The organism is Olsenella profusa F0195, from assembly GCF_000468755.1.
Classification (GTDB): Bacteria; Actinomycetota; Coriobacteriia; order Coriobacteriales; family Atopobiaceae; genus Olsenella_F; species Olsenella_F profusa.
The window spans coordinates 57,672-171,330 of the sequence record NZ_AWEZ01000043.1; the positions used below are offsets into that span (position 1 = coordinate 57,672).

103 protein-coding genes, 3 tRNA genes, 1 other RNA gene and 2 pseudogenes (2 of these 109 only partly in view) are annotated in these 113,659 nt (G+C 64.3%); 31 read left to right on the top strand and 78 right to left on the bottom strand.

Features of this window, described 5'->3' with window-relative positions; genetic code table 11:
• The 5 genes from malQ to HMPREF1316_RS04835 form a co-directional block, all read right to left on the bottom strand.
• Positions 1–1,034 carry the 5' portion of a 4-alpha-glucanotransferase gene (gene malQ / locus HMPREF1316_RS04815; protein WP_021725789.1) on the bottom strand. Its footprint begins 469 nt before the window's first position, so the window shows 1,034 of its 1,503 coding nt (coding positions 1–1,034); it begins with the start codon at positions 1,032–1,034; the stop codon falls past the left edge of the window.
• Positions 1,035–1,037: 3 nt separating this feature from the next.
• On the bottom strand, positions 1,038–1,904 hold the full coding sequence (locus HMPREF1316_RS04820) for a carbohydrate ABC transporter permease (RefSeq protein WP_021725769.1): 867 nt from the start codon (positions 1,902–1,904) through the stop codon (positions 1,038–1,040).
• Complete coding sequence (locus HMPREF1316_RS04825) at positions 1,904–2,779, bottom strand: carbohydrate ABC transporter permease (protein ID WP_021725890.1); 876 nt, start codon at positions 2,777–2,779, stop codon at positions 1,904–1,906. The genes HMPREF1316_RS04820 and HMPREF1316_RS04825 overlap by 1 nt, the downstream gene beginning before the upstream one ends.
• 98 nt (positions 2,780–2,877) lie before the next feature.
• Entirely contained in the window at positions 2,878–4,206 is a 1,329-nt protein-coding gene (locus HMPREF1316_RS04830) for an ABC transporter substrate-binding protein (RefSeq protein WP_021725921.1), read from the bottom strand.
• Positions 4,207–4,258: 52 nt separating this feature from the next.
• Complete coding sequence (locus HMPREF1316_RS04835; protein ID WP_021725887.1) at positions 4,259–5,290, bottom strand: LacI family DNA-binding transcriptional regulator; 1,032 nt, start codon at positions 5,288–5,290, stop codon at positions 4,259–4,261.
• Between the two features lie 353 nt (positions 5,291–5,643).
• Here HMPREF1316_RS04835 and HMPREF1316_RS04840 point away from each other — a divergent pair, with 353 nt between their 5' ends.
• Positions 5,644–6,930, top strand: a complete 1,287-nt coding sequence (locus HMPREF1316_RS04840; RefSeq protein ID WP_021725841.1) for an alpha-amylase family glycosyl hydrolase — start codon at positions 5,644–5,646, stop codon at positions 6,928–6,930.
• Between the two features lie 101 nt (positions 6,931–7,031).
• On the opposite strand, the gene metK is transcribed toward HMPREF1316_RS04840, so the two are convergent.
• From metK to HMPREF1316_RS13165, 4 genes are all read right to left on the bottom strand, one after another.
• On the bottom strand, positions 7,032–8,282 hold the full coding sequence (gene metK / locus HMPREF1316_RS04845; RefSeq protein WP_021725927.1) for a methionine adenosyltransferase: 1,251 nt from the start codon (positions 8,280–8,282) through the stop codon (positions 7,032–7,034).
• Positions 8,283–8,601: 319 nt separating this feature from the next.
• Entirely contained in the window at positions 8,602–9,339 is a 738-nt protein-coding gene (locus HMPREF1316_RS04850) for a TetR/AcrR family transcriptional regulator (protein ID WP_021725936.1), read from the bottom strand.
• A gap of 30 nt (positions 9,340–9,369) precedes the next feature.
• On the bottom strand, positions 9,370–12,258 hold the full coding sequence (locus HMPREF1316_RS04855; RefSeq protein ID WP_021725877.1) for a YhgE/Pip domain-containing protein: 2,889 nt from the start codon (positions 12,256–12,258) through the stop codon (positions 9,370–9,372).
• A gap of 1 nt (position 12,259) precedes the next feature.
• The gene (locus tag HMPREF1316_RS13165; protein WP_021725770.1) at positions 12,260–13,003 is read right to left on the bottom strand and encodes a P-loop NTPase family protein; all 744 of its coding nucleotides are present in this window, start codon (positions 13,001–13,003) and stop codon (positions 12,260–12,262) included.
• 204 nt (positions 13,004–13,207) lie between these two features.
• Here HMPREF1316_RS13165 and gltX point away from each other — a divergent pair, with 204 nt between their 5' ends.
• Positions 13,208–14,698, top strand: coding sequence for a glutamate--tRNA ligase (gltX, locus tag HMPREF1316_RS04865; protein ID WP_021725900.1), 1,491 nt, complete (start codon positions 13,208–13,210; stop codon positions 14,696–14,698).
• A 256-nt stretch (positions 14,699–14,954) separates the two neighbouring features.
• Here gltX and HMPREF1316_RS04870 read toward each other — a convergent pair whose 3' ends face one another.
• Positions 14,955–16,277, bottom strand: a complete 1,323-nt coding sequence (locus HMPREF1316_RS04870; protein ID WP_021725796.1) for a lysylphosphatidylglycerol synthase transmembrane domain-containing protein — start codon at positions 16,275–16,277, stop codon at positions 14,955–14,957.
• Positions 16,278–16,486: 209 nt separating this feature from the next.
• On the opposite strand from HMPREF1316_RS04870, the gene HMPREF1316_RS04875 reads away from it, so the two are divergent.
• The 3 genes from HMPREF1316_RS04875 (at position 16,487) to HMPREF1316_RS04885 (ending at position 16,748) form a co-directional block, all read left to right on the top strand.
• A tRNA-Gln gene (locus tag HMPREF1316_RS04875) sits at positions 16,487–16,560 on the top strand.
• A 24-nt stretch (positions 16,561–16,584) separates the two neighbouring features.
• Positions 16,585–16,661: transfer RNA gene (locus tag HMPREF1316_RS04880), tRNA-Glu, on the top strand.
• Positions 16,662–16,671: 10 nt separating this feature from the next.
• A tRNA-Glu gene (locus HMPREF1316_RS04885) sits at positions 16,672–16,748 on the top strand.
• Positions 16,749–16,899: 151 nt separating this feature from the next.
• Here HMPREF1316_RS04885 and HMPREF1316_RS15025 read toward each other — a convergent pair.
• The 9 genes from HMPREF1316_RS15025 to HMPREF1316_RS04930 all read right to left on the bottom strand — a co-directional run bounded on the left by HMPREF1316_RS15025 (position 16,900) and on the right by HMPREF1316_RS04930 (position 26,266).
• The gene (locus HMPREF1316_RS15025) at positions 16,900–17,187 is read right to left on the bottom strand and encodes a winged helix-turn-helix domain-containing protein (protein ID WP_021725855.1); all 288 of its coding nucleotides are present in this window, start codon (positions 17,185–17,187) and stop codon (positions 16,900–16,902) included.
• Between the two features lie 485 nt (positions 17,188–17,672).
• Entirely contained in the window at positions 17,673–18,470 is a 798-nt protein-coding gene (trpA, locus tag HMPREF1316_RS04895) for a tryptophan synthase subunit alpha (protein WP_021725819.1), read from the bottom strand.
• Positions 18,463–19,662: a tryptophan synthase subunit beta gene (trpB, locus tag HMPREF1316_RS04900; protein ID WP_021725920.1), complete on the bottom strand. Its 1,200-nt coding sequence runs from the start codon at positions 19,660–19,662 to the stop codon at positions 18,463–18,465. The genes trpA and trpB overlap by 8 nt, the downstream gene beginning before the upstream one ends.
• Entirely contained in the window at positions 19,659–20,333 is a 675-nt protein-coding gene (locus HMPREF1316_RS04905; protein WP_021725812.1) for a phosphoribosylanthranilate isomerase, read from the bottom strand. The genes trpB and HMPREF1316_RS04905 overlap by 4 nt, the downstream gene beginning before the upstream one ends.
• Positions 20,330–21,136 (bottom strand): indole-3-glycerol phosphate synthase TrpC, encoded by an 807-nt coding sequence (trpC, locus tag HMPREF1316_RS04910; RefSeq protein ID WP_040651428.1) that lies wholly within the window; start codon positions 21,134–21,136, stop codon positions 20,330–20,332. Before trpC ends, HMPREF1316_RS04905 begins: the two co-directional genes overlap by 4 nt.
• Positions 21,136–22,158, bottom strand: coding sequence for an anthranilate phosphoribosyltransferase (gene trpD / locus HMPREF1316_RS04915; RefSeq protein WP_021725879.1), 1,023 nt, complete (start codon positions 22,156–22,158; stop codon positions 21,136–21,138). Before trpD ends, trpC begins: the two co-directional genes overlap by 1 nt.
• Before the next feature lie 33 nt (positions 22,159–22,191).
• Complete coding sequence (locus HMPREF1316_RS04920; protein ID WP_021725788.1) at positions 22,192–22,764, bottom strand: anthranilate synthase component II; 573 nt, start codon at positions 22,762–22,764, stop codon at positions 22,192–22,194.
• Entirely contained in the window at positions 22,761–24,263 is a 1,503-nt protein-coding gene (locus HMPREF1316_RS04925; protein ID WP_021725937.1) for an anthranilate synthase component I family protein, read from the bottom strand. The genes HMPREF1316_RS04920 and HMPREF1316_RS04925 overlap by 4 nt, the downstream gene beginning before the upstream one ends.
• Before the next feature lie 602 nt (positions 24,264–24,865).
• Positions 24,866–26,266, bottom strand: coding sequence for a CCA tRNA nucleotidyltransferase (locus HMPREF1316_RS04930; RefSeq protein WP_021725859.1), 1,401 nt, complete (start codon positions 26,264–26,266; stop codon positions 24,866–24,868).
• A gap of 160 nt (positions 26,267–26,426) precedes the next feature.
• On the opposite strand from HMPREF1316_RS04930, the gene HMPREF1316_RS04935 reads away from it, so the two are divergent.
• Complete coding sequence (locus HMPREF1316_RS04935) at positions 26,427–27,776, top strand: C1 family peptidase (protein ID WP_021725762.1); 1,350 nt, start codon at positions 26,427–26,429, stop codon at positions 27,774–27,776.
• A gap of 81 nt (positions 27,777–27,857) precedes the next feature.
• Here HMPREF1316_RS04935 and gtfA read toward each other — a convergent pair whose 3' ends face one another.
• The gene (gtfA, locus tag HMPREF1316_RS04940; RefSeq protein ID WP_021725934.1) at positions 27,858–29,288 is read right to left on the bottom strand and encodes a sucrose phosphorylase; all 1,431 of its coding nucleotides are present in this window, start codon (positions 29,286–29,288) and stop codon (positions 27,858–27,860) included.
• 134 nt (positions 29,289–29,422) lie between these two features.
• Here gtfA and HMPREF1316_RS04945 point away from each other — a divergent pair, with 134 nt between their 5' ends.
• The 3 genes from HMPREF1316_RS04945 to HMPREF1316_RS04955 are packed head-to-tail and all read left to right on the top strand — an operon-like array spanning position 29,423 to position 33,842.
• Positions 29,423–31,465 carry a BMP family ABC transporter substrate-binding protein gene (locus HMPREF1316_RS04945; protein WP_051332917.1) on the top strand — a complete coding sequence of 681 codons (2,043 nt, stop codon included), beginning with the start codon at positions 29,423–29,425 and terminating at the stop codon, positions 31,463–31,465.
• The gene (locus HMPREF1316_RS04950) at positions 31,462–32,076 is read left to right on the top strand and encodes a metallophosphoesterase family protein (RefSeq protein WP_021725874.1); all 615 of its coding nucleotides are present in this window, start codon (positions 31,462–31,464) and stop codon (positions 32,074–32,076) included. Before HMPREF1316_RS04945 ends, HMPREF1316_RS04950 begins: the two co-directional genes overlap by 4 nt.
• Positions 32,073–33,842 (top strand): glycoside hydrolase family 13 protein, encoded by a 1,770-nt coding sequence (locus HMPREF1316_RS04955; RefSeq protein WP_021725904.1) that lies wholly within the window; start codon positions 32,073–32,075, stop codon positions 33,840–33,842. Before HMPREF1316_RS04950 ends, HMPREF1316_RS04955 begins: the two co-directional genes overlap by 4 nt.
• On the opposite strand, the gene HMPREF1316_RS04960 is transcribed toward HMPREF1316_RS04955, so the two are convergent.
• From HMPREF1316_RS04960 to HMPREF1316_RS04990, 7 genes are all read right to left on the bottom strand, one after another.
• The gene (locus tag HMPREF1316_RS04960; protein ID WP_021725865.1) at positions 33,839–35,089 is read right to left on the bottom strand and encodes a galactokinase; all 1,251 of its coding nucleotides are present in this window, start codon (positions 35,087–35,089) and stop codon (positions 33,839–33,841) included. The genes HMPREF1316_RS04955 and HMPREF1316_RS04960 overlap by 4 nt on opposite strands.
• Entirely contained in the window at positions 35,086–36,663 is a 1,578-nt protein-coding gene (locus HMPREF1316_RS04965; RefSeq protein ID WP_021725860.1) for a UDP-glucose--hexose-1-phosphate uridylyltransferase, read from the bottom strand. The genes HMPREF1316_RS04960 and HMPREF1316_RS04965 overlap by 4 nt, the downstream gene beginning before the upstream one ends.
• 15 nt (positions 36,664–36,678) lie before the next feature.
• Positions 36,679–38,877, bottom strand: coding sequence for an alpha-galactosidase (locus HMPREF1316_RS04970; RefSeq protein WP_021725928.1), 2,199 nt, complete (start codon positions 38,875–38,877; stop codon positions 36,679–36,681).
• Positions 38,878–38,989: 112 nt separating this feature from the next.
• Positions 38,990–39,841, bottom strand: coding sequence for a carbohydrate ABC transporter permease (locus HMPREF1316_RS04975; RefSeq protein ID WP_021725856.1), 852 nt, complete (start codon positions 39,839–39,841; stop codon positions 38,990–38,992).
• Positions 39,841–40,713 carry a carbohydrate ABC transporter permease gene (locus tag HMPREF1316_RS04980; RefSeq protein WP_021725926.1) on the bottom strand — a complete coding sequence of 291 codons (873 nt, stop codon included), beginning with the start codon at positions 40,711–40,713 and terminating at the stop codon, positions 39,841–39,843. Before HMPREF1316_RS04980 ends, HMPREF1316_RS04975 begins: the two co-directional genes overlap by 1 nt.
• Positions 40,713–42,047, bottom strand: a complete 1,335-nt coding sequence (locus HMPREF1316_RS04985; RefSeq protein ID WP_084620858.1) for an ABC transporter substrate-binding protein — start codon at positions 42,045–42,047, stop codon at positions 40,713–40,715. Before HMPREF1316_RS04985 ends, HMPREF1316_RS04980 begins: the two co-directional genes overlap by 1 nt.
• 16 nt (positions 42,048–42,063) lie before the next feature.
• On the bottom strand, positions 42,064–43,170 hold the full coding sequence (locus tag HMPREF1316_RS04990; protein ID WP_021725782.1) for an ABC transporter ATP-binding protein: 1,107 nt from the start codon (positions 43,168–43,170) through the stop codon (positions 42,064–42,066).
• Between the two features lie 140 nt (positions 43,171–43,310).
• Between HMPREF1316_RS04990 and HMPREF1316_RS04995 the strand changes: the two genes are divergently transcribed.
• Positions 43,311–44,171: an AraC family transcriptional regulator gene (locus HMPREF1316_RS04995; RefSeq protein ID WP_021725871.1), complete on the top strand. Its 861-nt coding sequence runs from the start codon at positions 43,311–43,313 to the stop codon at positions 44,169–44,171.
• A gap of 118 nt (positions 44,172–44,289) precedes the next feature.
• Positions 44,290–45,771 carry a glycoside hydrolase family 32 protein gene (locus HMPREF1316_RS05000; RefSeq protein WP_021725792.1) on the top strand — a complete coding sequence of 494 codons (1,482 nt, stop codon included), beginning with the start codon at positions 44,290–44,292 and terminating at the stop codon, positions 45,769–45,771.
• A gap of 48 nt (positions 45,772–45,819) precedes the next feature.
• Here HMPREF1316_RS05000 and HMPREF1316_RS05005 read toward each other — a convergent pair whose 3' ends face one another.
• Positions 45,820–46,680, bottom strand: coding sequence for an HAD family hydrolase (locus HMPREF1316_RS05005; protein WP_021725911.1), 861 nt, complete (start codon positions 46,678–46,680; stop codon positions 45,820–45,822).
• Between the two features lie 200 nt (positions 46,681–46,880).
• Between HMPREF1316_RS05005 and HMPREF1316_RS05010 the strand changes: the two genes are divergently transcribed.
• Positions 46,881–48,356, top strand: coding sequence for a C1 family peptidase (locus HMPREF1316_RS05010; RefSeq protein ID WP_021725838.1), 1,476 nt, complete (start codon positions 46,881–46,883; stop codon positions 48,354–48,356).
• 79 nt (positions 48,357–48,435) lie between these two features.
• Here HMPREF1316_RS05010 and HMPREF1316_RS05015 read toward each other — a convergent pair whose 3' ends face one another.
• Positions 48,436–48,804, bottom strand: coding sequence for a VOC family protein (locus tag HMPREF1316_RS05015; protein WP_021725933.1), 369 nt, complete (start codon positions 48,802–48,804; stop codon positions 48,436–48,438).
• A gap of 71 nt (positions 48,805–48,875) precedes the next feature.
• Here HMPREF1316_RS05015 and HMPREF1316_RS05020 point away from each other — a divergent pair, with 71 nt between their 5' ends.
• Positions 48,876–49,526, top strand: coding sequence for an HAD family hydrolase (locus HMPREF1316_RS05020; protein WP_021725913.1), 651 nt, complete (start codon positions 48,876–48,878; stop codon positions 49,524–49,526).
• Here the strand turns inward: HMPREF1316_RS05020 and HMPREF1316_RS05025 are convergent.
• The 3 genes from HMPREF1316_RS05025 to HMPREF1316_RS05035 are packed head-to-tail and all read right to left on the bottom strand — an operon-like array spanning position 49,518 to position 52,292.
• Positions 49,518–50,750 (bottom strand): MFS transporter, encoded by a 1,233-nt coding sequence (locus HMPREF1316_RS05025; protein ID WP_021725873.1) that lies wholly within the window; start codon positions 50,748–50,750, stop codon positions 49,518–49,520. The genes HMPREF1316_RS05020 and HMPREF1316_RS05025 overlap by 9 nt on opposite strands.
• A gap of 52 nt (positions 50,751–50,802) precedes the next feature.
• The gene (locus HMPREF1316_RS05030) at positions 50,803–51,654 is read right to left on the bottom strand and encodes an HAD family hydrolase (protein WP_021725824.1); all 852 of its coding nucleotides are present in this window, start codon (positions 51,652–51,654) and stop codon (positions 50,803–50,805) included.
• Positions 51,654–52,292, bottom strand: a complete 639-nt coding sequence (locus HMPREF1316_RS05035; RefSeq protein ID WP_021725895.1) for an IMPACT family protein — start codon at positions 52,290–52,292, stop codon at positions 51,654–51,656. The genes HMPREF1316_RS05030 and HMPREF1316_RS05035 overlap by 1 nt, the downstream gene beginning before the upstream one ends.
• A gap of 160 nt (positions 52,293–52,452) precedes the next feature.
• Here HMPREF1316_RS05035 and rnpB point away from each other — a divergent pair.
• The 4 genes from rnpB (at position 52,453) to HMPREF1316_RS05050 (ending at position 56,103) form a co-directional block, all read left to right on the top strand.
• Positions 52,453–52,803: RNase P RNA component class A (gene rnpB / locus HMPREF1316_RS13180), an RNA gene on the top strand.
• 271 nt (positions 52,804–53,074) lie between these two features.
• A complete protein-coding gene (gene udk, locus HMPREF1316_RS05040; protein WP_021725846.1) occupies positions 53,075–53,716 on the top strand; it encodes a uridine kinase in 642 nt (213 codons plus the stop codon).
• Positions 53,717–53,828: 112 nt separating this feature from the next.
• Positions 53,829–55,211, top strand: a complete 1,383-nt coding sequence (locus HMPREF1316_RS05045) for a putative DNA modification/repair radical SAM protein (RefSeq protein WP_021725891.1) — start codon at positions 53,829–53,831, stop codon at positions 55,209–55,211.
• The gene (locus HMPREF1316_RS05050; RefSeq protein WP_051332919.1) at positions 55,180–56,103 is read left to right on the top strand and encodes a TIGR03915 family putative DNA repair protein; all 924 of its coding nucleotides are present in this window, start codon (positions 55,180–55,182) and stop codon (positions 56,101–56,103) included. Before HMPREF1316_RS05045 ends, HMPREF1316_RS05050 begins: the two co-directional genes overlap by 32 nt.
• 141 nt (positions 56,104–56,244) lie before the next feature.
• Here the strand turns inward: HMPREF1316_RS05050 and HMPREF1316_RS05055 are convergent, their stop codons facing one another.
• The 38 genes and pseudogenes from HMPREF1316_RS05055 to efp all read right to left on the bottom strand — a co-directional run bounded on the left by HMPREF1316_RS05055 (position 56,245) and on the right by efp (position 92,127).
• The gene (locus HMPREF1316_RS05055) at positions 56,245–56,943 is read right to left on the bottom strand and encodes a DivIVA domain-containing protein (protein WP_021725902.1); all 699 of its coding nucleotides are present in this window, start codon (positions 56,941–56,943) and stop codon (positions 56,245–56,247) included.
• 71 nt (positions 56,944–57,014) lie between these two features.
• Positions 57,015–57,254, bottom strand: a complete 240-nt coding sequence (locus tag HMPREF1316_RS05060) for a YggT family protein (protein ID WP_021725809.1) — start codon at positions 57,252–57,254, stop codon at positions 57,015–57,017.
• 3 nt (positions 57,255–57,257) lie between these two features.
• Complete coding sequence (gene proC / locus HMPREF1316_RS05065; protein WP_021725924.1) at positions 57,258–58,079, bottom strand: pyrroline-5-carboxylate reductase; 822 nt, start codon at positions 58,077–58,079, stop codon at positions 57,258–57,260.
• A gap of 3 nt (positions 58,080–58,082) precedes the next feature.
• Complete coding sequence (locus HMPREF1316_RS05070) at positions 58,083–58,853, bottom strand: cell division protein SepF (RefSeq protein ID WP_021725772.1); 771 nt, start codon at positions 58,851–58,853, stop codon at positions 58,083–58,085.
• A 48-nt stretch (positions 58,854–58,901) separates the two neighbouring features.
• Complete coding sequence (locus HMPREF1316_RS05075) at positions 58,902–59,630, bottom strand: YggS family pyridoxal phosphate-dependent enzyme (protein ID WP_084620859.1); 729 nt, start codon at positions 59,628–59,630, stop codon at positions 58,902–58,904.
• 10 nt (positions 59,631–59,640) lie between these two features.
• Positions 59,641–60,444 carry a purine nucleoside phosphorylase YfiH/LACC1 family protein gene (locus HMPREF1316_RS05080; RefSeq protein WP_021725938.1) on the bottom strand — a complete coding sequence of 268 codons (804 nt, stop codon included), beginning with the start codon at positions 60,442–60,444 and terminating at the stop codon, positions 59,641–59,643.
• A 1-nt stretch (position 60,445) separates the two neighbouring features.
• Positions 60,446–61,570 carry a cell division protein FtsZ gene (gene ftsZ / locus HMPREF1316_RS05085; RefSeq protein WP_040651437.1) on the bottom strand — a complete coding sequence of 375 codons (1,125 nt, stop codon included), beginning with the start codon at positions 61,568–61,570 and terminating at the stop codon, positions 60,446–60,448.
• Between the two features lie 550 nt (positions 61,571–62,120).
• Positions 62,121–63,023, bottom strand: coding sequence for a cell division protein FtsQ/DivIB (locus HMPREF1316_RS05090; protein ID WP_198009591.1), 903 nt, complete (start codon positions 63,021–63,023; stop codon positions 62,121–62,123).
• Positions 63,024–63,168: 145 nt separating this feature from the next.
• The gene (gene murB, locus HMPREF1316_RS05095; RefSeq protein WP_021725831.1) at positions 63,169–64,092 is read right to left on the bottom strand and encodes a UDP-N-acetylmuramate dehydrogenase; all 924 of its coding nucleotides are present in this window, start codon (positions 64,090–64,092) and stop codon (positions 63,169–63,171) included.
• Positions 64,093–64,100: 8 nt separating this feature from the next.
• Positions 64,101–65,525, bottom strand: coding sequence for a UDP-N-acetylmuramate--L-alanine ligase (murC, locus tag HMPREF1316_RS05100; protein ID WP_021725880.1), 1,425 nt, complete (start codon positions 65,523–65,525; stop codon positions 64,101–64,103).
• An 83-nt stretch (positions 65,526–65,608) separates the two neighbouring features.
• A complete protein-coding gene (gene murG / locus HMPREF1316_RS05105) occupies positions 65,609–66,739 on the bottom strand; it encodes an undecaprenyldiphospho-muramoylpentapeptide beta-N-acetylglucosaminyltransferase (RefSeq protein WP_021725839.1) in 1,131 nt (376 codons plus the stop codon).
• A gap of 4 nt (positions 66,740–66,743) precedes the next feature.
• Entirely contained in the window at positions 66,744–68,234 is a 1,491-nt protein-coding gene (locus HMPREF1316_RS05110; protein WP_040651507.1) for an FtsW/RodA/SpoVE family cell cycle protein, read from the bottom strand.
• Between the two features lie 33 nt (positions 68,235–68,267).
• Positions 68,268–69,692 carry a UDP-N-acetylmuramoyl-L-alanine--D-glutamate ligase gene (gene murD, locus HMPREF1316_RS05115; protein ID WP_021725775.1) on the bottom strand — a complete coding sequence of 475 codons (1,425 nt, stop codon included), beginning with the start codon at positions 69,690–69,692 and terminating at the stop codon, positions 68,268–68,270.
• Positions 69,693–69,701: 9 nt separating this feature from the next.
• Positions 69,702–70,733, bottom strand: coding sequence for a phospho-N-acetylmuramoyl-pentapeptide-transferase (gene mraY / locus HMPREF1316_RS05120; protein ID WP_021725935.1), 1,032 nt, complete (start codon positions 70,731–70,733; stop codon positions 69,702–69,704).
• Positions 70,733–72,181 (bottom strand): UDP-N-acetylmuramoyl-tripeptide--D-alanyl-D-alanine ligase, encoded by a 1,449-nt coding sequence (locus tag HMPREF1316_RS05125; protein ID WP_021725845.1) that lies wholly within the window; start codon positions 72,179–72,181, stop codon positions 70,733–70,735. Before HMPREF1316_RS05125 ends, mraY begins: the two co-directional genes overlap by 1 nt.
• A gap of 54 nt (positions 72,182–72,235) precedes the next feature.
• Positions 72,236–74,062, bottom strand: coding sequence for a peptidoglycan D,D-transpeptidase FtsI family protein (locus tag HMPREF1316_RS05130; RefSeq protein ID WP_232204443.1), 1,827 nt, complete (start codon positions 74,060–74,062; stop codon positions 72,236–72,238).
• Between the two features lie 36 nt (positions 74,063–74,098).
• Entirely contained in the window at positions 74,099–74,569 is a 471-nt protein-coding gene (locus HMPREF1316_RS05135; protein WP_021725842.1) for an FtsB/FtsL family cell division protein, read from the bottom strand.
• A 131-nt stretch (positions 74,570–74,700) separates the two neighbouring features.
• Positions 74,701–75,666 (bottom strand): 16S rRNA (cytosine(1402)-N(4))-methyltransferase RsmH, encoded by a 966-nt coding sequence (gene rsmH, locus HMPREF1316_RS05140; protein ID WP_021725944.1) that lies wholly within the window; start codon positions 75,664–75,666, stop codon positions 74,701–74,703.
• A 12-nt stretch (positions 75,667–75,678) separates the two neighbouring features.
• Positions 75,679–76,110 carry a division/cell wall cluster transcriptional repressor MraZ gene (locus HMPREF1316_RS05145; protein WP_021725848.1) on the bottom strand — a complete coding sequence of 144 codons (432 nt, stop codon included), beginning with the start codon at positions 76,108–76,110 and terminating at the stop codon, positions 75,679–75,681.
• 417 nt (positions 76,111–76,527) lie between these two features.
• Complete coding sequence (locus HMPREF1316_RS05150) at positions 76,528–77,484, bottom strand: site-specific tyrosine recombinase (protein ID WP_021725931.1); 957 nt, start codon at positions 77,482–77,484, stop codon at positions 76,528–76,530.
• 2 nt (positions 77,485–77,486) lie between these two features.
• Positions 77,487–79,145 carry a CTP synthase gene (locus HMPREF1316_RS05155; protein ID WP_021725918.1) on the bottom strand — a complete coding sequence of 553 codons (1,659 nt, stop codon included), beginning with the start codon at positions 79,143–79,145 and terminating at the stop codon, positions 77,487–77,489.
• 186 nt (positions 79,146–79,331) lie between these two features.
• Entirely contained in the window at positions 79,332–79,820 is a 489-nt protein-coding gene (locus tag HMPREF1316_RS05160; protein ID WP_021725830.1) for a DUF3284 domain-containing protein, read from the bottom strand.
• A 95-nt stretch (positions 79,821–79,915) separates the two neighbouring features.
• Positions 79,916–81,403: pseudogene (locus tag HMPREF1316_RS05165) on the bottom strand (family 1 glycosylhydrolase).
• Between the two features lie 111 nt (positions 81,404–81,514).
• Positions 81,515–82,825: a PTS sugar transporter subunit IIC gene (locus HMPREF1316_RS05170; RefSeq protein WP_021725828.1), complete on the bottom strand. Its 1,311-nt coding sequence runs from the start codon at positions 82,823–82,825 to the stop codon at positions 81,515–81,517.
• A gap of 36 nt (positions 82,826–82,861) precedes the next feature.
• The gene (locus tag HMPREF1316_RS05175) at positions 82,862–83,158 is read right to left on the bottom strand and encodes a PTS sugar transporter subunit IIB (RefSeq protein ID WP_021725779.1); all 297 of its coding nucleotides are present in this window, start codon (positions 83,156–83,158) and stop codon (positions 82,862–82,864) included.
• 27 nt (positions 83,159–83,185) lie between these two features.
• The gene (locus HMPREF1316_RS05180; RefSeq protein WP_021725821.1) at positions 83,186–83,575 is read right to left on the bottom strand and encodes a PTS lactose/cellobiose transporter subunit IIA; all 390 of its coding nucleotides are present in this window, start codon (positions 83,573–83,575) and stop codon (positions 83,186–83,188) included.
• A complete protein-coding gene (locus tag HMPREF1316_RS05185; RefSeq protein WP_021725790.1) occupies positions 83,541–85,013 on the bottom strand; it encodes a BglG family transcription antiterminator in 1,473 nt (490 codons plus the stop codon). Before HMPREF1316_RS05185 ends, HMPREF1316_RS05180 begins: the two co-directional genes overlap by 35 nt.
• 47 nt (positions 85,014–85,060) lie before the next feature.
• Positions 85,061–85,243: pseudogene (locus tag HMPREF1316_RS15030) on the bottom strand (helix-turn-helix domain-containing protein); the annotation flags it as partial.
• Between the two features lie 192 nt (positions 85,244–85,435).
• On the bottom strand, positions 85,436–87,061 hold the full coding sequence (gene recN / locus HMPREF1316_RS05190; protein ID WP_021725870.1) for a DNA repair protein RecN: 1,626 nt from the start codon (positions 87,059–87,061) through the stop codon (positions 85,436–85,438).
• Entirely contained in the window at positions 87,058–87,909 is an 852-nt protein-coding gene (locus tag HMPREF1316_RS05195) for an NAD(+)/NADH kinase (RefSeq protein WP_021725763.1), read from the bottom strand. The genes recN and HMPREF1316_RS05195 overlap by 4 nt, the downstream gene beginning before the upstream one ends.
• A gap of 73 nt (positions 87,910–87,982) precedes the next feature.
• Positions 87,983–88,393, bottom strand: a complete 411-nt coding sequence (locus HMPREF1316_RS05200; protein WP_198009592.1) for a hypothetical protein — start codon at positions 88,391–88,393, stop codon at positions 87,983–87,985.
• The gene (locus HMPREF1316_RS05205) at positions 88,390–89,097 is read right to left on the bottom strand and encodes a hypothetical protein (RefSeq protein ID WP_021725912.1); all 708 of its coding nucleotides are present in this window, start codon (positions 89,095–89,097) and stop codon (positions 88,390–88,392) included. The genes HMPREF1316_RS05200 and HMPREF1316_RS05205 overlap by 4 nt, the downstream gene beginning before the upstream one ends.
• Before the next feature lie 51 nt (positions 89,098–89,148).
• The gene (locus tag HMPREF1316_RS05210; protein ID WP_040651442.1) at positions 89,149–89,511 is read right to left on the bottom strand and encodes a hypothetical protein; all 363 of its coding nucleotides are present in this window, start codon (positions 89,509–89,511) and stop codon (positions 89,149–89,151) included.
• 18 nt (positions 89,512–89,529) lie between these two features.
• The gene (locus HMPREF1316_RS05215) at positions 89,530–90,345 is read right to left on the bottom strand and encodes a TlyA family RNA methyltransferase (protein ID WP_040651444.1); all 816 of its coding nucleotides are present in this window, start codon (positions 90,343–90,345) and stop codon (positions 89,530–89,532) included.
• Positions 90,332–90,622, bottom strand: coding sequence for an exodeoxyribonuclease VII small subunit (locus tag HMPREF1316_RS05220; protein ID WP_021725910.1), 291 nt, complete (start codon positions 90,620–90,622; stop codon positions 90,332–90,334). Before HMPREF1316_RS05220 ends, HMPREF1316_RS05215 begins: the two co-directional genes overlap by 14 nt.
• A gap of 3 nt (positions 90,623–90,625) precedes the next feature.
• Positions 90,626–91,063, bottom strand: a complete 438-nt coding sequence (gene nusB / locus HMPREF1316_RS05225; protein ID WP_021725866.1) for a transcription antitermination factor NusB — start codon at positions 91,061–91,063, stop codon at positions 90,626–90,628.
• Positions 91,064–91,065: 2 nt separating this feature from the next.
• Positions 91,066–91,428: an Asp23/Gls24 family envelope stress response protein gene (locus HMPREF1316_RS05230; protein ID WP_040651515.1), complete on the bottom strand. Its 363-nt coding sequence runs from the start codon at positions 91,426–91,428 to the stop codon at positions 91,066–91,068.
• A 135-nt stretch (positions 91,429–91,563) separates the two neighbouring features.
• Complete coding sequence (gene efp, locus HMPREF1316_RS05235; protein WP_021725885.1) at positions 91,564–92,127, bottom strand: elongation factor P; 564 nt, start codon at positions 92,125–92,127, stop codon at positions 91,564–91,566.
• A 253-nt stretch (positions 92,128–92,380) separates the two neighbouring features.
• Here efp and HMPREF1316_RS05240 point away from each other — a divergent pair, with 253 nt between their 5' ends.
• The 7 genes from HMPREF1316_RS05240 (at position 92,381) to HMPREF1316_RS05270 (ending at position 100,359) form a co-directional block, all read left to right on the top strand.
• Entirely contained in the window at positions 92,381–93,067 is a 687-nt protein-coding gene (locus HMPREF1316_RS05240; RefSeq protein WP_021725801.1) for a Crp/Fnr family transcriptional regulator, read from the top strand.
• 305 nt (positions 93,068–93,372) lie between these two features.
• Positions 93,373–94,119, top strand: a complete 747-nt coding sequence (gene pflA, locus HMPREF1316_RS05245) for a pyruvate formate-lyase-activating protein (protein ID WP_021725907.1) — start codon at positions 93,373–93,375, stop codon at positions 94,117–94,119.
• Positions 94,120–94,143: 24 nt separating this feature from the next.
• Entirely contained in the window at positions 94,144–96,408 is a 2,265-nt protein-coding gene (gene pflB / locus HMPREF1316_RS05250) for a formate C-acetyltransferase (RefSeq protein ID WP_021725783.1), read from the top strand.
• A 491-nt stretch (positions 96,409–96,899) separates the two neighbouring features.
• Positions 96,900–97,592 (top strand): TetR/AcrR family transcriptional regulator, encoded by a 693-nt coding sequence (locus tag HMPREF1316_RS05255; RefSeq protein WP_021725805.1) that lies wholly within the window; start codon positions 96,900–96,902, stop codon positions 97,590–97,592.
• Positions 97,589–98,515, top strand: a complete 927-nt coding sequence (locus tag HMPREF1316_RS05260) for an ABC transporter ATP-binding protein (protein ID WP_021725803.1) — start codon at positions 97,589–97,591, stop codon at positions 98,513–98,515. The genes HMPREF1316_RS05255 and HMPREF1316_RS05260 overlap by 4 nt, the downstream gene beginning before the upstream one ends.
• The gene (locus tag HMPREF1316_RS05265) at positions 98,512–99,309 is read left to right on the top strand and encodes an ABC-2 family transporter protein (RefSeq protein WP_021725940.1); all 798 of its coding nucleotides are present in this window, start codon (positions 98,512–98,514) and stop codon (positions 99,307–99,309) included. The genes HMPREF1316_RS05260 and HMPREF1316_RS05265 overlap by 4 nt, the downstream gene beginning before the upstream one ends.
• Before the next feature lie 270 nt (positions 99,310–99,579).
• The gene (locus HMPREF1316_RS05270) at positions 99,580–100,359 is read left to right on the top strand and encodes a MerR family transcriptional regulator (protein WP_021725851.1); all 780 of its coding nucleotides are present in this window, start codon (positions 99,580–99,582) and stop codon (positions 100,357–100,359) included.
• Positions 100,360–100,413: 54 nt separating this feature from the next.
• Here HMPREF1316_RS05270 and HMPREF1316_RS05275 read toward each other — a convergent pair whose 3' ends face one another.
• Positions 100,414–100,935, bottom strand: a complete 522-nt coding sequence (locus HMPREF1316_RS05275; protein WP_021725881.1) for a helix-turn-helix domain-containing protein — start codon at positions 100,933–100,935, stop codon at positions 100,414–100,416.
• 369 nt (positions 100,936–101,304) lie between these two features.
• Between HMPREF1316_RS05275 and HMPREF1316_RS05280 the strand changes: the two genes are divergently transcribed.
• The 3 genes from HMPREF1316_RS05280 to HMPREF1316_RS14700 all read left to right on the top strand — a co-directional run bounded on the left by HMPREF1316_RS05280 (position 101,305) and on the right by HMPREF1316_RS14700 (position 104,061).
• Complete coding sequence (locus tag HMPREF1316_RS05280) at positions 101,305–103,431, top strand: anaerobic carbon-monoxide dehydrogenase catalytic subunit (protein ID WP_021725847.1); 2,127 nt, start codon at positions 101,305–101,307, stop codon at positions 103,429–103,431.
• Between the two features lie 172 nt (positions 103,432–103,603).
• Positions 103,604–103,915, top strand: a complete 312-nt coding sequence (locus HMPREF1316_RS14695) for a hypothetical protein (protein ID WP_232204444.1) — start codon at positions 103,604–103,606, stop codon at positions 103,913–103,915.
• Positions 103,888–104,061 carry a cysteine hydrolase family protein gene (locus HMPREF1316_RS14700; protein ID WP_232204445.1) on the top strand — a complete coding sequence of 58 codons (174 nt, stop codon included), beginning with the start codon at positions 103,888–103,890 and terminating at the stop codon, positions 104,059–104,061. The genes HMPREF1316_RS14695 and HMPREF1316_RS14700 overlap by 28 nt, the downstream gene beginning before the upstream one ends.
• Positions 104,062–104,129: 68 nt before the next feature.
• Here HMPREF1316_RS14700 and HMPREF1316_RS05290 read toward each other — a convergent pair whose 3' ends face one another.
• From HMPREF1316_RS05290 to HMPREF1316_RS14035, 3 genes are all read right to left on the bottom strand, one after another.
• On the bottom strand, positions 104,130–104,981 hold the full coding sequence (locus HMPREF1316_RS05290; RefSeq protein ID WP_021725787.1) for an ATP-binding protein: 852 nt from the start codon (positions 104,979–104,981) through the stop codon (positions 104,130–104,132).
• 152 nt (positions 104,982–105,133) lie between these two features.
• Entirely contained in the window at positions 105,134–105,754 is a 621-nt protein-coding gene (locus HMPREF1316_RS05295; RefSeq protein ID WP_040651446.1) for a hypothetical protein, read from the bottom strand.
• A gap of 9 nt (positions 105,755–105,763) precedes the next feature.
• A complete protein-coding gene (locus HMPREF1316_RS14035) occupies positions 105,764–105,877 on the bottom strand; it encodes a helix-turn-helix domain-containing protein (protein WP_021725893.1) in 114 nt (37 codons plus the stop codon).
• 206 nt (positions 105,878–106,083) lie between these two features.
• Between HMPREF1316_RS14035 and HMPREF1316_RS05300 the strand changes: the two genes are divergently transcribed.
• The 3 genes from HMPREF1316_RS05300 (at position 106,084) to HMPREF1316_RS05310 (ending at position 110,286) form a co-directional block, all read left to right on the top strand.
• Entirely contained in the window at positions 106,084–106,743 is a 660-nt protein-coding gene (locus HMPREF1316_RS05300) for a class I SAM-dependent methyltransferase (RefSeq protein WP_021725813.1), read from the top strand.
• Between the two features lie 435 nt (positions 106,744–107,178).
• On the top strand, positions 107,179–108,360 hold the full coding sequence (locus HMPREF1316_RS05305) for a helix-turn-helix transcriptional regulator (RefSeq protein WP_269594303.1): 1,182 nt from the start codon (positions 107,179–107,181) through the stop codon (positions 108,358–108,360).
• 270 nt (positions 108,361–108,630) lie between these two features.
• Entirely contained in the window at positions 108,631–110,286 is a 1,656-nt protein-coding gene (locus tag HMPREF1316_RS05310; RefSeq protein ID WP_021725914.1) for an ABC transporter ATP-binding protein, read from the top strand.
• A 248-nt stretch (positions 110,287–110,534) separates the two neighbouring features.
• Here the strand turns inward: HMPREF1316_RS05310 and HMPREF1316_RS05315 are convergent, their stop codons facing one another.
• From HMPREF1316_RS05315 to HMPREF1316_RS05330, 4 genes are all read right to left on the bottom strand, one after another.
• Positions 110,535–110,738: a helix-turn-helix transcriptional regulator gene (locus tag HMPREF1316_RS05315; RefSeq protein WP_021725829.1), complete on the bottom strand. Its 204-nt coding sequence runs from the start codon at positions 110,736–110,738 to the stop codon at positions 110,535–110,537.
• Positions 110,735–111,064, bottom strand: coding sequence for a hypothetical protein (locus tag HMPREF1316_RS05320; RefSeq protein ID WP_021725899.1), 330 nt, complete (start codon positions 111,062–111,064; stop codon positions 110,735–110,737). Before HMPREF1316_RS05320 ends, HMPREF1316_RS05315 begins: the two co-directional genes overlap by 4 nt.
• A gap of 268 nt (positions 111,065–111,332) precedes the next feature.
• The gene (locus HMPREF1316_RS05325; protein WP_021725798.1) at positions 111,333–112,424 is read right to left on the bottom strand and encodes a KamA family radical SAM protein; all 1,092 of its coding nucleotides are present in this window, start codon (positions 112,422–112,424) and stop codon (positions 111,333–111,335) included.
• A gap of 82 nt (positions 112,425–112,506) precedes the next feature.
• Positions 112,507–113,295 (bottom strand): 2,3-bisphosphoglycerate-dependent phosphoglycerate mutase, encoded by a 789-nt coding sequence (locus HMPREF1316_RS05330; protein WP_040651530.1) that lies wholly within the window; start codon positions 113,293–113,295, stop codon positions 112,507–112,509.
• 262 nt (positions 113,296–113,557) lie between these two features.
• Between HMPREF1316_RS05330 and HMPREF1316_RS14860 the strand changes: the two genes are divergently transcribed.
• Positions 113,558–113,659: the 5' portion of a hypothetical protein gene (locus HMPREF1316_RS14860; protein ID WP_269594289.1), read on the top strand. It continues 30 nt past the right edge of the window; only the first 102 of its 132 coding nucleotides appear in the window; it begins with the start codon at positions 113,558–113,560; the stop codon falls past the right edge of the window.

Here is a 113,659-nt window from a genome sequence, read left to right on the forward strand (position 1 = left end):
ACATAGCCCAGGTCCTCGGCGATGAATGACAGCTGCGGGAAGCTGCCGAGCAGCGCCCCCACGAGCTCCATGCCGGGACCCTTGACCCATCTGCCATGCTTGGCCGTCCGCTCGCCGGCAGGGACAGACCAGTAGCTCTCGAATCCGCGGAAGTGGTCGAGGCGCACCATGTCATAGAGCGAGGCTATGCCACCCATCCTGCGCACCCACCAGCCGAAGCCATCGGAGCGCATGGCATCGTAGTCGTAGAGCGGGTTACCCCACAGCTGCCCATCCGCATTGAAGTAGTCGGGGGGCACTCCCGCCACCCGCGTCGGCAGGTTGTCCTCGTCCAGCTGAAACCACTGGGGGCCCGCCCAGGCGTCCGCCGAGTCGAGCGCCACATAGATGGGCATGTCACCGATGATGCGCACCCCCCGCCCATGGGCATGGGCACGCAGGGCGTCCCACTGTTTGAAGAACAGGTACTGCAGGTAGGTATGGCACCGTATGTCGTCCGCCAGCTCCACGCGATAGCGCGTGAGCGCCTCGGAGGTGCGCAGGCGCGCCCCCTCGTCGGGCCACTGCGTCCAGGCGGTCATGCCGAAGTGCTGCTTGAGTGCCATGAAGAGCGCGTAGTCATCAAGCCAGGAGGCGTGCTCCTGGGCAAAGGCGGCCACCTCGGTCTGGTCGCGCCTCCATCCGCGCCGATAGGCCCTGCGCAGAAGCGGGAGGCGCTCCCGAAAGAGCACGCCATAGTCCACGCGCTCGGGGTCGCTCCCCCACCCGATGGCCGTGACCTCCTCCTTATCGAGCAGGCCCTCCTCGATGAGCTGGTCAAGGTCGATGAGGTAGGGGTTGCCCGCAAAGCTGGAGGGGCTCTGGTAGGGCGAGTCGCCATAGCTGGTGGGGCCAACCGGCAGCACCTGCCACCACGACTGTCCCGCCTGCGCGAGAAAGTTCACGAACGAGCGGGCCGCCGCACCGATCGTGCCGATGCCGTACGGCGATGGCAGCGACGAGATGGCCGCAATGACACCACACGAGCGTCCCATGGCCTATCCCTTCACGGCGCCGGCCGCGACGCCCTTGATGATGTACTTCTGGGCACACAGGTAGAAGACGATGACCGGGACGATTGCCAGAAGGACGAGGGCCATCGTGGCGCCGAGGTCGACCGTGCCATAGCTGCCCTTGAGATACTGGATGTGGATGGGGATGGTCCGGTACGTATTGATGTCGAGCACCAGGTAGGGCAGGAGATAGTCGTTCCACACCCACATGATCTCCAGGATGCCCACGGAGATGAGCGTTGGCCTGAGTATGGGCAGCACCACGGAGAAGAACGTGCGCAGAGGCCCACACCCATCGATGGCGGCCGCCTCCTCGATCTCGATGGGGATGGTCTTCATGGCGCCGACGAACATGAAGATGGCCAGGCCCGCACCAAAGCCGAGGTAGACGATGGGAATGGTGTAGGGGGTGTTGAGCTTCAGGGTGTCCGCGGTCTTGGAGAGCGTGAACATGACCATCTGGAACGGCACGACCATCGAGAAGATGCACAGGTAGTAGATGACCTTGCAGAACTTGGAGTTGACGCGCGCGACGTACCAGGCGGCCATCGAGCAGAAGAGCAGGATGAGGAAGGTGGACACGATGGTGATGAGCGCGCTGTAGAAGATGCACATCAGGAAGGGATAGTTGCCAAAGGTCATGCCATTGACAAAGTTGGAGAGGCCCGCGAAGCTCTCCTCCGTGGGCAGTGCAAAGGTGTCGGTCTTGACGTAGGTGTTGAGCTTGAACGAGTTGATGATGACGGAGACGACGGGCAGCACCCAGATGACGCATACGACGGCAAGGATCACCGACAGGATGGTCTGCGTGCGCCGTTCGCCCCCCACGGCCGTCGAGGACGTGGTAGCCATTACTGCTGCACCTCCCTCTTGCGGGTGTAGGCGAGCTGCGCCAGGCCCATGGCAGCCACCAGGACGAAGAAGGCGACGGCCTTCGCCTGGGCCACGCCACGGGTCGTCGCGCCCGAGGTGTAGAACGTGTTGTAGATGTTGAGGGCCAGCATCTCGGTCGACCTGAAGGGCTGGCCACCCGTGAGCGCGAGGTTCTGGTCAAAGAGCTTGAAGCCGTTGGTGAGCGACAGGAAGGTGCAGATGGTGATCGAAGGCATCACGTTGGGAATGATGACCTTGAAGAGCGTCTGCATCTTGGTGGCGCCATCGATCTTGGCGGCCTCGATCATGTTCTCGGGCACCGCCTGGAGCCCGGCGATGTAGATGATCATCATGTAGCCGATCTGCTGCCAGCACATGAGGATGATGAGTCCCCAGAAGCCATAGGTCGTGTCCAGCAGGATCGACGTGCCATAGGCCTGCAGGATGCCATCGAAGATCATCGACCAGATGTAGCCCAGCACGATGCCACCGATGAGGTTGGGCATGAAGAAGACCGTGCGGAAAAGGTTGGACCCCTTGATGTTCTGGGTGAGGGTGTAGGCCACCGCGAAGGCGATCACGTTGATGACCACGAGGCTGATGATGGCCGTCGCGGCCGTGTACCAGAACGAGTACTGGAAGCTGGAGTCCGCAAAGGCCGCGACGTAGTTGGAGAGGCCCACGAACGTCGCATGGCTCGTGGTCTTGAAGTTGCAGAACGAGAGGTAGATTCCCTGGATGAAGGGCCAGACGAATCCGATGACGAAGGCGATGGTCACGGGCCCCATGAAGAGCCAGCTCCAGCGCTTGGTCGCACGCATCTGGGAAGTACCTCGCTGTGGTTTGATGTTCATGGCATCGCTTCCCCTTGAGAGAGGGAGGCTGGGATGCCGCCGGCACCCAACCTCCCATCGAATCGCTCACGACACAGGACGGTCACGGGAGCCGGGGGCTAGCCGTGGGCCTTCTTGTACTGCTCGGCCCAGCCATCGACGAACGCGGTCCTGACGCCCTCCCACGTGGAGTCGGAGGGGCTGTCGTTGTATGCGTTGAGGGCGGAGACCAGGTTCGAGCGGAACTCGTCCACATTGGGCGTGTAGCTGAAGTTCCAGGTCATGATGTAGTTGCCCCTGTCCTCGTACGTCTGCTCCTGGGCATAGAAGGGGTCGGCGGACTCGGGGGCGTCCTTGTAGGGCAGGACGCCAAGCTGATCGACCAGGGTCTGTGCGGCCTCGGAGTCGGAGACGAGCCAGCACATGAAGTCCATCGTAGCCTTCTTGTCCTCGTCGGACGCATTGTCACTGATGGCCCAGCAGTTCTCGGTGCCGCAGTTGAGCGCCGCCTTCTCCTCGCCTTCGACGCCACCGTAGTACGGGATGCAGACGGCGTTGGGGACCTTGTCCTTGATGTCGGCATAGCCGAAGGTTCCCGTGAAGAAGAACGCGGCCTTGCCGTCGGTGAACTGGGTCAGCGGGTCGTGGCCGCCCGTCGCGAGCGAGCTGGGCTCGACGGTGCTGTTGTTGATGGCAAGGTCGTAGAGGTTCTTGTAGTTGGGAAGATAGGTTCCCTTGATGGTGGACGGAGCCTCCTTCCAGCCACCGTCATCCCGCGCCTCGTAGAACAGGGCGAGGTTCGTGAGGTGGCCGGTGACGCGCCAGCTCGAGGAGGAGTCCATGTCGGTGGCGACGAAGGCGTCGAAGCCGTTGGCCGCGGCCTTCTTGTGCATGTCCTCGACGACCGCCTTCAGGGACGCGAAGTCCTTGATCTCGTCCACCGAGTGTCCGGCCTTCTTGACGAGGTCGGGATTGACGACGATGCCGAAGCACTCGTAGCAGTACGGGATGGAGACGAGCTTGCCGGAATCGTCGCTGAGGTTGTAGTCCTCGGTGGACAGCAGCTTGGCGATGTCGGTGTCCTTGAGGTCCATCGCGTAGTCGCCCCACTCCCTGACGCCGACGGTGTTGCCGATGACGAAGAGCGTCGGAGCGTCGGACTTGTCCATCTCGGAGGTGAGCGTCTGCTCGTAGGTGCCCGAGGCCGCCGTGGTGATCTTCACCTTGACGTTGGGGTACTTGTCCATGTACTTCTTCGCCAGGTCCTGGATTGCCCCGTCCATCTCGGGCTTGAAGTTGAGCCAGTACACGTTGCCCGAACGATTGGAGTCGTCAGAGGACGAGCCGCCACCGCCCCCATTGCCGCACGCCGCCAGGCCCGCCGCGGCCACCAAGCCGGCACCGCCCAGAAACGTCCTCCTCGTTACCCGCCCTGCGCTGATGTCCATGTCCTTCTCCTTCCACGGTTCCTTATGTCTTTCTGCTCGCATACACACGCCATCAGGGCGTGGATGTGCCAGGGGGGCGCACGAGGGTGCCCCCCGTGCGAAGGTCGGTGGGCAGGCGCACGTGCCGCGCCTGGCCACGTCCCTCGATCTGGTCGATGAGGATCTGTGCCGCGCGCTCGCCCATCGTCTGGGTGGGCTGCACGAGCGTGGTGAGCGTCGGGACGCTGTAGAGCGAGACCTCGAGGCCATCGATGGCCACGAGCGACACGTCTTCGGGAACGCGGCGCCCAGCCTCGGCCAGGGCCTTCATCGAGGCCAGGGCCATGGCGTCGGATATGGCAAAGATGGCCGTCACATCGCGGCGACGGCCCACAAGGCCGGCCGTCGCCTCGTAGGCGGAGGCCATGGAGAAGCTCCCCGTCTCGAGCACGAGTCCCTCGTCCAGTGGGACCTTGGCCTTCCCCAAGGCGCTCCTGAAGCCCTTGTAGCGCAGCTCGCTGATGGACTGGTCGTCCGTGGCCGGCGTCAGCAGGGCTATCGTACGATGACCCGTATCCAGCAGCAGCTGCGTGGCGCGCTCGGCCTCCGCCACGTCATCGATGGATACGGACGAGTAGGTGCCGCGGTCGAGGCTCCCGAAACAGTTGGTGAAGGTGCAGCAGGCAAAGGGCACGCCGATGACGGCCCCCGTCGACGCGTCGTAGTCGAAGTGGCCGCCCAGCAGGATGACGCCCTTGAGACGCTTTGACTTGACGAGCGCGGCTGCCTGCCCCACCTCGTCGGCGTCGTCGGACAGCTGGCACATGACCATGGTATAGCCGGCGAGCTCGCACACCTCCTCGATGGCACGAACGATAGGCACGTAGAAGGGGTTGTCGGCACCGCGGACGACGACGCCGATGGAATCCCCCTGAGGGTGCACGAGATCCTGGGCGGCCTTGTTGGGCACGTAGCTGAGTTCGTTGATGGCAACATGCACCCTCCTGCGCACCCGCTCGCTCACGTCGGGGTGATCGTTGATGACACGTGACACCGTGCTCACGGACACGCCGCACTGCTGCGCGACATCCCTGATGGTCACCATGCCTGTCACCCCTTTCGCCTCGACGCCATGCGTGGGGCCGTATGCGGACACGCACATAGGGCACATCCCTATCATAGGGCATGGAGCCGCATGGCGCGACGACGCGGCCAACACGGGCCATCCCCCAACGTCTCCTGGAAACGTTACTGGTAACGTTTCCAGTCCGTAGTTCGCATTTTACGGAGTTCACTTCGGTGTCACGCCAGGATGAGCGCTCGCTCCGTCGAGCGTCACGATTTCGCCGTCAGACGGTAGTGACGGGAGCGGATGACGCGCTCGTGAGGGCCATCTGGGGCAAGGCCGGAGTAAGCTTGTTGGCACCTACGTTCCTAACCCCCACGAAACGGACGCCCATGGCCTGTGACACCGACCCCATCCTCCAGAGGCAGGTCATCTATTCCCTCTTCGTGCGCAACCACACGACCGAGGGCACCTTTGCGGCCGTCATCGACGACCTTCCCCGCATCCGCGCGCTGGGGTGCGACTTCATCTGGCTGCTGCCCATCCATCCCATCGGCAGGCGGGCGCGCAAGGGCTCCCTCGGCAGTCCCTATGCCATCAGGGACTATCGCGCCATCAACCCGGAACATGGCACGCTTGGGGACTTCGAGGCGCTCGTGGGCGCCATCCATGCCCAGGGGATGAAGGTCATGATCGACGTGGTCTACAACCACACCTCGCCCGACTCCGTGCTCTTCGCCGCGCATCCGGAGTGGTTCTATCATCGTGCGAACGGCAGGCCGGCAAACCGCGTGGGGGACTGGTCGGACGTCATCGATCTCGACTATGCCCATGAGGATCTCTGGGACTACCAGATCGAGACCCTCTGCCAGTGGGCGCGGCTGGTGGATGGCTTCCGCTGCGACGTTGCCTCCTTCGTGCCCATGGCGTTCTGGGAGCGCGCCCGCAGGGCCGTGGAGCGCGTGCATCCGGGACTCGTGTGGCTGGCAGAGACGGTGCACCGCTCGTTTGGCTCGGCCTGTCGCAGGGCAGGCAGGTACTGCGCCACGGATGGCGAGGCCTTCGGGGCCTTCGACATGGAGTATGCCTATGACGTGCAGGAGGCCTTCGAGCGCCACCTTGCGGGGGCGATACCCCTGAGCTGCTACCTCGACCTGTTGGACTTCCAGGAGAACGCCTACCCACGTACCTATGACAAGCTGCGCTTCCTGGAGAACCATGATGTGGAGCGCATCGCGGCGCGGGTTCCTGACCCACGCGCGCTCCGCAACCTCACGACCCTGCTCTACCTGACCAAGGGAACGACCCTCGTCTATGCCGGACAGGAACGTGCCCTCTCGCATCTGCCCAGCCTCTTCGACCGAGACCCCGTGGACTGGACGGCTGGCAGCGATCTGTCAGGCCTCATGCGTGCCCTCGCGGACATCAAGCATGGATACCTGGGCGCACAGGACCAGGTGTGCTATCGCGCGGATGACGCGCATGACATGGCGATCGTGGATCATCGCAGCGAGGACGGGCGGCTCGTGGGCATCTGCTCGCTCAAGGGGGAGGCGGCCAAGGTCGAGGTGGACATGCCCGACGGACGCTACCGCAACCTCATCGACGGCGGCATCGTCACCGTTGCCGACGGCTCGCTCGCCTGCACGGGCGACCCCCTGGTTCTCCATGCACCCTGAGGAAGGCGCAACGACCCACGTCCCGTCCCACGGGATGCCGTTCATGCCGTGGGTGCATGGCGGAACCCGCGCGCCAAGCACCCCGCATGCCACGAGCCATGCTACGAGAGCGCGGCCACCGCAGCCTTGAGCTCGTCCGTTCGGTTGACGGCCTCCCAGGTGAAGTCGGGATCGGTGCGGCCGAAGTGGCCATAGGCAGCCGTCTTCCCATAGATGGGGCGGCACAGCCTGAGGTCGCGGATGATGGCGCCGGGACGCAGGTCGAAGACCTCGCTCACGGCTCTGTCGAGCACGGAGTCATCGACCGTCGCGGTGCCGAGGCTGTCCACCATGATGGAGAGCGGCTGGCTGATGCCGATGGCATAGGCGAGCTCCACCTCGCACTTGCGGGCAAGGCCTGCGGCGACGATGTTCTTGGCAACCCAACGGGCCGCATAGGCGGCGGAGCGGTCGACCTTGGTGGGATCCTTGCCCGAGAAGGCACCGCCGCCGTGACGGCCCATGCCACCGTAGGTGTCGACGACGATCTTGCGGCCGGTGAGACCGGTGTCACCCATGGGACCGCCGACGACGAAGCGCCCGGTGGGGTTCACGTAGATGGCGGCGTCCTCCCAGGCGATGCCGACCCCATCCAAGATGGGCCGGATGACATGCGCGATGATGTCCTCGCGGATCTGGCCCAGCTCCACATCGGCGGCATGCTGCGTGGAGACCACGATGGCCATGACCTCCTTGGGACGGTCGTGCTCGTAGCGCACCGTCACCTGGGTCTTGCCGTCGGGGCGCAGGTAGGAGAGCGAGCCGTTCTTGCGCACCTCGGCCAGGCGCTGGGCCAGGCGCTGCGCGAGGTAGATGGGCATGGGCATGAGCACGTCGGTCTCGTCGGTGGCATAGCCGAACATCATCCCCTGATCCCCGGCACCGATCCTGTCGATGGCGTCCTCGTCGTCCGCACGCGCGAACGTGCCATCCACGCCCTGCGCGATGTCGGGAGACTGCTCGTGGATCATGTTGATGACGCCGCAGGTGTCGCAGTCGAAGCCGTACTTGGCGCGGTCGTAGCCAATGCGGCGCAGCGTCTCGCGGACGACCTGCTGCACGTCCACGTAGGCCTGGGTACGCACCTCGCCCATCACGGCGATGGTGCCCGTGGTCGTGAAGGTCTCCACGGCGCAGCGCACGTCATCGAGGCGAGCGGGAATGCCCGTGGGGGAGACGTACCCCCTCTTCTCCAGCCGCGCCTCCTTCTCGAGGATGGCATCGAGCACGGCATCCGATATCTGGTCGCAGATCTTGTCGGGATGGCCCTCGGTAACGGATTCCGAGGTAAAGAGGTAGTTCTGGTGTGCCATGAACGTTCCCTTCCGGCGCGACGCGCCTCTTGGGGGCAGAGCCCCACCTATATGAGGGGATACCGTGTCACTGGCACCGCTCCCCCGTCTTCCAGCGCACGCCCGTGCGCTGCCGAGATGTGGCACCATGCGGATGCTGGTTGCCGGAGCGTCAACGGGCTCGGTCCCTCGGCTCTATGCGCTGCACCAGGGCATGCGCCTCTCGACGAGCAGGGCTAAGCCTACGGCAACCTGCCTGTCCTTGTAAATAGGCAGGAGCAAGAATTTCGAACCTTGGTCAAAGGCAGGAAGTCGCACGCGCCGCCCAGGACAGGGCTGCCTATCTGACGCCGATGCCTTCCATGAGCTGCCGAAAGAGCGTCGTTCCCAGGCTCTCGGAGCCCGCAGCACGGCCCTCCCGCAACGAGGCACTGATGGTCGCGAAGCTCATGCATCCGCAGAGCATGCTGGCAGCAAGCTCGCTGTCCACGCTCTCGCTGATGAGACCCTCGCGCTTGCCGCGCTCGACCTGGTCGCAGATGATGGACGTCAGGCCCCCGAAGCGCTCCTCGATCTGAGGCAGCATGTTGTCACGCGCCTGCAGCAGCTCGCGGATGACCGCGAGCACGAGCGTGCCCTCCCCGATGAGGGACTGCTCGAACGCATCGCACATGTCGCAGAGGGCATCGCACGCACTCTCTGCACCATCCCCCACCTCGCGCAGACGCTGCGAGAAGTCCTCGAGCGCCTGCGAGAACACGGCCTCCACGAGGTCATCCCTGTTGCGGAAGTAATAGTACAGGGCACCCTTGGACATGTGGCACATCTCGGAGATCTCGCTCATCTGGAAGTTGGTGCCCACCCGCCGCATGATCAGCTTCGAGGCGGCCTTGATGATGCGCTCGCGCGTGGCGGCGCTCTTCTTGGTCTTTGACGAAAAGCGCGGGCTATGGTGCTTGCCGATGCTCTCGATGTGCCTCTCGATTGCCTGGTGCGTGGCCTCTCGGACGTCGTGCACCCCATCGAGCAGGGTGCCACCGGTGGCGTCCAAGAGGAGGTTCTGTGACAGGGAACTCATACCGCAACCCCCTCGCGTAGCCTCGTCGTCCTACAGATCAACCAGCGGGTGCAGGTCGTTCATGGTCACGAGACGGCGACGGCGCGCCGCAAGGCAGGTGATGAGGAACGATATGCCACCAAACAGTAACAGGATAGCCACATCCCCCGTCACAAGGGAGAGGTCAATGCCGCGAGTAGCGATTCTGAGCGCGTGAACGACGTATGTCATGGGCATGTAGGGACTGATCGCCTGGAAGACGGAGGGCTCCGTCTGGATGGGGAACGTTCCTGCCGCGCTCGTAAGCTGCAGCATGAGCAGGATGACGGCGACGAACTTTCCGGGGAAGCCCAGAACGGCCGTGATCATCTGAATCATCGCGCAGAACACGGCGCTCGCAAGGATGATGAGCAGGTAGAAGGCGGCGACGTGGATGATGTCAAGCTGGAGCGGGAACTGAACGACGAGGCCGAGGATGATGGATTGGATGATGCCCACGATGAGCCAGGGCACGAGGCCCGAGAACGCGGCGACGACGGGGTTGGCGCCCGAGCAGATGAGCCTGCGATTGAGCGGCTTCAGGATGAACGTCATCACGAGGGCGCCGACCCAGAGCCCCAAGGCAATGAAGTAGGGGGCGAAGCCCGTGCCGTAGTTGGCGACCGTGGTGTAGTTGTCGGTGGCAAGGGCCACCGGCTGGCTCATCATGCTGGCCCGCTCGTCAGCGTGGGCCGTCTGGTCGGCCACCGTGGCCGCACCACTCTCCAGGCCGTCGGCAAGGGTCTTGGATCCGTCATATGCCGTGTCGGTCGCCCCTGCGAGCGTGGTTGCGCCATCGGAGAGTGCCGCGGCACCCTTCGCGAGAGAGGTAGCGCCATCCGCCGCCGTGCCCAGCCCACTCGTGAGCGTGGCGGAGCCCCGGGACAGCAGGCCAAGGCCGTCGGCGAGGGTGTGGGCGCCCGGGCGAGCGGAGCCCAGGCCCGCGGCGAGCGTGTTCGAGCCCCTGTTCAGCAGGCCCAATGCCTCGGCGAGGGTGGTCGCGCCCCCTTTCGCGGACTGCGCGCCATCGGAGAGCTGGCGCGCGCCCATCGAGAGCTCCTCCGCCCCACCCACGGCGGCCCTCATGTTGTTGTCCACCTGCGTGGCCCCCTGCGAGAGACGTACGATGCCACCGTAGATGGTGGGTGCGCCCGTGCCGTCGGTGGCCTGGGTAAGCTGCTGGGTCACCGTGGTGGCACCCTTGGCCACCTCCTGTGCGCCATCGGTCAGCTTCTTGAGGTCGTCCTTCTTGTCCGAAAGGCCACTGACGAGCTTCTGTGCACCGGAAATGGCCTGCTTCGAGCTTTTGAGCAGCTTGCTCGCACCGTCAACCAGCGACGTGGAGCTCTGCTGGATGCCTTCGAGGTCCTTCTTGAGGCTTTCGAGATCTTGGCTCAGGGAGGATGAGCTCAACGCCTTCATCTTGTCCCCCGCGGACCGCACGGACGCCGCGGACCTCTTTGCACTGTCCGACGCGCTGGCGGCACTCTTCTGGGCACTCTGGAGCGCCTGATACTCCGTGGCGGTGATGGTGTAGGTGTTCGTGCCGTCCTTGCTCTGCTGAGGTGAGATCTGCGACAGGGCCTGGGCGGCCGCGCCGGCGGACTTCGCGGCATCTCCGGCCTGCGTGCCCGCGCTGCTCAGGTCGCTCGAGGCACCAGCCATGCCCTTGGTGAGCGCGGCGGCATCGTCGTGGGCCGCCTGCGCATGGCTCTGGAGGGACTTCCCCGATTGCGTGAGGGACTTCCCCGGCCCCTCCTCGAGCTCCCCCATCTGATGCTGCAGGTCGGTGGTGGTACTGTCGAGGCTGCTGACCTGATCCTGGAGGCCACCGAGGGTGTCCGAGAGCTCGCTCACGCCATCAGACACCTGCTGGGCACCGGGCCCAAGCTTGGAGATGGTGTCGCGCTGGGCCATGAGCTGCGCCTGCAGCGCCTGGGCGCCCTGAGCCACCTGTCCGGTGCCCTGTCTCTGCAGCAGGCTCAGCTTGCTCGCAAGCTCCTTGGAGCCCTGAAATTCGCGACCCAGGCCGTCCATGAGCGTGGTCATGCCACCGGAGAGCTGGGTGGCGCCATTCGCTGCCGCTGCAGTGCCGCTGGCAAGCGTCTGCGCGCCGGCGGCCGCGGCATCCGTACCGTCCGCAAGGGCACGGGCGCCTTGGGCGGCGGTGTTCAAGTTGGTCGTTATCCTCTGGGAGCCGGCCTGGGCGGAGCCCACGCCGGCGGCAAGCGCACTCGCACCGTCCCGTGCCGTGCCCGCGCCCTGGGCGAGCGTGGCGGCACCATCAGAGATTTGGCCCAGCCCGTCCTCGAGGTCGAAGGCCCCATCCGCCGCACGACGGATATCGCGGCCCGACGCGTTGATCTTGTCGAATATCTGCACGTAGTAGTTGTCACCCACGGCATAGTTGGTCTGGGCCGTCACCTCGCGAAACACCGACTTGCCCAGGATGGACGAGAGGTAGTTGTTGGCTTCGTTCGCCACGAACACGAGCTTGGCCTGCGTGGGCTCGCTGCCGTCCGCCGAGGCGATGTTCTGCGAGAAGTCCTGGGGGATGACCACCTTGAGGTAGTAGGTGCCATCCTCGATGCCGCGCTGTGCCGTGCCGTCATCCACGAAGCTGTAGTCGAGCGACTTGCTGTCACGCAGGCGGGCCACCAGGTCCTCCCCTGCATGGATGGTGCTGCCATCCGAGAGCGTGGCGCCTTGGTCCTCGTTGACGACGGCCACGGGCAGCGTGTCGAGCTTGCCATAGGGATCGTAGAACGCCATGAGATAGAGCACGCCATAGACCAGCGGGATGATGGCGATGGCAGCCATGGCCAGCTTCATGCCAACGTTGGCGCGGGCGGAGTGGAAGTCGAGGAGGGAGAAGCGCAGTCCCCTGAATGGGTTTTCCATGTTAGGCAACCTCCTTGTCGTGCTTGCGCGCCCAGGCGGCCGCCTGGGCGCGGGCATCGTCGTTGATGCACGTCGCGCCGTCGAAGAGGACGGCGAGGTCGTAATCGGTCACACCGCAGCAGATGGTGGTACCCATCGTGTGGGCAATGCCGCGCAGCTCGCCGATGAGCTTGTGCGACTGGTGCTCCGTGAGCGAGGATTCGATGTCATCGACCACCAGGAGACGCGGGTCGTGGGCCATGCCCAGCGCGATGCCCAGCCGGTCGAAGGTGTAGCGATCGAGCTCCTCGATGCTGGTGTCGGCCACGTCGGCGAGGTCCCAGGCCTCCAGGAACGCCTGCGTCGCCGCGTGACCGGAGCGCTTGCCCGCAAGTCCCAGCTCCGCAGAGGCCACCACATGCACGCGCAGAACCATCTCCACGTCGTTGACGTTCTCGAAGAAGCCCAGGCTTGCAAAGGGTCGCACGTGCGACAGCCCGACGAGCGTGTCCGCCGTGACGCCACCCACCGTGAGCGTGCCACGAGTGGGTCGCATGCGCCCTGCGAGCGTGAGCAGAAGCTCGGTCTTGCCGCTGTTGTCGGCGGCGCACACGGCATGTGCCGTACCGGCGGCAACGTCGATGTCAACGTTCTCGTACGACTTCACGCGCGCACTCAGCTGCGACAGCCCCCGTGCCCGAATGAAGGGCCTTGCAGCCAAAGCCCCTTGTGGTCTTCTGGCTTCCACGTTCTCCTCCTCGTACATGCGAGCCCCTCCGCCTTCACAGGGGCTCCGCGACGGTATCGTGACGAATGCCCAAGAATTTTAAATCGAAGTCGAAAATTTTTCAACGTCGATTCAAAAAAAGACAGAGGGGAACACGCGACAATCCCCAACGCAGCTCGTGCCCTCTCGTCAAGGGAGCAAGCTATACTCAAGTGATTTGCAATCTCGGCGAGAGGCATTGTCTTGAGCGACCAGAACACTCCCGTGCGCGTGCGCTTCGCACCCTCCCCCACCGGCAAGCTGCACGTAGGCGGCGCACGGACGGCCATATACAACTGGGCCTTCGCCCGTGCCAACCACGGTACCTTCATCCTGCGTATCGACGATACCGACCCCACCCGCTCCACCGAGGAGAACACGCAGGTGATCCTGCGCGCCATGCGCTGGCTGGGGCTGGACTGGGACGAGGGGCCCGCGGTAGGAGGCGACTATGGCCCCTACTGGCAGACGCAGCGCCTCGCCCTCTATCACGAGGCAGCCGAGCGTCTGGTGGCAAAAGACAGGGCCTATTACTGCTTCTGCACGCCCGAGAGGCTCGCCGCGGACCGGAAGACGGCCGAGGAGCGCCATGATCCCTTCCAGGGGTACCAGCGCACCTGCCGCTCCATCGATCCCGTCGAGGCACGGCGTCGCGTGGATGCCGGTGAGCCGCACACCATCCGCATCAAGGTGCCCGAGGATCGTGGTGACGTGGCCATCCATGACGCCGTGCACGGCACCGTGACCTTCAATGCCCGTGAGCTGGACGACTTCATCATCGTGCGCACCGACGGCACGCCCACCTACAACTTCACGACCGTGGTCGATGACACCCTGATGAGGATCACCCACGTCATCCGCGGCGATGACCACCTCTCCAACACGCCGCGCCAGGTGATGGTCTATGAGGCGCTCGGAGCCCCCACGCCCGCGTTCGCACACATCTCCATGATCCTGGGGCCTGATGGCAAGAAGCTCTCCAAGCGCCATGGGGCCACCTCCGTGGAGGAGTACCGCGACCGCGGCTATGATGCCGACGCGCTGGTGAACTACCTGGCCCTTCTGGGATGGGCGCCCGACGGCGAGACCACCATCGTGCCGCGCGACATGCTCGCCCGCGAGTTCTCCCTGGAGCATGTGTCCAAGAACCCCGCCACCTTCGACTTCAAGAAGCTCGACTGGATCCAGCAGCAGTACGTGCAGGCCATGAGCGACGAGGAATTCGTGTTCCAGCTGCTCATGCCCGAGCTCGTGGGGGCCGGCCTGGAGCGCGAGGCGGATCCGGCGCATCCCAAGGCCTGGTACCTGCTGCTCGCCAGCATCCTCAAGCCCCGCACCACCCTCGCGCCCGACGTGGTGGAGAAGTCCCGCTTCCTCTACGAGGGCGAGGACGTGACGTTCGACGAGAAGTCCGTGAGCAGGAACCTCTCCAGGGACGGAGCGCACGCCGCCCTCGAGGCCGCGCGTGAGGCGCTCCTTGACGTTGCGGCGGACGGCTGGCACGCCGCCGCCATCGACGCCGCCCTGGAGCCGCTGCCCGAGCGCCTGGGCACCACCAAGCGTAAGTTCTACGGGGCCGTGCGCGTCGCCGTCTGCGGCAACCAGGTGTCGCCACCCCTTGGCGAGTCGCTGGAGCTTTTGGGCCGCGGCCTTGCGCTCGCGCGCCTGGAGAAGGCGCTGCCGCTCGCACGCTAGGGAACGGTGGACGCGGCGGACGGGCGCCGACTGGCGAGCGGCCTAGGCCCACTGTTCTCTCTGCACCAGGCGTGCCTGACGAGTCGTATGCAGTCTCTCGCCCCCATCGCCTGAGTCGTTCGCAATGCTGATGGCTCTCAGGATGTTAAAGGCCAGGTAGCCGTAGTGTGGTCACATCATTATCTGCAGATACCGAGTGATAGTCTGCGAACGACTCCCAAACGGGTGGGGTACTTTTGCGAACGACTCGATGAGGCTAGGGACGGTGTCGGGAGATGCGCTTGCGCACGGCGGCCCCGCTCAGTGTGACGCCTCCGGAGGCAGAGCCGCCCGAGGGCCTACCGGGCCTACCCCTGCCACGACGACGGGCGCGCAGACGCATGCGCAGCTTGCGCACGCGATGGTAGATACTCTCCCCCCCAGTGGAACGCAGGCCCAGGATGGGGGCGGCCAGAAGCGTGGGGCCGAAGAACGTGACGATGCGCCATACGAGGAAGCCCGCGGATGCCGCCTCCCCGAACAGGCCACCAAAGAACATGAGGAAGCCGCCCTCGGCACCACCCGTGCCACCGGGCAGCGGCACGGCGGACGCCACCATCTGCACCATGGAGCCTGCCGCCAGGCAGTCCAGGAAGTCCGCCTCAACGTCAAACGCACGCAGCACGAACCAGGGGATCATGTAGAGGCACGCCAGCTGCAGCATGGTCACCACAAGGGTCAGCCCCATGTTGGGAAGGTCGCGCGCGGCGTGGCGGAAGGTCTCGGAGAACTCCCGCACCTGCACGTTGACCATGTCATTCCAGTGCTCGGGGTCCTTGAGCCACCTATGACGGGTGGCGACGCGCAGCAGGGCGTTGCCCACGCGCATGACGAAGCGGGGACACAGGCATATCACGAAGAGGCCCGCCAGCTCGACAAAGTGCACGCCAAACACCACGAGGTTGAGGATGATGATGTCCCCGAACGTCTCGAAGAAGTACTCGAGCTTGGCGACGAGCATGATGGCGGCAAAGAGCACCACGCCAAACTGGAACATGATGAAGCGCGTGAATTCCGTGGCACCGGCCTCGCCCACATCGAGCCCCGTGCGCGTGAGGCGATAGATCTGTGACGGCACGGCGCCGGCCATCATGGGCGTCAGGTTGCCAAAGAACACGCCCGAGCTCTCGACGCTCATGAGGTCGCGCACGCCCACCGGCGAATCGTGGTCGAGGTAGACGGCGATCACATAGGCGAGCACGCCGAAGATGAAGTAGAGCAGGTAGCACCCGCATGCGGCGACGACCCACGGCAGGGCAACCGATGAGAGCGCGTCCAAGAAGGTGGCCATCTGGCCGGAGAAGATGAGGTAGACGATGTAGATGCCCACGACGACCGCGAGGAAGAGCGCCCCCTTGCGCGCCTTGGCGTCACGCTCGCGATCGTCAGAGACCCCCTCGGGAATGTTCTCGGGGGCGACATGCGGTGCCGCGACCTTGACGGCGACCTTGGGATGCGCCGCCTTCATCTGGGGCCTTGCCGTGGGGTTCTCTGAGACGGCAGCCTTGACGTCCTGTGCTTTGGGCGTTTCCGTGGACATGCGTCCCAGCGTCCCCAATCTGCCGGCAGAGCGGCGCAAGAGTTGCAATGAATTGACAGTAGAAGTGTACCCTCTCGCGGTGCCTGGGGCGACCGGGCGGCAAGAGTCACGCAGGAGTTATGGACAAAAGATATTCACCCACAACGCTTGCGTACAAGGCACGTTTCCCGTATAGTCCCATCTTGCGCTCACGCGCCTGGACACAGCATTGAGCCGTCGTCTAATGGTAGGACAGCGGATTCTGGTTCCGTCAGTGGGAGTTCGACTCTCTCCGGCTCAGCCATGTGTTCCTGTGACAGGCAGATATGGCCCGTTCGTCTAGCGGTTTAGGACGCCGCCCTCTCAAGGCGGAGATCACCAGTTCGAATCTGGTACGGGCTACCATCTGTTGCTCGGCCCGTTCGTCTAGCGGTTTAGGACGCCGCCCTCTCAAGGCGGAGATCACCAGTTCGAATCTGGTACGGGCTACCACAAGGTAGGCAGGCTATCGGCACAGCCCGATAGCCTGCCTTTTTGCGGTGGCCGTCATCCTCCGATCTCTGTCAGTTACGAACAAGGCAGCAATTCTGATATCTATAGCGTAACAGCCAAATTTAGCCATTCATTCTCAAAGTAGTCAATGTCAAGGCGCTTGACCTCGAAGGAAAACTCGGTCGAGACGCCCACATATGCGATAGACCCCGCGGGACACACGATCCAAAAGCTTCGCGCGGTTGAGATAGGAGATTGCCCAGCCCACGCGGCTTTCGTAGACAGGTACGCCGCTCGACGTGGCCTCCGCAAGCTCGCCTGAGGTGAGGCCTAACCTTTCCGCCGCTAGGTTCCTTACCTGCTTGCGACTGCGCTTCTCTCCGTCCCCCATATATTTGAGGACAATGCCGAACATGTCCGTCTGGGTTGGTAGCGCCATGACAACCGCTTCTTCCGCTCTCACCGCTGATGGGCGTGACGATTGTATGGCACCCCCTCCTTGAAGCGGAAACGCATATTCGCCGGAACGAATAATTTGCCTCGCACTGATCCTTGTGGCACCGGAAATCGCGCGGAGGTGCACGCTTAGGCCCCAAGTGCGCGATGCTCTGCACGGCGCCGTCCGGATGGGTGACTCTGGATCGCCTCGTATGGCACCATAGCGTGCCCGCGGAGGGGATAAGACGCCTCTTTTACGGGAGGAACACGGGTCGAAGGACGGGAGACCGTCCGACCCAGCACGCACTTGGGGCCTAAGCGTGCCATCGGATCGGAGAACGGGTTCCACAGGCGTATCCGATGGCAGCGGGGCGCTGGCGGAGGGACGGTTCCGGCAGGGTCCCCGCCCTGGCACGGGTGCCCGCCACAAGGCAGCCTGCGCCAGCGGGCACCACGGGCCGGCACACGGCACCGCAAGTGCCCCCGCTATGCCTGATGGGTGGCCTCGGCCATCCGTCGCACGTACTCCTCCACCACCGGCACGCTGCCCTTGCCGTGCTCGGCGACGAGCCGCACGATGGCGGAGCCCACGATGGCACCGTCCGACGATGCGGCCATCATGGCCGCCTGCTCGGGCGTCGAGATGCCAAAGCCCACGGCGCAGGGGACGCTCGGGTTTGCCTCGCGGATGAGGGCGACCATGGCATCGATGTCCGTGGTGATCCGGGAGCGCACACCCGTCACGCCCAGTGAGCTCACGATGTAGACGAAGCCCTGGGCATCAGCCGCGATCTCGCGGATGCGGTCGTGCGAGGTGGGCGCGATGAGCGAGACCAGCTCCAGGCCCGCAGCCGCTAGGGGCTCCGCGAACTCGGGCTTCTCCTCGTGGGGGACGTCGGGCAGGATGACGCCATCCACACCCGCCCCGGCCGCGCGGGCGGCAAAGCGCTCGAGCCCGTAGGAGAAGAGCACGTTGGCATAGGTCATGAACGCCAGGGGCACCCGCACGCCCCGCGCGCGCAGGCGCGCCACCAGCGCAAACACGTCATCGGTGGTCACGGCACCCCTGAGCGCACGGATGTTGGCCTCCTGGATGGTGGAGCCCTCCGCCGTGGGGTCGGAGAAGGGGATGCCCAGCTCGATGAGGTCGGCCCCGGCGCGCTCCAGGGCAACCACGAGCTCCTCGGTGATCCCGATGGTGGGGTCACCGCAGGTGATGAACGGTATGAAGGCCTTGGCGCGGCTGCCGTCGGCAGCGGTGAAGGCGGAGGCGATGCTAGTCATGAAGATCCTCTCCCCGATAGCGGGCGATGGCCGCGACGTCCTTGTCGCCACGGCCCGAGAGCGTGACGATGATGACCTGGTCCTTGTCCATGGTGGGCGCGATCTTGATGGCGTGGGCCACCGCATGGGCGCTCTCGATGGCGGGGATGACCCCCTCGGTGCGGCTCAGGTACTCGAAGGCGTCCACGGCCTCGTCATCGGTGACGGGCACGTACTCCGCGCGGCCGGAGTCGCGCAGCATAGCGTGCTCAGGCCCCACGCCCGGGTAGTCCAAGCCGGCACTGATGGAGTACACGGGCGCGATCTGCCCGTACTCGTCCTGGCAGAAGTAGCTCTTCATGCCATGGAAGATGCCGAGCGACCCCACGGACATGGTGGCTGCCGTCTCGGTGGTGTCCACGCCACGACCGGCCGCCTCGCAGCCGATGAGACGCACGCCCTCGTCATCGATGAAGTGGTAGAAGCTGCCGATGGCGTTGGAACCGCCGCCTACGCAGGCCAGCACCGCGTCGGGCAGCCTGCCCTCGGCCTCCAGGCACTGCTGGCGCGCCTCGCGCGAGATGACGGCCTGGAAGTCGCGCACCATCGTGGGAAACGGGTGTGGCCCCATGACAGATCCCAGGCAGTAGTGGGTATCGTCGATGCGGCTCGTCCACTCGCGGAAGGTCTCGGAGACGGCGTCCTTGAGGGTGCCGGTGCCCGACGAGACCCCGCGCACCTCCGCACCCAGAAGGCGCATGCGATACACGTTGAGGGCCTGGCGCTCCATGTCCTTCACGCCCATGTAGACCACGCACTCCATGCCGAAGAGGGCCGCGGCCGTGGCGGTTGCCACGCCATGCTGACCGGCACCCGTCTCGGCGATGAGGCGCGTCTTGCCCATGCGCTGGGCGAGCAGGGCCTGTCCCAGCACGTTGTTGATCTTGTGGGCACCGGTGTGGTTGAGGTCCTCACGCTTGAGGTAGACCTTGGCGCCCCCAAGGTCGCGCGTCATGTTCCGGGCACAGTACAGCAGGCTGGGACGACCCGCGTAGGTATTGAGCAGGTTCTCGAGCTCGGCCACGAAGGCGGGGTCGTCCCTGTACCGGTCGTAGGCCTCCTCCAGCTCCAGCACCGCGTTCATCAGGGTCTCGGGGATGTACTGGCCTCCGTGGATGCCAAAGCGCCCCCGCGAGTCGGGCGAGTTGCTCATCGTGCGCTCCTCACTGCGGCCACCGCCGCCTTGATCTTCTGTGGGTCCTTGTGTCGGTTCGTCTCGATGCCAGAGCTCATGTCCACGCCCCAGGGTGAGAAGGTGCGTACGGCCTCCCCCACGTTCTCGGGCGTGAGCCCGCCCGCGAGCATGAAGGGACGCCGGATGCCGCCAGCGAGCGCCCAGTCGAAGCGCTCCCCCGTGCCCCAGCCGTTGTCCAACAGCACGAGGTCGGCCCCGGAGGCGTTCGCCCGCTCCACATCCCTCTTCGTGCGCACGCGAAATGCCTGGATGATGGGGGCATCCGTGAGCGTGCGCAGGCGCGCGAGATAGCGCTCGTCCTCACCGCCGTGCAGCTGCACCACCTCGATGCCCCCCTGCGTGAGCGCCGCCACCCGCTCGGGCTCCTCGTCCACGAAGACCCCCACGGCACAGATGGCAGCTTCCAGGCCCGCCACCAGCTCCCGCAGGCGCTCCGGCGAGACGCTGCGATGCGAGCGCGGGAAGTCCACGACAAAGCCGCAGAGGTCGGGCGCGGCCTCGTTGACGGCGGTGATGTCCGCCTCGCGGGACATGCCGCAGAGCTTGACGTGCGTAGCCCCTGGCGTGCCATCCCGCACCGTGGCAAGGAGTTCGTGGGCGCGATCGCGCGCCGCGCTCACGTCCCTCATCGTGCCTCGCCTCCCGCCACGGTGCGCATCTGGGCGAGCAGGGATACCTTGTCCTCGGCACGCATGAGGAACTCCCCCACCAGCGCGGCGTCGGCGCCCATGCGGGCGATGGTCGCCACGTCATCCAAGCTCCCCACCCCGCTCTCGGCCACGTAGACGGCATCGGAGGGGATGAGCGCGCGCATGCGCCGTGCGTTCCCGAAGTCCACGGAGAAGTCGCGCAGGTCGCGGTTGTTGACGCCGATCACGCGGGCACCCACGCCCACGGCACGCCGGACCTCCTCGGCGCTGTAGACCTCCACGAGCGTGCCCAGGCCCAGCTCCTCGGCCAGCGCCATCAGCCGCGCCAGCTCCTCATCGTCCAGGATGGCGGTGAGCAGCAGCACCGCCTTGGCGCCGGCGAGCTTTGCCTCATAGAGCTGGTAGGCGTCCACGACGAAGTCCTTGCGCATGACGGGCACGGGCACCGTCGCGGCAATCTCCCGCAGGTGGTCGAGGGACCCCCGGAACCACCGGGGCTCCGTGAGGCAGCTGATGGCATCGGCACCGGCCTCCTCGTAGGTGCGGGCGATGTCCACTGGCGAGAAGTCCCGCGCAATGAGGCCCTTGGAGGGGGAGGCCCGCTTGACCTCGCAGATGAGGGAGAGACCCGGCCCGCACAGCGCACGCTCGAAGGCACGCGGATCTCCTGGGGACAGCGCTTGCGCCCGCTCGACCAGCTCGCCCTCACTCACGCGGAGCTTGGCCGCCGCCACGAGCCGGCGGCTGTGTGCGGCGATAGTCTGGAGGATGTTCTCTGCCATCACGCGTTGCTCTCCCTGACGAAGGCCCCAAGCGTCCTGGTGGCCTCACCGGAGTCGATCTGCGCCTGGGCCAGTGCGATGCCGTCGGCGATGGTGGAAGCCCGCTCGGCCAGATAGAGGGCCGCGCCGGCATTGAGCACGGCCACATCGCGCTTCGGCCCCGTCTCCTCGCCTGCAAGGATGTCGCGCGTGATCTGCGCGTTCTCGGCGGGCGTGCCACCCATCACAGCGGACTTCTGGGCACGCGTGAGGCCAAACTGCTCGGGCGTGATGGTGGTCGTACGGTAGTAGCCATCCCTGAGCTCGCAGACCTTGGTGGGCGCCGAGATGGAGATCTCGTCCATCCGGTCCTCGCCATAGACCACGAAGGCACGGCGCACGCCCAGGTCGGACAGGACGTTGGCCAAGGGCTCGCAGAGGTAGCCGTCGTAGACGCCCAAAAGGAAGAAGCGAGGCCTGGCGGGGTTGGTGAGCGGGCCCAGGATGTTGAAGACGGTGCGGAAGCCCAGCTCCCTGCGGATGGGGCCCACGTACCTCATGGCGGGGTGGTACTTCTGGGCGAAGAGGAAGCTCAGGCCGCAGCCGTCGAGCTCCGCACGCACCTTGCCCGGGTCCTGGTCCAGGTTGACACCCAGGGCCTCCAGGCAGTCGGCCGTGCCGCTCTGGGAGCTGGCCGCCCGGTTGCCGTGCTTGGTGACCTTGGCGCCCGCCGCGGCGCAGAGGAGGGCCGCCGTGGTGGAGATGTTGAAGGTGTTGGAGCGGTCACCGCCCGTGCCCACGATCTCGAGGGTCTCCACGCCCGGATGCTCGACGGGTGTGGCGATCTCGCGCATGGCGCAGGCACAGCCGCTGATCTCCTCGATGGTCTCGGCCCGGGTGTTCTTGGTGGAGAGCGCCGCGAGGAATGCCGCGTTCTGCGTGGGCGTGGTCTCGCCACGCATGATCTCGCCCATCGTCTGGTAGGCCTCGTCGTAGCTGAGGTCTCCGTGCTGGACGACCTTGTCGATGGCTTCCTTGATCATGGTCATGTCCCTTCTCGTCGTATGGCTCGATGGCTAGCGCACGAGCGCCAGGAAGTTCCTGGCCAACTGTGCGCCTGCGGGCGTGAGGATGGATTCCGGATGAAACTGCAGGCCAAACGTGGGGTGCTCCACGTGCTGCACGGCCATGACCGCGCCATCCTCGGTCTGTGCCGTCACCTTGAGGCACGGGGGCAGGCGCGTGGCGTCCGCCTCGAGCGAATGGTAGCGTCCCACCTGCATGGGCTGGGCGATGCCGTCGAAGAGCGGGCAGTCGTCGCGGGCGTGCGCAGGGGATGCCTTGCCGTGCATGATCTCCGCCGCATAGGTGACGACGCCGCCCAGCGCCTCGCAGACGGCCTGATGGCCCAGGCAGACCCCCAGGATGGGCACGCTCCCCGTCAGGCGACGCACCACGTCCTCGCAGATGCCCGCCGCAGCCGGTCGTCCCGGACCCGGCGAGAGCACGACGGCCGCGGGCGCGAGCGCGGCGAGCTCATCCACCGCCAGGGCATCGTTGCGCACGACCCTGATGTCCGGACGGACGGCACCCAGGAGCTGGTACAGGTTGAACGAGAAGCTGTCGTAGTTGTCGATGAGCACGATCATCGGTCGAGCCCTCCCTCCGCCTCGTGCAGCGCCTCCACCACGGCGCGCGCCTTGTTCACGCACTCGCGGTACTCGCGCTCGGGCACCGAGTCCATCACGATGCCCGCGCCGGACTGCACGCACACCTGGCCGTTCTTCTTGTAGGCCAGACGGATGCCGATGCACGTGTCCAGGTTGCCGGCAAAGTCCAGGTAGCCGATCGCCCCGCCGTAGATGCCGCGCTTGGCGCCCTCGAGGTCCTGGATGATCTGGCAGGCGCGCAGCTTGGGTGCCCCCGAGAGGGTGCCCGCCGGCAGGATGGAGTCCACGGCGTCCACGGCATCGGCCTGTGGATCGATCGTTGCGGACACCGTGGAGCCAAGGTGCATCACGTGCGAGAAGCGCAACACCTGGTGGTAGGCGTCCACGTGCACGGAGCCCAGCGCGGCGATGCGGCCAAGGTCGTTGCGCCCCAGGTCGACGAGCATGTTATGCTCGGCAAGCTCCTTCTCGTCGGCACGCAGGTCCTCCTCGAGCCGCGCGTCCTCCTCGGGCGTGGCGCCACGTGGCCGCGTGCCCGCCAGGGGATAGGTGAAGAGCCGCCCGTCGGTGAGGCGCGCGAGCGTCTCGGGCGAGGCGCCGGCGATCTCGATGTCATCGCTCGTGAAGTAGAACATGTACGGCGACGGGTTCATGCTGCGCAGCGCGCGATAGGTGTCGAGGAGGCTGCCCGTGGCGGGCGCGCGCAGGGGGTTCGAGAGCACCACCTGGAAGATGTCTCCCTCATGGATGTGGTGCTTGGCCGTGGCGACCATGTCCACATACTCCGCCTCGGAGAGCTCCGGCGTGAGGTCGCCCTCGAGGCGGAGCGGATCGAACTCCGCGCTCTCACCGTTCCTGATGAGGCTCTCCAGGGCGTCGAGCTGACGTGCGGCCGCCTGATAGGAGGTGGCGACCGCCACGTCGTCGCCCGTCACGTCCACGCTGGCGATGAGCACGACGCGCTGGCGGTAGGAGTCGAAGACCACGAGCCTGTCGAAGAGCATGAGGTCCATGTCGAGGAAGTCCTCGTGTGCGAGGTCCGGATGGCGCAGGGTGGGCTCGGCGTACTTGAGGTAGTCGTAGGCGAAGTAGCCCACGAGGCCACCGCAGAACGGTGGGAAGCCGGAAAGCTGCGGTGCCCGGTGCTCGGCGAGCACCTGGCGCAGGTAGGTGCCGGGGTGCTCCACCTGGCGCACCTCGAGGGTGGGCTCGCCGCCCTCCACGTTGGTGCGCACGCGCAGCTCGCCATCCAGGCAGGTGATCTCCCGGCTGGGATCGAAGCCGATGAAGGAGTAGCGGCCCAGGTGCTGGTCGGGCTCGGCGCTCTCGAGCAGGAACACGTGATGGCTTACCGCACGCAGGCGCCGACACACCTCGATGGTGGTGAAGGCATCGGCATAGAGCTCGCGTCGCACCGGCACCCGGCAGTAGGGGCCCGAAGCGGCAATCTCCTTGACCTCGGCAAGGGAGGGATGCATCGGTAGGCCTCCTTTCGGGGACGAAAAAAGTCCGTCCCCAACGAACTGCGCGTACAGAACGTCAAGGACGGGCTCTGAGGCTCGCGGTGCCACCTTGATTCACGGTTATCCGTGCACTTTGCGGGATGCCGACACATCCCTGGCAGCTCACGCGTGCCAGACGTCGCAGGCTACTGGGGCAAGGCCCGTTCGCTGCGCCCTCGGCGGCCCACTCGACGCCCCGCATCTCGGCCCGGATCTCAGCTGCCCGGACTCTCTGTACGCGCGTGCGACGTCTACCTTCCGCCTCACAGGTTTGGTGGAGCTATTCGATTGGCGAGCAGTGTACGGCACGGAGCCACGCCGCGCCACCCCCAGCGGCGCACACGTATCCAACGCGAAACAATTCCATAGGCGACGTCCGGCCACGCCCACGAGTCGTACGCATTCCTGGTGGGAGTCGTATGCAAAATATCACGGGCTTTCTCACCGAAAAGTGAGTATGCACCTCGATGAACTGCGCATTTGCAGATGCAGTTCTCAGAAAAATGCGTACGACTCAATCTAGCGTCGTCGGAAAGTGCGAACGACTCGGTCGGATGCCGCCGAGAAATGCGAACGACTCACCTGCGAAGCGTATGGGCATAGGCGAGAAGGGCACCTCGGTCGTTGGGAACCTCATCGCCTATGACGGCCTCGAGCAGGCCCGCCAGCACGTCGCCCACGGCGGGACCCGGCGCCAGGCCCAGCTCGCCTATGACGTCCGCACCGCCCACGGCCAGGTCGCGTACGCGATAGCAACCGCCCGACGCAAGCTCCCGACGCAGTGCCCTGGTGACGCGGTCAAGCTCCACGGCATAGCCGGCGGCAGCGGGGGCCTTGGACACGGCGTCCGCCCGCTTGAGGTCGATGACCTCGAAGGCCAGCTCCGCCGCACGACCGGGACAGGCACGGTCGAGCAGCATCAGGAGCCTCCTCAGCGAGGAGCGCCTTGCCGTCGTCACGTGGTCGTGGCGGCGGACGAGCGCCACCACGGGATCGACGACCTCGCTGGAGAGCGCCATCCGCCTGAGCACCCCACGCGCCACCTGGGCCCCGACCCTGGGATGCCCATAGAAGTGGCCTCTGCCCTTGGCATCCAGCGTGAACGTCTCGGGCTTGGCGATGTCATGCAGGAGCGCCGCCCACCTCAGCTCTCGTGACGCCAGCCCACAGGTGAACTCCTCCACCGCAGCACACACGTGGGCCGTATGGGTGAGCACGTCAAAGGCATGGTAGGGGCTGCGCTGGTCGAAGCCCACACAGGACTCCAGCTCCGGCAGCGCGGCCACGAGCACCGCCGTCTCATGCTCGAGCGCCCAGCCCGCCCGGCCCGAGCTCACGATGCCGTCCAGCTCCTGTCCGATGCGCTCCCGTGCCACATGGGCGAGCTCTGGCGCGGCCACCTCAAGCGCCCGTTGGGTGGCGGGCTCCACCACAAAGCCCAGGCGGCAGGCAAAGCGCACGGCACGCAGCACGCGCAGGGCGTCCTCGCCAAAGCGGAGCGCCGGCTCCCCCACCGCACGGATGACGCCACGGGCGAGGTCAGCCCTCCCACCAAAGGGGTCAAGCAGACCACGCTCGGGATGGAACGCCATCGCATTGATGGTAAAGTCGCGTCGCGCAAGGTCGAGCCGCACGTCGTCCACGAAGCTCACGCTGTCGGGATGGCGATGGTCGCTGTAGGCGCCCTCCTGGCGGAAGGTGGTCACCTCGATGGGCATGCCATCGGCCACCACGGTCACCGTGCCGTGGGCACAGCCCGTCTCGTGCACGACGAGGCCTGCCGATCGCGCCACGCGAGCCGTCTCCTGCCAGGGCGCGCTCGCCGTGACGTCCACATCGTGTGCGGTGTCGCCCCGCAGCGCGTCACGCACCCAACCGCCTACGACCCACGCCTCGAAGCCCGCCGCCTCAAGGACGCAGAGCACCCGGCGGGCGGCGGGCGGCAGACCGTGGGCGAGCTCGGCGGCGGACGGGGTCATGAGGCCTCTCCAAGACAGGTGGCACGCAGTGACGCCAAAGGGGTAGAAGGTGCCCTGAGTATAGCGCTCGGCGCGGCCAGCCGGCGGAGCCTGGTCACGGCGCGTGCGCTATCCTCGACATGTACGCCCGTCCGCCTTCCACCATCCGAAAGGAGTCCCTGTGGACACCATGAAGAGCATCACCCCCGACGACATCACGGCCTCGCGCGAGGCCTTCGACACCGACCGTACCAGCGTCGTCGCCAAGAATGCCGTAAGCTCCGCCGGCATCCGCACCGCCGCACGCGTGCCCGAGGCCATCGCCAACAACACGCTTCAGTTCGACATCGAGGTCACCCAGGGAGACCGCACCGACCAGGAACGTTCCGGCCGCTGCTGGATGTTCGCAAGCCTCAACACCATGCGCTACCGCACCATCAAGAGGTTCAACCTCAAGACCTTCGAGCTCTCGCAGGCCTACCCCCTCCTCTTCGACAAGCTCGAGAAGAGCAACTGGTTTCTCGAGAACATCCTGGACACGCTCGACGAGCCCCTTGGCGACCGCCTGATGGCCCACCTCCTGTCCGACCCCATCGGCGATGGCGGGCAGTGGGACATGTTCCGGAGCCTCGTGAGGAAGTACGGCGTGGTGCCCAAGGAGGCCATGCCCGAGACCGCCTGCTCGCGCAACACGCACGAGATGGACGCCTATCTCACGCGCTACCTGCGTGGCGCCACCAGGCGCCTGAGAGAGACGGCCGCCTCCGGCACCGGCGAGGATGACCTGCGCGCCATGAAGAAGGAGATGATGGACGAGGTCTATCACCTGCTCGTGACCTGCCTGGGCGAACCTCCCCTCCACTTTGACGTGCGCCTGCGCGACAAGGACGACAAGGTCGTGCTCTGTGGCACCTTCACGCCCCAGGAGTTCTTCGAGGCGGCCGTGGGCATGGAGCTCGACGACTACGTCTCGCTCATCAGCGCCCCCACCGCCGACAAGCCCTACCACAGGAGCTTCACCGTGAGCCGCCTGGGCAACGTGTGGGAGGATGGCACCGTGCGCCACCTCAACCTCCCCATCGACGAGCTCAAGCGCGTGGCCATCGCCCAGCTCAAGGACGGCCTGCCCGTGTGGTTTGGCTGTGACGTCGATCAGAGCTACCTGCGCGACGAGGGCATCATGGATCCGGCGGCCATCGACATCGACACGCTCATGGGCTTCCCCGTGGCCGGCGCACTCGACAGGGGCGAGCGCCTGGACTATGGCGAGAGCCTCATGACCCACGCCATGGTGCTCGAGGGCGTGCGCCTGGACGACGCCGGTACGCCCGTCATGTGGAAGGTGGAGAACAGCTGGGGCAAGGACCACGGCCGCGACGGCTTCGACACCCTCTCCGATGCGTGGTTCGACGAGTACGTCTACCAGGTGGTCGTGGACAGGAAATACCTCACCGACGAGGAGCGCGCCGCCTACGACGCGAAGCCCATCGAGCTTCTGCCCTGGGATCCCATGGGATCGCTCGCGCACTAGCACCATACGCCACGGCGCACGGCGGCGCCGCAGGGAACCCCTGCGGCGCCGTTCCGGTAGGCGGCCTCCTGCCACGGCTCCCTATGAGTGCGAGATCCCGAAGCAACGATGGGCCAGGTCGGCGTCGAGCTGGGCCCAGGCGCCGCCATCGGCAGAGGTGCGGTGGATGGAGAGCCTACCTTCCTCGGGAATCGTGGCCTCAAAGCCTCCGTCCACGTCGAAGGCGGGATGGCTGTTGCGCAGCTCCATGAGCCTGATGAGCTCGCGCACCACCGGACGCTCCACCTCGCGGTCGATCTCCTCGCGGCTGTAGTAGTGGCGGTTGATGTTGCGCCCCTCCTTGGTGGCCTCGAGCAGCTCGAGATCGTTTTTGCCCGCCAGCAGGCCCACGTAGTAGACCATGGGAACGCCCTTGGCAAAGAACTGGATGGCCCGGGCGAGCAGGTAGGCGTCATCGTCGTTGCCGAGCGCCGAGTAGTAGGTGGTGTTCACCTGGTAGACGTCCAGGTTGTGGTAGGCCTCGGTGTTGTAGACCTTCTTGACGTTGGCGCCCTCGGAGAACATCTTCTCCTTCGTGGCATCCACGACGTCGTCGGGCATGAGGTCCCTCACGTCCACGATCCCGATGCCATCGTGGGTGTCCAACGTGGTGAACTGATGTGCGGGGCTCATCTCGAGCCACCTCTGAAGGTAGGTGGCGTCCCCGTCGTAGAGGGCGTGCAGCGTGAGCACGGGCAGGGCGAAGTCGTAGACCCAGTAGCCCATCTTTGAGACCCTCATCTGCATCGTGTAGTGCTCGTGAATCTCGGGCAGCACCATGGTGCCATAGGGCTCGATGATGCGCTGCATGGCCTCGAGGAGCTCACCCGTCTCGGGCTGGACGAAGAAGCAGCTGGTGCCGGGCTTCTTGACCGCATAGGCGAAGGCGTCCAGGCGGATGATGCTGGCGTTGTTCTCGGCCATGGTGGTGAGCGTCTCGGCAAAGAAGCGCTGGGCGCGCTCGCTTCTCACGTTGATGTCGATCTGCTCCTCGCCGAAGGTGCACCAGAGCTTCTCGGTGGAGCCGTCGGCGAAGGTGGCGTCCACGTAGGGCGCGCGCGGCTTGCGCTTGTAGATGGCATCCACCTGCTCCTGCGTGGGAAAGCCGCCCTCCGCCGCCCAGAAGTCCTTGTAGCGTATGAAGAAGTCGGCAAACTCCGAGGCGTCCCTCTTGGCCATGAAGTCCTCGAAGTAGGGGCTGTGGCGCGAGATGTGGTTGATCATGAAGTCGAACATGAGGTAGCGCCGCTCGCCGATGCGCCTGATGTCGTCCCAGCTGCCAAAGGCCTCGTCCACCACGTCGTAGCGCAGGGGGGCGAAGCCGCGGTCTCCCGAGGAGGGGAAGAACGGCAGGATGTGCACCCCGCCCACGGCCGCATCGAAGTGGCTGTCGAGCACCTCGCGCAGGTCCGTGAGGTCCTTGCCGAGGCTGTCAGCATAGGTGATGAGCATGATCTTGTTGTTGAGCTTCATGGGGGTCCCTTCCAACCTGACACGTGGGTCACACATCGATGCTGCAGGGGCACGAGCGCCCTGCTTTGATTATGATGGAATCGATTCCAGATTGTCGTCTCAGGGGCGTGGGAGACTCATCCAAAGGGGCAGGCATGGCGGACTACTACCACAGGGCACACAGCAGGGGACGGCGAGAGGCGCGCTCCGACATCGCACGGGGGGCATACCCCTATCTGCCCGCGCTCGAGGGCATGGTGGACAGCGTCGCCACCATGCACGAGGTACCCCTGGGGACCATGGAGATCCCCCTCTACCTGGTCATTGGCACACGCACGCGCGGCAGGCAGAATGTCTTCTCCCGGAGCTTCATGCCACTGGCAGACGCGGGAAGCGAGTTCGCGGGAAAGTGGGAGGCCCTCTGCGAGTCCCAGGTCGCCGAGGGCATCCGCGAGCCCATCCGCGTCTATGAGTACCTCCAGCACTTCTATGTCCTGGAGGGCAACAAGCGTGTCTCCGTAGGCAAGTTTCTGGGGACGCCCACCGTGCACGCCGAGGTCACGCGTCTGCTGCCCCATCCCTCCCGTGACCCCTCCTACCGCCTGTACCGGGAGTTCCTTGACTTCTGGCAGGTCTGTCCCCTGTATGGGATCAATTTCACGCGCGAAGGCTCCTATGCGCTGCTCGCCCGCGAGCTGGGTCACACGCTCACGGAGCCGTGGCCCGAGGACGACGTCCGCGACCTCCACGCGTTTGCGGTGACCTTCAGGGAGCGCTTCTGGCATAGGGCGGGGCAGGCCGCTCCCGTGGACCTCACGGATGGGGACGCGCTGCTGATCTATCTCAAGGTCTTTGGCCCCGCCGCCCTGCACGAGTGCTCTCCCGCGCGCATCGACGAGCACCTTGGTGCCATCTGGGACGAGCTGGCCCTCGGCATGGGCGAGGAGGATGTGGACTTCGTGGACGTCCCAAAGACCGAGACGGGCGCCGTGTCCCGCATGGTGTCGAGCTTGGTGAGGGTCCATGAGGGGACCGAGCGCAGGCGTGCGCCCCTGCGCATCGCCTTCCTGTACGAGGGGGACCCTCTGGTCTCGGGCTGGACACTCGCGCATGACGATGGCCGCACATATCTCGAGAAGCAGCTGGGTGACCAGATCGAGACCGTGCCCTTCTACGACTGCGACCGTCCCGAGCGCTTCGCGGCGGCCATCGACGCTGCGGTTGCCGATGGTGATGACCTCATCGTCACCACGTCGCCCCGACAGATGGAGCTGACTCTCACGGCCGCCATCACGCACCCCGCCCTGGAGTTCCTCAACTGTTCCCTCAATCTGGCAAGCGCGCGCGTGCGCACGCTCTATGGCAGGATGTACGAGCCCAAGTTCATCCTAGGGGCACTGGCGGCCAGTGCCGCGGAGAACCATCAGATTGGCTACCTTGCCAGCTATCCCGTCTATGGCAGCGTGGCAGAGGTCAACGCGTTTGCCTTGGGCGCCCAGCTGATTGATCCCCAGGCACGCATACACCTGAGGTGGGCGTCCGTACGGGGCCGTGGCTTGGGCTGGCGTGAGGACATGCTCGCCGAGGGCGCCCGCGTCATCTCGGGCAGCGACTACTTTGACCCCACGTCGAGTCTGGCCTCGTTTGGCATCTGGCGCGAGACGGGCGATGGGCCCCATATGCTCGCCTACCCTCTCTGGGGATGGGGCCGCTGCTATGAGCTGGTCAGTCGCTACCTCATGGAGGACCTTTGGCAGCGGGGCGGCTCCGTGCGTCGTAGGCCGACAAACTACTGGTGGGGCATGGGCACGGGCGCCGTGGACATTCGCCTCATGGACGACCTGCCCCGCGGCTCGCACACACTTGCGACGCTGCTCAAGGAGGCCATCGTCAAGGGCATGCTCTCCCCCTTCGGGGGCGTGATCGACACGCGGCAGGGATCCCTCGGCCATGAGGGATCATCGCTCTCGGACGCACAGATCGCCAGTATGCGGTGGCTCGCCCAAAACGTGGAGGGGAGCCTCCCCTCCTACGATGAGCTCACCGACCAGGGAAAGGCGATGGTCCGCATCAGCGGCGTCATCGACATCCCACCCGACGAGGCGGTTCTGCGCACCTCGTTGGCGGGCGTACGGAACCATGACGACCCATGCGGCCCCCAGGACGACGGATACCGACAGGGCGGGGCGACCACATGAGGATACTTGCCCTATCGGACGTGGAGGAGCCCTGGCTGTACGAGTACCTCGATCGGGATCGCCTCGACGAGGCCGACCTCATCATCTCCTGTGGCGACCTCTCGGCGGACTATCTGGAGTTCATCGTGACCATGGCGCACGTCCCCCTGCTCTATGTGCCGGGCAACCATGACGAGGCGTACCTGACGCGCGCGCCCGGGGGATGCACGAGCATCGATGGCAGGCCCTGGGAGGACAGGGGGCTGCGCGTCTTTGGGATGGGCGGGGCGATGCGCTATCGCGTGGGCCCCTTCCTGTACTCCGAGGCGCAGATGCGCAGGCGCATGCGCAAGCTCAAGGTGAGGTCCGAGCTTGCCCAAGGTGTCGACATCCTGGTGACCCACGCACCACCCCGTGGCTATGGGGATCTCGATGACCTGGCACATCATGGCTTCGAGGCGTTCAACGAGACCCTGAACCGGTACAGGCCCACGCTCATGCTCCATGGGCACATCCACGTGCAGTACGGCCGCATCCAACGGGAGCTCATACACCCCAGCGGCACGAGGATCATCAACGTGTGCGGCTCCCAGCTCATCGAGTTCCCAAGGAGACAGGAGAGGCAGCCATGACAGTCGACACGGTCCCGCAATCCCTCACGACGGAGCGTTGGTGGCAACGCGCGGTCGTCTATCAGATCTGGCCTCGGAGCTTCCAGGACAGCGACGGCGATGGCGTGGGCGATCTGCGCGGCATCATCAGGCGCCTGCCCTATCTGGCGTGGCTGGGCGTTGACGTGCTTTGGCTCTCGCCCATCTACCGCTCGCCCATGGTGGACATGGGCTACGACATCAGTGACTATCAAGGCATCGCGCCGGAGTTTGGCACGATGGCGGACTTCGACGAGCTCCTGGCCCAGGCCCATGGGCTCGGGCTCCGTGTGGTCATGGACCTGGTGGTCAACCATACCTCAAGCGAGCACCCCTGGTTTGTGGCCGCACGATCGGGCCGGGACAACCCCCTGCACGACCACTACATCTGGCGCGCTGCCGTCGATGGGCACGAACCCAGCAACCTGGGTTCGTGCTTTGGCGGAAGCGCCTGGGAGTGGGACGAGACCTGCCAGCAGTACTACCTGCACCTCTTTGCCAAGGAGCAACCGGACCTCAACTGGGACAACCCCGCCGTGAGGGATGACGTGTATGCCATGATGCGCTGGTGGCTGGACAAGGGCGTGGATGGCTTCCGCATGGATGTCATCAGCCTCATCTCCAAGGGGCCGACGTTCGAGGACGGCACCCCCGGCCCCAGCGGCTACGCCATGGACACCATCCCGTCGAGTGGCCCGCACGAGCACGAGTACCTGCGTGAGATGCGTACGCGGGCACTGGCAGGGCATGACACCATGTGCGTCGGCGAGTGCCCTGGCGTGGGCATGGAGGAGGCCTGCCGCTATGCGAACCTCGACGGCAGCGAGCTGGACATGATCTTCCAGTTCGAGCACACGAGCCTGGGGGATGACGCCACGCATGGCAAGTGGACCTGCGCCCGCCCACGCCTGAGCGAGCTCAAGCAGACGGTGAGGCGCTGGCAGGAGGGCCTCGAGGGCAGGGCATGGAACAGCCTCTTCTGGGGCAATCACGACCAGCCCCGTGCCGTGTCACGCTGGGGTTTCGACAGCGATGAGTGGCGCGAGACGAGCGCCAAGATGCTTGCCTGCTGTCTCATGCTCATGAAGGGGACGCCCTACATCTTTCAGGGCGACGAGCTGGGCATGTGCAACTACCCCTTTGCGTGCATCGACGACTTCAGGGACCTGGAGTCAAAGGACGCCTGGCGCATGCTCAGGGAGGACTGCGGCGAGGGGGACGAGGAGGCACTGGCGGCGCTCAGGGCACGCAGCCGCGACAACGCCCGCACGCCCATGCAGTGGGACGCTGGGCACGAGGCGGGCTTCACCTGCGGGACGCCCTGGATGCCCGTCAACCCCAACTACCCGTCCGTCAACATGGAGGAGGAGCGCGGACGCACGGACTCCGTGCTCGCGTTCTATCGTATGCTCATCGCCCTGCGCCATGCGAGCGACCTCATCGTGCACGGGACGTTCCGCATGCTCGACCCCACGAACGAGGAGAGCCTCACGTACGAGCGCGTCCTCGACAAGCAGGGTCTGTTGGTTGCCTGCAACTTCTGCGCACACGGGACGACGGTGGGGCTGCCTGTCGCCTATCGCGACGATGGCGCGCTCCTCCTCTCCAACTACCCGGATGGGCCCACAGGGAAGTGCGCCGACGGACGTCTGGCGCTCAGGCCCTATGAGTCCATCGTCATCGCACATGCCATGACGTACGGGGAGCTCGAGGCCGTCTGCACGGCGGCTGGTGACCCCAAGGGCTAACAGATGCGTACCGCTCCCGCCTGGCGTATGCCCATGGGGTGCACGTTCTCGCGGCCGACGCATGAGGAGATGAAGTCCACGTAACCTGCCGTCTCCCTTTTGGGGAGCGCACACATGATGACGCCCGCAAAGCCCCCGCCGTGCACGCGGCACACGCCAGAGCCAATACGTCTCAGGTACAGCTCCGTGAGTGCAAGCACGAGCGGGATGGACTGGTCCTGGGCAGAGCCCGGGACCACCGTGTTCTGCAGCCACTTCCAGGAGGAGTTGCCAGATGCGCGCATGAGATCGAGTACGCGCCCCTCGTCTCCGGCACCAAGTGCGGCGGCAGCCTCGTCCACACGCCTGCACTCCTCGAAGAAGTGGAACGACCTCAGGATGGCGCGGTCACATCCCAGCTCCCTCCGCAGGTGCGGCAGGGCCTCAAGCAAGGCATCCTCACTGGTCTGGCAGAGCTGCTCAACGCCAAGGGCATGGGCGACGGCATGCATCTCATCGGGAATCGCAGAATACTCGGCGGAGAGATCCGCATGTCCCCTGCCCGTGTTCACGATCACGAGGTCGTAGCCCACGTCGTCAAGGCTGAACCTGACCTTCTGGTACCGGGCGCCGTCGCAGAAGTCAAGCAGAATCGTGCCCCCCACACCACAGGCCATCTGATCCATGAGGCCCGATGCCTTGAGCCAGAAATGATTCTCGGCAAACTGTCCGGCACGCGCGATGGTCGCGCAATCGATGCCTCCCCCGTTGAACAGATGGCTCACGACCGTGCCGACAAGCATCTCGAACGAGGCGGACGAGCTGACACCCGCCGAGGGAATGACCTCGGAGGAGACATGGGCATCGAGGCCACCCACCGTGAAGCCCGCCTGCCTGAGCGCCACCAGCATGCCCGCCACGAGCGTCATGGACCCAGGCCCTGGCTTGACCTCGTCCAGATGGTTCAGGGCGATGACGATGGGCTCGTCGTAGCCCTCGCTCACGATGCGCACCTGCGATCCTGTCGCGGGGACGGCTACGCAGATGCTGTCCATGGTGATGCTTGCCGCCAGAACCTTGCCCCCGTTGTGGTCGGTATGGTTGCCGATGATCTCCGTGCGACCCGGTGCGGAGAAGTACGAGACCGCATCCGTCGGCACGCCGAAGCGCTCCTCGAAGGCACCGGCCAGCGCCTCGAAGCGCGGCAGGGCACCCACCGCCCCATTGCCATAGACCCTGCCCAGCTCCTCAATGGTGGGAACCCTCATCGTTGCCCCTCTCCGTGCCAGCGGTTGACCGTATCGACAAAGGCATGGAAGGCTGTCCGACCAGCCTCGTCCGCCTTGAAGACGCCGCAGTTCTCGAGCACCAGCGCAAAGACGAGCCCTATCTCCTCCTTGAGGACCGCGCCCACCACTGCGGGATCTGCACCTTTGCCGATCTCGGGATGGCGCGTCAAGACCTCGCCTACCCATGGGGCATGGTCCGAGACCCCAGGAATCGACGAGACGTCCTCGCCCGCACAGATGGCCTCACGCACCCGCGCCATCTCCCCTTTGAGACGCGCAGGCAGCACCGCAAGACCCATGACCTCGATGAGGCCGATGTTCTCGCGCTTGATGTGATGGTATTTTGCGTGTGGGTGGAAGATTCCCAGGGGGTGCTCCTCGCTCGTGCGGTTGTTGCGCAACACGAGGTCGAGCTCATAGTCGTCCCCACGTCGGCGCGCGATGGGCGTGATGGTGTTATGGGGCCTGCCGTTCGTCTCGGCCAGGATGCCAGCCGACTCATCGCTATAGGCGCGCCAGGTCGTGAGGACACGATCCGCCAGCTCGACCAGCCGTGCCGGATTCGCACCATCGAGCCTGATCACCGAGAGCGGCCAGTCCACCACACAGGCATGCACGTCATCAAAGCCCACGAACGAGAGCCGCTCACGTGCCGCCGCGCGTGCCATGGCAAACTCATAGCGGCCACCTTGGAAGTGCTCGTGCGTGAGGATGGAACCGCCCACGATGGGCAGGTCGGCATTGGATCCCACCGTATAGTGGGGGAACATCCGCACAAAGTCGAGCAGGCGCACGAAGGCCTGTCGATCGATGAGCATGGGGGTGTGCTCGCGTGAGAGCACGATGCAGTGTTCGTTGTAGTAGACGTAGGGCGAGTACTGCAGGAACCACTGGCTTCCGCCCAACGTGAGCGGGATGAGCCTGATGGTCTGGCGCGCTGGGCGATCGAGCGCACCCGCATAGCCCACATTCTCGGGACAGAGCAGGCAGCGGGGGTAGCGCTCGCCGTCTGCCCCCGCCTTGAGGGCAGCCGCGATGGCGCGTGGATCCTTCTCGGGCTTCGAGAGGTTGATCGTGATGTCGAGGTTGCCATAGGCGGTCTTCGCCACCCAGGTGAGATCTCGTGCCACACGGTAGGTGCGAATGTAGTCGGAGTCCTGAGCCAACCGATAGAAGTAGTCGGTCGCGGCCTCGGGGGACCGTTCGTAGCGTTGCCAAAACGTACGGATGACCTCGCTCGGACGTGGCGTGAGGCAACCCATGAGACGCGTGTCGAACAGGTCGCGCCGTGTGATGCCGTCCTCGATGACCCCATGCGCAACGGCGTCGTCCAAGAGGTCCGCCAACATGTCCTCCAGCGGGCGGGCCGTGACCGTCGCCGTAGGGTCGAACGTCGCGGAGGGCCTCGCCTCAAGCACATCCAGCAGCTGGTTGGCAACAAGGGTGCGGTCGTCCTCCTTCATCAGCCCCCGTTCGACCCCATACGAGACGAGTTCGAGAACGGTACCCTCGACGTCCCTGGAAGCCCGTGCATCCCCATCGGTCACACTCACAGCGTTCCTCCTCCCTCAGCCGCCGCATGTGTCACAGCGCAGCAGGTGGTACCTGTGGCTCTGATACTCATGCAGGCCGGATGGGAGCGGCACCCCCATGCACATGAGGGCATCGGCCGGATAGATCCCGCCCGTCTCCTCGTCCCTGTAGAGCACGTCCGGCGTGAGCCCCCGTGGTACCACATAGAGCGACCCCCTGTTGACCTCCATCCTGTTCATGACCACGCTCACGAGCGCCTCCGAGCCATCAGGAGCCACAAACTCCCAGGCCGTCACGGCATCGCGCAGGGGGTCGGTGAGGCGGTAGTACCTCCCCCGCTGAACGAGGGAGGCATAGCGCCTGAAGTCCCCCACCTGTCCGCGTATGGAGTCATGCGCCTCCGCGGGCAGCTCGGCGAGGTCGAGCTCGAAGCCAAAGGTGCCGGCCATGGCCACGCAGGCGCGTGTGGAAAGCGGCACGCTGCGTCCGCTCATGTGGTTGGGACAGGCAGAGACGTGCGACCCCACCACAGAGCAGGGATAGCCGAACGAGGTGCCGTATTGGATCCTCAGCCGATCGATGGCATCGGTGTTGTCACTGCACCAGATCTGTGGCGTGTAGTAGAGCATGCCCGCGTCGAAGCGTCCGCCCCCACCGGCGCAGCCCTCTATGAGCAGCTTGGGATAGCGGGCGGTGATGCGCTCGAGCATGTCGTAGAGGCCCAGCATGTAGTCGTAGGTAACGCTACCCTGGTCCTTGGCGCACGGAGAGTACACGTCGATGATCGAACGGTTGTAGTCCCATTTGAGGTACTCGATGTTTCCCTGGTCAAGGAGCCTGCAGACCTGATCGAACAGGGCATCCACGACCTCGGGGCGCGAGAAGTCGAGCACGAGCTGGCTACGGCCCACCACGGGCTCCTTGCCGGGAATGGTGAGCGCCCAATCGGGGTGGGCGCGGAAGAGGTCGCTGTCCTGGCTCACCATCTCGGGTTCCATCCAGATGCCAAACCTGACCCCTAGGTCGTTCACGCGCCCGATGAGGTCCCTCAGCGTCCCGCCAAGCTTCTCCTCGTTGACCCACCAGTCGCCGAGCGCCCTGTCGTCCGTGCTCCTCCGCGAGAACCAGCCGTCATCCAGAACCAGCATGTCGATGCCAAGCTCGGCTGCCCGCCTGGCCAGCGAGACGATGTCATCCCCACTGAAGTCCATGTAGAAGGCCTCCCAGCTGTTCAGGAGGATGGGACGCACCCTGTCCCTCCACCAGCCCCGGCACACGCGCGTGCGGATGATGTCATGGAGGCTGTGTGAGAGCCGCTCGAAGCCCCGATCGGTGAAGCTCATGATGATCTCGGGACTGGTCACGCTCTGACCGGGGGCAAGCGGATAGGAGAACGTCTCCTCCGCCAGCCCCATCTGCAAGCGCGTCTGGTCGTACTGGTCACGCTCCGCCTCCGCACGGAAGGAGCCACTCCAGACGAACTGCATGGACCAGCAGCGTCCTGCCGTCTCGGATGTCGTATGGTCGGAGAGGATGAGCATGGGATTGTACTGGTGCGAGGAGGTGCCCCGCCTGCTGCCTATGACATGCAGGCCATGATCGAGATGCTCACGCAGAGGCTGACGCTCCATGGCATGGCGCCCATAGAAGCTCATGAGGTCAAAGTCACCATGCACGAAGTCCAGGCAGGCGCTGTGCAGCTTGTCAATCGTCACGCCCGCGCCGCCGGCATTCGTCACGCGTGTGGCACGGCAGATGACATCCTGGTGTGGCATCACGCCATAGAGCAGCTCCACCTCAAGGCCGAGGCGGACGTCGTGCAGCCTCACCCTGAGCGTCTGGGCACCGTCCCCTGGCTCGGCGTACACGGCGGGCATGCCCGGAAGGGCGTACTTGCCCTCCTCTATCTCGAACCCGGCAAAGCGCAGGTCGCACCCGAAGGCCCCCCGCGCGTCCCGCACGCGGAGCAGGGGGCTGCGACAATCGCCCCCACCCGCAAAGGGGAACTCCTGGGGCAGCGCATCCAGGGAGTAGCTGCGCCTGTCATGGGCCACCGCCGGATTGGCCGAGGTGCCTCGATCCGCATAGGTCAGCAGATAGTCCATGCAGCCTCTGCTTCTGGGACCCCAATAGAGATGCAGCAGATAGCCCATCATATCCACCTGCATCTGATAGCTCGTGTGGTCTGTGACGAGGGTCAGCGTGCTGCTCTGTTCGTCAACGACGATGGGCATCGTCCCTCCTCGGGGTTGGTCTTTGCGACAGGCGAACACGCTGCGAAAAGGTACGTACGGGGATAGACGCGCCTGCCGTCCGCGCGCGTCGTTGCACGCCCCTGGCTCGGCCCTACTTCACGGCGCCGTTCACGACGCCATTGATGATCTGCCTCTGGGCGAAGACGTAGAAGACCAGCATGGGCAGGAGCGCCAGCAGGTACGAGGCAAAGGCCAGGTTGTAGTTGGTGCCAAACTGCGTCTGGAACGTCAGCTGCGCGAGGGGCAGGGTGACGATGCCCGAACCGCTCATGATGACCAGCGGTGTCATGACGTCGTTCCATACGCTGAGGGCCGTGATGACGGCAACGGTCGCATGCATGGGCCTCATGAGGGGGAAGATGATCCTCCAGTACGTCGACCACGTGGAGGCGCCATCCACATGGGCGGCCTCCTCGAGGGCCAGGGGGATGTTCTTGAGGTAGCCGGTGTACAGAAGGACGTTCATGGGCATGTAGAACACCACGTAGAGAATGATGACACCCACGATGTTGTCGATGTGTAGGTATGCAGTCTGCTTGATGAGCGGCATCATGAGGATGGCAAAGGGCACGAACATGCCGCTCACGATGTAGTAGTACGACCACTTGAACCAGCGCTTCGCCTGCATGTTGCGCGCTATGGCATAGCCTGCCAGCGAGTGGATGACAATGGCGAGCCCAACGGTGACGCCCGTGATGACGAGACTCGCACCGAGGGCGCCCCAGAAGTCGGTGACCTCGATGGCCTGGGCGAAGTTGTCAAAGCTCCAGACCTTGGGCAGGGACAGGATGCCCCCTATGTCGTTCGTCATCTCGCTGGGCTGCTTGAAGGCGATGACGATGGTCATGTACAGCGGGAACAGGATGGTCACGAGCCCCAGGACGAGCAGGACGGTGACGGGCCAGTTGGTACGCTCTCGAGCGTCCTTGACGTGTGCAGACATTACAGCTGCTCCTCCCTGGTGCCCAGAACCCTCATCTGGAACACCGAGATGGCGACGATGACGATGAAGAACAGCACGGCGTTGGCACTCTGGAAGCCAAACTGCCCCCCGGACATGCCATTGTTGTAGATGAGGTACGAGATGGACTCCGTGGACTGGGCAGGCCCACCGGAGGTCAGGGAGAGGATCTGATCGAACACCATCAGGAAGTTCTTCATGCACAGGACCACGTTGATCGTGAAGAAGGGCATGATCAGCGGAAACGTGAGGTGGCGGAACCTGTTCCAGCCCGTCGCGCCATCAAGCGCGCCCGCCTCGTACACGTCTTCGGGCACCGTCTGCAGGCCCGCGATGTAGATGATCGTGTTCATGGCGATGGACTGCCAGGCGCACACGATCACGACGGCTATCCAGGCAGTGTTCCTGTCAGCGAGCATGCTGGTCGCCTTGGTGAGAAAGGGCACGATGTAGGTGAAGAAGTAGTTGAAGACATAGCCCACGACCAAAGATCCCAGGATGGCGGGCACAAAGTACAGCCCCCTGAGCGTGCTCTTGAGGCGAATCCTGCCGTTGAGGGCGAGCGCCAGGATGAGGCTCAGCACGTTCACGACGATGGTCGTGACGATGGCCAGCTTGAAGGTGAAGAGGTACGAGTTACCCACGCGACCGTCCGTGAAGAGGTCGGCGTAGTTCCTGAGGCCAACCCACTCGAAGCTGCCGTAGCCCTTGAAGTTGGTGAAGCTGTAGACGAACCCCTGGATGAGCGGCACCGTATTGAACACGAAGAACAGGATGAGGATGGGAACGAGCATCCACCGGAAGGTCCTGCTCCTGTCTGTCGAGCGCTCCTGCGCCCTCTCCTCTTTGCCCATCAGTTGCCTCCCTGGCCATGCGCTTGGCTGTACTCCTGGACCTTACGGATGACATCACGGTTGTAGCGTGTCCAATCGGCATCGAACTTTGCGAGGAACGCATCGACGTCACCGTCGATGACAAGCGTCTGCAGCATGGCCGGGACGGACATCTCGTCGGGATAGTGATGGTCCTGGTAGTCGGCGACCTTGGCATCATTGATGTAGTCCCTCATGCCGTCCAGCATGCCTGGCAGCCGGAAGTCGCCCGTGGAACAGGGCACGGCGTTCTGCTCGTCCACATATCCCTGCTGAGAGCCATGCTCCTGGAAGAAGTCGAGCACCTCATAGGCGGCCTCCTTGTCCCTGCAGGCAGCGCACACGCAGAACTGGAGGTCGACCCCCGAATTGAGCACGAGCTTGTCCGTGTCATCGGATCCCGGCATCACAAAGGAGTCGATGTCCATGTCAGGGTTGGCCGAGAGGATCTGAGGGACCGCATAGGAGCCGATGGGGTACATGGCCGCCTCGCCGTTCGCGAAGGCCGTGCATGCGGAGTTGTAGTCAAAGGCCACCGGACCGTCCTCGGCATAGGTACAGAGCTTGAGCAACTTCTCCGCAGGCTCACGGTAGTAGTCGGAGAACGTGGCCCTCCCCTCGTTGACCTGCTGGTAGAGATCGATCGGCGCCAGCTCGACGGCTAGCGCGTTCCACGGCGCCGCACAGGTCCAGGTATCCTTGAAGCCAAAGTAGATGGGGAGAACCCCCTCCCCCCGAATGCGTTCGCAGAGCTCGCAGAGCTCCGTCCAGGTTCCGGGTAGGGCCCAACCATGCTGCTCGAACATCTGGCGGTTGTAAAGGATGCCCGCGGCATTGGACATGTAGGGAACGCCAAAGCTTCCCTCCGTGGGCACATACTCCAGGCTCTCGAGGATGTCCCGATAGGACTGCTTTACGTTGTCAAGGCCCGCATAGTCCGACAGGTCCGCCAGGATGTTGGCATCGACGAAGTTGGAGTAGTTGATATCTCCACCGATGCCAATGATGTCCGGATAGTCCTCACGGATGAAGCGCGTCTTGATGACGGTCATGGCATCGTTGGGCGAGGTGATGGTGAGGTGGATGTCATCATGCGTGGCATTGAACTTTCCCTCAAGCTCCTCGAACACCTTGACTGCCTCGGGCTTGTACTGGATGACCTCGATCTCGGTCCTGCCGGAGGAGGGTCCGCACGCGGACAGCCCGACGCTTGCTCCCACGGCGGTCATGCTGGCGGTAAGCCTCATAAGGGAGCGCCTGGTGAGTGATGGCCCTCCCGAGGTGACGGGAACTGTCCTGTCATCGTGTCTCGTCATGTCACAGACCCCCAACCTAGTGCGCGATGGCGTACTCGCCAGCCTTGTCAAAGAGGCGGATCTTCTCGAGGTCGAGGCACAGGCCAACGGTCTGGCCGACGCCCGCCTTGGTCTCCGGACCCACTCGTGCGGAGAGCGAGAGGCCATCGGCGTCGCAGTAGAGCATCACCTCGGCACCCAGCAATTCGTACACGCTCACCTTTGCGGAAAACGGTTCGCTCAGACGCAGGCCCTCGGTCGTGCCGGCCTCGTGCACGTCCTCCGGACGCACGCCCATGACAACGACCTTCCCGTCGTAGGGAGCGAGTGCCCTTGCGCAATCGCCCTCCAAGGTGATGGCATGCGTGCCCACGGTAAGGATTGCCCTGTCGCCCACTAGGCTCACCTGGACATCCATGAAGTTCATCTGGGGCGACCCGATGAAGCCGGCGACAAAGAGGTTGCTGGGCCTGCCATAGAGGTTCTGCGGGGTATCGACCTGCTGCACGACACCGTCCTTCATGGCGACGATGCGCGTTCCCAAGGTCATGGCCTCGGTCTGGTCGTGCGTGACATAGATGATCGTTGCCCCAAGACGATCGTGCAGTCTCGAGATCTCGGTACGCATCTGGACGCGAAGCTTCGCGTCCAGGTTGGAGAGCGGCTCATCCATGAGGAACACCTTGGGATCGCGCACGATCGCACGACCCATGGCCACACGCTGCCGCTGACCACCCGAAAGGGCACTGGGTCTGCGCTTGAGCAGCGGCCCAAGGTCGAGGATGCGTGCCGCCTCGCGCACCTTGCGGTCGATCTCGTCCTTGGGAGTCTTGCGCATCTTGAGGGAGAACGCCATGTTGTCATAGACGTTCATGTGGGGGTAGAGGGCATAGTTCTGAAAGACCATCGCGATGTCGCGATCCTTGGGCTCCGTGCCGTTGACGACCCTGCCATCAATCTTGAGCGTTCCCGAGGTAATGCCCTCGAGTCCTGCGATCATGCGCAGCGTCGTCGACTTGCCACAGCCAGAGGGGCCCACGAGGATGATGAACTCCTTGTCGGCTACGTCAAGATTGAAGTCCTTGACCGCCTCAAACCCATTTGGGTACGTCTTGCAGACGTGCTCGAGCATAACCTCTGCCATAGTGCTCTCCCCTTACGTCTACGCCTCCCAAGCAATCGGACTGGCATAAATGTACAAACTATGAAGGGGATTCCATATAGAATTCTGCTATACATATATAGCCAGATGCTAGATTTTCCCGCATGTTCTACGGAGGGGCCATGCCCGACTTCGTGTACACCACCTTCATGGGTGGTCACTTCATAGACCTTGTCCCCTACGAATACGGTCATGAGAGCTGCTCCGCCAACCACTCCTTTGGTCCGGCACGGCGCAATCACTTCCTCTTTCACTACGTCATCAATGGGACGGGAAGGCTCGACTTCACACGGTCAGACGGTCAGGAGGGCAGCATGCCCATCCATGCGGGCCAGGGATTCATAATCTTTCCCCGCGTGGTGACCACCTACCAGGCGGATGGCGACAATCCCTGGCAGTACCTCTGGATCGAGTTCGATGGCCTGCGCATGGCCGAGAGGCTGTCGCAGGCGGGCTTCTCGCAGGACTACCCCCTCTACCAGCCCACATCCCAGTACGAGCGGGATATGATGATGCAGGAGATGCTCTACATCGTGGCACATGGGCGCGAAAGCACCCTAGGCGTGGTCGGCCACGCCTATCTGTTCCTGGATCATCTCATCAGGTCCTCCTTCAAGCCACGGGAGGACACGAACGGCGGCATGAGCGAGTTCTATGTGAGGGAGGCGCTGGAGTTCGTGGGGGCGCATTACCAAGAGGACATCACGGTCGAGGACATCGCCGCAAACTCCGGCCTTGACCGTAGCTACTTTGGCAGCCTCTTCAAGCGCTCCGTGGGAACGACCCCACAGCACTTCCTCATGGGATATCGTATGGATCGCGCTTGCGAACTGCTCGAATGCACGTCGCTCCCGATTGCGGCCATCGGTCGGGCGGTGGGCTACTCCAAGCAGCTGCACTTCTCGCGCGCCTTCAAGAACGCGCGAGGCGTCTCGCCCCGGCAGTGGAGGCGACAGACGGACACGACGGAAGGCACGGGGTAGGTTTCCCGGCATCCAACCGAGGCTCGTGGTTTGGCGCAACCGTGTAATCATTCTCGCCCCTCCTTCCCTGTGCTGGATACCGTATAGTTCTTGCGAGCTTTTCGACAGAAGGAGCACCATGCCCAACAGCACCTGGAACGTAGGGTTTCACCTTCGCTCTCCCCGCGCCTGGATGAACGACCCCAACGGCTGCTGCCAGTTCCGCGGCGTCTACCATTTCTTCTACCAGTACGATCACGGCTGGCCCGAGATCGACCAGAAGGCATGGGGCGAGTTCTCCAGCACCGACCTCATCCACTGGACGTATGACGGCATGCCCCTCGAACCCTCCTGCGAGGATGACAAGCATGGCGTCTTTACCGGAACGTCCTACGTGGAGAAGGGCACCGCGTCTGACGGTGGCGACAAGCTGCGCGTGTTCTATACCGGCAACGTGATCTGCCCCGCTCCCGACCACAACCACAAGGACTTCGACTTCGTCTATGCCGGCCGTCATGCCGATGTGCTGACCTGCGAGAGCGAGGATGGCACCACCTTCTCGGGCAAGCGTGTCGTCATCTCTGCCGAGAAGTATCCCGACATGTGCTCCATGCACGTGCGGGATCCCAAGGTCTGGAAGGAGGACGGCAGGCTCCATATGCTGCTGGGAGCCCGCCACATCGACAACCATGGCATGGTGCTCGTCTATGACTCCACCGATGGGTACACCTGGACGTTCTCGCACGCCATCAACCCCAGGTACTTCTTTGGCTATGTGTGGGAGTGCCCCAACATCGTGCACATAGAGGGCAACGAGTACCTCGCCGTGAACCCGCAGGGCCTGCCCAGCCTCTATGACCGCTGGCAGAACATGTGGCAGTCGGGCTACTTCCCGCTGCAGGGCCGTATCCTGGAGACACGCGAGGTGGACGAGCGCCAGTTCGTGGAGTGGGATCATGGCCATGACTTCTATGCGCCACAGACCTTCCTGGACGAGCAGGGCCGCTGGATCCTGGTGGGATGGCTGGGCACCTTCGATGGCAACTACTCCGCCACGCCTGACAACCTGGCATGGTGGCACTGCCTGACCGTCCCGCGCGAGGTCACCCGCGACGAGGAGACCGACCTGCTCAAACAGAACCCCGTCCCCGAACTCAGGCAGCTCAGGGGCACGCAGTGCGTGCTGAAGAGCCACGAACCGCTTGACATCGAGGGGCGTCTGGCCGACATCACACTCGAGCAGATCGCCTCCGCCGTGGGGACCCTCACGCTGGATGATTCGTTCCAGATCAGCTACGTGCAGGGCCGCCTGGCCATCAACTACCTGGAGGCTAGGCATGCGGCGGGGCGCACGGACCGCTTCATCCGCCTGCAGCGACTGACGAGCCTGCGCGTGCTGGTGGATGGCTCGGTCGTGGAGGTCTATGCCAATGGGGGCGAGGAGGTCTTCTCCTGTCGCTGGTTCCCCGACGAGAAGCCCGACCTCACCGTGGAGACCACGCTGCGCGCGGCACGCAGCTTTGCCTACCCCCTGCAGGACGCGATGGCCGAGATGTACGCGACCGCCAGGACGCCCGACATCAAGATGCCCGGCTGGAACGAGGAGATCCAGCTGGCCTAGGCCCACGACGCCCGCTCAGGCGGCAGGGCCCGTCCGCCCGGCCCTGCCTCACTCCCCCCGCCGGGACGCGGCGTAGGCCTCGTCCCACTTCTCGAAGGCGTCCTCTCCCAGATCGGCAAGATCCTCGAGCGCATGGCCCACGGCGTCCTCGTCGCAGGGGCCGATGTGATGGCGCGCGATGCCCCTCACCTTGTCGTTGGCGTTGGCGACGGCGACCGAATGGCCCGCGGCCCGCAGGATCTGCGCATCGTTGTCCGAGTCGCCAAAGCAGACGATCTCGTTGACATCGATGGCCAGCAGGATCTGCAGGACGCGCAGGCCGGACGCCTTCGACCAGCCCCTGGGCACGACATCGAACATGCGCGAGCCCGGCGAGATGAGGTCGAGCTTGGGGCACGCCTCGCGCACCCGCTGGCCCCAGGCGACGTTGTCGACGTCCTCGGAGCCCTCCTCGAAGTGCAGACCCGCCGTGATGATGGGGAATTCGGGGATGTCATCGGGTGCGCAGAGCTCGCTCGCGCGCTTGGAGCCCCAGAACGTGCCCATGAGGTTCTTGCGCGTGGTGCCCGAGATGAAGCCACCTGTGTCTCCCCTGCCGCTCACGTACACGCCGGGCAGGTCGTAGACCATATGGGCCATGGTCACCATGCTGTCGCGATCCACCGCCGTCTCGTTGATGAGGCACCCGTGGGCGTAGATCTTCTTACCGTTGGAGAGCAGGGCCGTCTGCATGCATCGGCTGTCGCCCCTGAAGGACTCCAGGACGGAGTCCCAGTCGCGGCCCGAAGCGGGACCGAAGAACACGCCCTGCTCGGTGAGCTGGTGTATGGCGTCGATTGCCCGCTCGCTCGCCGGCTGCTGAAAGGGCAGCAGCGTGTTGTCCATGTCGGTCAGGATGAGCTTGATCATGGTACCTGGCTCCCATCGTCGCGTTGCGGATGGGCTCATCGTAGCAAGGTGGAGGCCGATGGGACGTCGCAAACACCCAACGATCCCAAACCACAGGTACGCGGCGGGGCGGCGGCATCCCCCACACGTCCGACCCACGGGCAATGCCGTATGATGGCGTGGCTACAGAGAGACCGCGCCGCACATCGAAGGGACCAGGCATGACCACCGAACTCGACACCAGCTGGGCAACCGAGCGTAACGACTCCTTCTCACGGGAGCGCGCCAACCGTGTGGCCCGCAACTCCGTGACCTCCATGGACGTGATGGCCGCCGCCCGCGACATCTCCCAGATGCGCACCTACCATGACACCTATGGCATCTCCATCCCCAAGACGGGCGAGGTCACCAACCAGCGCCAGAGTGGCCGCTGCTGGATGTTCTCCGCCTTCAACGTGGCGCGCCAGGCGACCATGCGCTTCCTGGACGTCGACAGCTTCGAGTTCAGCCAGGCATACGGCATGTTCTATGACAAGCTCGAGAAGGCCAACGCCCTGTTCGAGCATGTCATCGAGACCGCGGACAAGCCCACCGACTCGCGTGAGGTACAGGAGATCCTCCAGGAGGGCATGGGTGACGGCGGCTGGTACCCGTTTGCCATGAACATCATCAGGAAGTGGGGCCTGGTTCCCAAGGACGCCATGCCCGAGACCGCCTGCTCCAAGAGCTCCACCCAGATGGATGACCAGCTCGACCGCGTGACGCACAAGGGCGCCTTCGAGCTGCGCGCGCTGGCCGCCGGCGGCGCGGCTGCAGACGAGCTTGCGGCCAGGAAGCAGGAGCTGCTGGCTGGCGTGCACCAGATCCTCTGCGTGTGCCTGGGCGAGCCACCGACGACCTTTGACCTGGAGCTCAAGGTGGGCAAGGACTGCAAGGCGGACGCCAGCCGGCTCTCCCCCATCGTGCCTGACCCCAAGCCCAGGACGTCCGACACGGGTGACAAGGACGATAGGGATGACGAGAAACCCCAGCAGATCCTGCGCGACGCCCACCTGACGCCGCGCGAGTTCGTGAGGCGCTACGTGCCGTTCGACCCCGATGCCTACGTGGCGCTCGTCTCCATCCCCTCAAGGCGCTTCCCCTATGGCAGGGTCTACCGCGTGCTGCGCAGCGACTCCGTCCTCGGTGGCCTCAAGACCCGCTGCCTCAACGTGGCGCCCGAGGTGCTCGAGCGGGCGGCGATCGCCAGCCTGAAGGACGGCAGGCCCGTGGCGATGGCCTGCGACGTCATGCAGCAGTTCCCTCGCCACATCGAGGACTTCAAGCACGTCCTCTCCACGGACGCCGTGGACGTGAGCGGCCTGTTTGGCGTCGACCTCGACATGGATCGTGCGGGCATGATCGACGTCTGCGAGACCGAGCTGACCCACGCCATGACCTTCCAGGGCGTCGAGCTGGACGCAAAGGGCACGCCCAAGGCCTGGCGCGTGGAGAACAGCTGGGGCAAGGACGCCGGCAAGGACGGCTACCTCATCATGAGCGCCGACTGGTTCCGCCTCTACGGCGGCGAGGTGGACGCCCATCGCAGCTACGTGAGCGACGAGCTGCTCGAGCTGTGGGATGACGAGAGCAGGGACATCGAGGTCGAGCCCTGGAGTGGCATGGGCCGCGCCCTGGGCATCAGGCGTCGCATCTAGGCCCGTCCCAGCATTCGCGTGCGGGCAGACCGCCCGGAGCCACGGGGATCCGAGCAGCCTGTGCATGCCCTGCGATCGCCTACCGCTCCGGCAGGATCTCGATGTACTGGCCGTCGGGGTCACAGATGAAGTACAGCCCCATGGCGGGGTTCTCCCTCTGGATGCAGCCCATCTCCTCGTGCAGCCTGTGGGCCGCCTCGAAGTCGTCCACCACGAAGGCGATGTGCGTGTCCATGCCACCGTTGTCATAGGGCTCGGTGCGCCCCCGGTTCCAGGTGAGCTCCAGTTGGAAGCCACTGTGCGGGTCGGTCATGAAGGTGTTGGACCACGAGCCGTCCGCAGGGCCACTCACGTGGTCGACCACCAGGCCGAGCGCCCGCTCGTAGAAGGTGCGGGTGGCCTCGAGGTCGATGACGTGGGTGCAGCGATGCACGAAGCGAAAGTTCATGGCGTCCTCCCAAACCTAGGCAACGGATATCATGGAGCCAACTGACAGCAGTGTATACCAGGGAGGCTGGCATGGCCGTACGCAACGTGGTGCTCGACATGGGGCAGGTGCTCCTGCGCTTCGACGGGATGCTCTTCGCGCGCATCTTCACCGAGGGCGAAGAGGACGCCGTACGCCTGGACCAGGCCCTGTTCTCCAGCCCCACCTGGGCGCTGTTGGATGCGGGCGTGGTGGACGAGGCCACCATGGAGCGCGTGGCGCGGGCGAGCCTACCAAAGCGCCTGTGGGGCAACCTGCATGATGCCCTCAGTGACTGGGACCTCCACCAGCCAGCCATTCCCGAGACCAACGCCCTGGTCGAGCGCATCCATGGGGCTGGCCTGGGCCTCTACCTGCTCTCGAACGCCGGCCTGCGCTTCGAGCGCGCCCACCGGCGCATCCCCACATGGGACCTCTTCGACGGCTGGGTGGTCTCGGCCTTCGAGCGGCTCATGAAGCCCGATGTACGCATCTACGCCCTCCTCTGCGACCGCTACGAGCTCGATCCCGCCACCTGCCTCTTCGTGGATGACAATCCCAACAACGTGCGGGGTGCCGAGGCCGCCGGCATGCAGGGACACCTGTTCGAGGGCGCCGATGGGCTCGAGCGGGACCTGCGCGAACGTGACGCCTGGCCCGAGGGGGCAGGGGTCCCGCCCCGTTCGCGCCGAGGGCTATCGTGACGGCTCGCCGCGCCTCAGGCGCGCAAACGAGGGCAGCGAGGCGACGAGGGCGACGGCATAGGCGACCAGGACGAGCCCCGGCACGCCCAGCACGCTGACGCATGCGCCCACATACACCGTCGAGACGGTGACCGCGACGGAGCCGAGGGACTCACGCAGGGCGATGAGGGAGGCGCCCCTGCCAGTGGCGGCGCGCCTCTGCAGCGCGGTCATGAGGCAGACGTCCTGCATGGAGTTGCCCAGACCGGTCGCGAACAGCAGCGCACAGCGCAGCAGGGGCCCCACAAGCACGCCAAACAGCAGGTAGGTGGTGAGCGCCCCCACGGTGAGCGCCCGATAGAGCCTGCCCGTCTCGAACCGATAGCCCACAAGCTCAAAGAGCACGTTCCCCATGAGCATGCCCGCCATGAGCGCGCCGAGAAACCATCCGTAGAGCACGGTGGGGTCGAGCGCCTGGACCTGCGACGCGATGGGCATGAGCGCATTGAGCGAGCCAAAGGCGAATCCCGAGGTCGCGTCGATGGTAAGGAGCGCGGCCGTGGATGCTCCGAGCGAGCGGAGGAGGGCCCACGCATGCGGCCGGTGGGCCGTGTCCTCGGGCCGCGCCTCGCCCCGCCCTCCGAGGCCGTCCCCCTCGGCGGACATCCCATCACCCGCGCTGGATCCCTCTCCCTGAGGCTCCTGTGCCTGCGGCATGAGGTGGCCAGCGGCAACCGAGGAGACGACCATGAGCGCGAGCGCGCATGCGATCGTGGGCCTCAGACCCCAGGCCGAGAAGAGCGCGGAGCTTACGAGCGGGCCGCACACCAAGGCCGCGTTCACGATGGTGAGCAGACGATTGGTTGCCCTCGACACCTGTTCCGGCCTGCACAGGCTCGGCACGAGGGAGAAGTAGCAGGGGGTCACCAGCGCCTCGACGAGCGCCCATGAGGCGGAGAGCACGTACAGCCACGCCTGTCCCGTCACGAACAGCAGCGGCACATACAGCAGGAGCCGCATCACCTCACTCACCTGCAGTATGCGCAGGGGCCTGATGCCACGTCGCTTGAGCACAACGAGCACCGCGTTGGCGGGTAGCGCCGGCAGGGAACGGCACAGGATGAGGAAGGCCATCGCGACCATGCTCCCGCCAATGGAATAGACCATGTTCGGCGTGAGCGTCGACACCATCCAGCTCGCGAGCAGCGAGGCGCCTCTGGCCAAGAGCAGCACGGCGAGACTCATGGGATACCCCCTGATCGATCTGAATCGAATCGAGCGCAGCTCCTCCGGAAGCTTACGGGACCTGAAAGGGCCCCTCGTGGCGTACGGTCGCCTTCACGTGGCGCGGGACGGCATAGAGCACGTTGGAGCCAATGACGACGTTCGCGCTCCTCTTGGCCTCCTCGAGGGCGCCGCGAGGCGCATAGGAGTGCTCGAAGCGCCGCAGCATGGAGAGGTCGTTGCCGCCGTCACCATAGACCGCCACCTCGTCATTGGCAAGGCCCAGCTGCCGCGCAAGCCAGGCGACGCCCTCCGCCTTGGTGGCCGTAGGATCGGTTATCTCGAACATGCGCCTGCTGAAGGGGGCATTCACGGCCTGGTCCGCATGGGCCGCGACGAAGGACGCCAGGCGCTCGCGCACCTCGTCATCGCCCGGCTCGGTGCGATAGTTGACCTTCACCACCACCTGCGAGCAGATATCGTCCGGCGTCTGGCCATAGAGGCGCTCGCCCCTGTCGCGTGTCATGCCGCGCAGGACGATGCGCCGCACGAGGGACATGCGGAGGCGGGCGGCCTCGGACTCCTTTCGCGAGCGGCGCTCCAGCGTGTGGTCGAGCGTGACAAACTCGAGGGGGAGCTCGGGGAATGCGACGAGCAGCTCCTCGATGAAGGCGGGATCCATGGGCACGTGGTGGACGATCGAGCCGTCGCGCCCCAGTATGATGGCACCGTTCGCGCAGACGACCTCCACGGGGATGTCCCCAAAGCCCACGGCCGCGCTCGAACGCACTGTGCGCCCGGTGGCAAGGGCAAAGTGGCGCCCGGAGTCGCAGGCCATGCGCACGGACGAGAGCACCTCCCTGCCCGCCTGGTGCGTGAGGCCAAAGAGCGTGCCGTCGAGATCGCTGGCGAAGAGGCCGACCATCAGAACTCCCCAAACGCGGGCTCACCCACCAGGCAGAGGTCGCGTCCCGCCGACAGCTCGGCGAGCGCAGACACGAACGCCTCCTCGGTACCGCTCAGAAACACGCAGTTCATCTGCACGTCCTCGGCGAAGATGGTGTCGCGCACCCTGCCGCCGCACGTGGCCACCAGACGCTCCACCCTGCCATAGGCGCCGTAGGGTACGGTGGCCGTCACGCGCGTCACGAGCGCCATGCGCACGATGGAGCCTTCCGTGCGCGCCTGTTCGAGCGCTCTCTGGACAGCGGCCGCGTAGGCCCTCGCAAGGCCCCCTGACCCCAGGAGCGTGCCGCCAAAGTAGCGCGTGACCACGCAGCACACGTCGGCCAGGTCCGCACCGTGCAGCACGTCGAGGATGGGCTGGCCGGCCGTGCCCTGTGGCTCCCCATCGTCCGAACGCCGCTCGCGACCATCCGAGAGCGCCCAGGCGGGCACGTTGTGACGGGCGTCGCGATGGGAGCTGCGCACGGAATCCACGAAGGCGCGGGCCTCGCGCTCGCCCTCCACATGGGTGATGTGCGCGATGAAGCGGCTCCTGCGCTCCTCCACCTCGCCCCGTGCGACGACGCCTACCGCAATCGTGTCGAACGACCTTCGCATGTCCACCTCCCCCGCTGCCTACGCTAGCAGAACCGAACGACAGAAGTGTACGTTGGATGGCATCCGAGAAATCGCACCTGGGCAGACGTGAGGCTCCCAATCCAACGCGCACGTCCCACCTCCCAGGGCCGTACGAACCGTATGGTACAATGCACGCTGCGAGGTGGGCCAGACGACCGCGGGACGTGTGCGTCACGAGGAAAGTCCGGGCTCCTGAGGGCAGGAAGCTGGCTAACGGCCAGGCGGGGTGACCCGACGGAAAGCGCCGCAGAAAAGAAGACTCCCGCTGTCCCCTTGGGGATGAGAGAAAAGCTGAAACGGTGGTGCAAGAGACCACCAGCGCCTGGGCGACCAGGCGGCTTGGCAAGCCCCTTCCGGAGCAAGCGCAAATAGGAGCGCCATGGTGTGGCCCGCACCGCGCTCGGGTTGCGCGCTCGAGGCCTGCGGCAACGCAAGGCCCTAGATAGATGGTCGTCCACGACAGAACCCGGCTTACCGGCCCGCCTCGCAGCTGCCATCCACACAAGATTGCATGGGCTGCCGTGCACCGTCGGATTTCCCTGGCCCGGACGAGTCGTTCGCAAACATAGGCGTAGAGGCTTGGACACGGCCGTGAAAACCGTCTCGTTCATGCAGGTACAAGGGTTGTTGCCCACACGACAATGGAAACTATGCCCTCAAATATTGCATACGACTCATACGGGAGCAGAGGCCGCACGCGTGGGTCATGCGGACGCCGGCCAATCTGGCCTATACTGGTTGGTCGAAGGGCGGGTCAGAGCATGCAGGCAAACGACACCATCGTCATAGGCATCGCCGGGGGCACCGGCTCGGGCAAGACCACCATCACCCGCAGGATCCAGGAGCGCTTCGGCTCCGACGTGGTGGTCATCTACCACGACAACTACTACAAGGCGCATCACAACCTCTCGTTCGAGGAGCGCACCCGCCTCAACTACGACCATCCCGACGCCTTCGACACCGACCTCCTGGTACGCGACCTTGCGGCGCTGCGCCAGGTGCGGACGGTACGGTGCCCCGTGTACGACTACACCATCCACGACCGCTCGCAGGAGACCCTCACCATCCATCCCGCCAGGGTCATCGTGGTGGAGGGCATCCTCATCTTCCACGCGCCCGAGCTGCGCGACCAGATGGACATCAAGATCTACGTGGACGCCGATGCCGACGTGCGCATCCTGCGCCGCATCCAGCGCGACGTGCGCGAGCGCGGCCGCTCGCTCGAGAGCGTCATCTCCCAGTACCTCACCACGGTCAAGCCCATGCACGAGGCCTTCGTCGAGCCCTCCAAGCGCTATGCGGACGTCATCATCCCCGAGGGCGGCCAGAACGAGGTGGCCATCGACATGCTGATCAACCGCATCGCGGCACACACGGGTGGTGGCGTCTCCCACTCGGCATAGTGGCCCCGGACGCCTGTGTCAGCCTTCTCACTATTCATAGAACATGTGTACGTCCTCAGGGCCATCGCCTATACTAAGAAGGCGAACGAGTGTTCCGCATTGGGGAGGGCGCATGGATGTCATGGACAAGCTCACGATACTGGCGGAGGCGGCCCGCTTCGATGCCGCCTGCACCTCTTCTGGCGCACGTCGCGGGCCCAAGGCGGGGAGGCTCGGCTGCACCTCCCCTGCGGGCTGCTGTCATAGCTTCACAGCAGACGGCCGCTGCATCACGTTGCTCAAGGTGCTCATGTCAAATGCCTGCAGCTACGACTGCGCCTACTGCGTCAACCGATCGGGTGCCCGCTGCCAAAGGGCCACGTTTGCCCCACACGAGCTCGCACAGCTCACGGTTGACTTCTACAGGCGCAACTACATCGAGGGTCTCTTCCTCTCCTCCGGCGTCCTGGGCACGCCGGACGCCACCTCGGAGCGCATGATCGCGTGCCTGCGCATCCTCAGGGACGAGCTGCGCTTCAACGGCTACGTGCACGCCAAGGTCATACCGGGCACGTCGCCCAAGCTCGTGGAGGCCCTGGGCCGCCTGGCGGACAGGCTCAGCGTCAACCTGGAACTGCCCAGTGCCGCCTCGCTCACAACCCTCTGCCCCCAGAAGGGCCAGCGAGCCGTGCTTGCCCCCATGCGGCAGATCGCCGAGGGACATGCCCAAGAGGGGCAGCGCCTCCTTGCGTCCGGGGCCGCCCGCGGGACGGGGATCCCGTCCCATCGCCCGCAGGGGCGTCAGCGCGATGGGCGCTCGCTGCTCGTCAACGCGAACGCGCTCACCCTGGGCAGGTCCCCCAGCCCCGTGCCCACGGCACGTCGGCGCTTTGCCCCAGCGGGGCAGTCAACCCAGCTCATCATAGGCGCCACGCCCGAGAGCGACCATCACGTCCTGCGGCTCTCGCAAGCGCTCTACCAGCACTTCGACCTCAAGCGCATCTTCTTCTCCGCCTATATGCCCATGATCGAGGATGCCCGGCTGCCCGAGAGGGACACGCCCGTGCCCCTCAGGCGCGAGCACAGGCTCTACCAAGCCGATTGGCTCATGCGCTACTACGGCTTCTCGCCCGACGAGCTGGCCACCCCCACCGAGCCTTGGCTCGATCTGGACCTCGATCCCAAGCTCGCCTGGGCGCTCAGGAACATCGCCCGCTTTCCCGTGGAGGTCATGGATGCCCCACTCCCCATGCTCCTGCGCGTGCCGGGCGTGGGGCCCGTCGGTGCCCGGCGCATCATGAGCGCCCGTCGCGCCCAGCGCCTGGACTTCGGCGACCTCAGAAGGCTGGGGGTCACCCTCAAGCGGGCCCGTCACTTCCTCACCTGCTCGGGAGTCCGCGACCGCGAAAGCCCGCTCGACGCCGAGCTCATCCGACAGAGGGTGGTGAGCGATGCCACGTCCTCCCGCTACAACCGCGCACGTCGTGCGGCAGAAGGCCAGCTCTCCCTCTTCTGAGGCAGCCGTCCCGCGCAGGAGGGATCCCCTCTCCCCCATCCTCGAGGACACGGTCCGTGAGCTGGCGGGGCTCCTCGGGCGCGGGTCCCCGGTCGCCGTAGCGGTGGATCCCTCGCTCGAGGGCATCCTTGCCGCCACGGGCCTGGGGTACCTGGCCCATGCCGACGCTCGCCGCCTGCGCCTGGTCGCACGCGGCGCCGCCCAGCCGCGCATCGGGGAAGCCTACCTCGAGGCGCCCTCCCCCAGCGAGGAGGGCATGGTGGAGCTGGCCACCCGCGTCCTTGGAGGCTTCCGGCAGCGCTGCGGGGCCACCTGCGCCCGACGGCTGGTCCTGGCTGCCGCCACGGACGATGCAGGGGCGGCCGAGGCGATCCACCGCTATGTGCGCCTGGGCTTCTCCCGCGGCACGGCCCTCCTCGACCTCGTGGCGGACGGGCGCTGTCTCGAGCTCAATCGCCTGGCCCGCTCCACCCTCTCCGAGTGCGAGCACACGCGTCAGTTCGTTCGCTTCTCCCACCTGTCGGATGGCAGCTGGATGGCGCGCTTCGAGCCCACGGCCAACACCATCCCCCTCACCGCACAGCACTTCGTCAGGCGCATGCCAACGGAACGGTTCTTCATCGTGGATCCCGTGCACCATGTTGCCGCCTTCCACCAGTGGGGTGCCAAGCGGGCGGATCTGCTCACCGTCAGGGGCGCCCTCCTGGATGGCCTCTTGGATCGTGGACGCCAGGTTGCGGGGGACGAGGAGCTTGCCCGCATGCTCTGGCGCAACTTCTACGGCGCCGTGGCCCTTCCGGGGCGGGACGCCTCGCAGCGCGGATATGACCTCCGCGTGGGCCTCATGCCCAAGCGCCTCTGGAAGAACCTCACGGAGCTCGCGGACGCCTAGCCGCCCCGCCGCGGGGCGGGAGGTACCACATGCCTACAACAGGCTGCAACAAGGGAGGGACAACGCACCGCGCCGTCCCTCCCCAGGAATCCCATCGGGAGGATGTCTGGCTTGGCTGAGACCAGGCTCGGTGCCCGCCCGCTAGTCGAGATCGCTGAAGTTGGTGTCGCTCGCCGCAGGCTGATACGAGGGAACGGTGCCGCCTGCAGTGGGGGCCGCAGCCTGGGGTTCGGGAATGCTGACGCTGGCGGCAGCGGAGCCGTTGGGAGTCACCAGGCTGCGCTGGGGGAAGACGGAGTCGGCGTCATCGATGAAGTGCTGCAGGAGCTTCTTGTACTCGTTGCGAAACTCCTCACGCGACTGCTTGAGACGATCGATCTCATCCAGCTCGCTCTGCTTCTCGGCGAGGGCCTGGCGAATGACCTCACGCGCCTTCTGGTCGGCCTCGGAGCGTATGGTCTCCGCATTGGCGCGGGCGTCGGAGACGATCTTGTCCGCGCTCTGTTGGGCGACGATGAGCACCTGGGAAATCTGGCGCTCCGTGGCAGAGAGGCTGCTCTCGCCGGAGGCGGCGGGGGCGGGGGCGGGCACATACTCGACAGCCGGGGCGGCCATGGTCTCGCTCTGCTGCTCCTGGAGCTGTGCGACCTGAGCTTGGGCAGCGGCAAGCTGCTGCTCGCTGTTGTTCAGACGGCCCTTGAGATCCGCGATCTTCTTGAGCATGGCATCGACTTCGGTGGAAACCTGATCGAGGAAGGCATCGACCTCCTCGGTGCTGTAACCGTGCTTCTTGGCCTCAGAGAACGTCATCGACTCGATGTCTGCGGGAGTGATAGCCATCTTTGCCCCTTTCGAATTGCGATGGTGCAGCATTCATGCATTACTGACGTCCGACAGTCTATCGCATTTGCCTACAGCAAAAGACGCTGAACGAGCTGCAGCACGATGATAGCAACAAATGGAGAGAAGTCCACAACACCCGCCATGGGGATGAAGCGCCGGAATATGCCCACAAAGGGCTCGACGACCTTGCCCAACGTGGCACGGAGCTCCACGAGCGCCCCGCTCGGGGAGGGGATCCACGAGAGCAGCGCCCATACGAAGATGAGGAGCTGATAGGCAGTGAGCAGACGGCTCAGGAGGACGGGCATGGGCTATGCCCTCCCCTTGTCGGCCAGCTGGCCCGTGCGCTCGAGCGCTGCGTCCACGCCCCGTTCGATGGCATCGAACAGGATGGGCTCCATGGCGCGCAGGCCAGCGGCGGTCGTACCGCCGGGCGAGGTCACACGCTCCATATAGGCGCGCGGATGATCGCCCGACCCCAGCAGCTGCCGTGAGACGCCACAGATGGTGGAAAGCACCATCTCGCGGGCGGCAGGGGCCGTCATGCCGTGCTCGACGGCGGCGCGCACCATGAGGTCGGCAAAGAGCGCCACGTAGGCGGGACCACAGCTCACGACGGCGCCCTCGGCGTCCAGCTGGTCCTCGCGCATCACATGGGCAGAGCCCAGGCACGAGAACAGCGCAACGGCGAGCTCCCCGTCCTGTGGGGTGGCCGTGTCGCCCAGGCAGAGGGCCGTGGCGCCCGAGAGCACCTGCACCGGCAGGTTGGGCAGGGCGCGCACGAGGCGGGCGCTGGGCACGAGCTCCGTGAGCGTCTCGAGCGAGACGCCAGCGGCTATGGAGATCACGAGCCTGTCCTCCAGCTTGTCCGCGACGTCCTCGAGCACGGCAGGAAGCACCTGGGGCTTCACGGCCACGACGAGCACGTCGAGGCTACCCGCGAGCATGTCCTGGGCACTTGCGAAGGTCTGGATGCCCAGGAGCGCCAGGCTGTCCAGCCTGTCCTGGCTGGGGTCGCACGCAAGCACGTGCGCGGCATCAACGGTGTGGGACGCCACCAGGCCCCGGGCGATGGAGCCGCCCATCGCACCGGCACCCAGAACGGCAATGGTCTTCTCTGTGGAAGGGGGCATGTCCTACCTCTCGATGGTTCCGTCCTGCACGAGCTTGTCGACCTCGGTCTGCGAGAGCTCGATGCCCTGGGGGATGACGGCGAACACGCGGTCGCCCAGCTCCTCCACGGAGCCAGAGATGCCGCAGGACAGCCCGAAGCAGAAGTCGAGGATGCGCTTGGCAGTGTCGATGTTGGTGTTCTTGAAGGCAAGCACGACGGGCTGGCCGGTGCGCACGCGGCGCACCACCATCTGGACATCATCGTACGATGCGGGCTTGAGCACATAGGGCGGGAGCTTGCCCGAGGTGCTCTGGCGCGGGATGGGCTTGAGGCCGATGTCGGCGGGGGTACTGCCATCGGTGGTGTTACCCAGCACGGATGCGCCGTGGGAGGCGACGGGTGCGGTCTCCTCCTGGGTGTAGCCACCCGCGCCATAGGCGTTGTTGTAGTCATTGCGGCGGCTGTATTCGCGCTCGCGCGGAGCATACTCGCGCTCGGGGGCGCGGCGGGCTGGTGCGGCGGGGCGATAGCCCTCCGCCTGCTGGGCATACGAGCCGCCGCCACGGTTGTTGTCCACAGGCCTGCCGGAGCGCGTGTAGACGGAGACGCTCTCGGCCTCGGGGCGACGGGTGTTGCCCAAGACACCGGACGTGCCAGGGTCCGGCGACGCGACACCCCGCCTCGCGGGGCGCGCATCGGATCCCTCGTCGTAGTACTCGTCGTACTCGTCGTCATCATAGTAGCCGTCATCCTGCGGATGGAGCCTGTCCCTGAGGTTGTCGAAGAATCCCATGGTTCCCACCTTCCTTGCCGCGGTGCGGCACCCTCCTCGTGACTAATTCTATCCCAGCCGGTATCCATCGCTGAACACGACCCTGCCAAGCCGCACCAGCGTCGACCCCTCCTCGATGGCGATGGGGAAGTCGTCGCTCATCCCACACGAGAGCACATCGAGCGCGAGGCCCGTCTCACCCCGCAGCCGTTCCGCCAGCTCGCGCAGGCCCGAGAAGGTCCTGCGTGCCCGGTCCGGCTGGTGAGCCGGTGCCATCGTCATGAGGCCACAGATCGCGATGCCCTCAAGCGACATGAGCGCGTCCATGGCCGCCGTGACCTCATCGGGAGAGAACCCGCCCTTGGACTGCTCCCCACTCACGTTGACCTCCAGCAGCACGTCGCACGTGAGCCCACGCGCCCGGGCACGCTTGGAGATGGACGAGGCAAGATGCTCCGAGGAGACTGAATGGATGAGCGCGACGTTACCGATGACCTGGTTGATCTTGTTGGTCTGCAGGTTGCCGATCATGTCGAAGCGAACGGAGGCCATCTCGGGATGTGCCGCCACGCCGGCCAGCTTGCGCTTGAGTTCCTGCGGGCGGTTCTCCCCAAAGGCGCGCCATCCCGCCTGCCAGGCCCGAAAGACCTCGTCCGGACCGACCGTCTTCGAGACGGCGAGGGTCGCGACGTCCCCCGCGCTCCGACCCGAGCGCCGGGCGGCATCGGCGATGCGGCCCATGATCTGGGCCCGTCGCTCACGTAGGAAGGCATCATAGCCCTCCGGACTGTCTGCCATGTTCATCACCCTACCCTTCCCTGAAGGCAACGGCCGCATGCCTGCCACAGGCACCCCGCTCCGCTCGGTACGAATAGAAGCGGTCGGTAGCCCGGGGCGTGGAGATGCCCGTGCCCTCGATGGCCGACTGCGGGAGCCCCGCGTCCACGAGGGCCGTGCGGACGCAGGCCCCCAGATCGAGATGGCGCTCGCTGGCGCGGGCCCGCGGGCCGAACTTTCCCACGAACCGATCGAGCAGCTCCGCGGACACCTCGTAGTCCTCTCCCATGATGTGGGGTCCGATGTAGGCGCGCGCGTCCTGGGGTGCGGCGCCCGACCGCTCGCACAGCCTGGCAAGCGCGGTCGCGGCGATGCGCCTGAGCGTTCCCCTCCAACCCGAATGCACGACGGCGTAGCCATCAGGAGCGGTCAGCACCACGGGGACGCAGTCCGCAAAGCACAGCATCACGGCGACGTCGGACACGGTGCAGACGATGGCATCGGCACCAGCCGCGGCCTCCTCGCGTGCCCGCGCGACAGACGCGTCGTCATTCGCGGTGACGCACACCACATGGTCACCGTGCACCTGGCGCGGAACAACCAGCCGCCCGAGGCCACCGGCAAACCCCATGGCCTCGAGCGCGCGACGACGGTTCTCGGCCACATGCGCCGAATCGTCGCCGCAGGCCGAGCCCAGGTTGAGCGAGGACCACGCCCCTGTCGAGACCCCTCCCGCACGCTCGGTGAATGCAAGCGTGACCCCACTTGGGCGGTCGGTCCCGCCAAGTAGGGTCACACCATGCCCGCCGTGTCGCTCACGCAGCATGGAGCACATGCTAGATGCGGCTCCGCTTGAGGAACTCGGGAATATCGAACTCCTTGTTCTCGCCATTCTGATTGGAGGACGAGGGGCTGGACGTACGGGCCTTGGAGGCGGGCGCAGCGGGACGGCTGGCGCTACGGGAGCGATCCGCGGAGAGCGTGGGCAGTGGCTGCTGGATGTTGGCATCCTTGAAGCCCGTGGCTATGACGGTGACGCGCACCTGGTCGCCCAGGCTCTCATCGACGACCGTGCCGAAGATGATGTTGGCCTCGGGGTCGACGTTCTTGGCAACGACGTCGGCGGCGTCATTGATCTCCTGGATGCCCAGGTCCTTGTTGCCGGCGATGGAGAGCAGCACGCGTGTGGCCCCATCGATGGAGTTCTCCAGCAGGCGGCTGGCGATGGCCTCCTCGGCGGCATCGGTGGCGCGGTTGTCGCCAGAGGCGGTACCCACGCCCATCATGGCGGTGCCGGCACCGCGCATGATGGTGCAGACGTCCGCAAAGTCGAGGTTGATGAGGCCCGGGACCGTGATGAGGTCAGTGATGCCCTGGGTGCCCTTGCACAGCACGTCATCCGCCATGCGGAACGCCTCGAGGAAGGAGGTCTTCTTCTCGGAGAGGTCGAGCAGGCGGTCATTGGGAATCACGATGAGGGCATCGACGCTCTCGGAGAGCGACTGGATGCCATCGGCGGCACGGTTGGAGCGAGGACGTCCCTCGAACGAGAACGGCTTGGTGACGACGCCGACCGTCAGGGCGCCCACATCGTTCTTGGCGATGTCGGCAACGACGGGAGCGGCACCGGTGCCGGTGCCACCACCCTCGCCCGCGGTGATGAAGACCATGTCGGCACCGGCAAGGGCCTGCTTGATTTCGTCATGCGAGTCCTCGGCCGCCTCGGCGCCCACCTCGGAGTTGGCACCTGCGCCCAGGCCGCGCGTGATGTCCTGGCCAATGTGCACCTTGATGTCGGCATCGGAGATGGCGAGGGCCTGCGCATCGGTGTTGATGGCAACGAACTCGACGCCGCGGATGCCCTCCTCGATCATGCGGTTGACGGCATTGGTGCCGCCACCGCCTACGCCCACCACCTTGATGACGGCCATGTAGTTGCTCGGAATGTCGTTGTCCATCATTGCTCCTCCTTGCTCGGCGCCGGCAGCGGAGACGGCCGCCTCTGCCCCCTGGACACTCGCCAGCCCCTGCTTGGTGGCAAAGCCACGGTTGGCTTCGACATCGAGACGGCGCGCCTTTGTCTTCGACTTCATGGTTTGACCTTACTTCGTGTGCAACGAACCTTCCCGCCTGTGAATCGCGCAGCCAACATGCTGGATGAGCAACCCTAAACCTCAGGTAGAACCCTATGGCTTATACAAGGCGCGTCATGTTTGCACACCGGAGGCCCTTGTGCTGTCAAATTTGTTCGTTCCATGAAGTCAGCAGGTAGAGTCCTGTTTTTAGAACCCTTGAGTCCCTCAGGCAGGCCTTGAGGGTTAGGGTTTGCGAGCATCCGAGGGACAGGGATGGCGCATGGCTCGGTGGACGCGCCCCTCCCCCGAGCCTTCCTCACTATGTGGGGAGGGCAGCTCGGTGCTTGCAGAGGCGGCAAGCCATCTGCCTGTGGGTCTCTGACTTCGATTGCACGTCACATGCGCACGGCCCCGACACCCCACAGCCGTACGTCCCCTAGGTCGCAGAGCCCGTGGCGCCCGTCCCCGCCTGCACGTCGTCCGAGGCGATGGCCCTATACGTGGGTGACGAGGGCACACGCACATTGATGTACGTCACCTTGTTCTCGTGCGCGGCGAGGATGGCACCCACGGCCGTCTCCTTGGCCTCGATGTCCGTAGGTGCCCCCAGCGACACCTCCACGCCGCTCGACAGCGTACACGCGATCGAATCCAGGCTGGGGACGGAATAACTCACGACCTGCGCGTTCATGGCACTCGAGAAGCCATTGCGATACGAGCTGACGGCCGTGATGACCGAATCGGTCGCCGTCGTGCCCGCAACGGGACTGACGGACGCCGGCACGTCGGTGATCAGCAGGACTCCCAGCGACTGCGCCTCGCCCAGCGCCACGTCGCCCATCGACGAGCCGTCGGGCACGTCGATGGGATAGGGCTCCACCCATACGCCGTCTGCCCCGAGGCACCACGCCACGCTTCCGGTGCCCATGACCACGATGGCCTCGATGTCCCGCTCATACACCACGATTCGCAGCCGATCGGGGAACTCGCGCACGTACTCGACCGACCCAACCCAGGGATTCTTGCGCAGGTTGTTCGTGACCTTGCTTTCGTCCAGGTTGAGGAGGGTCGCGCCGTCATCCACGGCGGCGAGGCGCACGATGGAGTCGGAGTCCATGTGAGCGGTGGCGTCGGCATCGACGCCCGTGATGGTGAAGACGGGCGTGTACGAGAGGATGAGCACGGCGAGCAGCCCAACGAGCGCAAGGGAGGCGATGACGATGGTGCCGATGATGAGGCGTCGTATCGGGAGATACCTCTGGGAGCGCTCGGCACCCGATCCGCGGCGGTCGGGCGTGAGCTCGCGCCTGGCGGAACGACGGTCCCGTTTCGGGTGCAAGCCGCCCCGGGCGCCCACGCGCCCCACCCGCCTGGGCGCTCCCCCCCGCCTCGTGGGGCGGGAGCTGGTCCTGTGCGTGCTCACGCCCGGGGCAGCACGTGGCCGTGGGGTGGAGCCGCGCCGTGTGGGTCGCATGCCAGCCATGCTAGGCCCCGAATCCCAGGAACTTAACCTCAGGCGTGAGGTCCGTGCCGTACGTGTCCATGACCGCGTCGTGCATGCGCGTCATGAGCCTGATCACGTCGTCAGCCGTGGCTCCACCCGTGTTGATGATGAAGTTGGCATGCCTCTCGCTCACCTGGGCGGCACCCTCGCGCGCACCCGAGAGGCCACAGCCCTCCACGAGCGACGCGGCGGAACCCTCCGCGGGGTTGCGGAACACGGAGCCACAGGAGGGCCTGCCCACGGGCTGCGTGCGCTGTCTGTGGGCGATGAGCGCGTTCATGCGAGCCGAGATGTCCCTCTTGGTGCCACCCCGCAGGCGCAGCGTTGCCTCGAGGATCACCGACGCGGGGTCGATGGACGTGGTGCGATAGCCCCATGCCACCTCGTCTGCCGACAGGCGGTGCAGCATGCCGTGCAGGTCGCAGGTGACGACGCTCTCGATGCACCGCGAGATCCAGTCGCGGCGCGTGCCCGCGTTCATCGAGACGGCACCGCCCAGCGTCCCCGGGATACCAATGCAGAACTCCAGGCCCGCAAGCTCATGCGAGAGCGTCTCACGCACGAGCCTGGACAGGGGAACGGCCGCCCCCACCGTCACGATGCCATCGTCCCCGAACGAGATGCGCGAGAACTCCCTCCCCAACTCGATGACACAGCCATCGTAGCCCCCGTCTGAGACCAGGATGTTGGACCCCTTGCCCAGGATGACCCACTCCACGTGCTCGTGTGCGAGAACGGCAAGGACCTTCCTGAGCGCCTGAAGGCTGTGAGCGTGACAGAAGAGCGCCGCCGGCCCACCGATGCGGCAGGTCGTGCGGCGCGCCATGCGCTCGTCGCGCGTGACGTCCGCGTCATACGCCCCCGAGAGGGTCATGTATGCGTTGTAGATGCCCACGTCCCCCATCCAGCCGCCTAGGCCCGGGCCGCGGCGTCGGCCTCGTGCCTGGCCTCGATGAAGGCGGGCCCGATGGCGGTGATGTCGCCGGCACCCTGGGTGATGAGCAGGTCGCCCTCCCGGCACACCGCAAGCAGGCGCTCCACGAGCTTGCGTGGGTTGGCGGCAAAGCTCACGTCCGCCACGTGTCCCCGCTCGCTCACCTGGTTGGCGACCACCTTGCCCGAAACGCCGGGGATGGGCGTCTCCCCCGCCGAGAAGACCTCCGTGACCACCAGCACGTCCGCATCGTCAAAGGCCGTGGCAAACTGGTCGGCAAGGGCCTGGGTGCGGCTGTAGCGGTGGGGCTGGAACGCGCACACGATCCGCCGGAAGCCCAGCGCCTTGGCGGCAGTGAGCGTGGCCCTGATCTCCGTGGGATGATGGCCATAGTCGTCCACCACGGTGATGCCATCCACGTCCCCCACGTGGGTGAAGCGGCGATGTGCGCCCTTGAAGCGCGAGAGGGCGCACGCGGCCTCGCCCATGTCGAAGCCGCAGACGTCCGCGACCGCAAGGGCGGCCGTCGCGTTGGCGATGTTGTGGTCCCCCGGGTTAGCCATGAGGCTCACGTTCACGCTGGTGCCGGCAGGCGTGCGCACGGTGAGGTCGCTCTCGAGCTTGTGGGCACCCACGACCTTCCTGCGTGCGCAGACATAGTCGCAGGACTCGTCGAAGCCATAGGTGACGACGTGACGCCCCGTGGACGTGGCCAGCTCGACATAGTGCTCCACGTCTCCATTGATGATGACGGCGCCATCGTCACCAACGAGGTCCATGAACTTGCAGAACGTCCTCTCGATGTTCTCGAGCGTGCCGTAGTGATCCAGGTGATCCGCCTCGATGTTGGTGACCACGACCACGTTGGGGTTGAGGTAGAGGAAGGAGCCATCGGACTCGTCCGCCTCGCACACGAAGTAGCCGCCGTTGCCATTGCGGCCATTGGTCCTGTACTCCTCCACGATGCCCCCGATGAGGAAGGAGGGATCCCTGCCCAGGTGGTCGAGCATGGTGGCAATCATGGATGACGTGGTGGTCTTGCCGTGCGTGCCCGCGACGGCGATGGTCTCGGCGCCATCCGAGAGCGCAGAGAGCATCTTTGCGCGTGGCCAGACGGGGATGCCCAGTTCACGAGCGCGTACGACCTCCGGATTGGTCTCGGGGATGGCCGAGGAGATGACCACGACGTCGGGCGCGACCTCGTCGACGGTCCCTGCCGCATGGCCGACATACACCTTGACGCCAGCCTCCTCGAGGTCGCGCACATAGCGCGACGACTTGAGGTCGGAACCCGTCACGGCATAGCCACGCTCATGGAGCACGAGCGCGATGCCGCTCATGCCCGCACCACCGATGCCGATGAAGTGTGCGCTCTTGAAGTCCTGCGAGGTGGTGATGGACATGATGGGGGGATCCTCCCAAAGTCGATGGCAACGTGAGAAGGGGCACTCGGTTGTGCCTTGACTACTCTAGCTCATCGATCGGCTTACCCGGCCGTCTGCGCCGCACTCTCCACTTGGTCTGCGAGAGCGGAGGCGGCGCGATCCTGACCGAGGCCACGTGCCGCCACACGCATCGCCTCGCGCCGGGCGCCATCATCCACGAGCGAGAGCAGCTCATGGGAGAACGCGGGCGTATCGATCCGATCATCCGCCAACATGACCGCGGCTCCCACCCCAACGAGGTAGGTGGCATTGGTGGTCTGGTGGTCAGCCGTGGCATGGGGATAGGGCACCAGCATGCTGGGAACCGCCAAGGCGGCGATCTCGGCGATGGAGGATGCACCGGCGCGCGCGAGCACCAGGTCGGATGCCGCCAGGACCTCCCCCATCGCATCGATGTAGGGACGCACCTGCCAACGACCTGCCTGCTCGTCCGTGAGGTCGAGGGCACTCACCACATGGTCATAGTCCCTCTGGCCCGTGGAGTGGATGAGGTAGAGCCCCTCGCGGCCCAAAAGCTCGTCCTTGAGGGCGATGACGCCCTCATTGAGGTGTGCCGCACCCAAGGAGCCGCCAAAGACCACAAGCAGCGTGGCGTCGGCCGGGATGTCGTTGTGGGCACGCCCGGCCGCCCCGCTTGCCCTGATGACGCTGGAGCGCACGGGATTGCCCGTGACCACGATCTGCGTCGCGGCACCCACGCGCTCCCTGAAGGCGTCAATGGCGACGGGGAGCGACACGCACACGCGCGCGGCCTTGGCCGCAAGCGCCTTGTTGGCGAGGCCCGGAACGGAGTTCTGCTCATGGAGCACGACGGGGATGCCCTGGCTGGCACACCAGTTGAGGAGGGGAAGCTCGACATAGGCGCCAAAGCCCACGGCCACGTCGGGACGGCGCGTGGCGGCGAGGTGCCTCCCGATGGCCGCCTGCGCGCGTCGCATGCGCCACAGGGCGGAGACGAGCGTCCAGGGACGCGCGCGGTCGAAGCCCGTGACCCGTATGGGGGTGAAGTCGAAGCCCGCCTGGGGCACGAGCTGCGCCTCGAGCCTGGTGGCCTGGCCAAAGAAGTGCACCTCGTGGCCACGGTCCCGCAGTTCCTCGGCAAGTGCCAGCGCTGGGTTGATGTGCCCTGCGGTTCCGCCGGCCGCAATGGCCACACACAGGCTCTTCGCCATGAGATCAGCTCCCTTTGCCACCGCGCGTCCCCCTGACGTGTGGCTTCGAGTCATCGCCGCGCAGGCGGTCGCCTGCATCCGGTCCAAGGTCTATGCGCGGCGCCCGCGCGTTTCCCAAGCGCACGTTGGCGGGCTTCGTCGGCCGCACGCGAGATGCCACCTCGCCCCCGCCATACATCCGAAAGCCCGTACGCCCGACAGGGCGCCCCGAACGCGGCATTGGCGCGCCCGCACCCTCCGTGGGGCCAAGCGGGGTGCCCTGTGCCGCGGTCACGCTCCACGCGCTGCGGCGCTCATCATACTCCGAGAGGGGCATGCGCGACTCCTTGGAGACCGAGAAGACGAGCCCCACGATCATGATGCTCGACATGATGGAGGACCCGCCATACGAGACGAAGGGTATGGGCTTGCCCGACAGGGGAAAGATGCCGATGACGCCGCACACGTTGAGCAGCATCTGTATGACCAGGATGGACGAGCAGCCCATGGCCACGAGCCGGCCGGCGAGGTCGGGCGCATTGATCGCGATGCGATAGCCCGCCCACAGGAGCACGGCAAAGCCCGCGAGCATGCCCACCGTGCCCACGACGCCGCACTCCTCCCCGATGACGGCGAAGATGAAGTCGTTATGCGCAAAGGGCAGGTAGTTGTACTTCTGCTTGCTCATGCCGATGCCCACACCAAAGAGCCCACCCGCGCCGAAGGCATAGAAGCCCTGGATGAGCTGGTAGCCGTTGTTGTAGGGATCGGACCATGGATCGAGCATGGCCATGAGGCGCGCACGGGAGTAGTCGTCCTTGAGCGAGAGCGCCAGGAACACGACGATGCCCACGGCCAAGAACAGCAGGAGATAGCGCACGGGAAAGCCCGCGATGTAGGCCATGACCACCAGCGAGAGCGCGATGACCATGACCGTGCCCTTGTCGGGCTGACAGATGATGAGGACGAGGGGCACCGCGATGCCCAGGGCCACCCCCCTGAGAAACGTGCGCTGATCGATGTCACGGGCGACGTAGAAGCGGTCGAAGAGGCGGACGGCCACCAGGATGACCGTGATCTTGGCAAACTCCGAGGGCTGCAGCGAGAAGGGCCCCAGGGAGATCCAACGGGTCGCGCCGTAGGCGTCCCTGCCGGCAAAGGGCAGCAGCACGAACGCCAGAAGGAGTATGGTCACACCCCAGAGGGGCCGCATGAGCCTCCCCAGGAGCCTGTGGTAGCCAAACGCCACGATGGCGGCCGCCCCCAGGATGCCCAGCCCCGCAAACAGCGCCTGGCGCTTGAGGTAATAGGTGGGGTCATTGCCCAAGGCCGCGCTGGAGAGCGCCGTGATCGACGAGCTGGAATACACCATGAGCAGGCCAAAGGCGAGCAGGGCCAGCGCCGTCACCAAAAAGACGAGCCGTGGCATCATGATGCGCGCGGGCACGCCCATGATGAGGCGGGCCGAGCGTTCCCCGTACGCGGTGCGGGTGGGGGCCTGCTCGCCTCCCTTCAAGCGCGCGGTGTCTGTCCGTCGACGGCGTGCCATCTAGCGGATGCCCTCACGCGAGGCGGCAAGGTCGCTCACGAGCCGCTTGAAGAGCCTGCCGCGCTCCCCCATGTCATGGAACTCGTCAAACGAGGAGCAGGCGGGCGAGAGCAGCACCGTGTCGCCGGGGCATGCCGCGGACACGGCCGCCTTGAAGGCATCCCTCAGCCTGTCGGCCACGAGCACCCTGTCCTTCCCCATGCCCTCCGTGGCACAGGCCTGGGCGAGGCGTGCGCCGGCATCGCCAAAGCAGACGGCGACACGGGCGCGGGAGGCGACGGAGCGGGCAAGGGGGTCGAGGTCGAGCCCCTTGTCGTGGCCTCCCAGGAGCAGCACGATCCTGCCCTGGTCGAAGGCGGTGAGCGCCTTCTCGACGGAGTCGGGGTTGGTCGCCTTGGAATCGTTCACGAAGTGGACGCCCCCCACCGCGCCGCACGGCTCGATGCGATGCTCGATGGGGTTGAAGGCACGCAGGCCCACGCTGGCATCCTCGGCGGAGACGCCCAGCTCGAGCGCCATGGATGCCGCCGCCAGGGCGTTCTCCACGTTATGGGCGCCCCTGATGCGCAGCTCGTCCGCGCGAAGGAGCACGTGCTCGACGCCGTCGATGCGCACCACGAGGACGCCGCCGCGCACGAAGGCGGCGTGAGGCCCCCCCGGATCCCGCTCGACGTCCACCACCAGCGTGCGCAGGCCGCGAGCGCGCTGGCGACCGGCAGCGGCACGGCACCGGTCGTCCGTGTCGCCGATGACGGCCAGGTCCCCGTCCGTGAGGTTGGCAAAGACCTTCTCCTTGGCGGCCGCATAGGCCTCCAGGGAACCGTGCCACTCGATGTGGTCGGGCGTGATGTTGAGCAGACAAGCGCAGCGCGGATGCAGCAGGCGCGTCTCCTCAAGCTGGAAGCTGGAAAGCTCCGCCACGAGCCAACGGCCCGCGGGGCGATCCTCCACGGCGTCGATGGTGGGCGTGCCAATGTTGCCCACGCAGGCGGCGTCCAACCCGCCCTGGGCGAGCAATGCCTGGGTGAGTAAGGTCGTGGTGGTCTTGCCGTTCGTCCCCGTGATGGCCACCCAGTCGTGCGGGCTCTCGCGCCATGCGAGCTCGGGCTCGCCGATGACCTCGGTGGCATGCGCCCTGGCAGAGGCAAGGAAGTCACTTGACTCGGGAATGCCCGGGGAGGCGATGGCAAGGTCGAAGCTGCCGGAGACCTCTTCGGTACCCACGTGCACGACGGCACCCAGCGCCTCGAGCTCACGGGTGGTGCCCCCCACGGTGGAGCTCGCCCCTCCAAAGACCGTGACGGAGGAGACCCTGCCCTTGGGAAGGCCCAGCAGGTAGCGCCCGACGTCGTACCCCGTGCGGCCGAGACCCAGGACGCAGACGCTGCCCAGGGACCGATTCGCTTGAATGGCACTCTCAGACATCGCGACCTCCTAGGCCAGTTGGAAGAACAGGGCGAAGCCGAGCGACGCAAAGGCGGCCGACACGATCCAGAAGCGAATGACCACCTTCGTCTCGCTCCAGCCCAGCTTCTCGAAGTGATGGTGTATGGGCGCCATGAGGAACACGCGCCTGCCCGTGAGCTTGAAGCTCGCCACCTGGATGATGACGGACAGCGCCTCGCAAATGAAGAGCCCCCCCATCACCAGGGACGTTATCTCGGTCTTGGTGAGCACGGCGAGGGCGGCGAGGGCGGCGCCCAACGCAAGCGAGCCCGTGTCGCCCATGAAGATGGATGCCGGATAGCAGTTGTGCCAGAGGAAGCCGATGCAGGCGCCTGCGATGGACGCGGCGAACACGGCGAGGTCGACCGAGCCAAAGCGAAACGCGACCATGGACATCACGATCATGACCACGAGCACGCAGCCGCTCGAGAGTCCGTCGAGGCCATCCGTGAGGTTGACGGCGTTGGAGAGGCCGGCCATCAGCAGAAAGACGAAGAGCATATAGATCCAGGGAACCGCGATGGTGGCGTCGCCCACGGCAACGGAGGTCGTGAGGGCACCCATGTCGATGCCAAGGCCACCGGGCAGCTCGACCACCGGGGAGATGCCGCAGCCGTTGACGGCGACCAGGCAGAACGTCACGGAGATGAGGACGAGGCCCACCATCTTCTGGGAGGGCGTGAGGCCAAGCGAGCGCTTGTGGGCCACGGACTCGATGTCATCGAGCAGGCCGAGCGATCCCGTGACGAGCATGACAAGCACGGCCAGGACGAGCCCCAGGCTCCAGGTGCCCTGCACGGCGCAGGCCACGACCGTCGCCAGGAGCATGACGACGCCGCCCATGGTGGGCGTGCCCTGCTTCACGAGGTGCCGTTGGGGACCATCGGCGCGAATCTGCTGGCCGATCCCCTCGTGACGCATGGCCTTGATGAAGAGGGGCATGGCAAGCGCCGTGAGTGCCGCCGCCACGGCGGCGGCGATGAACACCTGGTAGGTAGGGTAGCTGGGATCTCCGATCATTAGGCAAGCACCTCCCTCACGAAGGCGTCGAGTCGTGCGGCGCGCGACGCCTTGACCAGCACGAGGTCTCCCTCGTCCACTATCGGGGCGATGACCCGTATGGCCTCGTCCACATCGCGCACGCGCTCCAGGCGATCCTCGGAGAACCCCATCGTGAGGGCGGCCTCGGCCATGCGGTCCGCGTCATCGGTGCCCACAAGCACCAGGAGGTCGAGCGGCTTGGCGGCGGCATAGGCGCCCATGTAGCCGTGCAGGCGGGGCGCCGCCTCCCCCAGCTCGGCAACCTCACCCAGCACGGCCACGCGGCGACCCTCGCAGGGCAGTGACGCAAGCACGTCGAGGGCCGCGGCCGTGGAGTTGGGGCTCGCATTGTAGGAGTCGTCGATCACGCGGGGCCTGCCGGGGCCGCCGGCGATCTCCATGCGCATGTGCGTCTGGGGCATGTGCGCCATGGCCGTGCAGGCCGCCGTGCGGTCTGCGCCCACACGCCACGAGACGGCCAGGGCAAGCAGGAAGTCGCTCACCACATGGCGACCGGGCATCGGCAGCGTGACCTCGTCCCTCCAGCCATCCGAGCAGGTGACGGCGACATGGGCGCGGCCATCCCCGACAAGCGCCACGCGTGCGGCGCGCACGGAACAGCGCCCGTCCGCGCCGACGGAGAGCACCTCGATGCCTCGGGGGCGGGCATACTCGTCCTCGATGAGGGCGGCGTAGTCGTTGTCGGAGGTCATGACCAGGCAGGATCTCGCCCTCCCGCACCCCGCATCGGTGAGCTGCATGGACGAGAGGATCTCTGCCTTGGCACGGGCGATGGCCTCGCGGGAGCCCAGGTTGCCAATGTGGCTGGTGCCCACGTTGGTTATCACGGCAACGGTGGGACGGCCGCAGGCCGAGAGGCGCGTAAGCTCCCCAGCGTGGTTCATGCCCATCTCGGCCACCACGACCTCGTCGTCGGCCGAGGCCAAGAGCAGCGTGAGCGGCAGGCCGATGAGATTGTTGTGGTTGCCCTCCGTGGCATGCACCTTGTAGCGCGTCGCGAGTGCGACGGCGAGCATGTCCTTGGTGGTGGTCTTCCCCACCGAGCCCGTCACGCCCACGACGACCCACTGGGGATTGCGCGTGCGCCAGGCGCCAGCGAGGCGCAGCATGAACTCCTCGGCATCGCCGCCCTCGGCAACGAGGACCGCGGCGTCCAGGTCGCGGGCTTCCGCCAGCACCTCGGCCTCGGGTTCGCGGGTCATGACGACGGCCGCGGCCCCCGCCCCCATGGCCGCCACGGCATAGTCGTTGCCATCGACCCGCTCACCTGGAAAGCAGACGAAGAGCCCTCCCCGCCCCACCATACGTGAGTCGATGGCGACCCCCCTCACCTGGACGTCATCGGCGCCACCCGCAAGGCGTGCCCGCGTCGCGCCAACGATGTCCCCCACTGTCATGCAAACCATCACAACCCCTTTAGCATGCGAAACCGTTCGATCGTGTCCCTGCGGGCCAGACGCCTACGTCCCCGGCGGGATCTGGAGCTCGGAGAGGGCCTCACCCATGATAGTCGAGAAGAGCGGGGCGGCGGAGTTCGTCGCGAGGTACGGGGTCCCGTTGAGGCCCACATACACCAGGACCTGTGCGTCACCCGCCGGCGCGAAGCCTATGAGTGACGAGACGTACTTGTTGGCCTCATAGCCGCCGCTCTCGCTCGCCTGTTCGCCCGTACCCGTCTTGCCTGCGATGTCATAACCCCGTACCTGGGCCTTTTCGGCGGTTCCCTCCTTCACCACCGTACGCATCATGTCCGTCACCTGAGAGGCGGTCGATGGGGAGACGGAGGCGCCCGGGCTGGGCCAGCTCGCCTGCTCGCCGCCCTTGCTCAGGAGAAAGTGCGGCGTCTCGAGGACGCCATCGTTGGCGATGGAGCCCACGGCCTTGACCATCTGATCGAGCGGGATGGAGAGCGACTGCCCAAACGACATGGATCCCAGGCTGGCGCCGTCGTACTCGCTGCGTTGCCTCACGATGCCGTTGGCCTCGCCCGGAAAGTCGATGCCCGTGGCGGTTCCGATGCCAAACCACTGAAGCCCCTGGGCGAAGCGATCCGCCCCAATGACGTTCTGGGCCACGAGCGCGGTTCCCACGTTCGAGGAGCGTCGCAGCATCTCGCGAATCGTCATGTCCATACGCTGCTTGCGCTTGTCATCGTCACGCACCATGTCATCGCCCACCTTCACCTGGGCGGGTACGTCAAAGGTCGAGTCTGGCGTGATGAGGCCGTCCTCGATGCCGATGGACATCGTGATGAGCTTGAAGATGGAACCGGGCTCGAAGGACGAGGAGACGGGCTTGAGCGAGGTGGCCCCCTCCTCCATCCGTGAGGTGTTCGTCACGTCGAAGAGGGGTGTCGAGCAGGCGGCTATGACCTCCCCCGTCCTGGGGTCGCTCACCATCACCGATCCAGAGTCCGCCTTGTAGTCCTTGACGCCCCTGCTGATGACCTCCTCGGCCTTCTGCTGGACGTCGATGTCGAGCGAGATCTGTATGTCCGTGCCGCCCACCGCCGTCGTCTGGGTGCGCGCGCCGCCCGCGATGGGGATGCCTCCATTGCCCGTTTCCAGCGTGAGCGTGCCGTTGGTGCCCGAGAGAACGCCGTCGTAGTACTTCTCGAGACCCGTGAGGCCATCGCCATCGACGCCCACCACGCCAAGCACCTGGCTCGCCGCCGCTCCATAGGGGTACTCGCGGCGCATGTCATCCATGTAGTAGACGCCCGGGAGCCTGGCGGCGGCGAGGTCGCTCTTGAGCTGGTCGGCCTTGTCCGTGTCAACCTGACGGCGCACGTAGGAGAAGGTCGTGTCACCCGAGAGGGCCGAGAGGTACGAGGAGGGCTCTCCACCCAGGTCCTGTGCCATGATCTGCGCCACGGCGGTCTGATCGGTCACCTCCTTGGGGTTGCAGGTGACGGTCGTGCAGGCGACGCTCGTGGCAAGCACCTTGCCATTTCGATCGTAGATGGTGCCGCGCTTGGCCTTGACCGGGAACTCGTTGGAACGGACGCTCGTTCCGAGCTCTTTGAGGCGTGGCCCGTCGATCACCTGTAGGTAGACGAGGCGCATGGACACGATGGCAAGCAGGGCGGCGAGCACGATGGCGATCGTCCTGCCCGAGACGGCAACGTCACGCTCCTCGACGCCAAGGGGCGCGTCACCCTTCCCGCGCACCCCTGCGCCCAACCGAGCCTGCGCGCCGTAGGCCTGGCGAGGGGCCCCGCCTTCGGAGCCCCTCCCCGTCGTCCCCTGGCGGGGACGCCCGTCTCGATATGTGCCCGTGTCTCTCACGACGCACCATTCTAGGGCCCTGGCACCGGGAGCGTGCTAGTGCGCCTGAGTCTGCGCAGGCTCTGCAGACGACGCCTGGCCGGAGTCGGATGCGGCCGCGGAGGGGTCCTGAGTCGAGACGCGCTCGGGGGCGGGAGCGTAGACCATGCCGTAGTTCTCGGTCGCAATCTGGTCGATGCGCGCGGAGTTGGAGAGGTCGGCATTCGTTATCCGCAGCGACACATTGAGCGCCTGGGCATCGGAGAGCTCCGTCTGCGTGACGCCGTTTGCCTGTAGGGCGGTAACCGTCGCCGTCGTGAGCACCACGCGGGCGACGCCCAGGGCAATGACGGCGACGATGCAGACGAGGGCAAGCCTGATGCGTCCCATGAACTGTGTCGAGACGCCCTCGCGCTCGCGGGCGTCGCGGCCCCCGCCCTCGACGATAGAAAACGGCTCGTGATCCTGCCACCGGGCCTGTCTCTCGGCCATGTCGAGGCGATATGCCTCGGACCCTCGATATGCCATCGTCTCTCCTCTTGGACACCAGCTGGTGCCGGGTGGTGTGTTGGTAGTGCGTTTAGGCTGCGTTTGTGGTGCGGTGGTGCTGTGATGGTGCCATGCAACGGCTTGCGCCGGATGCATCTCGGTGTCGCACCCTATGCTTCCGTGACGTCGAGCTTTACCGCCACGCGCATGAGTGCGCTGCGCGACCGTGGGTTGGCCGCAACCTCCTCGCCCGATGGGACGAGGGGCCTCCTTGTCCTGACTTCGACTATCGGCACATGGCCGCATGCGCACACCGGAAGGTCCGGCGGGCAGACGCAGCCCTGGGAAAGCTCAGAGAACACGTGCTTCACCAGGCGATCCTCGAGCGAGTGGTACGAGATGACGCAGATCCTGCCACCCGTGTCCGCCCAGCGAACAGCCGAGCGCAGCCCCCTCTCGAGAGCCTCCAGCTCATGGTTGACCTCGATGCGCAGGGCCTGGAAGGTCCTGCGCGCCGGGTGGCCCCCATGGCGACGGGCCGCGGCCGGGATGGCGCGCCGCACGATGTCCGCCAGCTGAAGCGTGGTCCGTATGGGCGCTCGCCCTCGCGCGTGCACGATGGCGTGGGCTATGCGCGACGCAAACCTCTCGTCGCTGTATATGCGCAGGATCCGGGCGAGGTCTGCCTCGTTGTAGGTGTTCACGACCTCGGCTGCGGTTAGGGTGTCGTCACCCGGATCCATGCGCATATCCAGCGGGGCGTCCTCGCGATATGAGAAGCCCCGAGAGGCGATGTCAAGCTGGGGGGACGATACGCCGAGGTCGAAGAGGAAGCAGTCGACGCCCGGCACCTCGACCTTGACGAGAAGCGCATCGAGGTCGCCGAAGTTCCCCTTGAGGAAGCGATGCTCCGCACCCGGCACCTCGCGCTCGAAGCGCTCGGTTGCGGCGGCAAGGGCCAGCTCGTCCTGGTCGATGCCCAGGGAGAGACCATCCGGCTGAATCCGCCTTGCCAGCTCGACCGTGTGGCTCGCACCACCGAGGGTACAGTCGCACACGACCTCGCCAGGGCGGGGATCCAGCTCGTGGAGCACCTGCTCGATCATCACTGGAATGTGCCGATATTCTTCTGTCAAGATGGCTCTCCCCTACTCGGAGAACATCAGGCTGTCAAGATCGGAGCTCGTCTCGGCCATCTGCTGGTCGAACGTCTGGGCATCCCAGATCTCGAAGTGGTCGATGTTCCCCACGATGGCCACCTCGCGGGCAAGGCCGCACTGTACGAGCTGCTGTGCGGGAAGCTTGCCCAGGGCAATGCGGCCAGCGCTGTCGACATCGACCGTCGTGGTGCTGGACGCGATGGCTCTCTGCAGCCGGACGTCCTTCGCATTGCGAGGGTTGAGCCCCGCGGGAAAGACGCTGCCGAGCCACTCCCGGTAGGTATCGGGGGTAAAGCCATAGAGCGCGCCGTTGAAGGGAACCAGGAGGACCTGCTCGTCCACCTGCCTGCGAAAGGTTGCCGGAAGCGTGACGCGTGACTTGGCATCCAGATTGTGACGATAGGTGCCCGTCAGGAACATCACTCGACCTCCTTCTCGGTTCTCCGTTGGGAGAGCTCTCCCTCGAAAACGTGAGCTCATTCTATGGCTGCTTCCGACACAAAACAACACTTTGCCCCACTTTATGACACCAAAAGACACCTGAATGGTCGGCGGCCCCTCCGAGATGAATCAATCCACAACATCTTGTGAGAACAGACGTTTGGTGACACAAAACTGTTGCAGGCTTTCGGGTTATGGGGAACCCTGGTGTGGAGGAATGATGAATATGCAGGTAGAATGCCCTATTCTAGGATTCGTAAGCTCCTGGGACAGCCCCTACCTGGACAGATGCCACCCCGTGACATGCACCCTGAAAGGCGGCATGAGGGTGGGGTGCCATCCCACAGCTTGTGGTGGGGCATGGTCCCACGGCACGGACCGCGGTAGCCCATGTGCCTACCCACGATGGGCCCGTGGGTGAGCCTCGAGGTAGACCATGCGCACGTGCGTGCGATCGACATGCGTATACAGCTGGGTGGTGGAGACGTTCGCATGACCGAGCAGCTCCTGTACCACGCGCAGGTCGGCGCCGCCCTCCAGGAGGTGGGTTGCGAAGCTGTGGCGCAACGTGTGGGGATGCAGCCCATGGATGCCCACCATCTCACCATATCGTTCCACGAGGCCAAACACTGCCTGCCGCGTGATGCGCGTTCCCCGTGCGCTCAGAAAGGCCGCACCACCGCCCCGCGAGTGTGCGTGCGCCGCCAGAAGCGGCCGCCACTGGCCGAGGTAGTCCGCAAGCGCACGGTTGGCGGTGCCCAACAGGGGCACCACACGCTCCTTGGAACCCTTGCCAAAGACGCGCACCACCTCGTCGGCAACGAGGACGTCCCGCACGTCCAGCCCGCAGAGCTCCGAGACGCGCAGGCCACACCCGTAGAGCACCTCGAGGATGGCCTTGTCGCGATGGAAGCAGGCAACGTTGGTGCGGTCTGGCTCACCGCTCCTGCGCGGCTTGGGGCTTGGTTCCTGGGCAAACGGCACATCCAGCAGCTCGAAGGCCTTCTCGCGCGAGATGACGTCGGGCAGGTGCTCGGGCCTCTTGGGCATCACGAGACCGGCGGCGGGATGGTTGGTGGTCTCCTGCTCGGCGACAAGAAAGCGATGGAAGCCCCTGATGGCCGAGACGGCCCGCTGCACCGAGGAGGAAGCCAGCCCCTGCCTCTCCAGCGAGGCCACGTGCGCCTCGATGTCATGACGGGAGACGGCATCGACGTCCGTGATGCCGCCGCCGTTCAGATGGGAGACGTATCGCGCGAGATCGCGCCGATATGCCGCGACCGTGTTGGCAGAGCTGCCCCGCTCGATGGTGAGGTAGTCGAGGTACTCCCCCAGCGCGGCCTTCAGCTCCACCGCTAGCAGGCGCTCTCGTCCGCGGGCGTCACCTCATGGCGATCGACGCCCTCGTGGCGGGCGATGGCGGCACGCACGAACTCACGGAAGAGCGGTGCGGGCTTGGTGGGACGGCTCTTGAACTCCGGGTGCGCCTGGCTGGCAACGAACCAGGGATGCACGTCCTCCGGCAGCTCGACCATCTCGACCAGGCGGTCGTTCGGCGACAGGCCGCCAATGACGAGACCGGCCTCGGTCAGCCGGTTACGGAAGGCATTGTTGACCTCAAAGCGATGCCGATGACGCTCGTAGACGAGGTCCTCGCCATAGGCCTCGCGCGCGAGCGGACCCACGACCTTGCAGGGATAGGCGCCCAGGCGCATAGTGCCGCCCTTGTCCGTGATCTCCTCCTGGTCGCTCATGAGGGCAATCACGGGATAGGCGCAATCGTGCTCGAACTCGGCGGAGTTGGCGCCCGCAAGACCGCACACGGTGCGTGCAAACTCCGAGACGGCCACCTGCAGTCCCAGGCAGATACCCAGGTAGGGAATCCTACTCGTACGGGCACGATTGGCCGAGAGGATCTTGCCCTCCACACCACGCTGGCCGAAGCCGCCGGGCACCAGGATGCCATCGGCACCAGCGAGCGCCTCGTCGATGTTGGAACCGTCAAGCTCCTCGCCGTCTATCAGCGATATGTGCACATGGCGGCCATAGTAGACACCGGAGTGACGCAGGGCCTCGATGACGGAGAGGTAGGCATCGGGAAGCTGCACGTACTTGCCGACGACCTTGATCTCGACCGTGTCGTCCTGGGCGTTGGAGGCGTGCATGCAGTCGGTGAAGGCATACCAGTCCTCCATGTGGCGCTCTCCGGCCTCAAGGCCCAGCTTGGAGAGCACCTTCTCATCAAAGCCCTGTTGCGCGAGGTGCTCGGGCACGTCGTAGATGGAGGGGCAGTCGGAGTTCTCGAAGACGCAGTCCTCATCCACATCGCAGAAGTGGGCGATCTTGGCACGAATGGAGGCCTCCACCTCATGGTCGCTGCGACAGACGATGAGATCGGGCTGGATACCCATGGAGCGCAGCTCCTTGACCGAATGTTGCGTGGGCTTGGTCTTGACCTCGTGGGCGGCGGCGATGTAGGGCACGAGCGAGACGTGGATCACGAGCGTGTTGCCCGGGCCCTTGTCCTTGCGAAACTGGCGAATGGCCTCCACGAACGACTGGCCCTCGATGTCGCCGATGGTGCCACCGAGCTCGGTGATGACGACGTCCGCCTGGGTCTGTTCCTCGATGCGGCGGAAGCGTCCCTTGATCTCGTTGGTGACGTGTGGGATGACCTGCACGGTCCCACCGAGGAAGTCCCCAGCGCGCTCACGGCTGATGAGCGACTGGTAGACGAGGCCGGTGGTGAAGTTGGACTCGCGCGTGAGGTTCTCGTCGATGAAGCGCTCGTAGTGGCCGAGGTCGAGGTCGGTCTCCTTGCCGTCCTCCGTCACGAACACCTCGCCATGCTGGAAGGGACTCATGGTGCCGGGGTCGACATTGAGATAGGGGTCGGCCTTTTGCATCATGACCTTGAGGCCACGCGCCTTGAGCAGGCGACCGAGGGAGGCGGCTGTGATGCCCTTGCCCAGCGAGGAGACGACGCCACCGGTGACAAAGATGTGCTTGGCCATAGGCGAGAGACCCTTCCCGTGAGAGTTGTGACGGTGCTCATCCACGGGTCTCCATGATAGCGCGGCTTCGCACACTCCAGGCTCAGACGGGAATCCTCATAGAAAATTTTGTGGAACAGGGGGCATGTCGTGCTACCTCCGCCTCCGCTGCGCGCCCCTGCCATCGTTCCTGGCGCAGAACCGCAATCATTGTCTTCCCTGACGGCGTTCTACAGCCTTTCGCAGGAGCCTCACGTCTAGGCGCTCCTGTGACGTGGTCTGGACATGCCGAGGGATGCCGCCGTTCCTGATGCGATCCTCTGCGGCGAGAAGGGATTCGGCCATTCTGCCAAGATAGACCGCTTCGGAAAAGCCTCGCAGCAGGCGGTTGTGCTGCCGGTCATGTACGTCGCTCTCCCAGTCGTACGTCACCGTGCAACCATGGTCGCCTGATTCCACGAGGTAGGTGGCACATGTGCATTCCGCCCGTTCCTCACGTTCCACGGAAAAGAGGTGTGACGGCTCAAAGGAGCGTACGAGCAGATGTGCCTGGTCGGATCGCCATGAGAGACCCTCGCACAGGTCTCCTGCCTCGAGCTTCCCGCCCGTCAGCCCCTGCCAATCGTTTTCGAACATGGCCACAAGGTCCGAGAAGAACTCATCGCCCGACACGTCCAGTGACCTCACTATGCGCATAGTGTCTCTCCCTCACCACAAGCGGCGTTCTCAGGGTCGGGCGAGCGTGGCGCCTGGGCAGACAGAGCCCCCCAGGCATCCACGCACCCCCACAGCTAGCTCAGGTCAGCACCGTTGGAGGCGATGACCTTCTTGTACCAGTCGAACGAGTCCTTCTTCGAACGCCTGAGGCTACCGTTGCCCTGGTCGTCACGATCGACGTAGACAAAGCCATAGCGCTTCTTCATCTCACCGGTACCTGCAGAGACGAGATCAATGCAGCCCCACATGGTGTAACCCATGAGGTCAACGCCATCGAGCGTCACCGCATCATCCATGGAGGCGATGTTCTGGCGAAGATACTCGATGCGGTAGCTGTCGTGAACGCTGCCGTCCTTCTCCATCACATCATCCCAACCAATACCGTTCTCCACGACCCATAGGGGCTTGTGGTAGCGATCCCACAGTGTGTTGAGCGCCAGACGCAGACAGGCGGGATCGGTCGCCCATCCCCAGGCATTGGTCTTGAGGTACGGATTCTTGACACCCATGAACAGGTTGCCGCCACCTGCCTCTTCCTTGTGCGTGGTCAGCGTGGATGAGCCGTAGCACGAGAACGAGAGGAAGTCCGCGGGATAGGCAGCGATGAGGTCGAGGTCGTCATCCTCCATATCCAGGCTGATGCCGTCACGCTCATACTACCTGAGGCGATACTCGGGATAGCGACCACCCGTCTGCACATCGGAGTAGAACAAGGTTCCGTGACCATCCTCCATGACCTTGAGCTGGTCGGCAGGATCGCAGGTGTACGCATAGAGGGGCTGGTAGGCCAGCATCTGTCCCACCTTAATCGCGGGTGAGATCTCGTGCGCCGCACGCACGGCCCTGGCACTTGCCACAAACTGGTTGTGGGCGCCTTGGGCCTTGGCCTGCTCGGTGAAGTCGCTCATGCCGCCGGCCATGAAGGGCATCCACTCCATGCAGTTGATCTCGTTGAAGGTGAGCCAATACTTGACCTTACCCTGATAGCGAGCAAACATCGTCTTGGCATACGTCTCAAAGAAGTCGATGAGCCTGCGGCTCTTCCAACCGCCATAGGCCGTGGCGAGGTGGAGTGGCGTCTCGTAGTGCGAGAGCGTCACCAGGGGCTCGATGCCGTATCTGTGGCACTCGTCAAAGACGGCATCATAGAAGGCGAGGCCCTCCTCGTTGGGCCGCTCGTCATCACCATGGGGAAAGATGCGCGCCCAGTTCATGGACAGGCGAAAGGTCTTGAAGCCCATCTCGCCCATGAGGGCGATGTCCTCCTTGTAGTGATGATAGAAGTCCGTGGCGACATGGCTGGGATAGTACTCGCCTTCCACGACGGCAGGTTCGACACCGTCGGGGAAGATGTTTGCCTTCTGCATGAGCCCAAACGCATAGTCTATGGAGCCGGTCTCGCCCGTGGTGGGATTTCTCCATGTGATGCGGCGCGGCGTGGTATGCGCGCCAGCCGTCAGCACGTCAGAGGTATTGAGTCCCTTGCCTCCATCAAGGTAGCCTCCCTCATACTGGTTGGCAGCCGTTGCGCCACCCCATAGAAAGCCCTCGGGAAATGACATGGTGTATGCCTCCTTGTCATAGATGCGCAGGCATCAGAGAAGCCGCATGCCCGCTCCGGTAAGAACGAGGGGGCATGGGAACGATGCCCCTGCCCCTCCCAAGGCGGAACCCTACGCCTCGGCGGATGCCTCAGCTGCAAGCTCTGCCTGCTCCTTGTCATAGAGCTGCTTGTCATAGGCACGGATGAACGGGAGCCAGATGAGCCCCATGGGAATGACGGAGAAGTAGTCCCAGAGGAAGTTCCAGATGTTCAACGTGCTCAGATATCCGGCGAAACCCATGGGCAACAGGGCTGAGATCATGATGTACCCCGGAATGAGCAGGCCTGTGGCATAGCCAATCCAATAGAACAGGCAGTTGAGGGGGATGCACAGGATATAGGGAATGCAGAGGATGGGGTTGTACATGATGGGCAGGCCAAAGGTCATGGGCTCGTTGATGTTGAACCAACCAGGAACAATGGAGGCTTTGCCAACAGCCTTGACCTGCTCTGACTTGGCAAAGAACGCGGCGTAGATCGCCGCGGGGAAGGTGTTGCCCGACCCACCACAGTACGAGAGGCCAGCGGCGAGGGCAACGGGATAGAACACGAGGGCGGCCGTGCCCCCCGACTGGAAGGCGGCATAATTCTGTGCCGTGGTCTGGATGCCAATGGGCATCAGGGTGGTCATCGCGATGAGCGCGCCATGGATGCCAAAGCACCAGAGGACACCGGCGAACGTGCAGATGACCACGATGCCCGGAGCAGAGGTGAGACCGGCAAGAGGAGCCGCAAGCAAGGCGATGAAGCCGGAGATCAGTGTGAAGGCACCACCCGTCAGGGTCGTCACCGTAGTGTTCAGGACCTGGAAGATGATGACATTGAAGAGCAGGGGCACGATGCCGGCAAAGCCGTCCTGGAGGAACTGTGGGACGATGTCCGGCATGCGTATGTAGATCTTCCTATCGACGCACATCTTGTCGATCTGCGCAACGATGAAGCATGTCAGAAAACCCATGAACATGCCAGACGCACTGAAGTACGTGGTGTCCATGACCACGGTCCCGGCCTCGTTGGTAGAAAGCGCACCAGCAATGAGCAGGTAGCAGAACAGGCATTCCGACGCCGTTATGACGGGAGTCTTGATATCGATGTTACGGGCATAGTTGTAGCCCAAAAAGAGCACGACCCACAGCGAGAGCATGTTCATCGTAAAGTTATAGGGCATGTACAGAACCTGGTAGATCTCGCTGTCGGCGGAGAACCAGCCGAAGATGTTACAGCCCACCGAGCAGAGGATCTGCGAGATGGCCCCCACCATGATGATGGCCATCAGGGTCTGCATGGTGGCCTGTAGGGCAGACAGGTACTTGTTGCGTCCAAGCGCCTGTCCAAACTTCTGGAGCGTAATCATGAACTTGCTGTTGAAGAAGCCTTCCACGATAGCTCCCCTCCTTATCTTGCCAATGTCGATGAGTTACTTGCCGAGGAGCTTGTCAAGCTGTGCAAAGATATGCTCGCAGTTGCCGATGCCATAATCGGCAGGAGGAATGACTCCCACGGGAATGGAGACGCTCTTGGTAACGTCATCCTTCTGGTAGCCCACTTGTGGACCCATGAGCAGAACGTCATAGTCCTGCCACTTGTCCTTGTAGGCACTGAGGCCCACGGCGGCGACCTCGAAGTCAATGCCCTTCGAGGCAGCATACTTCTCAAGCTTCTTCATGAGAATGCTGGTGGACATCCCGCCAGCGCACACAAGCAACACCTTCATCGTTCTCTTCTCTCTGAAATGAAATGCCTACTGGTCTTGTGCCGCGGCTTGTGCAGAGACCTGTGTCTTGAGCTCGTCAAGCTCCTTGTGGAGATCGATGAGTTCCTGGATGAGCTCACCGGCGAGCATCGAGGTCATCAGATGGTTCTGTGCGTGCACGAGCAGAACGTCAACGGGCGTATGGTCACCTTGCGCCTCCTTGGTCAGCAGCGCGGTCTGCTGATTGTGCGATTCGACGGATCCCTCGTTGAACTTGGCCATGAGTTCGTCAGCCATTTGGTAGTCCCCCTGCTTGGCCGCCTTCAGTGCCTGGAACGCATTGCTGCGGGCATCACCCGCCGTTGCGATGATCTGGAACGAGGTCATCACACTCTCCGAGTCCTCATAGTCCATTCCCGTCACCTCTTCGTCTGACATAGTCGTCACCCCCTCTCTTCCGTCTTCGTGACCCAATTCGCATGCACATCGATGCCGTGCTGCCCAAGCAACACGGAGAGGGTCTGCCAGGTCTGATCCGGATGAGCCGGCCCATGTCGTCCTCGCTCACGAAGAGCTCGGCAAGGACGCTAAACAGGGCGCCCGTCCCCTCCCCCTCACGGGGAAGAGAAATGAGAAAGACGGCCTGAACCATATGTCCAAAGCCGTCCCAGAGGATGGGCGCGTCGAGGATGCCGACGCACACGTGGACGTCATGGGAGGTCGGCCTCATGGGATGGGGCATGGCAACGCCATTGTCAAAGGACGTCACCGCAAGATCCTCGCGCCTCAGCACGAGGTCATGGAAGTCATCGTCCACCGGTACGCGCTCTGCCATACGGGCACAAAGGAAGTCAAGGACGTCCTCCTTCTGGGAAAAGGCCAGATGGGGGAAGAAGAGCGCCTGATCGAAGGCTCCCGAGGCGGACGCGATGGAACCCCTGGAACTCAACAGTCGCTCGAGATCCTCGAAGTCTCCGGGGGCGAGGAAGGTGCGCACCTCGCGCACGGGAACGGGAAGCGGGCGGCCGATGGGCACCGTGGTAAAGACGTAGTCGATGTCTCGGAAGTCCACCTTGTCAATACCCGCCACATTGCAATGGCGCACCACAGCGATGCTCTCGCCAAAGCGCTGACGTATCCTCAGCTCCAGGAGGCGGGCGCTGCCGATGCCGGTGGAGCACACAATCAGAACGTTCTTCTTGGAATGATGGGTATGACGCCGTTCGAGGGCCAACGCAAAGAGCAGGGCGATAAAGCCCGTCTCGTCATCGCTGAGCTTCTCCCCATATGCCTCAAGGAGCACCGAGGATGACTCAAGCGCCATGGCCCATGCGAGGGGAAAGCGCCGTTTGGTGTCCGCCAGCAGTGGGTTGTTCCCGCCCAGGTGGTATTGGAGGCGCACGGCGAGGGGCCCGACATGGCGCGCCAGGTTCATGTGCAGCTCCAGGTCATCGGAGAAGTCCACATGAAAGGTCTGGTTGATGAGGGACAGCATGTCATCCACGACGTTCCAGACCTTGTCCGGAATGGAGAGCGGAGAGCTGTCATCGGAAAACTCTGCGAGCACCTTCTTGCCCGCAAGGTGAATGGCGATGTAGGCGGTCTCCTCCTCCGGAAACTCCAGATGAAACGCCTGCTCGATGGCCTGCGAGATGGCCCTGGCAAGCACGTACTCATCACTCCGTTTGATGCGGTTGAGATGCGCTCGACAAGCCTCAGATCCGCCGAAACCGTGGCGCGGGACACATAGAGAATCTGAGCGAGGCTGTCGAGCGTCACACAGTCGTTGCGTGAGAGCAAGTCTGTCACCATGCGCCGCGCTCGCTCGGCGCTTGTGATGGAGGCACCGTAGAGCTGCGCACGCCTGATCGCCCATGAGGAGAGTGCCTCGCTGTCAATCACATGAACGAAGTAGCCCGCCTTGGGTGAAAGGTCGACGCTCGCAATGCCCGCAAGCGACTCGTTCAGGCGGCGCACACGACTCCGAATGGTGCGGGTGCTCACCTTGAAATGGCTGGCAAGCTCCTGCTGGCTCACGCCAGGGTGCGTGCGCACATAGACCACCAGATGAAAGAGCGCATCTGCCATGAATCTGACCCTCCCCATCAAGCATCATCATTCGTGGCCACACGTACTACCGCCAAGACATCTGCCAACAGGGCGGAAGAAAAACTGAACAATAGGGTGACGCATCTCCCCGTAAGGCAGCGGATACCCCGACGGATCGTTGCCATTAGCGGGTTCGTGCACATGAGCCGGATGTGCGGAATGCGTTGCCCAACGCGAGGCGCCTACGCGCTAGCGCGCCACCTCAAGCATCTCGCGCGCATGGGCCAGCGAGGCCTCCGTCTCATCGCCCGAGAGCATGCGGGCAACCTCGCGCACGCGCTCATCGCCGGAGATCTCGCGAATGGTCGTCTCGGGCACGTCGCCGGCAGTCTTGGACACCAGGTAGTGCCTGTCGCCCATGACGGCAACCTGTGCCACATGCGTGACCACGATCACCTGATGCGTTTGGGCAAGACGGGCGAGCACCTGGGCCAGGGCAACGGCCGCAGAGCCGCCCACGCCCGCATCCACCTCGTCAAAGACGAGGGTCTGCGCATCGTCCGCCGCACCCAGCACCACCTTGCAGGCAAGCATGACGCGGCTGATCTCGCCACCGGAGGCGATCCTTCTGAGGGGCCGCGCCGTAAGGCCAGCGGCGGGGCGATAGAGCAGCTCCACGGTGCTGGGCCCCTCCCTGCCCCATTGGGAACGGGGCCTGCACTCGAGGGAGACCTCGATCTGGGCGGTGCCCATCTCCAGGAGGGCGAGCTGCTCGTTGATGGCCTCGGCCAGTTTGGGGGCTGCCGCCGTGCGCGTCCTGTCGAGCGCGGCGGCCGCCTCGGACAGCGCAGCCTCGCAGCGCTCGAGCTCCTGCTGGGCATGGCGCAGCCGCTCACCCCCGTCGCGCGCGACACCGACGAGCTCGCGCGCCTCTGCCCGGCGCTCGAACACCTCCTGCATGCGTGGGCCATAGCTGCGCATGAGGCCCTGCAGCTGGCTCATGCGCAGCTGCATGGATGCCAGCGCCTCCTCGTCCACCTCGATGCCATCCTGGTAGCTCCGCAACTCGGAGGCCGTATCCTCAAGGTCTATGAGCGAGCTTTCCACCGCGTCCGCAAGCGCGGAGAGCGTCTGGTCGTAGGTTCCCACGTCGCGCAGGCCCTGCACCACGGCCGAGAGCATGTCCGTGACGCCCTCGTCGCCCGTGAGCGCGTCATGCGTGGTGGCTGCCGCGCGCAGCAGCGCCTCGGCATGCTCCGCCTTCGGCAGCCGCTCCTCCAGCTCCTCGTACTCGCCCTCCTGGGGGTGCACCTCATCTATGCGGTCGAGCACGAACTGCGCGTCCCCCACCTTGGAGTCCACCGCACGCCCCAGCTCCTGCAGGCGCGCGACCTCGGCGGCCGCCTCGCCCCTCGCCGCGAGCGCCTGAAGATACGTCTCCCGCACCATGCGCACGGACTCGCCCGCCCATCCGTCCAGCAGCTCGACATGCGTCTGCGTGCGCATGAGCCGCTGGTGCTCATGCTGGCCGCAGAGGTCGATGGACGAACCCACGCCCTGCGCCAGCTCGCGCACCGAGGCGACACGACCGTCCACATGGGCGCGGCCGCGCCCATCGGCTCCCACGGTACGGCTCACCACGCAGCCATCCGGATCGCCACCCTTGAGGTACAGCCTGCCCTCGACGGAGAGGCCCTCAGACCCCTCGCGTACGGCGGAAGAGTCCGCACGTTCGCCGGTGAGCAGCTTGATGGCTGAGAGCAGGGCGCTCTTGCCCGCTCCCGTCTCGCCCGTGAGCACCGTGAGGCCCTCCGCCGGTTTGATGGTGGCATCATGGATGAGCGCGACGTCCTGTACGTGAAGCTCGTCGATCATCGGCGCTGATCCCCGTAGAACACGCGCGAGACGCTCTGGTAGAAGCTGGTCGAGCTGCGGTCGAGCAGGATGATGTCGCCCGGGCCGCGGCGGATGGTCACCCGCTCCCCCACCATCCCCCCACCGAGGGGCTGCCCATCCGCAAAGAAGAGGCGCTCGACGTTGCGCTCCGGACTGATCGCGATCTCCACGACGTCTGAGGGCGCCGTGAGGAAGGCGCGCGCGCGGATGGAGTGCGGTGCCACGGGAACACAGATCATGCCATTGAACTGTGGCGTCACGATGGGGCCGCCCGCCGCGAGGGCATAGCCGGTCGAGCCCGTTGCCGTCGAGACCACAAAGCCATCGCCACGCAGGCGATCGATGTGGTTGCCCGAGACGGAGACGTCAAACTCGATCATGTCTCCACAGACGCCATGGGTGAGGTACAGGTCATTGAGGGCAAAGTGGTGCTCGATGACCTCGGAGCCATCGGATGCCGCGAAGTATGCCTCGACGTCGAGCGTGGCACGGTGAGAGATGTGCATCTCGCCCGCCAGCGCGGATGACACGGTCGCAAGCAGGTTGTCCGGCCCTCCTGACGTGAGAAAGCCCAGATGGCCATAGGAGAGCCCCAGCATGGGAATCTCCCGGTAGCCCACGATGCCCGCCGCGCGCAGCAACGTTCCATCCCCACCCAAGGAGACCACGAGATCGACGTCGTCCACCTCAATGGGCGCGTCGGAAAAGAGCTTCTTGTCAGGCACCCAGCGCACCTCGATGCCCTCGCGCTCGAGCCAGTGGGCCAGATGCACGGCGGCGTCCTTGGCATTCTCGCGCGAGTAGTTGGGAACAAGCAGTACCTTCATGGAGTCAGGCCCCTCCACCTGTAGACGCCCATCGATCACTCAGTCGAGTGTAGCATCCGCCGGGCCTGCCCCGTCAATGCCGCCGACTTCTCCCACCATCCACATCCTCGGCACGCCGCATCGCAGCGCGGAACCCTTCCTCGACGCGGTCCTCCTCATCGCGAATCCGCATGCGTTCCCGCCTGCCCGCCTCCAGTTCATCGGCCATCTGCTCGACCGACCGCATGACACCGTATCGCAGCTCATCGCTGTCCACGCCTGTCCTCTGGAGAAGTCCGGGCATCGCATGGTCGCACTCCTCAATGAATGCGAGGTTCTGATACGTGAGTGCCTGAAAGTCCTCCATGTGCTCCTTCCGAGCGGTGTCTCGTCTCGCAAGGACGTCCTCGCGACGCTCAAGCTCAAGGAGGCGCGCGTCACGCGTTGCCATGGCGGCCCTTTCCGCGGCAGTAAGATCGTCCCTTCCCCATGAGACAACGCTCATGTCGCCATCCCCCAATCCGTGTCATCCGTGGCAGAGGTTCCCCCGACATCCTCGGAAAAGCGCGAGCTCTGTGCATTGGCCTTCAGGTAGCCGCCCACAATGAGATCATCGATCACATGGTTGGCCCAAGCGTCAAGCGTGGCGCGCGTGAGTTCCGTCGCAGAGAGGAACTCGCTCGCTGGAATCCGATGGCGCCCCTCGTCGTCATCACGGAGGAATGTCATCTCTCGTACAAGCGCGCGGGTGTCAGACGAATAGGCCCAATTGATCTGGACGCAGTACCCCTTGCCATTGCCAGCCCGCAAGAAGCCGCTGTCGGCGTAGATGTCAATCTCATCGCCTCTCCACGAGGAACCGTGAAGAATGGTGAGGTACAGGCCCGAAGGCTCATAGAGCTCAGCTGTAAGGGGACTTTCCAAATCGCCGCCGGCATAGCTGTAGTCGGCCCGATCATCCGCAATGCTATCTACCCCACCTTCCTGTGCCTCGAAGTCGACAGGCACATTGACATGTCTCCTTCCTGGCATAGCGAGGCAGGGGACACAGCCTGGACCCTCAAGGAGGAGTTCGTCGTATACATTATGGATGGAGGTCTCATGTCCCACGACGAGCACGCCAGCAGCAGTGAACATGACACTGAGCACGATGACAAGAGCGCGTTTCCGGCGTGGCACTGTTCTTCCATCTTTCCCGCTCATCAGCATCCTTCTCCTGATGCGTGGACATGCCTTGCGGCACCATGGCCACGCATCTCACTATGGAAGGTCATTGTCACCGTCTCTGAGCGATTGGATGAAGCGCGAGGTGTCGGACAGATTGTCATAGCTCCCTATGATTTCGATTTCTTTATTCATGATCTCTTTCTTCTGTTCCTCCGTCTTCGTAGAGTAATCCTTGCTCATATCCTCACCGGAGATGCTCACTGGCTGCTTGACCAATGCGGCCATATCTCGCTGAGAGAGATTTGTGTACAACTGGTTGATGACATTCACATCTCCGCCATTATTATTCAGGAACTTATTGGCGCGAGTGTAGGTGCCATCCTGCAGGTCTATGTAATACTGCCTGGCTGCCGCCTGATAGGGGGAACCGTTCGTCCTCTTCTTGCGGGAGGGCATCTTCAAGTACGCACCCCGTCAGTCACACGGCTCTCCACACGCTGCATGGGCGTCGTATACCACGGTAGCCAGATCGAGCCCTACGTCTGTGCCCTCCCTGTCGCGCTCTCCCAGCAGCAGGAACTCGCGATTGCCCTTGTGGCCGCGGATGGGGCTGGGGCACGCGCCGCAGGGCGTGAGGCCGGCGGCGGCAAAGGCGCAGGCGACCTCCTCCAGCACGCGCAGCTGCACGGCGGGGTCGCTCACGACACCCCCCTCGCCCACCTCTGCACGCACCGCCTCGAACTGGGGCTTCACGAGCGCCAGGAAGGAGCCCCGCGCCGCCAAGAGCTCCATGACCGCGGGCAGGACCGTGCACACGGACGTGAACGACACGTCGCACACGGCAAGGTCGATGGTACCCGCACGCTCGGGTGTGGGCACCGCCGTGATGTTGGTGCGCTCGAGGAGCGTGACGCGCGCGTCCTGCCGAAGCGACCAGTCGAACTGCGCGTATCCCACATCCACGGCAAGCACCGAGGCGGCACCATGCTTGAGCAGGCAGTCCGTAAAGCCCCCTGTGGAACAGCCCACATCCAGGCAGCGAAGGCCCGCAGGGTCAACGTCGAGGGCGTCCAGGCCACGCTCCAGCTTGAGGCCGCCACGACTCACATAGGCGAGGCGGCCGCGCACGTGCAGGGGAAGTCCGGGCCTGACCCGCTCCCCCGCCGACGTGAGCCGCCGGTCCGTGGTGGAGATCTCGCCCGCAAGCACGGAGCGTAGGGCGTCATCCGTAGACGCGAAGAGACCCTGGGCGACAAGCTCCTCGTCGAGCCGACGCCTAGCCACGTTCATCCTGGGCCTGAGAGGCCGCCTCTGAGGGGGTCGCATCGTCAGCATCAGCCTCGGCATCCTCCTGCGCCTTGGCCGCCAGCTTGGCCCTCTCCTCTTCCGTGAAGTTGGTTGTGTCCACCAGCTCCACAGCCTTGGAACCAAGGGCTATGGCCTCGTCAAAGAGGTCAAGCGATCGCTCGAGCGAGGTGTCCTTGCTCCGGACGTCCGCAACGATCTCGTCCAGACGACCCGTGATATCATCGAAGGTGCGGTAGGCGGAGGTGTCGGGGCGTGCCATCGGCTATGCCTCCGCCACGTTCACGCCATCGGCGATCTGGGATGCCACGCGACCCAGCACGCCGTTCACGAAGCGCGAGGACTCGTCGGTGCCATAGGCCTTGGCCAGTTCGACGCACTCGTCGATGGTGACGGCCACGTCGACCTCGTCCACGTTCAGCATCTCGTAGAGCGCCATGCGCAGGAGGTTGCGATCGACCGACGGCATGCGCGACACACCCCAGTTCTCCGAGGTACGGCTCAGAATGCGGTCAAGCATCGGGCACAGAGCATCCGCCCCGAGCGCAAGCGCGCGGCCGTAGTCATCCAGCGGCCCGTCGGAGAGCGAGTAGTCGCCGGCAAGCACGTCCTCCACCGAGCGACCCGTCTGCTCCGCCTGAAACAGCAGTTGCAGTGCCTGGCTGCGCGCAAGCGTACGGCCATGGAAGATGCCGCGAGACACGCTTACTCCTTGGGGAAGACGAGCCCATCGATGCAGACGTCGACGACGTCCACATCGACGCCCACCTGCTCACGGATGGCGCGGGCGACGGCCTCGCGTACGACGGCGGCAAGCCTTGTGAAGGGATAGCCATAGAACACGGCAACATGCACCACGATGCGCAGCTGCCCATCCTCCACATAGGCCTCCACGGCCTCGTCCTGGGGCAGGCTGCGGTTGGTGAACACCGACACCAGGCTTGAGGCGATGTCGTTGCCGCCCACGTGCGCGACGCCCTCGACCTTCTCGGCCGCGGTCGAGACGATGATGGCAAGTACGCTCCTGGAGATGCCGATTCCAGCGATGAAGAGCTCCGCTTGGCTCATGACGATCCTTTCGATCCGACGCGCCGTGTCTGGCGCGCTGTGCATGTCCCCCTCAGTATAGGCAACCGACTCGCCCCGGCGCGCACAAAGGCCCGTGGGCAGTGCCCACGGGCCGCCAGCCACTGCGAGAGGAGGCTAGACGCGGCCGACGAACTTGCCATCGCGCGTGTCCACCTTGATCATCTCGCCCTGATTGAGGTATAGAGGCACCTGGATGGTCGCACCGGTCTCGATGGTGGCGGGCTTGGTGCCACCCTGGACGGTGTCGCCCTTGAAGCCAGGGTCGGTCTCGGTGATCTCCACCTCGACGAAGGTGGGGGGCTGCACGGCATACAGGACGTCGTTGGCATACTGCAGCAGGCAGGTGTCGTTCTCCTTGAGGAACTTCTCGTTGTCGCCCACAAGGCCCTTCTCCACGGGGATCTGCTCGTAGGTCTCGGTGTCCATGAACCAGTAGGCGTCACCGTCGTTGTAGAGGTACTGCATCTCGCGCGTCTGCATGTTGACGCTCTCGAACTTGGCGGACTGCTGGAAGTTCTCCTCGTTCACGCGACCGGTGCGGATGTCACGGTACTTGGTGCGCACGTAGGTGTTGCCCTTGCCAGGCTTGACGTGCTGGGCCTCCAGGATGACGCAATCCTTGCCCTTGATGTTGACGCCCAGGCCAACCTTGAGGTCGTTGATGCTCAGAGTTGCCACAAAACGCTCGCTTTCCTATCTGCCCGCACGCGGGCCAAACCAATCAACGACGTTGAGTATAGCCCACACGTCCTATCTGCGCGAAGTCTCCTTGAGGGCGCGCGGGACCATTCTCGCCAGACGGAACGGCTGGCCCCTCTGCCTCGATGGCCAAGGCATGGAGGTAAGAGCGGAAGATAGCAACGCGCGAACAGAGGGTACCATAAGGTAGAAAGAGTAAAGGGCGGATAACACACGCTGGGAGGCGGGGGCATTGGCACAGGGCATGACCGATGGGCATCTGGATACGCGGTACCTCGATAGCATCCCCCTCTTCGCGGCACTGCCGACGGAGACGCACACACGGCTCATGCGGGGCGCACACCAGAGCACCTACCCCCGCGGCTCTGTCATCGCCCACGAGGGGGATCCCATCGACGCGGTGCTCATCGTACGCGAGGGACGCATCAAGACCTTCCACGTCAACGTTGACGGGGAGGAACACGTGCTTGACGTGCTTCACGATGGGCAGGCCGTCTGGCATGGCCTCTTCCTGCCCGACCACACCTACCACTACTCTGTGGGCTGTCTCACACGCGTCTCGCTCTCCTCCATCCGCCGGCAGGAGTTCGAAGGCGCGCTGCTAGCACACCCTGAGGGAGCCCTCAAGCTCGTCCATATCCTGAGCGGCGAGCTGGATGCCGCCGAGGAGAAGCTCATGATGCTGGGCGTGCGCGACCCCAGGCAGCGGCTCGCGGACTATCTGCTACACCGGGACGCGCGATGCCTAGGAGGCGAGATCGACCTCAAGCTCGAGGACATCGCCCGTTCCATCAACCTCCGACCCGAGACCGTATCGCGCACGTTCACGAGCTTCGAGCACGATGGGCTGGTCGTGCGCCTGGGCAGGGGCAGGCTCAAGGTCCTCGACCACGCGGCGCTGAGAGACGTCTCGGCCTAGCCGTCCCCCTCTTCCTGAGTCGTATGCAATCTGTTCTGTGTCCCTTTTGAGTCGTTCGTATCTTTCGTCCGAGAAGTGTCTACGATGCTCTTTCAAGAATAGATGTACCTGCTATTTTTCAAAAGGGTCGAGAGAAAAAGTGCGCACGACTCACGTCGACCGGCTCAGGAAGTGCATACGACTCGCCCCTCCCCGCCAGCGTACGGATGCCGCTGGGAAAAAACCTTCCTACTTGATTTCAATCATAGAACGAACAGCGCATCCCCCATAAAGTCGGCATGGTAGGCAGGCCAGAGGAGAGTCAGATGCCACAGGGAAGGGTTCACTCATGCGAGTCGTTCGGCTCAGCCGATGGCCCGGGTGTGCGCTACCTCATCTTCCTGCAGGGCTGCGCCATGCGCTGCGCCTACTGCCACAACCCGGACACTTGGGATACAAACGCTGGTGAACTCAGGGGTGCCGACGAGCTCCTGGATGAGGCTGAGCGCTACCGCAGCTACTGGGGGGAGGACGGCGGCATCACCGTGAGTGGCGGCGAGCCCCTCCTGCAGATCGACTTCCTCGTTGAGCTGTTCCAGAAGGCCAGGGAGCGTGGCATCAACACTTGCATCGACACGGCACTTGCGCCCTTCACGCACGATCAACCCTTTCTGGGTGAGTTCGAGGAGCTCATGGGCCTCACCGACCTCCTGCTCTGCGACATCAAGCACATCGACCCCACGGAGCACCGGCACCTCACCGGCCACGACAACGCCAACATCCTGAACGGGCTGAGGTACCTCTCAAAGATCGGCAAGCCCGTCTGGATCCGCCATGTGCTGGTGCCAGGCATCACCGACAACGATGACTACCTCAGGCGCACCGCCGCCTTCATCCACACACTCTCCAACGTGGAGCGCATCGACGTGCTCCCCTATCACAGCCTGGGCGTCTTCAAGTGGGACGAGCTGGGCCTCACCTACACGCTGCGGGACGTCAAGCCGCCCACGGCAGAACGCGTGAACAATGCGCGAGAGATTCTCGACCAGCGGGTCGAGACGGTCGCGCCATAGAGCCACTACCCAAGGAGGTACCGAATGCACGAGGCATGGCAGGGTTTCAAGAGGGGTCACTGGACGAGGGACGTCAACGTCCGCGACTTCATCCAGCAGAACTACACGCCCTATGACGGCGATGCGAGCTTCCTCGCCGGGCCCACCGAGGCGACCGACCGCCTCTGGGGCAAGGTGCAGGAGCTCCAGGCCGCCGAGCGCGCCAAGGGCGGTGTGCTCGACTGCGAGACCGAGGTCGTCTCCGGTATCACCGCCTATGGGCCTGGCTACATCGATGACTCCATGAAGGACCTCGAGAAGGTCGTCGGACTCCAGACCGACCGACCCCTGAAGCGCGCCTTCATGCCCTATGGCGGCATCAAGATGGCGCAGCAGGCCGCCGAGAACTACGGTTACCATGTGAACGACCGGTTCGACCAGATCTTCAACGAGTATCACAAGACCCATAACCAGGCCGTCTTTGACGCCTACACCCCCGAGATGCGCGCTGCCCGCCACAGCCACGTGATCACGGGGCTGCCCGACACCTATGGTCGCGGTCGCATCGTGGGCGACTACCGTCGCGTGGCGCTCTACGGCATCGACTACCTGATCAGGGCAAAGCAGGAGGACCTTGCCAACTGCGGCGACGGCACCATGACCGACGACGTCATCCGCCAGCGCGAGGAGATCGCCGACCAGATCCGCGCCCTCGGGCAGATGAAGGAGATGGCCCAGGCCTATGGCTACGACATCTCCCAGCCCGCCACCTGCGCCCGCGAGGCCTTCCAGTGGCTCTACTTCGGCTACCTCGCCGCCATCAAGACACAGAACGGTGCCGCCATGTCCGTGGGGCGCATCTCCACCTTCCTGGACATCTACCTCGAGCGCGACCTTGCGGCAGGCACGCTCACCGAGACCGAGGCGCAGGAGCTCGTCGATCACCTGGTCCTCAAGTTCCGTATCGTCAAGTTCGCGCGCATCCCCTCCTACAACCAGCTCTTCTCCGGCGACCCCGTGTGGGCGACGCTCGAGGTGGCGGGCCTTGGCCAGGACGGCCGTCACATGGTGACCAAGAACGACTTCCGCTTCCTGCACACCCTCGAGGACATGGGGCCGGCCCCCGAGCCCAATCTCACCGTGCTCTACAGCCAGCGCCTGCCCGAGAGCTTCCGCCGCTATGCCGCCAGGATCTCCATCGACACGTCCTCGATCCAGTATGAGAACGACGACGTCATGCGTCCCATCTGGGGTGATGACTACAGCATCTGCTGCTGCGTCTCGGCCACCCAGACCGGCAAGGAGATGCAGTTCTTTGGGGCCCGCGCCAACCTGGCCAAGTGCCTCATCTATGCCATCAACGGCGGCAAGGACGCCAAGTTCCTGGACAAGCAGGGCAATCACATGCAGGTTGGCCCCGAGTACACCCCCATCACCTCGGAGTACCTCGACTACGACGAGGTCATGCACAAGTTCGATCTCATGATGGACTGGCTGGCGGGGCTCTATGTCAACATCCTCGACCTCATCCAGTACATGCACGACAAGTACTACTATGAGGCCGCCGAGATGGCCCTCATCGACACCGACGTGCGTCGCACCTTTGCCACGGGCATCGCCGGCTTCTCCCACGTGGTGGACTCGCTCTCGGCTATCAGGTACGCCAAGGTCAAGACCGTGCGCGACGAGAGCGGCCTGGTCGTGGACTACCAGGTGGAGGGGGACTTCCCTCGCTACGGCAACGATGACGACCGCGCCGACGACATCGCCGTGTGGCTGCTGCGCACCTTCATCACCAAGATCAAGAAGCACCACACCTATCGCGACTCCGAGGCCACGACCTCGATTCTCACCATCACGAGCAACGTGGTCTATGGCAAGGCGACGGGGGCCACGCCCGACGGGCGCGAGGCCTACACGCCCTTCGCCCCTGGCGCGAACCCCTCCTATGGGGCCGAGAGGAACGGTCTGCTCGCCTCGCTCAACTCCGTGGCCAAGCTGCCCTATGAGTACGCGCTCGATGGCATCTCCAACACGCAGACCATCAACCCCGGCGCCCTAGGCACCGATGAGGACCAGCGTGTGGGAAACCTCGTGAGCGTCATGGATGGCTACTTTGCCAACGGTGCGCACCACCTCAACGTGAACGTCTTTGGCGTGGAGAAGCTCCGGGATGCCATGGAGCACCCCGAGAAGCCCGAGTACGCCAACTTCACCATCCGCGTCTCCGGCTATGCCGTGAAGTTCATCGACCTCACGCGTGAGCAGCAGCTCGACGTCATCGCCCGCACCTGCCACGACCACATGTAGGGCCCTGTGGGGGGCTCGACCAGTCCCATCGGCCGGCCTCCTGCGAAAAACCGCCGTAACGACCCGCCTTCCGTGCGATGCATCGCGTGGGGGGCGGGTCGTCCATCCCCAGATGCGCGGCGCCAAGCGCGCCAGTGGTGACAGAGGGCTTACAACCAACAGGGCAAGGAGCGTTTGGCACGTTTGGGCCCCAAGTGCGTGCCGATGGGTCGGAATGGCCGCACCAGATGTGCCCCACGACGCCTTCAACGCACTCACTGCACCCAGGAAGGGCACGAATCATGCGTTCGGCGCCCGGGAACGACCGAAGGCAGCACGCACTTGGGCCCTAAACGTGCCCAAGGACGCAGAAAGCGTCCTGACGACATTGACGCGTCCGTAGAAACCGCCGAAATCTTTCCGCTGGAGGCCTTCAAAATTCCAGTCAATGCCCCAGACTGGATGCGGCGACGTTGACCGACCGGTCAACGACTCTGGCGAGAGGGGTTCTCATGGACGACTTCGACGGCTCGATCCTCCCCGGCGAGGACAACGCCTTCCGTCGCCTGCCCGAGGAGCGGCGTGACGCCATCGCGCGGGCGTCCATCGAGGCGTTCGGGCGCAACGACTACAAGAGCGCGTCCACGGACGACATCGCACGCTCGGCAGGCATCTCCAAGGGTCTGCTGTTCTTCTATTGCAAGAGCAAGCGCCAGCTGTATCTGCGCACCATGGAGTACCTCTACGACAGGGCGGTGGAGGTCGCCGTGGACGACGGCCTCTGGAGGATCGACGACTTCTTCGAGCTCATGGAGTATGCCGCCACCAAGAAGATGGCCCTGATGGAAAGGTTCCCGTGGGCGCTCGCGTTCAGCATCCGCGCCTTCTACCCCGAGCATCGCGACGTCAAGGACACCATGGACCGCTGGACGCAGCGGCAGACTGACGCGATGTTCGAGCGCTTCTTCAAGAACGTGGACTGGGGACGGTTCCGCGACGACGTGGATCCACGTCACGTGCTGGACATGATCATCTGGCTGGCCGACGGCTGGATGCACCAGCGACGGGCCGCCCGCGAGGCCATAGACCTCGACGCCCTCATGGCCGAGTTCCTGTCGTGGTGCGACATGCTGCGGACCTGGGCCTACAAACCGGAGTACGCAGGCAGGGAAGGCAGGCCGAATGGCAAGGAGGTGCGATCATGACCCGCAGCGGCATCGTCACGGCACGAGGGCTGACCAAGGACTACGGGCAGGGGCGTGGCATATTCGACGTGTCGTTCGCCGTGGAGGAGGGCGAGGTCTTAGGCTTTCTGGGAAGCAACGGCGCGGGCAAGACCGTGACCATGCGCCACCTCATGGGCTTCGTCAGGCCACAGGCGGGTGTCGCACGCATCTTCGGTCTCGACTGCTTTGCCGAGCAGGCCGCCATACAGGGGCGCCTGGGGTACCTCCCGGGCGAGACCGCCGTGCCCGAGGACATGACCGGCATAGCGTTTTTGGAATACATGGCGCGTCTGCGGCGTCTGCGCGACCACACGCGCATGCACGAGCTCATCGAGCGCTTCGAGCTCGACCCCAAGGCCCGCGTCCGCAGGATGTCGAAGGGCACCAGGCAGAAGGTGGGACTGGTGTGCGCGTTCATGGGACGGCCCGATGTCCTGCTCCTGGACGAGCCCACCAGCGGCTTCGACCCCCTGATGCAGGGGCGCTTCGTGGAGCTGGTGCGACAGGAGCGCGATCGGGGTGCCACGGTCTTTCTGTCATCGCACATCTTCGAGGAGGTCGAGCGCACCTGCGACAGGGTTGCCTTCATCCGCGCCGGCCGCCTGGTGTCCACGGAGCGCATGGGGGACGTACGCGCATCGCGGCGACATGCGTTCAGGGTGACGTTTCCCTCGGCGGACGAGCGAGCCCGCTACCAGAGGGCCTGCACGCTGAGGGGCGTCAAGGTCCATGTGTTGAGCGAGCACGACGTGGAGGTCTGGGCAGGTGCGGACGTCGACGCCTTCGTCAAGGAACTGGCCGGCTTTCGGGTGGAGGGCCTCGCCTCCCGCGAGCAGACACTGGAGGAGATGTTCCTTCACTTCTATGGAAAGGACGCGGCAGGGGAAGGGGACGTCGGATGAGCATCGCACTGTACCTGAGGGAGCTGCGCAGGGGCGCGTTTCCGACCTTCGTGATCGGCGCCATACTCGCCCTGTACATCGTGTCCGTGGTCCACATGTACGATCCCGCGATCGCCAGGAACCTCGGCACCATCGTGGACACCATGCCGGACGTGTTCGCCGCCTTCGGGATGTCCAACGCCGCGACCACCATGACGGTCTTTTTGGTGAACTACCTGTACGGCTTCCTGCTCACATGGGTGCCGCTGCTGCTGGTCATGATGACGGTCAACCGCATGGTCGTGCGGCCCGTCGAGGACGGCTCCCTGTCCTACCTGCTGTCCACCCCCACAAGCCGCCTGCGCATTGCGGCCACCTTTGTGGCGATCCTGCTGACGGTCCTCGCCATGACGATGGCGCTGATCGTTGTCGTCCAGGTTGTCTGCTCCGAGTCCCAGTTCCCCGGCGAGCTGGACCGTGCGGGACTTCTGCGCGCGAGCGTTGGGCTGCTCTGCCTGTGGGTGTTCATGGCCGGCCTCTGCTTTGCCTCTGCCTGCTGCTTCCGCGACGCGCGGGTGGCGCTGTGGGCGGGCGGCGGCGCCTTCCTCCTGATGCTCCTGGCGAAGATGGTGTCACAGGTGGGCAAGGGCCTGGAGCTCCTCCAGGACGCGAACCCCATAGGGCTCTTCGACCCCTATGAGTTGGTGGCGGCGTCCGGTGACGCGGCCTGGCACGCCGCGGTCCTGGCCGTGGCAGGCGTGGCCCTCCTCGCGGTGGGCGTGGCCGTGTTCTGCAGGCGGGACTTCGACGTATAGCGCAACCAGCATGCCAAGAAAGCTGGCGCGACGTGCCTTCCACCGCCGCGCGCCCCCTCCCCGTCCTGCCGCGCATCGCGCCTAAAGCCCTGCCCTCCTTCGACATGTGCGGGCCCGTCCGCAGTGCCAGGGGCTTCTCGCGCCTGCGGCACAAGTATGGGATGCCCGACCGTCAGTGATCCCAAGAGCCACCCGTGACCTTCTCGCTGCGCGAAGCCTGTTTGACCTTCTCGCCACGTGAAGGGTCATGATGTTCCCGGGAGGTGCGAGATGGACGAGCCGAAGCAAGCGGGAGGACGCTACAGCGTGGGCCAGCTGGCCCAGATGGCGGGCGTGAGTGCACGCACGCTGCGCCACTACGAGGACCTGGGACTCCTCAGGCCCGCCCGGGCGGAGAACGGGTACCGCACCTATGGCCCCCACGACGTGAGGCGCCTGTCGCAGATACTTGCGATGCGCGCCTGCAGCCTTCCCCTCACGACCATCCGTCACCTGCTCAGGGATCCGCAGGCAAGCCTTCGGGATACCCTTGAGTCGCATCTCAGAACCCTGCGCGCGCAGGAGAGGTCACTGACGGACGCGATGGCCCGCACAGAGGCGGCCATCGCGACGATCGAAGGGATCGAGGACATGGACGACGAGAAGAGGTTCGAGGCCATCAAGGCCCAGGGCCTGAGGGAGTTCGAGGAGGCGTACGGAACCGAGGCGCGCAGGCGCTATGGCGATGCGGTCATCGATGCGGCCAACGAGCGCATCATGTCGCTCACGCGCGACGAGTGGGACGCGAAGGACCTGCTTGAGGAGGTCATCAAGGTGCAGCTCCGTCTGGCGATGGCGTCGGGCGACCCCAAGGGGGACGAGGCCGCGGAGCTCGCCCGCCTGCACGAGCGCTGGATGCGCATCCACTGGGGCGAGGCCTACGACCGCGAGACGCACCTGGCGCTGGTGCACGGCTACCTGGACGACCAGCGCTTCAAGGACTACTACGACGCCGCGGCCGGGGATGGCGGGGCGGAGTTCCTCGTGAGGGCGATGGAGGCCAACCTGTAGCGCATGGAACGCGTGGCTGGGGCGGGGCGACGGGCCGTCGCCCTGCCCCGCAGGCTACTCCTGATCCTTGCGGAACTCGCGAATCATCTTGGCCAGGCCCTTGAAGTCGAGGTGCACGTGCTCCTTGTCGTTGTCCACGTGGATGCCGTCCCAGCCCACATGGACCTCTTCGCCCCTCTTGGAGTCGCGGACATGCACGCCCTGGGAGAGGCTGATGTTGACGTAGTCCTGATCGGGGCTCTCGGGGCGTTGCCAAGCGGCCTCCTCCCCTGCCTCCTCGGACGCCTCCTCGGCGACGTGTGCGCCCTCCGTGCCCTCTCCCGAGCTGCCTGCATCCGTCTCGCACTCAGGTGATGCGATTGCCGTCCCCTCGGGATCGGCGAACAAGAGCTCGTCCACCGTCACCTCATAGAGCAGGGCGAGCGCGATGAGGTTGTCGGTGTCGGGGGACGACTCGGCGCACTTCCACTTCGACACCGCCTGACGCGACACGCCGATCCTGGTGGCTACCTGCTCCTGGGAGAGCCCGGAAGCCCGACGGTACTCGTAGAGCCTCTTCGCTGTCTCGATCTTCATGATGGGAGCCTTTCTCTGTCGTCGTTGGTATGAGCCTAGCAGCTGCCTGGCACCATGCTCGACCACACCCAATGCGAAGCGCCACCACTTCTGGCTTGCAATTTCCCCCGCAACCGATAGTTGCAGGGGAAATTGGTTGAGCGACACGTTCACCAAAAGACGCTATAAGGGCGTCGGCAGCCCACATACAGGACAACGCAATCGTTGCCTTTCCCCTCCCACATGCCAGTGTTCTCCCGTTCCTAACGCACGCCATCAAAACAATGCAAGGGCTCGTGCGCCATCGCCTTGCTACCGTGAAAGGCGTTCCTCATCGAGGATGCGCAGGCTGATCAAGGCCACGTGGGAACGGGTGACGGGAGCACACGGATGCAGACAGGCAAGCACAACGGCACACTCAACCAGGATCTCGCGCACGGGCACACTCATGGCCACACGCATTCCAAGGCCCACATCCACAGCCACAGGAACCTGATAGGCTTCAGTGAGCAGGGCATCCCCGTCGTCACGCGCGAGGCCGACCACAGCACGGGCGACGAGGAGGCCGATCGCAAGGCCTTCGTCAAGGACTACATGGATGCCATCAGGGCGTACCGAACGTCCTTCCCCACCAAGGGCCAGCAGAGGGAGCTCACCCCCGACCCAGCGGTCAGGGAGATGATCGAGCGGTCCGACGAGTTGGGATTCAGCACCACCTTCGACCGTTTCGACGCGCAGCAGCCACAGTGCAGCTTCGGCCTGGCGGGCATCTGCTGCAAGGTCTGCAACATGGGGCCCTGCCGCATCTCGGCAAAGGCGCCGCGCGGGGTATGCGGCGCCGATGCCGACCTGATCGTCGCGCGCAACCTGGCGCGCGCTGCCGCCGCCGGCGTGGCACAGCATGGCATGCACGCCCGTGAGGTCATCCTCACGCTGAAATGGGCAGCGGAGGGCAGGCTTGACCTGCCCATCCTGGGCAAGCAGAAGCTCAAGGCGACAGCCGAGAGGTTTGGCATCAAGACCAGGGGCCGCCAGCTGAGGAACATCGCGCGCGACCTGGCAGACGCCCTACTCGAGGATCTGTCACGCACCAACCCGGAGCAGGAGTACCGTACCATCAAGGCGCTGGCGCCGGCCGAGCGCCAAAAGGTGTGGGAGGACATGGACATCATTCCCATCTCCGCCTACCACGAGGTCTTCGAGACCTACCACCGCACGGGCTGCGCGACCGACGGCGACTGGCGCTCCGTGATGGAGCAGTTCCTGCGCTGTGGCCTGGCCTTCACGTTCTCGGGCGTGACCGGGGCAAACCTGGCCACGGACAGCCTCTTTGGTGTGGGTGACCGCGTGACCTCCAAGGTGAACCTGGGCGCACTCAGGGAGGGTTACGTGAACATCGCGGTCCATGGGCACCTCCCCACGCTGGTGCATGCCATCATCGCGGTGGGTCACGAGGACGCCTTCATCGAGAAGGCCAAGGCTGCTGGCGCGAAGGGCATCCGCTTCTACGGCATCTGCTGCTCGGCCCTGTCTGCGATGTACCGCTACGGCGGCGTCATCCCCCTGTCGAACGCGGTGTCCGCCGAACTCGTGCTGGGCACCGGTGCGCTCGACCTGTGGGTGGCCGACGTCCAGGATGTGTTCCCCACGATCATGGAGGTGGCGAGATGCTTCAGGACGACGGTCGTGACCACGTCGGACAGCGCACGTCTGCCAGGCGCCGAGCGCTTCGAGTATGACCACCATCACTCCAACGTCGAGCAGACGCGCAGCCTGGCCGAGGCCATCGTCAACCGTGGCATCGAGAGCTTCCAGCAGCGTCGCGGCATCCCGGTGCACATACCACCGTATGAGGTGGACGCGGAGGTGGGCTTCTCGGTCGAATACGTGGCGCGTCGCTTTGGCGGGTTCGATCCGCTCGCAGAGGCCGTCAAGGACGGCCAGGTGCTCGGCATCGTGAACATGGTGGGCTGCAACAACCCGAAGGTCCCCTATGAGCGCTGCATCGTCGACGTGGTCGATGTCCTCCTGAGGAACAACGTCCTCGTCCTGTCCAACGGCTGCGCGTCGTTCCCCCTGATGAAGCTGGGCTACTGCAACGTGCGTGACGGGCAGGAACGCTGCGGGGCCAGCCTTGCGGAGTTCCTGGGCGACGACCTGCCTCCCGTGTGGCATGTCGGCGAGTGCATCGACAACACGCGCAGCACCGGCATCCTGGGAGGTGTCGCGGCGGCGGCACGGCAGCGCGTATGCGACATGCCGTACGCCTTCAGCTCGCCGGAGTGGTCCAACGAGAAGTCGGTGGACGCCGCCCTGGGCTTCCGCCTGCTCGGCATCAGCTCGTATCATTGCGTCGAGCAGCAGATCTACGGGTCCAAGAACGTCATCGAGTTCCTCAAGGAGGGCACGATGGAGACCCTGGGCAGCCGCATGGTCATCGATGTCGACCCCAAGCGGCTCGGCCAGCAGATCGTCAATGACATGAGGGCCAAGCGAGTCGCGCTTGGCTGGGACTAACGCCCCCAGACAAAGACGTGAAGATCTTCCTCCTGCCTCCTTCTCCTGGGGCGCGTTCGAGTGCGTCCGGAACTATGACTTTACCTGCGAAGAGCGCTTCTATAGCATGTGCAGGTGAGATGTACGTCGTCTTCGAGAGGAACGATATGAGAGCGTTGCTGGTTGTGTCGATGTGCAGACCGATGTGATACGGCAAGGACAAAGCACCAAGGGCCTCATCGAGGCATGCAACGACGTCATTGCGCGCTACGCAGAGAACGTCGTGTACATCGTGAACAAGCTGCCTTGGGAGTCGGCCTCGAAGGTTAGGGAGTTCGTCGCGAGGCTCAGCGTGGTGTCGAAGCTGCTTTTCGATAAGAAGAGAGGCGACGCGTTCTCTCATCCTGCTCTACTGCAAGCGCTTCGAAGCATGGGGCCGATTCGGTCGAGATCATTGGCGCCGACGGGAATCATTGCATCAAGGCGACGGCGCTCGGTGCCCTAAGGAACGGCTTGTCCGCAACGGTCAACATACGTGCCATGTCGTCAAGGAACGAAAGGGCTTTCGATGCGACGAAGCAGCGCCTTCGCAGCGCGGGGGTTGGCTTGGCTGGCCACATAAGCTCGAACGTGCGAGCTGGGTGCAGGTGAACGGACGCGGGACGAGTACGGAACACGGTACTGATGCGGGCGTGGGCGCACCATCACACTTGTACGCCCTACGCCCCCAAGGTGTCAATCGGGATGACGTACACCCCATCCGAGCCTCGCCTGCGCGCCATCGTGCCCTTTCCCAACAGCACGGCCATGAAGCTGGGCTTGGGGTTGCGCGCCGCGGGATTTGCGGCCACCTTCGCAGCAAGCCGCATGAGATTGGCAGCTGCTTTCTCGACCTTCGACTCCCCCGTCTTGATCTCGACGGCAGCCCACCGACCGTCAGCTAGCTCGATGATGGCATCAACCTCAAGGCCGTCGGCATCCGCGTAATACCGCAGGGAGCTCCCGTACGACTCGGGCAGGGCAGAGACGTAGACGAACAAATCGTGAATGCAGAGCGATTCGATCAAAAGACCAAGCAGCTGACCGTCTTTGAGCAAGTGTGAGGGGTCGACACCGAGCAGACTAGCCACGAGGGAGGTATCGCAGAGATAGCGCTTCGGCTTTGTGCGGAGCCTTGACCTCGATCTGATTGGGGCGTCCCAACCCGGCAGCTCCTCGATGAAGTAGTTGCGCCTGAATTCCTCGAGATACGAGGATATGGTCGCATCGGCTGGGGCGACGTCGCCAAGGGCAGCGATGTCGCTTCTCATGGTGCCCATCGTCGCACTTGTCGCCACGTTACGCGCGAGGGACGTGGCAATGCGACGGGACAGGACGGGGCTTTTCCCTGCATGGGGCATACTCACCTCGAACAGTGCGTCGAGATAGCCCGCTGCAACGACCTTGGGGTTCGTCGACTCGCCCGTCTGAAGAGCCGGCCATCCACCACGGCATACTTCGAGCAAATCCAACAACGATTTTCGAGTCAACTCGCTTTGGTCTTTCGAGGAGCTTGGGTACAGACGCACCATGTCAGGACACAGTCAAGTGGGACGGCAGTTGAGAGGTCCGACATGTCTTGTTGGCGGGACCCATGCCTCCGATGTGGTCCAATCGACACAGGAGATTCGAGAGGAAGAAAGCGACAGGCAAAGACAACGCACGATGAAAGGCACGCTTCGCGTCATACCCAGGATACCGCTCGGGTTCGTCGCGATTGCAACGATCGCCTCCGCTGCCTATGCCTATGGCAGCCGCTGAGGCGAAGGGCGACTTCGTGAGGAAAAACACCGAACGGGCGCGAGACGAGCACGGAACACGGTACCGATGCGGACGGGAGCGCACACCGTATGGTTCCGGTCAGGAGGTATAGGCACCGAGCAGGAACGCTCCCAGGAGGAGCAACGCGGGGCGCCACGAGCAGCACGATACCGACCGATGCTGCCTGCCTCCAGGTCTTTCCGTGCACCCCGCGCCAGATTGCATAGGCGACCAGTGCCCCCGGTATGAGTGGATACGTCAGGGGGACGCTCATGGTCATCATGAGCTCCGACCCGTTCCACCGGAGGGAGGACAGCATCTCCACCAGCATCGTGACTAACGCCAATATGGCAATGAGCATCACGACGTCCCTGGTTTCCCTCTCTACCTGTGCCTCGGTGAGGTCAAGGGCACCCTTGCAAGCCTCATCCGCCTCATGCGTCGACATGACTTCCCCCGTCCTCTCCGCCCTCATCAGCTCGATGACGGACACGTCCAAGGCATCCGCCAGCGGTTCGATGGTCCCGATGTCAGGAAAACCCACGCCCTGCTCTCAGCGGCTGACCGCCTTGTCGGTCACGCAAATCCTGTCTGCAAGTAAGGCCTGGGTCGTCCCCTGCTGCTTGCGCCGTCGCGCCACGAAGTTGCCAAACCGGTGTGCATCCATGTGCGCCTCCTTTCAGGGACAAACATGCCCCAGAAGTCCGCGACGGTCAATCGACGCTTCGTTTGCCCGCACAAAAGACCTGTTGGCTCTGTGTCTCTGCCGTACATTGCCAGTGGGATGGCACGTGGCTCCAGAAGGTCACGCATATCAGTCTATAGTTTCCCTATAAAGACAAGTTTAGGCTTACTTTGATGGGAGTGTGTCGCATGAGGACGGCAGAGCAGTACAAGCGCCTCTCCATAGAGGAGTTCACGAAGGCGGCCGAGACGTACGAGACGTACGAGACGGACGATGCCGGCATCTACGAGCCGTGCCGTGCCGAGTACCCCAGCATCCTGAAAGAATTTGAGAGGGAACCCTTCGAGGACCTTCTCGACTGTGGGTGCGGGACGGGTCCCATGACCTCGCTCCTGCACAAGAGATGGCCGAATCGCCGCTACACCGACCTCGGCCTCACGCCCAAGATGATCGAGGTCGCCCGGGCAAAGGCGTGCGCCAACGTCAGGTTCGTGGTAAGCGACTGCAAGGACATCCCCTTCGAGGACTCATCGTTTGACGTCGCAATCTGCTCCATGAGCTTCCACCACTACCCCAATCTCCAGGACTTTTTTGACAGCGTGTCTCGCGTTCTGAGGCCCGGAGGCAAGCTTGTGCTCAACGACAGCACCGGCAACGCCCTTATGGTCTGGTTCATCAATCACGTAGAGCTGCCGCTGGCAAACCTCCTCCACAAGGGCGATGTGCGCATCTATTCCAGAAAGGAAATCGAGCGGATGCGCCAGGAGTCCAGGCTCACCCTCGAAGTCTTCCGAAACGACAGGCTCTGGCATCTTCATGCCGTGATGCGCAAGCCCAGGGCCATTTAGGTGGTCATGCGAGCTGGTCCACCTAGTAAACCAGCTATCACACCTCAGGTGAAACCGAGGATTGCTCCAACCGCCCTTTGGGCTCTACATGTGAGTTACTGGCCTTGTTCGCTCGTCTTCATGTCCGTGGGCAAGTGCGGCGCACAGGCATCGTGTGCCTCATCGCAATGGTTGACAGTGAGATCCTTGAGCACTGACGATGTGGCATAGATGAGGCCGAGCTTCATCTCCTTCCCCGCGGTTGATTTTTCTGGGTGACATTTGACATAGCTTCCATTGTTGCTGACTCCGTGGCGATTCATAATTTCTTAATGAGTTCACAGTCCTTCTGAGTGGACCCACGGTCGAATCACAGCGAAGGCTCCGCTCGCCACACCTGATAGAAACCGGAGGGAGCATATATCTGCTTTCGATTCCATCAACATCGGGGCGGTTATTGCTCGGAAGAGAAAAAGACGCAGCATGACCCAAGGGGATGTCGCGAACTTTGTCGGGGTGTCGAAGGCCGCCGTTTCCAAGTGGGAACTCGGCATCAGTCTTCCCGATATCACGTTGCTGCCAAAGCTGTCCGCGCTTTTCTCCATCAGCATCGAGGAATTGCTGGGCTACGAAGCAATGCTGCCAGAGAAAACAGTCCAGGAGATACGCGACAAACTCCTTGAGGAATTCAAGGCTGATTCAGCAGAGGCATACGAACACCTGGACATCATTGTCAGGCTCCACTACTCGAGCTGGTCTCTGCTGTTCACCGCTGCCGCTTTGTTGCTTGCAGTGAACAATGGGACAGCAGGAGCGAGCAAACATGAGGATGCGATGAGGTTCACAGGCAGGGGCGTAGAGTATTGCGAACGAGTTGAGCGAGATTGTCCGATTGAGGCCCTTGTAAGAAAGGCGAGAAAGTTACATGTGATGTTCTTGCTCCTGTCGCTTGGAGATGGCGGGGAAGGTCTCGACGAAATCGTCGCTCTATTGGGCCCGAACGCAGAAACGGACTCGTCTTCCGCCCCTCTGCTCGCCGAGGCCTACTACATAAGCGGCGATTTCGAATCGGCACGCCACCTATTCCAGCTTATGCTTGCGGATGGCGTAGAGCTTATCCTCGCAAGCGTGCCTTTTATGCTCCGGCTCGTCTCGAGCGAAGACGATGCAGCGATATCCGATTGCGCACTGCTCGCCACACAGCTCTATGATCACTTCGGGAGAAGCGTCATCGACCCTCTTATCGTACTAGGGATTTTCTTCTCGGTTGCATGCATAAGCCTGTCGCGGAAGGACCTGGACGGTGCGACGCGCGCTTTCGCCGCCTACGCTGTCGCAGTGAATGACCTGGATGCAGTGAAGAGTGACCCGAGCGATACTGCCCCCTTACATGCCTTCGCCAAGGCAAGGAGGAACGAAACCCTGGAAGACCTTGTCGAGGGAGGAAACACACTCCGATATATTGAGGAAGCGCTTCGCATCTTGCACGCCCATGCAGAAGCGATGTCATCCAGAACGTGGCTCTGCCTGGCAGAGACGAAGGAATATAAGGGCGCATTGGGCGGGGCGCAGAGGGCAATTGCTCGCTTTAATGAATATAAAAGACTCTCTGAGCAGGAAAGAGAGTTTCAACGATGAAAAACTATCTGACTCTTTCGTATGATTAACATCGTGAGGAACTTTAGCGACTACCAGGACTTAGGGCGGCCCAAGAGGCAGTAGACCAGTATAACGTGCACGTATTGTCACACTGCTCGAAGTGCAATGTGTCTCGCCTCTGCCCAAAGTGCTTCGCAACAACTGAGGATGACCCTTACTACCATCTCGGCGATTCGTTTTGTGCGGCCATTCGCAGAACGATCGAGAAGAGGTTATCTGTCTATGCCACCATTATGAAGAGGAATCCGCATGCATTTTCTCAGGCATTTGGTCAGTAACAGAGGCAGCTCCCTGCGCCTCTTGACTCCATACGTTCGGGGCAACAAGGGCAAACTGACCGGCGCAGGCGCGCTCCTCCTCTGCTATTCGGCCTTGACCGTGCTTCCATCATTGGTTATGCAGCTACTCATCGATGATGGGTTCGGTACTGGAAGGCTGAACATCATAATACTGCTCGCGGTTTCGCTGGTTGTCATTGCAGGTGCCCAATCCCTGCTCTCGGTCAGTGTGGCGAAGCTACTTGCAAGGGTCGGGCAAGGCATCGTCTCGGATTTTCGCGGCGCTTTGGTCTCTCGAGCGCTATCGATGCCTACCGATTGGCTTTCGGACAAGGATGACGGCTATATCGCATCGAGGATTAATGAGGCAAACAACGTCTCCTCGCTTTTCTCACAGACGAGTTTTACCTTTTTGAGCAGTATCCTTCAGGCGATGGTCGCTATGTCACTCATGGCGTCAACCGATGTGCGCATCTTGTTTTTCGCCATGCTGCCGATTCCCGTGTATGCAGCCTATGCGGTTCATTCTGTACGGAAATACAGAGTTGCCATGGCCGAAGCGTTCGAGGCAGGCGCACGACTTGCGGGCAGGACGACGGAGGCGGTTGCGAGCAGGGAGGAAGCGAAGATAAATGCCTCCTCCGCCTATGGGACGAAGAGGGTTGACCGAGCGAACAGGCTATTCAGGGACAAGTCAATCAGGCAGGCTGTTCTTGCCTCCGTGACAGGCGAGAGCATGAAGGTCTTGACAACGGCATCTGCCGCCCTGGTATATATCGTTTGCGGCGTGCTCATGGGTGACTCTAGGTTGTCTCTGGGGCAGATCGTTGCATCCGTGCAGTATGCCTCATACCTCTACAGCCCCTTTCTTGTCGCAGTGTCAGTGTCTATATCACTTCAGCCTGCCCTTGCCGCACTCGACCGTATAGCCGGGGTATTCCCAGCGGATTCCCCTGCCTATGGCGCCCCCGTCATGATGAGGACAGAACCCACGGAGATTGAGATAAGGGATCTGAGCTTTAGGTGGGGCGGTGGGGATAGGATCTTATTTGGGGGACTCAATGCCAACCTAGTACGACCGTCGCTTGTCCTGATCAAGGGCGCCAATGGAAGTGGAAAGACCACCCTCGCCAAGATACTCCTGGGATCGATTCAGAATTGGTCGGGCTCGATCCTTGTTGATGGCATTCCCCTCAAGTCAATAGCCACCGACTCATGGAAAGGGTACTGTTCAGCGGTCTCGCAGCATCCCTTCCTCTTGAATGCCAGCATACGTGAAAACGTCTCGTTCGGGATCGAGAAGATGGATGAGGAAGCCTATGAGATGGCTCTTCACCTATCGGGTCTGGATGAGATCATCAGCAGGCTTCCGGAGGGAGAGCTGACGGAAGTCGGACCGGCCGCCTCAAGGCTTTCTGGTGGAGAGCGACAGAAGGTGGCAATTGCGCGGGCGGTCTTACGTGGAGCATCAGTACTCATATTTGATGAGCCTGCAAGTGGCTTGGACGAGCTATCAAGAACCTGTCTCACAGAGCTGCTCAGAACCCTCTCTCGAGACAGGCTGGTAATCGTGATCGACCATGAGAATTTGTTCAATGACATTGCTACCTCAACGATATGCCTGTAAGCAGAGCATGCTGAGGTGGGGTACGTGGTCAACAGAACATCTCTGAGACGGGACAGGCCAGGCTCTCCTTCCTCGCCTGGACACTATGCCGCTATCAACGTGGGCAAGGAGCTGCACGGTACCTCCTCATGCTCCTGTACGAGGTCGCCTGGCTCCGCTAGGCCACGCTGGCACACACCACGGATACCTCCGCAAGGTCCACGACCGTTAGGCGGGAAGGCCCGTCCGCATCCTCTCTACAGCCGTACTTACCGATCGGGGAAGAAGACCTCCTCCACCTGCGTCTGAAACAGTCGCGCTATCCTGATCGCAAGCCCAAGGGAGGGGTCATACTTGTCGTTCTCGATCGCTATGACCGTCTGGCGGCTGACTCCCAGCAGCGCCGCCATGTCCTCCTGACGGTACCCCGCCCTCTTCCGTCGCTCCCTGACGTTGTTCCTCATGCCGGTCATGCCCTGGAGACGAGGTACATGCCAGCCGCAATCAGAGCCACGACAACGGCCACTGCCCCCAGAAGTACGCGGAGGAGTCGGTTGGGCTCATGATACTCCTCGTCCCCCGCAAGCATCCGCTGCCGAATCGCAAGCCTCGAGAGACCCTGTGCCAACACCCCTCCCAACAGGACCCAGCCCGGGACAGGCTCATATCCCCTCCCGTTCAGAGCCGCCTGAAGGCAGTTGTAGAGGGTCCAGGCAGAGAGCGCAAGGAGCAGGACCCGATAGCCCCACTCTTCCGACCTCAGGAACATGCGTTGGTCCATCTCGTCGGTCTTCTTCATCCAGACCACCCCTTCCGCCTTTGAATGTAAAATACCATTTACATTTTGCATGATACGACATCCAGTGGCTATATGTCAAGAATACTTTACATTTCCCGGGGGAAACTCGCCCCATCAGCGCATGTCCCCAACCGCGGCACACCCAGGTCACAGGACAGGCGCCATGGCATGCGACGTCAGGAGGGAGCGCAGAGAGCTCTACCTGTTACCGGAGAAGCCGACCGCCCAGGCAGCCGGAACGTCATGCACGCACCTCTTCTCGGTACCCCTAGAGCCAGCGCTGGCCCTCGGCGATCGGCTGGCGGAAGATCCTTCCCTGGTCGGACTCCTCCTTCGCCTGGTGGTACTTGAAGAGCATGTCCTCGCCTTGGGCGGGCCCGAGGATCTCGACCTTCCCCGTGACGTGCGAGAGCACGAAGCGGAAGCACTTCCCCTGGCCGTTCTGCATGCGCTTCGCCTGCTCCACGATGCGGTAGCCCTCGCGCAGGGGGACCTGGAACCGGTTGACCACCCCGGCCACCGGACGGCATTGGAAGACGTAGTACGGGATGACCCCGATCGTCGTGAGCCCCCTCAGCAGCGTCCCCAGCGTGCGCGCGTCGTCGTTCACCCCTCGCAGCAGAACCGTCTGGTTGCGGACGGGAATCCCCAACCTGAGAAGGCGGTCTATCGCCTCGGTCGACTCCTTGGTGATCTCCCTCGGATGGTTGAACTGCGTGACGACGTATATCCTCTTCCTCTTGGAATATTCCTCGAGGATCCCCAGCAGCTCGTCGTCCTCCGTGATCCTCTGGGGCAGGGTGACGGGGGTCCGGGTCCCAAAGCGAATGAGGTCGAGGTGTGCGATGTCGCGGAGTCCGTCAAGGTAGCGCCGGATGGTGGCGTTGCTGTTCATGAACGCGTCCCCGCCGCTGATCAGCACGTTCGAGATCTCCTCGTGCTCCCGTATATAGGCGAACATGCCCTCGAGGTGCTGTGAGGTCTCGTCCTCGCTGAGGCCCACCATGCGCCTTCTGAAGCAGTGTCGGCAGTACATCGCGCACTGGTTGGTGGAGAGGATCAGTGCCGTTTCGCGGTACTTGTGCTGCAGTCCGGCCATGACCGTGTTGGACTGCTCGCCGCTGGTGTCGAGGCTACCGCTGCGGTCCGCCTCCGACACGTCGGGGATGCTCATCCTCCTGATGGGGTCATCTGGGTCGTTCGGGTCAATCAGGGAGAGATAGTACGGGTTGACGAACATGGGAAACGTCTGCTGTAGCTCCCGCACGACGGCGACGTCCCCGTCCGACAGGCCGAGGGTGCCTTGAAGGCCACGGATGTCGCTATACCCTTGCGAGATGAGCGTCTTCCAACTCTCCATGGTCCATCCCCTTCGTTTTCGATGCCCTGACGGCCGTGACGGGAGAGACGGTGCACAACGCTTGGGATGCAATGTCCCTCGGCTACGCCTTGCCCAGCTCCTTCGTCTCGGCGATGCCCGCGGCCGCAGCCTCGGGGTCAAGGTAGCGGCCGCTCCCCTGCACCCGTAGGCCGCCAAACGCATCGCTCGTAAACTCGTAGGCGCGCGGAACGCCGGTGGGCACGTTGACGGTGCGAATCTCCTCGTCGGAGAGGCCTTCGATGACCTTGATGAGGGAGCGCACCACCGAGCCATGCGTGACGACGAGGACCGTCTCGCCGAGCGAGAGGCATGGCGTGACGAAGGCCTGCCAGAACGGCTCGAGACGCACGACCACGTCCCTCAGGCACTCACTGCGAATCTGGGCGGGATCGAGGCTGTCGAGCCCATCCTGCGCGATGACGCCATAGCGCGGGTCATCTCCCTGCCACCAGGGCGAGCTCGTGGCAATCTCGGGCGGGCGCACGTCGTAGCTGCGACGGTAGGTCGTGAAGAGCTCCTCGCCGTAGCGCTCCCGCATGGCGGGACGCGCCTCCCCCTGGAAGGAACCGTAGTGGCGTTCGTTCAGCCGCCAGCTCCTAATCACGGGGACCCAGAGGCGGTCGACCACGTCGAGCACGATGTCACAGGTCTCTATCGAACGGCGTAGCAGGGAGGTGAACGCCGCATCGGGTCTGATGCCCGCGTCACGGATGAGCTCGCCGGCATGTCTTGCCTGGTCGCGGCCGCGCTCTGTGAGTGGGATGTCCGCCCAGCCGGCAAAGCGGTTCTGGGCCTTATCCGTCCACGTGGACTCGCCGTGCCTCATGACCACCAACGTCGCGCTTCTCATGGCAGCCTCCCCCCGGTCTTGGCCCCCTGCAACACGCAAACGGTCCTCGCGCGTCAGCAGCACGAAGAGCTCCCTCTTGAAGTTCCCGCCACACCTGTTTGCATCATACCCACCCACTGACCTTCAGGAATCAACAAGTCAGCGAACAGGCAGCATGGGCCGGTAACGCAACCTGGCATTCCTCGCCTTCGCCCTCGCTGGGCTCCGCCTCGTCATTCCGGCAGGCATCAGGCACGATGCGTTCGTCAGGGTGCATCCGTACGTGGAGGACTTCTACACCACGACCCAGAGGGAGACTGCCAACAAGCTCTTCTCCCGCGGCATCGTCGGGGGCATCACGGCCATCTTCGTGGGCGTCATGCTC

Excerpts from the sequence above, each read along its gene's own strand:
- HMPREF1316_RS04995 (WP_021725871.1), top strand. The coding sequence starts at position 43,311 with ATGCCCGACTTCGTGTACACCACCTTCATGGGTGGTCACTTCATAGAC.
- HMPREF1316_RS05075 (WP_084620859.1), bottom strand. The coding sequence starts at position 59,630 with ATGGCAGACAGTCCGGAGGGCTATGATGCCTTCCTACGTGAGCGACGG.
- HMPREF1316_RS05270 (WP_021725851.1), top strand. The coding sequence starts at position 99,580 with ATGGACGAGCCGAAGCAAGCGGGAGGACGCTACAGCGTGGGCCAGCTG.
- HMPREF1316_RS05045 (WP_021725891.1), top strand. The coding sequence starts at position 53,829 with ATGGATGTCATGGACAAGCTCACGATACTGGCGGAGGCGGCCCGCTTC.
- HMPREF1316_RS05300 (WP_021725813.1), top strand. The coding sequence starts at position 106,084 with ATGAGGACGGCAGAGCAGTACAAGCGCCTCTCCATAGAGGAGTTCACG.
- HMPREF1316_RS04990 (WP_021725782.1), bottom strand. The coding sequence starts at position 43,170 with ATGGCAGAGGTTATGCTCGAGCACGTCTGCAAGACGTACCCAAATGGG.
- HMPREF1316_RS04985 (WP_084620858.1), bottom strand. The coding sequence starts at position 42,047 with ATGACGAGACACGATGACAGGACAGTTCCCGTCACCTCGGGAGGGCCA.
- HMPREF1316_RS05055 (WP_021725902.1), bottom strand. The coding sequence starts at position 56,943 with ATGGCTATCACTCCCGCAGACATCGAGTCGATGACGTTCTCTGAGGCC.
- HMPREF1316_RS04920 (WP_021725788.1), bottom strand. The coding sequence starts at position 22,764 with ATGATCGTGCTCATCGACAACTACGACAGCTTCTCGTTCAACCTGTAC.
- HMPREF1316_RS05290 (WP_021725787.1), bottom strand. The coding sequence starts at position 104,981 with ATGGTGCGTCTGTACCCAAGCTCCTCGAAAGACCAAAGCGAGTTGACT.
- ftsZ (WP_040651437.1), bottom strand. The coding sequence starts at position 61,570 with ATGATGGACAACGACATTCCGAGCAACTACATGGCCGTCATCAAGGTG.
- HMPREF1316_RS05070 (WP_021725772.1), bottom strand. The coding sequence starts at position 58,853 with ATGGGATTCTTCGACAACCTCAGGGACAGGCTCCATCCGCAGGATGAC.
- HMPREF1316_RS05010 (WP_021725838.1), top strand. The coding sequence starts at position 46,881 with ATGACCACCGAACTCGACACCAGCTGGGCAACCGAGCGTAACGACTCC.
- HMPREF1316_RS05220 (WP_021725910.1), bottom strand. The coding sequence starts at position 90,622 with ATGGCACGCCCCGACACCTCCGCCTACCGCACCTTCGATGATATCACG.
- HMPREF1316_RS05200 (WP_198009592.1), bottom strand. The coding sequence starts at position 88,393 with ATGAGCGTTGTCTCATGGGGAAGGGACGATCTTACTGCCGCGGAAAGG.
- HMPREF1316_RS04855 (WP_021725877.1), bottom strand. The coding sequence starts at position 12,258 with ATGGAAAACCCATTCAGGGGACTGCGCTTCTCCCTCCTCGACTTCCAC.
- HMPREF1316_RS04975 (WP_021725856.1), bottom strand. The coding sequence starts at position 39,841 with ATGTCTGCACACGTCAAGGACGCTCGAGAGCGTACCAACTGGCCCGTC.
- trpC (WP_040651428.1), bottom strand. The coding sequence starts at position 21,136 with ATGGCAGAGAACATCCTCCAGACTATCGCCGCACACAGCCGCCGGCTC.
- murB (WP_021725831.1), bottom strand. The coding sequence starts at position 64,092 with ATGGGGGACGTGGGCATCTACAACGCATACATGACCCTCTCGGGGGCG.
- HMPREF1316_RS05125 (WP_021725845.1), bottom strand. The coding sequence starts at position 72,181 with ATGGTTTGCATGACAGTGGGGGACATCGTTGGCGCGACGCGGGCACGC.
- HMPREF1316_RS04930 (WP_021725859.1), bottom strand. The coding sequence starts at position 26,266 with ATGACCCCGTCCGCCGCCGAGCTCGCCCACGGTCTGCCGCCCGCCGCC.
- murC (WP_021725880.1), bottom strand. The coding sequence starts at position 65,525 with ATGTCCATCACCACCTCGCAGGACTTCAAGAGCGCACACTTCATCGGC.
- HMPREF1316_RS05015 (WP_021725933.1), bottom strand. The coding sequence starts at position 48,804 with ATGAACTTTCGCTTCGTGCATCGCTGCACCCACGTCATCGACCTCGAG.
- HMPREF1316_RS05260 (WP_021725803.1), top strand. The coding sequence starts at position 97,589 with ATGACCCGCAGCGGCATCGTCACGGCACGAGGGCTGACCAAGGACTAC.
- pflB (WP_021725783.1), top strand. The coding sequence starts at position 94,144 with ATGCACGAGGCATGGCAGGGTTTCAAGAGGGGTCACTGGACGAGGGAC.
- HMPREF1316_RS04830 (WP_021725921.1), bottom strand. The coding sequence starts at position 4,206 with ATGGACATCAGCGCAGGGCGGGTAACGAGGAGGACGTTTCTGGGCGGT.
- HMPREF1316_RS05145 (WP_021725848.1), bottom strand. The coding sequence starts at position 76,110 with ATGTTCCTGACGGGCACCTATCGTCACAATCTGGATGCCAAGTCACGC.
- HMPREF1316_RS05020 (WP_021725913.1), top strand. The coding sequence starts at position 48,876 with ATGGCCGTACGCAACGTGGTGCTCGACATGGGGCAGGTGCTCCTGCGC.
- HMPREF1316_RS05185 (WP_021725790.1), bottom strand. The coding sequence starts at position 85,013 with ATGGGCGATCAGGCGTGCGCAGCTCTACGGTGCCTCCATCACAAGCGC.
- murG (WP_021725839.1), bottom strand. The coding sequence starts at position 66,739 with ATGGCGAAGAGCCTGTGTGTGGCCATTGCGGCCGGCGGAACCGCAGGG.
- pflA (WP_021725907.1), top strand. The coding sequence starts at position 93,373 with ATGCCACAGGGAAGGGTTCACTCATGCGAGTCGTTCGGCTCAGCCGAT.
- HMPREF1316_RS05315 (WP_021725829.1), bottom strand. The coding sequence starts at position 110,738 with ATGACCGGCATGAGGAACAACGTCAGGGAGCGACGGAAGAGGGCGGGG.
- HMPREF1316_RS04980 (WP_021725926.1), bottom strand. The coding sequence starts at position 40,713 with ATGGGCAAAGAGGAGAGGGCGCAGGAGCGCTCGACAGACAGGAGCAGG.
- HMPREF1316_RS05000 (WP_021725792.1), top strand. The coding sequence starts at position 44,290 with ATGCCCAACAGCACCTGGAACGTAGGGTTTCACCTTCGCTCTCCCCGC.
- HMPREF1316_RS05035 (WP_021725895.1), bottom strand. The coding sequence starts at position 52,292 with ATGCGAAGGTCGTTCGACACGATTGCGGTAGGCGTCGTCGCACGGGGC.
- HMPREF1316_RS05005 (WP_021725911.1), bottom strand. The coding sequence starts at position 46,680 with ATGATCAAGCTCATCCTGACCGACATGGACAACACGCTGCTGCCCTTT.
- gtfA (WP_021725934.1), bottom strand. The coding sequence starts at position 29,288 with ATGAAGCTCAACAACAAGATCATGCTCATCACCTATGCTGACAGCCTC.
- HMPREF1316_RS05310 (WP_021725914.1), top strand. The coding sequence starts at position 108,631 with ATGCATTTTCTCAGGCATTTGGTCAGTAACAGAGGCAGCTCCCTGCGC.
- HMPREF1316_RS05030 (WP_021725824.1), bottom strand. The coding sequence starts at position 51,654 with ATGGTCGGCCTCTTCGCCAGCGATCTCGACGGCACGCTCTTTGGCCTC.
- HMPREF1316_RS05280 (WP_021725847.1), top strand. The coding sequence starts at position 101,305 with ATGCAGACAGGCAAGCACAACGGCACACTCAACCAGGATCTCGCGCAC.
- HMPREF1316_RS05275 (WP_021725881.1), bottom strand. The coding sequence starts at position 100,935 with ATGAAGATCGAGACAGCGAAGAGGCTCTACGAGTACCGTCGGGCTTCC.
- HMPREF1316_RS05175 (WP_021725779.1), bottom strand. The coding sequence starts at position 83,158 with ATGAAGGTGTTGCTTGTGTGCGCTGGCGGGATGTCCACCAGCATTCTC.
- HMPREF1316_RS13165 (WP_021725770.1), bottom strand. The coding sequence starts at position 13,003 with ATGTACGAGGAGGAGAACGTGGAAGCCAGAAGACCACAAGGGGCTTTG.
- HMPREF1316_RS05080 (WP_021725938.1), bottom strand. The coding sequence starts at position 60,444 with ATGTGCTCCATGCTGCGTGAGCGACACGGCGGGCATGGTGTGACCCTA.
- HMPREF1316_RS05060 (WP_021725809.1), bottom strand. The coding sequence starts at position 57,254 with ATGCCCGTCCTCCTGAGCCGTCTGCTCACTGCCTATCAGCTCCTCATC.
- HMPREF1316_RS05265 (WP_021725940.1), top strand. The coding sequence starts at position 98,512 with ATGAGCATCGCACTGTACCTGAGGGAGCTGCGCAGGGGCGCGTTTCCG.
- HMPREF1316_RS04835 (WP_021725887.1), bottom strand. The coding sequence starts at position 5,290 with ATGGTGACCATCAGGGATGTCGCGCAGCAGTGCGGCGTGTCCGTGAGC.
- HMPREF1316_RS14035 (WP_021725893.1), bottom strand. The coding sequence starts at position 105,877 with ATGGATGCACACCGGTTTGGCAACTTCGTGGCGCGACGGCGCAAGCAG.
- HMPREF1316_RS05155 (WP_021725918.1), bottom strand. The coding sequence starts at position 79,145 with ATGGCCAAGCACATCTTTGTCACCGGTGGCGTCGTCTCCTCGCTGGGC.
- HMPREF1316_RS05330 (WP_040651530.1), bottom strand. The coding sequence starts at position 113,295 with ATGAGAAGCGCGACGTTGGTGGTCATGAGGCACGGCGAGTCCACGTGG.
- HMPREF1316_RS05325 (WP_021725798.1), bottom strand. The coding sequence starts at position 112,424 with ATGGAGAGTTGGAAGACGCTCATCTCGCAAGGGTATAGCGACATCCGT.
- HMPREF1316_RS04960 (WP_021725865.1), bottom strand. The coding sequence starts at position 35,089 with ATGAGGGTTCCCACCATTGAGGAGCTGGGCAGGGTCTATGGCAATGGG.
- HMPREF1316_RS05180 (WP_021725821.1), bottom strand. The coding sequence starts at position 83,575 with ATGTCAGACGAAGAGGTGACGGGAATGGACTATGAGGACTCGGAGAGT.
- mraY (WP_021725935.1), bottom strand. The coding sequence starts at position 70,733 with ATGATCGGAGATCCCAGCTACCCTACCTACCAGGTGTTCATCGCCGCC.
- murD (WP_021725775.1), bottom strand. The coding sequence starts at position 69,692 with ATGTCTGAGAGTGCCATTCAAGCGAATCGGTCCCTGGGCAGCGTCTGC.
- HMPREF1316_RS04870 (WP_021725796.1), bottom strand. The coding sequence starts at position 16,277 with ATGTCCACGGAAACGCCCAAAGCACAGGACGTCAAGGCTGCCGTCTCA.
- trpB (WP_021725920.1), bottom strand. The coding sequence starts at position 19,662 with ATGAGCAACTCGCCCGACTCGCGGGGGCGCTTTGGCATCCACGGAGGC.
- HMPREF1316_RS04925 (WP_021725937.1), bottom strand. The coding sequence starts at position 24,263 with ATGCATCCCTCCCTTGCCGAGGTCAAGGAGATTGCCGCTTCGGGCCCC.
- HMPREF1316_RS04950 (WP_021725874.1), top strand. The coding sequence starts at position 31,462 with ATGAGGATACTTGCCCTATCGGACGTGGAGGAGCCCTGGCTGTACGAG.
- HMPREF1316_RS05025 (WP_021725873.1), bottom strand. The coding sequence starts at position 50,750 with ATGAGTCTCGCCGTGCTGCTCTTGGCCAGAGGCGCCTCGCTGCTCGCG.
- HMPREF1316_RS04955 (WP_021725904.1), top strand. The coding sequence starts at position 32,073 with ATGACAGTCGACACGGTCCCGCAATCCCTCACGACGGAGCGTTGGTGG.
- udk (WP_021725846.1), top strand. The coding sequence starts at position 53,075 with ATGCAGGCAAACGACACCATCGTCATAGGCATCGCCGGGGGCACCGGC.
- HMPREF1316_RS05160 (WP_021725830.1), bottom strand. The coding sequence starts at position 79,820 with ATGCGCATAGTGAGGTCACTGGACGTGTCGGGCGATGAGTTCTTCTCG.
- HMPREF1316_RS05195 (WP_021725763.1), bottom strand. The coding sequence starts at position 87,909 with ATGAAGGTACTGCTTGTTCCCAACTACTCGCGCGAGAATGCCAAGGAC.
- recN (WP_021725870.1), bottom strand. The coding sequence starts at position 87,061 with ATGATCGACGAGCTTCACGTACAGGACGTCGCGCTCATCCATGATGCC.
- HMPREF1316_RS04905 (WP_021725812.1), bottom strand. The coding sequence starts at position 20,333 with ATGAGGGACGTGAGCGCGGCGCGCGATCGCGCCCACGAACTCCTTGCC.
- HMPREF1316_RS05205 (WP_021725912.1), bottom strand. The coding sequence starts at position 89,097 with ATGCTGATGAGCGGGAAAGATGGAAGAACAGTGCCACGCCGGAAACGC.
- trpA (WP_021725819.1), bottom strand. The coding sequence starts at position 18,470 with ATGACTAGCATCGCCTCCGCCTTCACCGCTGCCGACGGCAGCCGCGCC.
- HMPREF1316_RS15025 (WP_021725855.1), bottom strand. The coding sequence starts at position 17,187 with ATGGCGCTACCAACCCAGACGGACATGTTCGGCATTGTCCTCAAATAT.
- HMPREF1316_RS04820 (WP_021725769.1), bottom strand. The coding sequence starts at position 1,904 with ATGGCTACCACGTCCTCGACGGCCGTGGGGGGCGAACGGCGCACGCAG.
- HMPREF1316_RS04850 (WP_021725936.1), bottom strand. The coding sequence starts at position 9,339 with ATGAGTTCCCTGTCACAGAACCTCCTCTTGGACGCCACCGGTGGCACC.
- trpD (WP_021725879.1), bottom strand. The coding sequence starts at position 22,158 with ATGATCAAGGAAGCCATCGACAAGGTCGTCCAGCACGGAGACCTCAGC.
- proC (WP_021725924.1), bottom strand. The coding sequence starts at position 58,079 with ATGCCCCCTTCCACAGAGAAGACCATTGCCGTTCTGGGTGCCGGTGCG.
- HMPREF1316_RS04825 (WP_021725890.1), bottom strand. The coding sequence starts at position 2,779 with ATGAACATCAAACCACAGCGAGGTACTTCCCAGATGCGTGCGACCAAG.
- HMPREF1316_RS05255 (WP_021725805.1), top strand. The coding sequence starts at position 96,900 with ATGGACGACTTCGACGGCTCGATCCTCCCCGGCGAGGACAACGCCTTC.
- HMPREF1316_RS04840 (WP_021725841.1), top strand. The coding sequence starts at position 5,644 with ATGGCCTGTGACACCGACCCCATCCTCCAGAGGCAGGTCATCTATTCC.
- HMPREF1316_RS05230 (WP_040651515.1), bottom strand. The coding sequence starts at position 91,428 with ATGAGCCAAGCGGAGCTCTTCATCGCTGGAATCGGCATCTCCAGGAGC.
- HMPREF1316_RS05210 (WP_040651442.1), bottom strand. The coding sequence starts at position 89,511 with ATGCCCTCCCGCAAGAAGAGGACGAACGGTTCCCCCTATCAGGCGGCA.
- HMPREF1316_RS04970 (WP_021725928.1), bottom strand. The coding sequence starts at position 38,877 with ATGCCCATCGTCGTTGACGAACAGAGCAGCACGCTGACCCTCGTCACA.
- HMPREF1316_RS05320 (WP_021725899.1), bottom strand. The coding sequence starts at position 111,064 with ATGAAGAAGACCGACGAGATGGACCAACGCATGTTCCTGAGGTCGGAA.
- HMPREF1316_RS04945 (WP_051332917.1), top strand. The coding sequence starts at position 29,423 with ATGGCGGACTACTACCACAGGGCACACAGCAGGGGACGGCGAGAGGCG.
- metK (WP_021725927.1), bottom strand. The coding sequence starts at position 8,282 with ATGGCACACCAGAACTACCTCTTTACCTCGGAATCCGTTACCGAGGGC.
- HMPREF1316_RS05215 (WP_040651444.1), bottom strand. The coding sequence starts at position 90,345 with ATGAACGTGGCTAGGCGTCGGCTCGACGAGGAGCTTGTCGCCCAGGGT.
- HMPREF1316_RS05135 (WP_021725842.1), bottom strand. The coding sequence starts at position 74,569 with ATGGCATATCGAGGGTCCGAGGCATATCGCCTCGACATGGCCGAGAGA.